101 protein-coding genes, 2 tRNA genes, 2 pseudogenes and 2 CRISPR repeat arrays (1 of these 107 cut by a window edge) are annotated in these 114961 nt (G+C 71.0%); of the genes and pseudogenes, 54 read left to right on the plus strand and 51 right to left on the minus strand.

Annotation, left to right across the window (positions count from 1 at the left end; translation table 11 throughout):
* From LX15_RS12335 to LX15_RS12350, 4 genes are all read left to right on the plus strand, one after another.
* On the plus strand, positions 1-1645 hold a 1645-nt coding region (locus LX15_RS12335), incomplete at its 5' end, for a serine/threonine-protein kinase (protein WP_253669690.1).
* Positions 1646-1768: 123 nt separating this feature from the next.
* Positions 1769-2326 carry a nucleotidyltransferase family protein gene (locus LX15_RS12340; RefSeq protein WP_253669810.1) on the plus strand — a complete coding sequence of 186 codons (558 nt, stop codon included), beginning with the start codon at positions 1769-1771 and terminating at the stop codon, positions 2324-2326.
* A 9-nt stretch (positions 2327-2335) separates the two neighbouring features.
* Positions 2336-2590, plus strand: coding sequence for a BON domain-containing protein (locus LX15_RS12345; protein ID WP_253669691.1), 255 nt, complete (start codon positions 2336-2338; stop codon positions 2588-2590).
* A gap of 68 nt (positions 2591-2658) precedes the next feature.
* Entirely contained in the window at positions 2659-3399 is a 741-nt protein-coding gene (locus LX15_RS12350; RefSeq protein ID WP_253669692.1) for a metallophosphoesterase family protein, read from the plus strand.
* Between the two features lie 74 nt (positions 3400-3473).
* Here the strand turns inward: LX15_RS12350 and LX15_RS12355 are convergent, their stop codons facing one another.
* Positions 3474-4466: a small ribosomal subunit Rsm22 family protein gene (locus LX15_RS12355; protein WP_253669693.1), complete on the minus strand. Its 993-nt coding sequence runs from the start codon at positions 4464-4466 to the stop codon at positions 3474-3476.
* Between the two features lie 168 nt (positions 4467-4634).
* Complete coding sequence (locus tag LX15_RS12360) at positions 4635-5510, minus strand: coiled-coil domain-containing protein (protein ID WP_253669694.1); 876 nt, start codon at positions 5508-5510, stop codon at positions 4635-4637.
* A gap of 1567 nt (positions 5511-7077) precedes the next feature.
* Between LX15_RS12360 and LX15_RS12370 the strand changes: the two genes are divergently transcribed.
* The 5 genes from LX15_RS12370 (at position 7078) to LX15_RS12390 (ending at position 10513) form a co-directional block, all read left to right on the plus strand.
* A complete protein-coding gene (locus tag LX15_RS12370; protein WP_253669695.1) occupies positions 7078-7824 on the plus strand; it encodes a metal-dependent hydrolase in 747 nt (248 codons plus the stop codon).
* 944 nt (positions 7825-8768) lie between these two features.
* A tRNA-Leu gene (locus LX15_RS12375) sits at positions 8769-8842 on the plus strand.
* A 27-nt stretch (positions 8843-8869) separates the two neighbouring features.
* Positions 8870-8946, plus strand: a tRNA-Leu gene (locus LX15_RS12380).
* A gap of 68 nt (positions 8947-9014) precedes the next feature.
* Positions 9015-9470 carry an HNH endonuclease gene (locus LX15_RS12385; RefSeq protein WP_253669696.1) on the plus strand — a complete coding sequence of 152 codons (456 nt, stop codon included), beginning with the start codon at positions 9015-9017 and terminating at the stop codon, positions 9468-9470.
* Positions 9471-9556: 86 nt separating this feature from the next.
* Entirely contained in the window at positions 9557-10513 is a 957-nt protein-coding gene (locus LX15_RS12390) for an aminoglycoside phosphotransferase family protein (RefSeq protein WP_253669697.1), read from the plus strand.
* 405 nt (positions 10514-10918) lie between these two features.
* On the opposite strand, the gene LX15_RS12395 is transcribed toward LX15_RS12390, so the two are convergent.
* Positions 10919-12010, minus strand: coding sequence for a TerC/Alx family metal homeostasis membrane protein (locus LX15_RS12395; RefSeq protein WP_253669698.1), 1092 nt, complete (start codon positions 12008-12010; stop codon positions 10919-10921).
* 257 nt (positions 12011-12267) lie between these two features.
* Between LX15_RS12395 and LX15_RS12400 the strand changes: the two genes are divergently transcribed.
* From LX15_RS12400 to LX15_RS12415, 4 genes are all read left to right on the plus strand, one after another.
* Positions 12268-12852: a TetR/AcrR family transcriptional regulator gene (locus LX15_RS12400; protein WP_253669699.1), complete on the plus strand. Its 585-nt coding sequence runs from the start codon at positions 12268-12270 to the stop codon at positions 12850-12852.
* Positions 12803-13300 (plus strand): (R)-mandelonitrile lyase, encoded by a 498-nt coding sequence (locus tag LX15_RS33835; RefSeq protein ID WP_443729316.1) that lies wholly within the window; start codon positions 12803-12805, stop codon positions 13298-13300. The genes LX15_RS12400 and LX15_RS33835 overlap by 50 nt, the downstream gene beginning before the upstream one ends.
* A gap of 219 nt (positions 13301-13519) precedes the next feature.
* Entirely contained in the window at positions 13520-14098 is a 579-nt protein-coding gene (locus LX15_RS12410; RefSeq protein ID WP_253669811.1) for a DUF4865 family protein, read from the plus strand.
* A 32-nt stretch (positions 14099-14130) separates the two neighbouring features.
* The gene (locus LX15_RS12415) at positions 14131-15618 is read left to right on the plus strand and encodes a carboxylesterase/lipase family protein (protein WP_253669701.1); all 1488 of its coding nucleotides are present in this window, start codon (positions 14131-14133) and stop codon (positions 15616-15618) included.
* 138 nt (positions 15619-15756) lie between these two features.
* Here the strand turns inward: LX15_RS12415 and LX15_RS12420 are convergent, their stop codons facing one another.
* From LX15_RS12420 to LX15_RS12430, 3 genes are all read right to left on the minus strand, one after another.
* Positions 15757-16593 carry an NAD(P)H-binding protein gene (locus LX15_RS12420; RefSeq protein WP_301304490.1) on the minus strand — a complete coding sequence of 279 codons (837 nt, stop codon included), beginning with the start codon at positions 16591-16593 and terminating at the stop codon, positions 15757-15759.
* Positions 16594-16774: 181 nt separating this feature from the next.
* Positions 16775-17455: a hypothetical protein gene (locus LX15_RS12425; protein ID WP_253669703.1), complete on the minus strand. Its 681-nt coding sequence runs from the start codon at positions 17453-17455 to the stop codon at positions 16775-16777.
* A 394-nt stretch (positions 17456-17849) separates the two neighbouring features.
* Positions 17850-18728, minus strand: coding sequence for an alpha/beta fold hydrolase (locus tag LX15_RS12430; RefSeq protein WP_253669704.1), 879 nt, complete (start codon positions 18726-18728; stop codon positions 17850-17852).
* 261 nt (positions 18729-18989) lie between these two features.
* Between LX15_RS12430 and LX15_RS12435 the strand changes: the two genes are divergently transcribed.
* Positions 18990-19592, plus strand: a complete 603-nt coding sequence (locus LX15_RS12435; RefSeq protein ID WP_253669705.1) for a PepSY domain-containing protein — start codon at positions 18990-18992, stop codon at positions 19590-19592.
* Between the two features lie 408 nt (positions 19593-20000).
* Positions 20001-20483, plus strand: coding sequence for a DUF2231 domain-containing protein (locus tag LX15_RS12440; protein WP_253669706.1), 483 nt, complete (start codon positions 20001-20003; stop codon positions 20481-20483).
* 411 nt (positions 20484-20894) lie between these two features.
* On the opposite strand, the gene LX15_RS12445 is transcribed toward LX15_RS12440, so the two are convergent.
* From LX15_RS12445 to LX15_RS33540, 5 genes are all read right to left on the minus strand, one after another.
* Entirely contained in the window at positions 20895-21191 is a 297-nt protein-coding gene (locus tag LX15_RS12445) for a DUF1330 domain-containing protein (protein WP_253669707.1), read from the minus strand.
* A 93-nt stretch (positions 21192-21284) separates the two neighbouring features.
* Entirely contained in the window at positions 21285-22733 is a 1449-nt protein-coding gene (locus LX15_RS12450; RefSeq protein ID WP_253669708.1) for an MFS transporter, read from the minus strand.
* Complete coding sequence (locus LX15_RS12455) at positions 22730-23092, minus strand: MarR family winged helix-turn-helix transcriptional regulator (protein WP_253669709.1); 363 nt, start codon at positions 23090-23092, stop codon at positions 22730-22732. The genes LX15_RS12450 and LX15_RS12455 overlap by 4 nt, the downstream gene beginning before the upstream one ends.
* A 92-nt stretch (positions 23093-23184) precedes the next feature.
* Positions 23185-23385: a hypothetical protein gene (locus LX15_RS12460; protein WP_253669710.1), complete on the minus strand. Its 201-nt coding sequence runs from the start codon at positions 23383-23385 to the stop codon at positions 23185-23187.
* 493 nt (positions 23386-23878) lie between these two features.
* Positions 23879-24280 carry a class I SAM-dependent methyltransferase gene (locus LX15_RS33540; protein ID WP_372502667.1) on the minus strand — a complete coding sequence of 134 codons (402 nt, stop codon included), beginning with the start codon at positions 24278-24280 and terminating at the stop codon, positions 23879-23881.
* A gap of 123 nt (positions 24281-24403) precedes the next feature.
* Positions 24404-24731: direct repeats of the CRISPR family, unit length 28 nt; unit sequence GAACCATCCCCGCGTGGGCGGGGCCGAC.
* A 1595-nt stretch (positions 24732-26326) separates the two neighbouring features.
* On the opposite strand from LX15_RS33540, the gene LX15_RS12465 reads away from it, so the two are divergent.
* Together LX15_RS12465 and LX15_RS12470 are read left to right on the plus strand one after the other, a co-directional pair.
* Complete coding sequence (locus LX15_RS12465) at positions 26327-26731, plus strand: NucA/NucB deoxyribonuclease domain-containing protein (protein WP_253669711.1); 405 nt, start codon at positions 26327-26329, stop codon at positions 26729-26731.
* Positions 26732-26820: 89 nt separating this feature from the next.
* Positions 26821-27462, plus strand: a complete 642-nt coding sequence (locus LX15_RS12470; protein WP_253669712.1) for a hypothetical protein — start codon at positions 26821-26823, stop codon at positions 27460-27462.
* 169 nt (positions 27463-27631) lie between these two features.
* Here LX15_RS12470 and LX15_RS12475 read toward each other — a convergent pair whose 3' ends face one another.
* Positions 27632-28477, minus strand: coding sequence for a UvrD-helicase domain-containing protein (locus tag LX15_RS12475; protein WP_253669713.1), 846 nt, complete (start codon positions 28475-28477; stop codon positions 27632-27634).
* 468 nt (positions 28478-28945) lie between these two features.
* A complete protein-coding gene (locus LX15_RS12480) occupies positions 28946-29515 on the minus strand; it encodes a hypothetical protein (RefSeq protein WP_253669714.1) in 570 nt (189 codons plus the stop codon).
* 269 nt (positions 29516-29784) lie between these two features.
* A CRISPR array of direct repeats spans positions 29785-30422; the repeat unit is 28 nt; unit sequence GAACCATCCCCGCGTGGGCGGGGCCGAC.
* A 1203-nt stretch (positions 30423-31625) separates the two neighbouring features.
* On the opposite strand from LX15_RS12480, the gene LX15_RS12485 reads away from it, so the two are divergent.
* The 4 genes and pseudogenes from LX15_RS12485 (at position 31626) to LX15_RS12500 (ending at position 35108) form a co-directional block, all read left to right on the plus strand.
* Entirely contained in the window at positions 31626-32600 is a 975-nt protein-coding gene (locus tag LX15_RS12485) for a methyltransferase domain-containing protein (RefSeq protein ID WP_301304498.1), read from the plus strand.
* A 59-nt stretch (positions 32601-32659) separates the two neighbouring features.
* Positions 32660-33879, plus strand: a pseudogene (locus LX15_RS12490) (IS4 family transposase).
* Positions 33880-34179: 300 nt separating this feature from the next.
* Positions 34180-34707, plus strand: a complete 528-nt coding sequence (locus tag LX15_RS12495) for a transposase (protein ID WP_253669716.1) — start codon at positions 34180-34182, stop codon at positions 34705-34707.
* Positions 34695-35108 carry a hypothetical protein gene (locus LX15_RS12500; protein ID WP_253669717.1) on the plus strand — a complete coding sequence of 138 codons (414 nt, stop codon included), beginning with the start codon at positions 34695-34697 and terminating at the stop codon, positions 35106-35108. The genes LX15_RS12495 and LX15_RS12500 overlap by 13 nt, the downstream gene beginning before the upstream one ends.
* A gap of 8 nt (positions 35109-35116) precedes the next feature.
* Here the strand turns inward: LX15_RS12500 and LX15_RS12505 are convergent, their stop codons facing one another.
* A complete protein-coding gene (locus tag LX15_RS12505) occupies positions 35117-35944 on the minus strand; it encodes a hypothetical protein (protein ID WP_253669718.1) in 828 nt (275 codons plus the stop codon).
* Between the two features lie 530 nt (positions 35945-36474).
* Between LX15_RS12505 and LX15_RS12510 the strand changes: the two genes are divergently transcribed.
* Positions 36475-36699, plus strand: coding sequence for an NUDIX hydrolase (locus LX15_RS12510; RefSeq protein ID WP_372502693.1), 225 nt, complete (start codon positions 36475-36477; stop codon positions 36697-36699).
* Positions 36700-36769: 70 nt separating this feature from the next.
* Here LX15_RS12510 and LX15_RS12515 read toward each other — a convergent pair whose 3' ends face one another.
* Together LX15_RS12515 and LX15_RS12520 are read right to left on the minus strand one after the other, a co-directional pair.
* Entirely contained in the window at positions 36770-37492 is a 723-nt protein-coding gene (locus LX15_RS12515) for a YdcF family protein (protein ID WP_308213460.1), read from the minus strand.
* A gap of 134 nt (positions 37493-37626) precedes the next feature.
* The gene (locus tag LX15_RS12520; RefSeq protein ID WP_253669720.1) at positions 37627-38559 is read right to left on the minus strand and encodes an aminoglycoside phosphotransferase family protein; all 933 of its coding nucleotides are present in this window, start codon (positions 38557-38559) and stop codon (positions 37627-37629) included.
* A 316-nt stretch (positions 38560-38875) separates the two neighbouring features.
* Between LX15_RS12520 and LX15_RS12525 the strand changes: the two genes are divergently transcribed.
* The 4 genes from LX15_RS12525 (at position 38876) to LX15_RS12540 (ending at position 41286) form a co-directional block, all read left to right on the plus strand.
* Positions 38876-39232, plus strand: coding sequence for a hypothetical protein (locus LX15_RS12525; protein WP_253669721.1), 357 nt, complete (start codon positions 38876-38878; stop codon positions 39230-39232).
* A 52-nt stretch (positions 39233-39284) separates the two neighbouring features.
* Positions 39285-39614, plus strand: coding sequence for a putative quinol monooxygenase (locus tag LX15_RS12530; protein WP_253669722.1), 330 nt, complete (start codon positions 39285-39287; stop codon positions 39612-39614).
* A 53-nt stretch (positions 39615-39667) separates the two neighbouring features.
* Positions 39668-40072, plus strand: a complete 405-nt coding sequence (locus LX15_RS12535) for a MarR family winged helix-turn-helix transcriptional regulator (RefSeq protein ID WP_253669723.1) — start codon at positions 39668-39670, stop codon at positions 40070-40072.
* An 83-nt stretch (positions 40073-40155) separates the two neighbouring features.
* Entirely contained in the window at positions 40156-41286 is a 1131-nt protein-coding gene (locus tag LX15_RS12540) for an FAD-dependent oxidoreductase (protein ID WP_253669724.1), read from the plus strand.
* Positions 41287-41998: 712 nt separating this feature from the next.
* On the opposite strand, the gene LX15_RS12550 is transcribed toward LX15_RS12540, so the two are convergent.
* Genes LX15_RS12550 through LX15_RS12565 form a run of 4 tightly spaced genes read right to left on the minus strand, consistent with a single transcriptional unit; the run spans position 41999 to position 44966 of the window.
* Entirely contained in the window at positions 41999-42343 is a 345-nt protein-coding gene (locus tag LX15_RS12550; RefSeq protein ID WP_253669725.1) for an aldo-keto reductase family protein, read from the minus strand.
* 45 nt (positions 42344-42388) lie between these two features.
* Positions 42389-43171 (minus strand): hypothetical protein, encoded by a 783-nt coding sequence (locus LX15_RS12555; RefSeq protein ID WP_253669726.1) that lies wholly within the window; start codon positions 43169-43171, stop codon positions 42389-42391.
* A gap of 54 nt (positions 43172-43225) precedes the next feature.
* Positions 43226-44035 carry an ABC transporter permease gene (locus tag LX15_RS12560; RefSeq protein ID WP_253669727.1) on the minus strand — a complete coding sequence of 270 codons (810 nt, stop codon included), beginning with the start codon at positions 44033-44035 and terminating at the stop codon, positions 43226-43228.
* The gene (locus LX15_RS12565; protein WP_253669728.1) at positions 44028-44966 is read right to left on the minus strand and encodes an ABC transporter ATP-binding protein; all 939 of its coding nucleotides are present in this window, start codon (positions 44964-44966) and stop codon (positions 44028-44030) included. Before LX15_RS12565 ends, LX15_RS12560 begins: the two co-directional genes overlap by 8 nt.
* A 130-nt stretch (positions 44967-45096) precedes the next feature.
* Here LX15_RS12565 and LX15_RS12570 point away from each other — a divergent pair, with 130 nt between their 5' ends.
* From LX15_RS12570 to LX15_RS12580, 3 genes are read left to right on the plus strand one after another with little or no spacing between them, the layout of a single operon-like run.
* Complete coding sequence (locus LX15_RS12570; protein ID WP_253669729.1) at positions 45097-46293, plus strand: sensor histidine kinase; 1197 nt, start codon at positions 45097-45099, stop codon at positions 46291-46293.
* The gene (locus tag LX15_RS12575) at positions 46290-46928 is read left to right on the plus strand and encodes a response regulator (protein WP_253669812.1); all 639 of its coding nucleotides are present in this window, start codon (positions 46290-46292) and stop codon (positions 46926-46928) included. Before LX15_RS12570 ends, LX15_RS12575 begins: the two co-directional genes overlap by 4 nt.
* On the plus strand, positions 46925-47320 hold the full coding sequence (locus LX15_RS12580) for a hypothetical protein (protein ID WP_253669730.1): 396 nt from the start codon (positions 46925-46927) through the stop codon (positions 47318-47320). Before LX15_RS12575 ends, LX15_RS12580 begins: the two co-directional genes overlap by 4 nt.
* 178 nt (positions 47321-47498) lie before the next feature.
* Here the strand turns inward: LX15_RS12580 and LX15_RS12585 are convergent, their stop codons facing one another.
* The 6 genes from LX15_RS12585 to LX15_RS12610 form a co-directional block, all read right to left on the minus strand.
* Positions 47499-47792, minus strand: a complete 294-nt coding sequence (locus tag LX15_RS12585; protein ID WP_253669731.1) for a hypothetical protein — start codon at positions 47790-47792, stop codon at positions 47499-47501.
* A gap of 596 nt (positions 47793-48388) precedes the next feature.
* Entirely contained in the window at positions 48389-48787 is a 399-nt protein-coding gene (locus LX15_RS12590) for a hypothetical protein (protein ID WP_253669732.1), read from the minus strand.
* 816 nt (positions 48788-49603) lie between these two features.
* Complete coding sequence (locus tag LX15_RS12595; RefSeq protein ID WP_253669733.1) at positions 49604-50341, minus strand: TIGR02391 family protein; 738 nt, start codon at positions 50339-50341, stop codon at positions 49604-49606.
* Positions 50329-50784: a hypothetical protein gene (locus tag LX15_RS12600; RefSeq protein WP_308213458.1), complete on the minus strand. Its 456-nt coding sequence runs from the start codon at positions 50782-50784 to the stop codon at positions 50329-50331. The genes LX15_RS12595 and LX15_RS12600 overlap by 13 nt, the downstream gene beginning before the upstream one ends.
* A gap of 170 nt (positions 50785-50954) precedes the next feature.
* Positions 50955-51995, minus strand: coding sequence for a hypothetical protein (locus tag LX15_RS12605; RefSeq protein WP_253669734.1), 1041 nt, complete (start codon positions 51993-51995; stop codon positions 50955-50957).
* 652 nt (positions 51996-52647) lie between these two features.
* On the minus strand, positions 52648-55653 hold the full coding sequence (locus LX15_RS12610) for an AfsR/SARP family transcriptional regulator (RefSeq protein ID WP_253669735.1): 3006 nt from the start codon (positions 55651-55653) through the stop codon (positions 52648-52650).
* 159 nt (positions 55654-55812) lie between these two features.
* Between LX15_RS12610 and LX15_RS12615 the strand changes: the two genes are divergently transcribed.
* The gene (locus LX15_RS12615; RefSeq protein WP_301304491.1) at positions 55813-57252 is read left to right on the plus strand and encodes a nucleotide sugar dehydrogenase; all 1440 of its coding nucleotides are present in this window, start codon (positions 55813-55815) and stop codon (positions 57250-57252) included.
* A 647-nt stretch (positions 57253-57899) separates the two neighbouring features.
* On the opposite strand, the gene LX15_RS33105 is transcribed toward LX15_RS12615, so the two are convergent.
* Positions 57900-59963, minus strand: a complete 2064-nt coding sequence (locus LX15_RS33105; protein WP_253669737.1) for a tetratricopeptide repeat protein — start codon at positions 59961-59963, stop codon at positions 57900-57902.
* Between the two features lie 861 nt (positions 59964-60824).
* Positions 60825-61811, minus strand: coding sequence for an Lrp/AsnC family transcriptional regulator (locus LX15_RS12625; RefSeq protein WP_253669738.1), 987 nt, complete (start codon positions 61809-61811; stop codon positions 60825-60827).
* A gap of 140 nt (positions 61812-61951) precedes the next feature.
* Here LX15_RS12625 and LX15_RS12630 point away from each other — a divergent pair, with 140 nt between their 5' ends.
* Positions 61952-62671: a class I SAM-dependent methyltransferase gene (locus LX15_RS12630; RefSeq protein ID WP_253669739.1), complete on the plus strand. Its 720-nt coding sequence runs from the start codon at positions 61952-61954 to the stop codon at positions 62669-62671.
* Between the two features lie 205 nt (positions 62672-62876).
* On the opposite strand, the gene LX15_RS12635 is transcribed toward LX15_RS12630, so the two are convergent.
* On the minus strand, positions 62877-63323 hold the full coding sequence (locus LX15_RS12635) for a GNAT family N-acetyltransferase (RefSeq protein WP_253669740.1): 447 nt from the start codon (positions 63321-63323) through the stop codon (positions 62877-62879).
* A 121-nt stretch (positions 63324-63444) separates the two neighbouring features.
* Here LX15_RS12635 and LX15_RS12640 point away from each other — a divergent pair, with 121 nt between their 5' ends.
* Positions 63445-64185, plus strand: coding sequence for a YqeB family protein (locus LX15_RS12640; protein WP_253669741.1), 741 nt, complete (start codon positions 63445-63447; stop codon positions 64183-64185).
* Between the two features lie 14 nt (positions 64186-64199).
* Entirely contained in the window at positions 64200-64805 is a 606-nt protein-coding gene (locus LX15_RS12645) for a TetR/AcrR family transcriptional regulator (RefSeq protein WP_253669742.1), read from the plus strand.
* 160 nt (positions 64806-64965) lie between these two features.
* Here LX15_RS12645 and LX15_RS12650 read toward each other — a convergent pair whose 3' ends face one another.
* On the minus strand, positions 64966-65523 hold the full coding sequence (locus LX15_RS12650; RefSeq protein WP_253669743.1) for a DUF1360 domain-containing protein: 558 nt from the start codon (positions 65521-65523) through the stop codon (positions 64966-64968).
* A gap of 230 nt (positions 65524-65753) precedes the next feature.
* On the opposite strand from LX15_RS12650, the gene LX15_RS12655 reads away from it, so the two are divergent.
* On the plus strand, positions 65754-66542 hold the full coding sequence (locus LX15_RS12655) for a nucleotidyltransferase domain-containing protein (RefSeq protein ID WP_253669744.1): 789 nt from the start codon (positions 65754-65756) through the stop codon (positions 66540-66542).
* A 113-nt stretch (positions 66543-66655) separates the two neighbouring features.
* Entirely contained in the window at positions 66656-67663 is a 1008-nt protein-coding gene (locus tag LX15_RS12660; RefSeq protein WP_253669745.1) for a zinc-binding dehydrogenase, read from the plus strand.
* Positions 67664-67783: 120 nt separating this feature from the next.
* On the opposite strand, the gene LX15_RS12665 is transcribed toward LX15_RS12660, so the two are convergent.
* Genes LX15_RS12665 through LX15_RS12675 form a run of 3 tightly spaced genes read right to left on the minus strand, consistent with a single transcriptional unit; the run spans position 67784 to position 69541 of the window.
* On the minus strand, positions 67784-68119 hold the full coding sequence (locus LX15_RS12665) for a DUF6204 family protein (protein WP_253669746.1): 336 nt from the start codon (positions 68117-68119) through the stop codon (positions 67784-67786).
* The gene (locus tag LX15_RS12670; protein ID WP_253669747.1) at positions 68116-68775 is read right to left on the minus strand and encodes a TetR/AcrR family transcriptional regulator; all 660 of its coding nucleotides are present in this window, start codon (positions 68773-68775) and stop codon (positions 68116-68118) included. Before LX15_RS12670 ends, LX15_RS12665 begins: the two co-directional genes overlap by 4 nt.
* A 58-nt stretch (positions 68776-68833) precedes the next feature.
* Positions 68834-69541, minus strand: a complete 708-nt coding sequence (locus tag LX15_RS12675; protein WP_253669748.1) for a TetR/AcrR family transcriptional regulator — start codon at positions 69539-69541, stop codon at positions 68834-68836.
* 120 nt (positions 69542-69661) lie between these two features.
* Here LX15_RS12675 and LX15_RS12680 point away from each other — a divergent pair, with 120 nt between their 5' ends.
* The 3 genes from LX15_RS12680 to LX15_RS12690 all read left to right on the plus strand — a co-directional run bounded on the left by LX15_RS12680 (position 69662) and on the right by LX15_RS12690 (position 72495).
* Positions 69662-70495, plus strand: a complete 834-nt coding sequence (locus LX15_RS12680; protein ID WP_253669749.1) for an SDR family NAD(P)-dependent oxidoreductase — start codon at positions 69662-69664, stop codon at positions 70493-70495.
* Positions 70496-70571: 76 nt separating this feature from the next.
* A complete protein-coding gene (locus tag LX15_RS12685; protein WP_372502675.1) occupies positions 70572-71780 on the plus strand; it encodes a macrolide family glycosyltransferase in 1209 nt (402 codons plus the stop codon).
* 151 nt (positions 71781-71931) lie between these two features.
* On the plus strand, positions 71932-72495 hold the full coding sequence (locus LX15_RS12690) for an NADPH-dependent FMN reductase (protein WP_253669750.1): 564 nt from the start codon (positions 71932-71934) through the stop codon (positions 72493-72495).
* Between the two features lie 164 nt (positions 72496-72659).
* Here the strand turns inward: LX15_RS12690 and LX15_RS12695 are convergent, their stop codons facing one another.
* The 6 genes from LX15_RS12695 to LX15_RS12720 all read right to left on the minus strand — a co-directional run bounded on the left by LX15_RS12695 (position 72660) and on the right by LX15_RS12720 (position 77216).
* Positions 72660-73418, minus strand: a complete 759-nt coding sequence (locus tag LX15_RS12695; RefSeq protein WP_253669751.1) for a class I SAM-dependent methyltransferase — start codon at positions 73416-73418, stop codon at positions 72660-72662.
* 461 nt (positions 73419-73879) lie between these two features.
* Positions 73880-74839: an anti-sigma factor RsbA family regulatory protein gene (locus tag LX15_RS12700; RefSeq protein WP_253669752.1), complete on the minus strand. Its 960-nt coding sequence runs from the start codon at positions 74837-74839 to the stop codon at positions 73880-73882.
* On the minus strand, positions 74839-75225 hold the full coding sequence (locus LX15_RS12705; protein WP_253669753.1) for an STAS domain-containing protein: 387 nt from the start codon (positions 75223-75225) through the stop codon (positions 74839-74841). The genes LX15_RS12700 and LX15_RS12705 overlap by 1 nt, the downstream gene beginning before the upstream one ends.
* A gap of 177 nt (positions 75226-75402) precedes the next feature.
* Entirely contained in the window at positions 75403-75789 is a 387-nt protein-coding gene (locus tag LX15_RS12710; protein WP_253669754.1) for a VOC family protein, read from the minus strand.
* Between the two features lies 1 nt (position 75790).
* A complete protein-coding gene (locus LX15_RS12715) occupies positions 75791-76042 on the minus strand; it encodes a hypothetical protein (protein WP_253669755.1) in 252 nt (83 codons plus the stop codon).
* 382 nt (positions 76043-76424) lie between these two features.
* A complete protein-coding gene (locus LX15_RS12720; protein ID WP_253669756.1) occupies positions 76425-77216 on the minus strand; it encodes a TetR/AcrR family transcriptional regulator C-terminal domain-containing protein in 792 nt (263 codons plus the stop codon).
* 103 nt (positions 77217-77319) lie between these two features.
* Here LX15_RS12720 and LX15_RS12725 point away from each other — a divergent pair, with 103 nt between their 5' ends.
* Positions 77320-78186 (plus strand): alpha/beta fold hydrolase, encoded by an 867-nt coding sequence (locus tag LX15_RS12725; protein ID WP_253669757.1) that lies wholly within the window; start codon positions 77320-77322, stop codon positions 78184-78186.
* A 114-nt stretch (positions 78187-78300) separates the two neighbouring features.
* Here LX15_RS12725 and LX15_RS12730 read toward each other — a convergent pair whose 3' ends face one another.
* Together LX15_RS12730 and wecB are read right to left on the minus strand one after the other, a co-directional pair.
* Entirely contained in the window at positions 78301-79761 is a 1461-nt protein-coding gene (locus LX15_RS12730; RefSeq protein WP_372502678.1) for a phytoene desaturase family protein, read from the minus strand.
* 239 nt (positions 79762-80000) lie between these two features.
* Positions 80001-81203, minus strand: coding sequence for a non-hydrolyzing UDP-N-acetylglucosamine 2-epimerase (gene wecB / locus LX15_RS12735; RefSeq protein ID WP_253669759.1), 1203 nt, complete (start codon positions 81201-81203; stop codon positions 80001-80003).
* Positions 81204-81371: 168 nt separating this feature from the next.
* Here wecB and LX15_RS12740 point away from each other — a divergent pair, with 168 nt between their 5' ends.
* From LX15_RS12740 to gltX, 4 genes are all read left to right on the plus strand, one after another.
* A complete protein-coding gene (locus tag LX15_RS12740) occupies positions 81372-81530 on the plus strand; it encodes a hypothetical protein (protein WP_253669760.1) in 159 nt (52 codons plus the stop codon).
* A gap of 4 nt (positions 81531-81534) precedes the next feature.
* On the plus strand, positions 81535-82839 hold the full coding sequence (locus LX15_RS12745) for a glycosyltransferase family 2 protein (protein WP_253669761.1): 1305 nt from the start codon (positions 81535-81537) through the stop codon (positions 82837-82839).
* A gap of 171 nt (positions 82840-83010) precedes the next feature.
* Positions 83011-83436 carry a helix-turn-helix domain-containing protein gene (locus LX15_RS12750; RefSeq protein WP_253669762.1) on the plus strand — a complete coding sequence of 142 codons (426 nt, stop codon included), beginning with the start codon at positions 83011-83013 and terminating at the stop codon, positions 83434-83436.
* A 120-nt stretch (positions 83437-83556) separates the two neighbouring features.
* Positions 83557-84975 carry a glutamate--tRNA ligase gene (gene gltX / locus LX15_RS12755; protein ID WP_253669763.1) on the plus strand — a complete coding sequence of 473 codons (1419 nt, stop codon included), beginning with the start codon at positions 83557-83559 and terminating at the stop codon, positions 84973-84975.
* Between the two features lie 224 nt (positions 84976-85199).
* Here the strand turns inward: gltX and LX15_RS12760 are convergent, their stop codons facing one another.
* The 4 genes from LX15_RS12760 to LX15_RS12770 all read right to left on the minus strand — a co-directional run bounded on the left by LX15_RS12760 (position 85200) and on the right by LX15_RS12770 (position 89557).
* Positions 85200-85919, minus strand: coding sequence for a leucine-rich repeat domain-containing protein (locus LX15_RS12760; RefSeq protein ID WP_253669764.1), 720 nt, complete (start codon positions 85917-85919; stop codon positions 85200-85202).
* Between the two features lie 811 nt (positions 85920-86730).
* Entirely contained in the window at positions 86731-87915 is a 1185-nt protein-coding gene (locus LX15_RS12765; RefSeq protein ID WP_253669765.1) for a helix-turn-helix domain-containing protein, read from the minus strand.
* Between the two features lie 93 nt (positions 87916-88008).
* Entirely contained in the window at positions 88009-88179 is a 171-nt protein-coding gene (locus LX15_RS33545) for an Imm1 family immunity protein (RefSeq protein WP_372502695.1), read from the minus strand.
* A 175-nt stretch (positions 88180-88354) separates the two neighbouring features.
* Positions 88355-89557, minus strand: coding sequence for an MFS transporter (locus tag LX15_RS12770; RefSeq protein ID WP_253669766.1), 1203 nt, complete (start codon positions 89555-89557; stop codon positions 88355-88357).
* 184 nt (positions 89558-89741) lie between these two features.
* Here LX15_RS12770 and LX15_RS12775 point away from each other — a divergent pair, with 184 nt between their 5' ends.
* A complete protein-coding gene (locus tag LX15_RS12775; protein WP_253669767.1) occupies positions 89742-90428 on the plus strand; it encodes a FadR/GntR family transcriptional regulator in 687 nt (228 codons plus the stop codon).
* A gap of 115 nt (positions 90429-90543) precedes the next feature.
* Here LX15_RS12775 and LX15_RS12780 read toward each other — a convergent pair whose 3' ends face one another.
* On the minus strand, positions 90544-91275 hold the full coding sequence (locus LX15_RS12780; protein ID WP_253669768.1) for a TetR/AcrR family transcriptional regulator: 732 nt from the start codon (positions 91273-91275) through the stop codon (positions 90544-90546).
* Between the two features lie 218 nt (positions 91276-91493).
* Here LX15_RS12780 and LX15_RS12785 point away from each other — a divergent pair, with 218 nt between their 5' ends.
* Together LX15_RS12785 and LX15_RS12790 are read left to right on the plus strand one after the other, a co-directional pair.
* Positions 91494-92321 (plus strand): siderophore-interacting protein, encoded by an 828-nt coding sequence (locus tag LX15_RS12785; protein WP_253669769.1) that lies wholly within the window; start codon positions 91494-91496, stop codon positions 92319-92321.
* Positions 92318-93217, plus strand: coding sequence for an alpha/beta fold hydrolase (locus LX15_RS12790; RefSeq protein WP_253669770.1), 900 nt, complete (start codon positions 92318-92320; stop codon positions 93215-93217). Before LX15_RS12785 ends, LX15_RS12790 begins: the two co-directional genes overlap by 4 nt.
* Before the next feature lie 207 nt (positions 93218-93424).
* Here LX15_RS12790 and LX15_RS12795 read toward each other — a convergent pair whose 3' ends face one another.
* From LX15_RS12795 to LX15_RS12810, 4 genes are all read right to left on the minus strand, one after another.
* Positions 93425-93781 (minus strand): MerR family transcriptional regulator, encoded by a 357-nt coding sequence (locus LX15_RS12795; protein ID WP_253669771.1) that lies wholly within the window; start codon positions 93779-93781, stop codon positions 93425-93427.
* Positions 93782-93871: 90 nt separating this feature from the next.
* On the minus strand, positions 93872-94291 hold the full coding sequence (locus tag LX15_RS12800) for a nitroreductase family deazaflavin-dependent oxidoreductase (RefSeq protein ID WP_253669772.1): 420 nt from the start codon (positions 94289-94291) through the stop codon (positions 93872-93874).
* Entirely contained in the window at positions 94288-95562 is a 1275-nt protein-coding gene (locus LX15_RS12805; RefSeq protein WP_253669773.1) for an MFS transporter, read from the minus strand. Before LX15_RS12805 ends, LX15_RS12800 begins: the two co-directional genes overlap by 4 nt.
* Before the next feature lie 645 nt (positions 95563-96207).
* Positions 96208-97209, minus strand: coding sequence for a nuclear transport factor 2 family protein (locus LX15_RS12810; protein ID WP_253669774.1), 1002 nt, complete (start codon positions 97207-97209; stop codon positions 96208-96210).
* Between the two features lie 982 nt (positions 97210-98191).
* Here LX15_RS12810 and LX15_RS12815 point away from each other — a divergent pair.
* The 3 genes from LX15_RS12815 to LX15_RS12825 all read left to right on the plus strand — a co-directional run bounded on the left by LX15_RS12815 (position 98192) and on the right by LX15_RS12825 (position 103285).
* The gene (locus LX15_RS12815) at positions 98192-98629 is read left to right on the plus strand and encodes an Imm1 family immunity protein (RefSeq protein ID WP_253669775.1); all 438 of its coding nucleotides are present in this window, start codon (positions 98192-98194) and stop codon (positions 98627-98629) included.
* A 47-nt stretch (positions 98630-98676) separates the two neighbouring features.
* Positions 98677-98964 carry a hypothetical protein gene (locus LX15_RS12820; protein WP_253669776.1) on the plus strand — a complete coding sequence of 96 codons (288 nt, stop codon included), beginning with the start codon at positions 98677-98679 and terminating at the stop codon, positions 98962-98964.
* Between the two features lie 901 nt (positions 98965-99865).
* Positions 99866-103285: an ATP-binding protein gene (locus LX15_RS12825; protein WP_253669777.1), complete on the plus strand. Its 3420-nt coding sequence runs from the start codon at positions 99866-99868 to the stop codon at positions 103283-103285.
* Here LX15_RS12825 and LX15_RS12830 read toward each other — a convergent pair.
* Positions 103252-104796 (minus strand): AMP-binding protein, encoded by a 1545-nt coding sequence (locus LX15_RS12830; RefSeq protein ID WP_253669778.1) that lies wholly within the window; start codon positions 104794-104796, stop codon positions 103252-103254. The genes LX15_RS12825 and LX15_RS12830 overlap by 34 nt on opposite strands.
* 322 nt (positions 104797-105118) lie before the next feature.
* Between LX15_RS12830 and LX15_RS12835 the strand changes: the two genes are divergently transcribed.
* From LX15_RS12835 to LX15_RS12855, 5 genes and pseudogenes are all read left to right on the plus strand, one after another.
* A complete protein-coding gene (locus LX15_RS12835; protein ID WP_253669779.1) occupies positions 105119-106135 on the plus strand; it encodes a 4-aminobenzoate N-oxygenase in 1017 nt (338 codons plus the stop codon).
* Positions 106132-106941: a thioesterase II family protein gene (locus LX15_RS12840; protein ID WP_253669780.1), complete on the plus strand. Its 810-nt coding sequence runs from the start codon at positions 106132-106134 to the stop codon at positions 106939-106941. The genes LX15_RS12835 and LX15_RS12840 overlap by 4 nt, the downstream gene beginning before the upstream one ends.
* A gap of 213 nt (positions 106942-107154) precedes the next feature.
* Positions 107155-108219: a 3-deoxy-7-phosphoheptulonate synthase gene (gene aroF / locus LX15_RS12845; RefSeq protein WP_253669781.1), complete on the plus strand. Its 1065-nt coding sequence runs from the start codon at positions 107155-107157 to the stop codon at positions 108217-108219.
* A 225-nt stretch (positions 108220-108444) separates the two neighbouring features.
* Positions 108445-114213, plus strand: a pseudogene (locus LX15_RS12850) (type I polyketide synthase); the annotation flags it as partial.
* Between the two features lie 55 nt (positions 114214-114268).
* On the plus strand, positions 114269-114961 hold the 5' end (the start) of the coding sequence (locus tag LX15_RS12855) for an SDR family NAD(P)-dependent oxidoreductase (RefSeq protein WP_372502697.1). Its footprint extends 6096 nt past the window's final position; 693 of the gene's 6789 nt are visible here — the first part of the coding sequence; it begins with the start codon at positions 114269-114271; its stop codon lies beyond the right edge, outside the window.

The raw sequence follows: 114961 nt of genomic DNA on the forward strand, positions 1-114961 counted from the left end.
CGAGGGTCGCCTGGTCGCCGGACGCTACCGGTTGCTGCAGCGCCTCGGCAGCGGCGCCATGGGTGTCGTCTGGCAGGCCCATGACGAGCGTCTGCACCGCACGGTGGCCGTCAAGGAGTTGCTGCTACAGCCCGGTCTGAGCCGGGAGGAGGCCGACGAGGCCAAACAGCGGGCGATGCGTGAGGGTCGGATCGCCGCCCGGTTGCAGCACCCCAACGCGGTCACGGTGTTCGACGTGGTCGAGGAGGACGGCGCTCCCTGCCTGGTCATGGAGTACCTGGCGTCGCGGTCGCTGGCGGCGGTGATGGCCGAGCGGGGCACGCTGCCGCCGGCGGAGGCGGCCCGGATCGGGGCGCAGGTCGCGGCGGCGTTGTCGGCGGCGCACGCGGCGGGGATCGTGCACCGGGACATCAAGCCGGGCAACATCCTGTTGGCCGAGGACGGCACGGTGAAGATCACCGATTTCGGGATCTCCCGGGCGACCGGTGACGTGACGGTGACCAAGACGGGGATGTTGGCGGGCACGCCGGCGTATCTGGCGCCGGAGGTGGCGCGGGGGCGGGACATCGGTCCGCCCTCGGATGTGTTCTCGTTGGGGTCGACGTTGTACGCGGCGGTGGAGGGTGAGCCGCCGTTCGGGTTGAACGAGAACACGTTGGCGTTGTTGCACGCGGTGGCGGCGGGGAAGGTGAATCCGCCGTCGCAGGCGGGGCCGTTGACGGCGTTGTTGATGCGGTTGTTGCGGTCGGAGCCGGATGAGCGGCCGACGATGGCGCAGGCGCGGGAGGCGTTGGCGGCGGTGGCGGCGGGCAAGCCGTTGCCGGCGGGGTTGGGTGAGACGGTGGCGGTGGTGCCGCCGTGGCAGTCGGGTGGGGTGACGCAGGCGGTGGCGACCAAGGCCGTCGCCGCGCCCCCGGCGTCGCGGCCCGAGCGCACGCCCCCACCTCCGAACCCGCGCCCGCCGGTCACGCCGCCCCCGACCAGGGCCGGCATGGAACCCGTGCCGGCCGCGCCCGCCGCGACCGTCCCGGACAGGCCCTGGTACCGCCGGGCGGGGCTGCTCTACGGCGGATCGGTCGTGCTCGCCGTCCTCGTCGGCGTGGTCGCCGCCAACCTGTTGCTGATGGAGAAGCAGCCGACCGCCGGCTCCACCGGCACCCCGACGCCCTCCGACGCGACCCTCACGGCCGCGCCGCCCCAGCCCACCCCGGGCGGCGCCACGCCCGCTACCGGAACGCCCACCAGCACCGCCTCGTCCTCCTCATCGTCCTCCTCCTCGTCGTCGTCGAGCACGACCACGACGACCCCGTCGAACGAGGACAGCGACGAGGACCGGGCCGAGGCGGTCGCCGACTACTACGGGATGCTGCCCGGCAACCTCGACGCCGCCTGGTCGCGGCTGACCCCGAACGCGCAGGGCAAGACCGGAGGACAGGGCAAGTACCGCTCCTGGTGGGCCGGCGTGCGGTCGGTCGAGGTCGTGCAGCACTCGGTGGCGCCCGGCGGCGAGGTGCGGGCCAAGCTGGTCTACCACATGCGGGACAACCGGGTCGTCGAGGACGACATGTCCTTCACCCTGGTCCAGCGGGGCGACTCCTACCTGATCGACAACTGGCAGGTCCTCGGCTCGCGGACCCGCGGCTGACGTCGAGGGTTACCGAAGGCACACACCGGGTAGATCCAGGGACACACCGTGTCCGACGGTCCGGCGAGCCGGGACCGTCGGCGTCACGCCGCTGGTCGACAACGGGAGAGCCTCGTGCCCGAGATGGACGCGTTGCTGCGGACGGTCACCAAGGTGACGGCGGCCCTGCGGGGCAGGGGGATCCCGTTCGCCCTGACCGGCGGCTGCGCGGTGTTCGCGCGGGGCGGGCCGACCAGCGAGCACGACGTCGACGTCCTCGTGCGGGAGCAGGACGTGACCCACGCCCTGCACGCGTTGGTCGTGGTGGGGATGCGCGCGGCGAAGCCGCCGGAGGACTGGCTGCTCAAGGCCTACGACGGGGACCGCCTGGTCGACCTGGTGTTCCGCTCGGCCGGCCAGCCGGTGACCGACGAGATGCTGGCCGGCGCCGAGGAGCTGCGGGTCGGCTCGATGATGGTGCCGGTCATGCCGGCCACCTTCCTGGTGGTGGACAAGCTGCTGGTGCTCGACTCGCACCACTGCGACTTCGCCGAGCTGCTCCCGGTGGTGCGGCTGCTGCGCGAGCAGGTGGACTGGCCGCGGGTCCGGGAGCGGACGGCGGACTCGCCGTACGCCCAGGCGTTCCTGTTCCTGGCCGAACGCCTGGGGATCATGCCCCCCAACCAGGACGTCGCGGCGTAGGAGGACGAGATGTCGACCAAGACGCCCCAGTACGCGGCGGCCCGGCTGACCCAGGCGCTGGCGTCGGACCCCCGCACCGCCGAACTGGGGGTGCGGGTGCAGTTGCGCGGCGAGCACGTCTACCTCGTGGGCGAGGTGGCCAGCGAGGAGCGCCGGCGGCATCTGACCGAGGTCGTCCACGAGCTGGCGCCCGAGCTGACCGTGCACAACGAGGTCGGGGTGGTGGAGTGCAGGGAGCCCTCCACCGCCGAGGAACTGGACTGAGTTGACCGACGAGCCGGCCCGGGCGCGAGGCGGTCCCGGGCGGCCGGTGACGAGGGGAGGACCGCCTCGTGATCAGGATCGCCGCCGTCGGGGACGTGCACCTCGGCGAGGACGCCAGGGGGCGGCTGCGGCCGGCCCTGGAACACCTGCGGGACCACGCCGACCTGTTGCTGCTCGCGGGCGACCTGACCAAGCACGGGACCCTCGCCGAGGCCAGGGTGGTCGCCGAGGAGTTCGCCGACCTGCCCGTGCCGGTCGTGGCCGTGCTCGGCAACCACGACCACCACGCCGACGTGCCCGAGGAGATCGCGGGGTTGCTCACCGAGCACGGGATCCGCGTGCTGGAGGGCGACTCCACGGTCGTCCAGCTCGACGGCGCCGCCGTCGGCGTGGCCGGGGTGAAGGGCTTCGGCGGCGGGTTCGCCGGCAAGTGCGGCAGCGCCTTCGGCGAGCCCGAGATGAAGGCGTTCGTCCGCCACACCGAGGAGGTCGCCGGCCGGCTGCGCGACGCGCTGGACCGGATCGACGCCCCCGCGCGGATCGCGTTGACCCACTACTCGCCGGTCACCGACACGCTGCGCGGGGAGCCGCTGGAGATCTACCCCTTCCTCGGCTCCTACCTGCTGGCCGAGGCGATCGATGAGGGGGGAGCGGACCTGGCCGTGCACGGGCACGCCCACTTCGGCACCGAACACGGCACCACGCCGGGCGGTGTGCGGGTCCGCAACGTCGCCCAGCCCGTGATCCGGTGCGCGTACAAGGTCTACAACCTGCACGGCCACGACGGCAGCGAGGCCCAGCCGGCGTGAGGCCCAGCCGGCGTGAGGCCCAGCTCGCGATGCGAGGCCGAACGCGTGATGAGAGGCGCCGCCGGTCGCGACGTTCAGCCGTCCTCGCCCACCGGGGGCCACGCGTCGCCCCACTCCAGGTCGCGTGCCCGGCGGTAGGTCTCGCCGTGGCGCTTGGAGACGGTCTCGGTCGTCAGCCCACCGTCGGCCGTGCACACCCGCAGCGACACCAGGCCCTTGCGGCGCAGTGGGTGGCGCACCACCCGCCCCTCGGCGGGCGCCCACGCCGTCCGCGCCGCGACCACGTAGGAGAACTTCTCGTCCTCGTAGCCGAGCGACGCGGCCTTCACCTGCCGGTGCAGGACGCTCCTGGTGACCCTGGCCGCGAAGTGGCACCAGTCCTCGCCGCCGGAGATCGGGCAGGCCGCGCTGTGGGGGCACGGCGCGAGCACGGTCATGCCCTGCTCGACGAGCAGCTCCCTGGCCGCGAGCACCCGCTGGTGGCCGGCGGGCGTGCCCGGCTCGAACAGGGCGACGACACCGCCCCGCGCCGCCATCTCCCGCACGATGCCGGCGCGGTGCGCCTCGGGCAGCTCGCCGAGGACGTAGGACATGGTGACCAGGTCGGCCTCGGGCAGGGTCGGCCCGGGCCCCACGACGTACCGGCGCCACCGCGCCCCGCGCACCACGGGCGCCTCGGCGCCCTCCGCGAGCCGCCGGCCCAACGTCATCACCTGCGACACCTGCTCCAGGACCTCGGCGGACTCCAGGGAGGGCCAGGTCTCGGCGGCCGCCCACACCGCCGCGCCGGTGCCGCCGCCCACGTCCACGTGCGTGCGCGGGCGGAACTCCGGCGCGACCTCCGCGACACGCGCCAGGGCGGCGCGGACGGCGGCGAAGGTGGCCGGCATCCGGTACGCGGCGTAGGCAGCGACATCCGTGGGCGAGCGCAGGATCGGCTCGGTCGCGGCCGTCCCCCTCCGGTAACGCTCGATCAACCGCTCGACCGACCGGGCGATCTCCTGGGTCGACGACGGGCGGAGCACCTGCTCCAGGGAGACCCGGAGATCGTCGGGAAGGGCGGCCACACATCCTCCGAGGGCTGACGGCGGGTGGGGGAGGTCGGCCGCGCCGGTTCCACGGCCGCCAGGCAGGATACCCGCCCCACTCCGTGGACCCTGTCACGAGGACCGCTGTGACCTGCGACAATCCGTTACCGTGTGATCACCTGCCTGCGTCCTGCGGTGCGCCTGGTCTCACGTCTCGGTCGCGCGGAGTTGCTCCTCCAGCTTCCGCACGCGCCGCAGCGCCGCCTCCCGGGCGCGCCGTGCGCCACGCAGGGTCTGTTCGTGCGCTGCCAGTGCGTCCTCGGCCGACCGCAGCGCGTCCTGGCGTCGACGCAGCTCGCTCTGGGCCGCCTCGTAGTCCCGTTGGGCGGCCTCCCGTGCGCTCCGGACCTCCTGCTCCTGTCGCTCGGCGCGCTCCAGATCGGCGTTGGCCCGGTCGTGCTCGTCGTGCGCCTTCTCCAGCTCGGCGCGGAGGCGTTCCCTCTTCCGTCGCGTCGCCGCGTCCACACCCTTTGGCCGCTGCGTGCGCGCGGGCGCGCGCGGTTGGGGCGCGGGCGCGGCGGAGGGCAGCGGGCCGAACCCGGAGTAGGCGGGCAGGGCAGCGGTGAGCCGACCGGAACAGACCTCCCTGGCCGCGTCGGGGTCCGCGAGCGCGGCGGACAGCGTCTGCTCGACCTGCCGCTCGGCGGTGTCGCCGAGCCGGTGCCCGCCCTCGGCGGCCAGATCGCGCGCCCGGCGCGTCAGCGCGGCGAGCACCTGGTGCCGTTGCCGGTTGAGCTGACGCAGCGCCTCGCCCCGGAGCTGCTCCTGCGCGACCCGCAGTTCCTCGCCCACCGACAGCAGCCGGTCGAGCAGCCCGCGCTCCTGGCGCACGAGGAGGTTCACCGCCCACGCCGCGAGGGTGGGGCGGCGGAGGCGACGCACGGCGCGGGCGAGCACGCGGTCGCCCGCCCGCTCGATGTCCGTGGCGCGCGCGTCCCGCGTCGCCACGAACTCCGGTGGCGGCACCCCGTACAGCTCGTCCGTGATCTCGTCGGGGATCTCGTCGACCCGGGTCTGGTTCATCGCGCGCACCGTCCGGCCCCGTCAGCGGGAACCAGTGTGCGGCGCTCGCGGTGCTCACGCCGGGCCAACCTGGCGGCCACGCGTGGCACATGCCCCCATGACATGCGCCTCTCGCGCTAGGTCTGTCCTCACAGCCAGATGAGCAGGGCGGTCAGATCGATATCCCTCGGTTGCAGATGGCGGTCTTGTCGTAGCGGGTGGCAATCGCAGGGACGTGCTCGCGCCCGGTTGAAGCAACGCTCAACCATGTTGCGGCGCTGGTAGACGCTGGGTCGAAAGCCGGGGCACGACCGTCTGTCCGGCCGCGACCCAGTCGGGTGGCCCGCTGATCCCGGCGTTCGGTTGTTGACGGTGCCGCCGGTCAACGCCACCGACTGCGGCCGGCCATGCCCATCGCAGGCCAGGTGGGACTTCGTGCTGGGACCACCGCGGGAGCAGCCAACGGCGTGATCAACTGGTTCGCGCCGGGGGCGTGAGGTGGGCGCGCATGATTCTGGAGTCGACCGGGTGCTCCCGGCCGGGGTTCGTTGATCACCTCGGCGATCACCGGCACCCCTGCCACCAGCGTCGTCAGGGTTCGGTGCTGACACCATCCCGTTGATCACGCGGATGCCTCGTCCACCGTGGGCGTCCCTTCACCCCGGAGGTGGGCTGCGCCTGCCACCGCTCACCGGTCAACTCGTGCCCGCGTGCCACGCCGGGAGATCACACGGATCAGCCATACCAGCCTTCGGACTCGCCTGGTACCAGGTCCGTGCGAGGGCGGACCTGACCAGGGAGTTGGACTGGGTGGTGTCGGTGGGCTCCAGCCCGTCCCCGGGTGCACCAGCACGGTGCGGCCATGCCCCGTGACACGGGGGCGTGGTCGTATCACAGGAATCCGACCGGGGGCCCGCTGATCACGTCATCGGAGGCTCCCGTGGTGGCCTGGCCACCACAATCCACTTTGCTGTTGACGGCAAGGGGCGGGCCGCTGTCGATCGTGCTCACCGCCGGCAATGCCACGACAGGCCATCGTGTTCGAGGATGGTCTGGCCGGGATCCGCGTCACCCGCCGCGCCTGGTCGCCGCGCCCGCGTGCCAGGCCGGAGCGAGTGATCGCGGACAAGCGCTACTCCAGCCGCGCCAACCGCGAACACCTGGCCCGACACTGCCTCAGACCGACCCTTTCGGGAGAAGGGGTGACAAGGTCGAGAACCGACGTCGTCGCGGCTCGGCCGGCGGGCGTCCCCGCGCCTTCACCACGCAGATCGACCCGCGACGCACCGTGGTCGAGCGCTGCTTCAACCAGTGCAAGGTTTATCGCGGCATCGCCACCCGCTACGACCGGCTGGTCCGCGACTACCTTGGTGGGCTGGGCCTTGTTGGTCTGCTCGACTGGCTCCGTGATCCGTCAGACACGCCCTACGGACAGTGTGCGGGCACCAGGAGAAGAAGCACCGCGTCTCGTTCGTCGTGCGGAGACGTTGGCAAGCGAATCCGGGCAGCGAAGAGCACCTGCTCGGCCGCACGGGAGCACCTGGACGGCCGCTGCCCCAACGTCCGGCGCGCCACGACCATCGTGATCATGATGGGGCGATCGCACGCGGCGACCGGATGGTGCGCCGGACTGCTGGTGTCGTCGTGCACGGATCACCCGAGCCCGCCGGTCGTGGCCCTCATGGCGTGCGCGACCGCGGGATTCGCGTTGTTGCCCGATCTCGACCACCGTTCGTCCACGGCCTCCCGGCTGCTCGGGCCGTTCACCCGGCTCGTGTCCTGGGCGCTGAGACAGGCCTCCTCCGCCGTGTACGCGAGAACCCGCGCCCCCGGAGACCGCGCGCGGGACGGGGAACACCGCCACCTCGCGCACACCGCGCTGTTCGGCGTCGGACTCGGGCTCGTCACGGCGCTGGTCGTGGCCGTCGGCGGGACGCCGGCGGCGCTCGCGGTCCTCGGGCTCGGTGTCCTCCTCGCGGCGGCCGCACTGGGGGTCTGGGTCCTGGGCGTGGTCGCCGTCGCGCTCGTGCTGGCCTCGTTGGCTGGTGGGACGCCGGTCGCCGCCGTCGACCCCGAGCAGGCGGCGTTCACCGTGGGCGGGTTGGTCGCCGTCGGTTGTCTGGTGCACGACCTGGGGGACCTGGTCACGCACTCCGGAGTTCCCCTGTTGTGGCCGCTGCGGATTCGCGGCCAGGCGTGGTATCGAATCCGGCCTCCGGCGGGTCTGCGATTCCGCGCCGGAGGTCCGTTCGAGTCCTGGCTCGTGTTTCCTGGCCTGATCGTGACAGGCGCGCTTCTTCTGTTCGGTGTCGTGTCACCGGCGTCGGGAGGATGAGGCGGTGCTTTCCCCACAACGAAGTCCCTGTGGCGCAAGGGGTTTTCCTCAGATAAGGAGGGAGGGTCGCCGGTCGCGGGCGTGGCGTGCCGGGAGCCGAGCGTCAGCGGGTCCGCGGCAGCGTGAGGCCGCCAAGGTTCGGATGTCAGGGGAAAAACGATTGCCGCGAACCGGTTTCCGGGCAATAGTGATGACACGACGACGACAGGGACGGGGGGATCGCGATGATGGAGACGGAGAAGCGAGCAGCGTTGCGGCGTTATCACCGAGTCCCTCTGTTGCTGTCTCTGTCGGCCGGCTTCGCGATCCGACTGGGTGGAACGGGAGAAGCTCTTCTGGAAGGCGGCGGCACCTCACGCTGACATGAACGCGTCAGTGTGAGGGCCGTCCGGTGGGAGAACTTTCCGGGCGGCTTCTTCTTTTCGTCCCCGCCAGGCAGGACGAGGCAGGGAAGCCAACCACATCAGGCTTCTCGCCACCAGCCTCCCTTCTTCCGGTGGAATCGTTCCTTCACAAGTGAATCCCTCTCCATGTCCACTGTGGAGATTCGGTGAGGAGGGCTGGGAGCCCAACCCGGCACGCCGGGCCGAGGCGGTTCGACTCCGCCCCTCACCACGCGCCTCCGACGACGTCCGCCCGCCGGTCTCTCTCCCCGGCGGAGGGACGTCAGGCCCACGGGGGTGGGCCGGTCGTCAGCCCTGACGACCGGTTGTGCCGAGGGGGGAACGGCGAACCCGGGGGTGGCACCGGGTTCGCCGTCTCGGCCCGTCGACGCGAGTTCGGACCTCGACCCCGTCGCGGACGCCGTCGGCGTCAGGGGGCGGGGATCCGCTCTCGCGTGACGAACGACGAGTGAAGACCGACGACTGGTCACTCACGACGGACGATCCTGAGATCCGGTGACGTGTGTCGCCCCGTCACGCCGTCGCCGCCACCACCAGCTCGCGGCCGTAGCCCAACCGGCAGAGGCATCTGGTCGAGAGCCAGACCAGTCGGGGTTCGACTCCCCGCGGCCGCACGACGTCCCCGTTGTCCAGGGGAACCAGCCCTCGTAGCCCAACTGGCAGAGGCACCGGATCCAGGTTCCGGACAGTGCGCGTTCGACTCGCGCCGAGGGCACCAGGCGCGGACCTCCCGGTCCCGCCATCCGGCAGGAACGACCCCGATCACCGCGAGGAAGGGAGGAACCGGTGGGTGTGCTCGTGCTCAACGCCTCCTACGAGCCGCTGCACACGGTCAGCGTCCGGCACGCGATCCGGATGTTGGTCCGGCAGGTGGCGGTCGTGGAGGAGGCGATCGAGGGTCGCACCCTCGGCGACTTCCCCGTGCCCCGGGTGCTGCGGTTGCTCCGGTACATCTCCATGCGGTGGCGGTACGGCCGCGCGCCCGGCTGGAGCCGTCGGGGAGTGCTGGCCAGGGACGGCAACCGGTGTGCCTACTGCGGCCGCCCCGGTGACACCGTCGACCACGTCCTCCCGGTCTCGCGGGGCGGTCGTTCCGAGTGGTCGAACACGGTGTGCGCGTGCGCGGCCTGCAACGGCCGGAAGCGGGACCGCACGCCGCGCGAGGCGGGCATGCGGCTCCTCCGACCACCGAGGATCCCGACCTGGCAGGACCTCGCGCCCACCTGGGCGGTCACGGTGTGAGGCGGGCACGCGCCCGCCTCACACCGTGACCGTCGCTGGTGACGAAATCGGTTCGGCTCGGACATGGCATGTCCTACGGTCACGCCATGTCTCAAGGGAGTGTGCTGCCCCGGGCGGAGACGGTCGAGGAGTTCGACGCCCTCCGCTCGGACGAGGCCCGTCTGGTGCCCGGGGTGACGGCGCTGTGCCGGCGGCTCGGCTTCCGGGACGACGCCATCGTCCGGTTCGAGGGCGGCTCGCTGCCGGTCTACGCGGTGGGCTCCTCCCGGGTCCTCAAGCTCTACCCGGCCGTCTACCGACACGAACTCGACGTCGAGAGCGGTGTGCTGGCGGCGGTCGAGGGTCGCCTGCCCGTCCCCACTCCGGGTGTGGAGGCCGTCGGGGAGTGCGAGGGCTGGGGCTACGTCCTGATGGAGCGGTTGCGGGGCGAGAGCCTGACGGCGGTCTGGCCCCGCACCTCGCCCCGGCAGCGGGATCGCCTGGCCGACGAGCTGGGCGCGGCGTTGGCCGCGATGCACGCGATCGAGGACCCCGTCCTCGACCGGCTCGGGCCGGCGGACTGGGAGCGCTTCGTCGCCGAGCAGCGCGCCGGTTGCGTCGACCAGCAGCGGCGGGCGGGGCTCGGTGAGCCGTGGTTGGCGCAGGTTCCGGACTTCCTCGACGCCGTGCCGCTCGCCCCGCCGACGCCTCCGGTGCTCCTGCACACGGAGGTGATGAGCGATCACCTGTTGGTGACGCCGTGCGACGACGGGTGGACGCTCTCCGGACTCTTCGACTTCGAGCCGGCGATGCGGGGCGCGAGGGAGTACGAGTTCGCTGCGGTCGGGCTGTTCGTCTCGCGGGGCGACGCGGCGTTCCTGCGGCGCCTTCTCACGGCGTATGGCTATGCGCCGCACCAGCTTGGCGAGGACCTGTCGCGGCGGTTCCTCGCGTACACGTTGCTGCATGTGTACAGCGACCTCCGGTGGTACCTCCAGGAGCTGCCGGCGCCGCCGGAGCCGACCCTCGACGCGCTCGCCGCCACGTGGTGGGCGCTGGGCTGAGCCCCTGCGGGCACACCTTCTCCTTCGTGCCTCTTCCGTCACTCGTGACAGAACCTTCTGATGCTCCACTGTGGACTCTCTCGTCAGTGTCCGGCCGTGTGTTGGGCGACAAGACCGGTGGGCCCTCGTGGGTGGTGGATCGGGAGGCGAACTCTTCGACGGTGGAGCGGCGGTGAGTTATCCACAGTCACCCGATTTCCTCCACAGGTTTGGCCGGGTACTAGGGGCGCGGGGCGATCGCCGATAGGCTGGAGCAGGGCTCGCCCCCCAGGGCGGGTGGGGGCTGTGCGGAGGAGAAGGGCTGGCGCGGCGCGACAGGGCGGCCCGAGGTGCAGCGGTGTGGGCGAGGGTCATGTCGGCCGCACCAGGACAGTCCGAACTGGGCGGTCCATGGAGCGTGGCCCGTCAGGACGTTCCCTCGTCCGGCGACGGGTCCACGGTAGTGACCGCTTCCTCCCTGCGGGCGCGGTTCCTGGTCAGTCGGTTGGCGTACAGGCTGGTCAGCGTGACCGTCAGCAGGATCGCCAGCACGGCCGCGAGCGAGACCGGCGTGGGGATCTCGGGCACCCACGGCCAGAGGCCGTGCGCCCAGTGCAGCACGAGTTTGCCGCCGATCAGGGCGAGGATCAGCGCGAGACCGAAATCGAGGTGCACGAGCTTGGTCAACGCCGTCTGGAGCACGAAGTACAGCGCGCGCAGGCCGAGCAGGGCGAAGGCGTTGGTGGCGAAGACGAGGAAGGGGTCCTCGGTGATGCCGTAGACGGCCGGCACCGAGTCGATCGCGAAGACGACGTCGGTGGCGAAGACCGCGACCACCGCCACCGCCAGCGGGGTGAGGGCCCGGCGGCCGGACTCCCTGACCACCATCCTGGTGCCGTGGTACTCCCGCGTCACCGGCATCAGCCGGCGGAGCAGGCGCACCGAGCGCAGTGAGCCCACGTCCATCTCGCGCTCGCGTCCGGTCACCGCGTCGGCCATGATCCGGATGGCCGTCACCAGCAGGATCGCGCCGAAGACCAGGAACGCCCAGGTGCCGGCCTGGAGCATGGCCGCGCCGAGCGCGATGAACACGCCGCGCAGCACCAGAGCGCCAACGATCCCGTAGAGCAGGACCCGTTGGGCGAGGGCGGGCGGGACGGCGAAGGTGGACAGCAACAGGATGAAGACGAAGAGGTTGTCCACCGACAGCGACTTCTCCACCAGGTAACCGGTGAGGTACTCGGTCGCCTGGGTCGGGCCGAAGGCGAGCCACACGAAGACGCCGAAGCCCAGGGGGAGCGCGACGTAGAAGGCGGACCACGCCAGCGCCTCGCGCGTCGACACCTCGTGCGGGCGGTGCGTCAGGACGAAGTCCAACACCAGCAACAGGAGCAGCCCGGCGATCGTCACGGCCCACAGCAGGGGGGAGGCCACGGACGGCGGGGCGGCCAGGGGGAGCGCGGTCGGGGGCAAGGGTGTCTCCTCGAACACGTCGACGCGGTTCGAGGTCTCCTTCATCCGCCGGGGCTGGCGGACGGTCGGCCGAGAACGTCTCCTGCGCGTTCGTCATGACCGGCGCGACCCGTGGAAGTACTCCCCTCGTGGGGCACAGGGTAGGCAACCGGTGGCGAGCGACGCCAGCCCGCGTCGCCGGCCACGCCGTGCGCCAGGCGTTACGCGCGCCTGCCCGACGTCGTTGGCCGGGCCTGTCGCGCCTGGTCAACCCGGGTTCTTGCGGTCTGTACCTACTAGTATGTACGGTCACGGTCATGGTCATGACGGCGCAGGACCGACTCGTGGAGAGCACCAGGGAACTGCTCTGGGAGCGCGGCTACGTGGGCACGAGCCCGAAGGCGATCCAGCAACGGGCCGGCGTCGGGCAGGGCAGCATGTACCACCACTTCGCCGGGAAGGCCGACCTCGCCCTGGTCGCGGTGCGGCGCACCGCCGAGGACATGCGGGCGCAGGCCGAGGTGCGGCTCTCGGGCCCTGGCACCGCCTTCGAGCGGATCTCGGCCTACCTGCTCCGGGAGCGGGACGTGCTGCGCGGCTGCCCGATCGGCAGGCTGACGCAGGACCCCGACGTCGTGGCCAGCCCGACGCTGCGCGCGCCGCTGGCCGAGACCTTCGCCTGGCTGCGGGGCCGGCTGACCGAGGTCCTGGAGGAGGGGCGCGCGCGGGGCGAGCTGGTCGAGGACCTGGACGTGTCCTCGACGGCGGCGACGATCGTCGCGGTCTTGCAGGGCGGGTACGTGCTGGCCCGGTCGGCGGAGTCGGTCGACCCGTTCCTGGACGCCGTGCACGGCGTGCTTGGTCTGCTCTCGGCCCACCGCCGGCCCGACGCCGCCGACGGGTCCTGACGAGCCGGGCACGGGACACGGCGGACGACGAACACGAGGGGGAGCACGCGATCGTGCGGATCATGGGGGGCACCGGGGCGGCGAGCGCGCGCCGGCGGACTGGGCCACCGGCGAGGTCAGGATCGCCGAGGTGGCGGTGCCCGGCGCGCCGTCCCGGCTGCGCGCGCACAGCGTGCGCTTCGCCGCCGGAGCCCGCACCTGCTGGCACCGCCACCCGCACGGCCAGGTCCTGCACGTGACCGACGGTGTGGGCCTGGTCCAGCGCGAGGGCGGCCCCGTCGAGGAGATCCGCGTGGGCGACACCGTGTGGATCGAGCCCGACGAGTGGCACTGGCACGGCGCCAGCCCGCACACGGCGATGACGCACCTGGCCGTGCAGGAGGCCGGCGACGACGGCGTCGAGGCCGGACGAGGCCCGCTCGTCGGCGACGCCGAGTACCCGGCCTGACGTCGCGGCCAGACAGCCAGCGCTCTCATCCAGCGCTGTCATCCAGCGCCGTCAGACAGACGACACGGACAGACGACACGGACAGACGGCACGGACACAGACGACACGGACAACACCGACACCACGCTCAGCGGACACCGCCGGCAGCGCGACGCCACGGTCGCGAGGTCGAGGCCGCCACATCACCAGAATCTGGAACGGTGACTTTTCGTGTACGCGATGCAGTACGAGATCTCGCTGCCCACCGACTACGACATGGGCATCATCCGCCACCGGGTCGAGACGAAGGGGCACCTGCTCGACACGTTTCCCGGGCTGGGCCTGAAGGCCTACCTGATCCGGGAGGCGGGCGTGGCCGGTTCGACCGTCAACCGGTACGCGCCGTTCTACCTGTGGCACTCGCTGAGCGGGATGAACCACTTCCTCTGGGGCGGCGGCGGGTTCCACAACATCCTCGGCTCCTTCGGTCGCCCGAGCGTCCAGAACTGGATCGGCGTGGCCGTGGAGCGGGGGCCGGCCCGCTCGGTGACACCCACCGTGGCGACCCGGCGCGTCGAGTCGCTCCCCGCCGAGGTCGACCCGAAGGACGTCGTCACGCACGCTCTCGACGAGCTGCGCCAGCTCGCCCAGCAGGACGGCGTGCACACCACGGCCCTCGCCATCGACCCCCGGCACTGGGAGCTGGTGCGCTTCACGCTGTGGGCCGAGGACGCGCCGGAGGACGAGGGCACCCGCTTCCAGGTGCTGCACCTGTCGACCCCGCACCTCGACGAGATCCCCACCGGGCCGCGGTGGTGAGCCGGGGCGGCGGATAATCCACAGTGGACAGAGTGCTGGCGACGACGGACGGGCGGCTGCGGGGCCGGTGGATCTCCGACGACATCCACGTCGTTCTCGGTGTCCCGTACGCCGCCGCGCCCTTCGGCGACAACAGGTTCCGCCCGCCCAGGCCGGCTCCGCGTTGGTCCGGCGTCCGCGACGCCACCTCCTTCGGCCCGATCGCGCCCCAGTCGGCGGAACTGCCCGGCGCGCCGGTCTGGCGTCCGAGGGACGAGGACGTCCTCACCCTCAACGTGTGGTCCCCGCGTCCGGCGGGGCGAGCGCTGCCGGTGCTGTTCTGGATCCACGGCGGGGCCTACACCTTCGGCTCCTCCGCGCAGCCCGACTACGATGCGGCCGCGCTGGCCGCGTCCGGCCTCGTCGTGGTCACCAGCAACCACCGACTGGGCTTCGAGGGGTTCGGGCACGTTCCCGGCCTGCCCGACAACCGGGGCCTGCTCGACCAGGTCGCGGCGTTGCGGTGGGTGCGGGACAACATCGCGGTCTTCGGCGGTGATCCCGACAACGTGACGATCGCCGGCCAGTCCTCGGGTGCCGGCTCGGTGGTCTGTCTCATGGCGATGGGCCAGGCGCGAGGGCTGTTCCGGCGCGCGATCGCGCACAGCGTTCCCGACGCGTTCTTCTCCGTGGAGCACGCGGCGAGGATCACGGAACGGATCGCGCGCGCCGCCGGGGTGGCCCCGACGGTGGCGGGCCTGACCAGGGCCACGCCAAACGCCCTGGTCTCGGCCTCGGACCAGGTGGTCCGCGAGTACCGGGCGGACCGCGACTCGGGTCGCCTGCACTACGACCCGGTCCTCTATGGTCCCGTCGTCGACGGGGACGTGCTCCCGGCCGACCCGCTCACGGCGCTCGCGGCGGGCGTGGCGCGGGACGTGGACCTGCTGGTCTGCCACGCGCTGGAGGAGGCCTGGCTGATGCACGAGGTGGGTGGGCTCGCCGAGGTGCGCTCGGAGGAGGACCTGGCGAGGTTCGCCGTGGACCTCGGCATCCCACCGCACGTCGTGCGGGCCTACCACGCGGCGCGGCCGTCGGCCTCGGTGCTCGACCGCTACCTCGCCCTCGTCGGCGACGCGAAGTTCGGCGAGTTCAGCAGCCGGCTGGCCGAGCGGCACGGCCGTGCCGGTGGGCGGGCGCACCTGTCGCGCTTCGCCCGTCGACGGACCGGGCGGGACGGCGTGGTGCGCGCCTGGCACTGCGCGGACGTGCCCTTCGTGTTCGGCAACCTCGACGCGGTGGGAGCCGAGTTCCTCCTCGGCGGGCCACCCGACGACCGGGACAGGGCGCTGTCCCGCCGCATGTCGCGGGCGTGGGCCGGGTTCGCGGCGACCGGCGACCCGGGATGGCCCGCGCTCGCCGAACGGGACAGCCCGGTGCGGATATGGTCCACTGTGGACGATCTGGTCGACGAGGCGGGGAACGCGGGACGGATGCCCTGGCGTGACGTTCCCTTCCCGCTGTCCCTCCGCACCACCTGACCGCCCAGGCCGCCCGAGCCGGGCACCTCGGCCTGACCACCGTTCCCGGCAGGGGATACGACCGCCAGGATCGGATGACAGAAGGCCGAGATGCTCCGCCTGGGCCGGGCGTCTCGGCCCAGGCGGAGCGTGATCCCCTCAGCGGAAGGCGGCGACGTTCTCCGCCGCCCACTGGGTGAACGTCCGGGCCGGGGCGCCGGTGACCCGCGTGACGGTGTCCCTCACCGCCAGCAGTTCGTCGTTGACGTCCCCTCCCATCAGGTCGAGGACGGCGTCCGCCGCCTCGTCCCCCATGAGCGACGCCATCCCTCGACGGGCCTCCTCCCGGCTGACCTCCTCCAACGCCAACTCCCGTCCGAGGGCCGCCGCGAGGGCCTCGACCTGCTGGCGGGGCGAGACGTGCTCCGGCCCGGTGAGGGCGTACACCTGCCCTCGGTGGCCCGCCTCGGTCAGCGCCACCCTCGCCACCACCGCGATGTCGGCGGGATGGATCGTCGGGAGCGCGACGTCCGGATATGGAACCTGGACCCTGCTGTGTTCGCGGATCGACTCCGCCCACCACAGCGCGTTCGAGGCGAACTGGGTCGGCCGCAGGATCGTCGCCGCCATTCCGCTGTCCACGAGCACCCGCTCGACGGCCAGGTTCTCGGCGGCCGGCCGGAGGTGCGGATGGGACAGCACGCTGATGGACGACACGAGCACCACGTGCTCCACCCCGGCCTCCCGCGCCGCGCGGAGGACGTCGCCGTCCCGGCCGCCCATGCCCGGCAGGAGGAACATCGAGCGCACCCCATCCAGGGCCGAGGCCAACGACGGGACGTCCGCGAGGTCGCCCTCGACCACCTCGACCCCCTCGGGGAACGAGGCGCGCCCGCGGTTCCGCGTCAGACAGCGCACCGGTCCCGCTCCCGACGCTCGCAGCTCTTCCACCAGAGCGCTCCCGATGTTTCCCGTCGCTCCGGTCACCAGGATCATCGTCGCTGCCCCTGTCCCTCATGGACGTGCTCGTCGTCGGAGACGGTAGGACTTCCACCATCCTTGAGGTCAAGGAGAAGGGGTCACGGGGCTGTCCGTCGAGGAAGGCTGGTCGTCCAGGGAGGACTGTCTACTGAGGACGTCGTGATCCATCGTTCACGCATCGACGGGTGGTGGGACGTCAGCGCGCGGCGACGGTCACTCGGGCGGGCTCCTGAGGCTTCGGCTGACGTCGACACGCTCGGTACACCGCGTACCCGAGCGCCATGACGATCTGGGCCATCGGCCAGGGCAACATGAAGTGGTCCAGCAGGGGCAGGGCGAGGACCACCGCCAGCAGGGCGGGGTGGGGCTGTGGCTCGGCCTCCCTGCCCCGCACCGCCGGCGCGGCCCTGCGCAGCCGGCCGCCGGGCTTCGCCACGGACAACCAGGTGGACACGATCAGCGCGACAAGGACGCACAGGGTTCCCCCGACCAGCTTCCCGGTCGGCGCGACGCCGCCGTGCCGCGCGGCCTCCAGCGAGGCGTCCAGCCAGGAGCCGAGCAGGACGACGCCGAGCGTGATCGCCCCGGCGGTGAGGACGAACTTCACCGCCACCCACCAGAACCGGAAGTACCCCCACCGCGTGAGGGCGGACAACATCAGTCCCGTGTAGGCCGCGGTCTCCGCCAGCGGGGCCAGCACCTTCGCGTCCAGGAAGTCCGCGCTGGTCAGGAACGCCGGCCTGGTCTCCTCGACGCCGAGGGCGGCGCCGGCGATGAGGGTGAGCAGCACGAGCGACAGCGCCCACCAGCCCACCGAGGTCAGAACGTGCAGTGAGACCAGCACCCGTCTGAGGTGCTGGGAGAGCTTGCGGTTCATGGCGCCGATGCTGCTGTCGCCCGAGGGTTGGCCACATCGGGAAATCGCCCCGATGTGGCCTCGCTGTGTCGGGGATTCTCCCCTAGACACGGTGGCGAGGGAGTGTGCCAGGGACGCTCTCGCAATGAGCCTGTCGCCCTGGCGTCGGATGGGGTTGTCACAGGTGAGGCGACGCAGCGCGCTCGCGAGCGATACGGCGCTCTACCGAGAGCAATTCGATCTACTGTGGACAGTTCTTCCGAGAGGGCGGGATCGGGGCCGGGAGTCAGACCACGCTGTCGTCCCGGCCCCTCTGCACCTGCCCTGCCCTGCCGCGCCTTCGGCCGTCGCCAAATCTTCGGCCGCCGCCGCGCCCGTCAGCTCGGGTGGACGACCCCGTTGGGCGTCCCGCGTGTCAGCCCCGCGCCAGATTGTTCAGCAGCGAGCGGAGGATCTCCTCGGCGTGGGTCCACAGCAGCGAGCCGCCCGCCTCGGCCACGACGTGCCGCCGCGCCGTCGGGATGCGGCTGGCCAGGGTGGCGCCGAGGTCGGGGGAGTGCACCGGGCTGGTGTCCCGCCCGCCGTACCAGAGGTCGACCGGGACCGCGATGCGGGAGGGATCGAACGGCCACCGCGCCATGACCAGCACGGTGTCCCTGGCGTAGCCGGCCGGGCCCTGGGCGAACGCCTCGGTCATGGCGCGGCGCAACGCGTCGGCGAACGCCGGCTCCCGGTAGACCGCGGCGTCGGTCTCCGCGCTCTGGTTGACCGAGATCTCCCACAGCGTCTCGACGGACCCGAAGTCGGCGAACATCCGCTCGGCCCCGTCCGGGTCGGCGGCCACCGCCGCGACCAGGTCCCGCACCTCCGGGGCGAGCGTCCCCGCGAAGGCGGGCGCGGCCAGCTCGTCGCCGGAGACGACGGCCGCGGCCCTCGCGAGTCCGGCGGCCGCGCACGCCATCGCGAACGGCGTTCCGGCGGACATGCCGACGACACCGAGGCCGGTCAGCCCCCGCTCGGCCGCGAGATGCCGCACGTCGGCGACCCAGTCGTCGAGGGTGCGCCCGGGAGCGGGGTCGGAGGCCCCGAGGCCGGGACGGTCCACCGAGACGAGCCGGACCCCGAGCCGGTCCACGGCGTCGGTCCCGAAGCCCAGCCACCTGCTCGTCGCCGCGCCGGGGCACAGCAGCACGGGGACGCCCTCCGTCGGACCCCACTCCGCCCAGCCGAGCCGACGGCCGTCGGGGAGCGTGGTCTGCCCGAGTCGGGCCGGGTCGTTGATCCCTACGTTCATGTCTCCGATGCTGAAGGGGCGTCGCCGGCAGCTCCACCCCTTTTCGCGCGGGACGACGTCGGGCTCTCCCGCGACGTGGGTCGACTGTGGACTGTCTTGTGCGGACGCGGCTCGCGGGTGGGGAGGAACATGGCGCTGCTGCGCGAGTGGTGGAGGGAAGCCTCACGGGAGACAGCAGGTCGGATGGGCTGTCGCTTCCCAACTCACCTGATCAGGGGATGTAGGTGGCCTCGCGTGTCGCGAGCGGGTAGGGCACAAGGTATGCGCAGCCACACCCCGGTCCTCGTTCCTGCCGGCCTCGTGCTCCTGGGAGCCCTACTCACCGGGTGCGACGAGGGGCCACCCCCGCAGCAGGCCCAGATCCCGACCGCCCCGCCGAAGCTGACCACGGGCACCCGGAGCGCGCCGGGGTCCCCCGCGCCCGGCTCTCCCTCGCCCACGGCGGGCAGCGGCGCGCAGGAGGCCGTCCGCGCCCTGCGCACCGCCACCGGCGAGGTGCCCAACAGCCGCGCGTTCGACCTCGAACACGAGACGAGGGGCGGCGACCGGGTCTGGGAGGTGAAGGTCTTCGCCGACGGGCGGGAGACCAAGGTCGACGTCTCCGAGGACGGGTCCAGGGTGCTGGCCAAGAGCGACCACGACCGCCCCGACGACGACGTGCGCAAGCTGGACGCCGCGCAGGTCGACGCCGCCCGCGCCGCCGAGATCGCCGGGCAGCGGGAGAACGGCCGGCTGACCGAGCTGGAGATCGACACGCTGCACGACGGCACGGTCGTGTGGGAGATCCACTTCGTCCGGCCCGACGGCTCGCGGTCCGAGGTCAACGTCGACGCCAGGACCGGGGAGATCACCCGCGACCGCTGACCCCGCCCGCGACGAACCTGGTGCACCACTTGGTGGCCGGTGTGCTCGCGGGGCGCGATTCCGGGGTTCGTGTTCACTCTTGAGGCTCGGGTTGCGCCGGCCCGGCTGAACCGCGGAGATCGCGCAGGGAATTGCGGGGCAGGGCTGACCTGCGGAAATCGCGCGGGGAACTGCGGCGGCGGAGTTATCCACAGTCACCCGAATTCCTCCACAGCACAGCGTGATGACCTTGGGCGCTGGGTGACGGGGCGATAGGCTGGAGCGGGGCTCGCCCCCCAGGGCGGGTGGGGGCTGTCCTCGGGGAGGCGTTCGCCGTGGTCCGCCTGGTCACGGCTGGTAGCGCCTGGTTGTCCGCCGCCGTACGGGGTAGCCGGGGGTGGAGGGCTGTCGCCGAGGAAAGGGGGAGCCATGCGGAGTCGCGCCAGGATGGCCGGCCATGCCATCCACCCCATGCTCATCGCCTTCCCGCTGGGGTTGCTGGTCACCGCGGTCCTGTTCGACCTGCTGTTCTTCGCCACGGACCGGGACAGCTTCGCGGTCGCCGCCGCGCACACGACCGCCGTCGGCGTCGTCGGTGGCGCGGTGGCCGGCCTGTTCGGCTGGGTGGACTGGTTCGCCGTGCCCAACGGCACCCGCGCCAAACGCATCGGCCTCGTCCACGGCCTCACCAACGTCGTCGTGCTCGTGCTGTTCGCGGTGAGCTGGGTGCTCCGCCTCGGCCAGGCGACGTGGCAGCCGCCGATCCTCGCGTTCGTGCTGGCCGTGGCCGGGCTCGCGCTCGCCACCTTCTCCGCGTGGCTGGGTGGGGAGCTGGTGGAGCGGCTGGGCATGAGCGTGGACGAGGGCGCCAACCTCAACGCGCCCAGCTCGCTGGCCCGGCCGACCCACTGAGCGCCGCGTCCGTCGAATTACCCAGGACGCGATGAGCGAGATGGCGCATCCCCATGGCCAGCGGAAACCGAACGTTTCCGCTGAAGACGCATCCTGTGTTCAGGGGCCATTCGATTCGCGATTCGATTCGCTCGGATGAAGTCGGGGTGGCGCGTCCTACGGGCAGAACCCGCTTGGTGGTCAGATGCCGGTTTCGGTGGCCGGTGGACGACGAGCAGCCAGGTCGGTCACCCCGGCCTGGCGCTGGAGCTGGTCCCGCGACCCGGCCGCCGCGCCGCCGGGAACGTCGCCGCGCTGGGCATCACCGCCGATGCCACTGGCCTGACGCTGTTCGCGGCGGTGCGGCGCGCTGACGAGCCGGGGTGTTCCCCGCGGTCGGCTTCGTGTTCGTCGCCGGCGCAGCCTCGGTCGTCAGTCGAGGCCTTCGATGATGCGGAAGTCGCGCTCGAAGCCGTCGGGGAGTTCGGCCAGCGCCTTCTGGTAGGCCGCACTCTCGTATGCGGCGACGGCCTGGTCGAAGCTGTCGAACTCGATCAGGACGACGCGCTCGGCGATTCCGGCTTCGTGTGCGACGACCCGGCTGCCGATGCCGGCGAGCACCCGCCCGCCTGCGGCCTTGACGGCCACAGCGGCCAGTTCGTTGTAGACGTCAAGCCCTTCAGGGTCTGTGATGGTGGGGTAGACGCTGACCCAGTAGCCCTTGGCCATGGTTCCTCCTGTGTTCGGAATTGATCATCAGAAACGCACTCAGATCCGTCGCCGGCGCGCTGTGGGTCAGCGAGCCGACGGGGACGACGTCGATCAACCTGATGGGGCTGTGATCGGATTGGTCTCGGGTGAGCGTCCGCGGGTGAGGACGAGGCCTGTCAGCGTCGTGATCGCCATCGCGACGACGCCGACCAGCGCCGCGGTGGTGTAGGCGTCGTCGTTCGGGAAGAGGCGGCCGGTGTCGGTGCCGGCGGCCAGGACCAGACCGCCGACGGCGCTGCCCAGGGAGTACCCGACGCTGCGGACGACGTAGTTGAAGCTCATGGCGCTCGCGGTCTCGCTCCTGGGGGTGACGGCCAGGATGACGCCGGGCATCGCGGCCGAGAAGCTGCCGACGCCGAAGCCCAGCACGCCCATGGCCGCGAGCAGTTCGGCCAGATTGGACCGGGCGGTGGCGAACAGAACGAACCCGCCGCCGACGATGGCGGCGCTGCCGGCCAGAAGCAGGGGGCCGTCGACCCGGTCGCGGACCCGCTGTGTGAGCTTGCCGGCGACGAATCCCAGCACGGAGAACGGGATGAGGACCAGCCCCGCCACGAAGGTGCTCAGTCCGAAGCCGTAGCCGGCGCTGTGCGGCGTCTGCGCGTAGCGGGTGATGAGCGTGAGCAGGAGGTACATGCCGCTCCCGCCGACGAACATGGCGAGGTTCGCCCCGGCGACCGCCGGGTGCCGCACCGCCCGGACGTCGACCAGGGGCGTCTTGGTTCGTAGTTCGGAAACGGCCCAGACGCAGAGCAGGAGTACGGCGGCGACGGCGAGGGCCACCGCCACGGCGAGGTGTTGGCTCCACAGGCTCCTCTCGCCGGCCAGGAACAGGACGAGGAGCAGTCCACCCGCCAGGGCGAGCGCACCGGCCACGTTCACGTGAGCGGAGCGGCCTTCGGGAGCTGCGGGCATGGAGCGCCACGCTGTCACGAAGGCGATGGCGGTGACGAGCAGGCCGAGGCCGTAGGCGGCCCGCGGTCCGCCGAACTCGGCGAGCAGCGCGGCCAGCGGGTAGCCCACCCCGGCGCCGATGATGGAGACCACTGAGATCAGGGCGATCGTGGCCGCGCCGCGCTCCTCGGGAAGGTGGTCGCGGGCCACTCCCATCATCAGCGCCGTGAGACCGAGTCCGACGCCTTGGGCCGCCCTGCCCACGAGCAGCCAGGCGAACGGCAGCGGCAGCACGGTGAGCGCGCTGCCGACGACGACGATCGCCAGCGTGGCGAGAATCGTGGCCCGCCGGTGCGGACCGGCTCCGAGCCGGCCGAGGACGGGTGTGGCGACGGCGCCGCTGAGCAGGGCGATGGTCAGCGTCCACTGCGCGCTGTCGAGGGAGACGTGGAACGTGGTCGCCACGCTGGTGATGAGCGGCGTCCCGAGGCTGCCGACCGCCGCCACGACCAGGGCGATGAACATCAGGGCGGGGACCAGCAGACGTGACCCGGAACGTGTCAGGCCAATGCTCGCGGGCTGGTCATGAGCCTGGGACGCGGTCACCGGTCCGACTCCTCTCGGGCGCGGCTTTCCAGCTCCGCCAGATGCAGCAGCGCCGGAAGGGCTGCTGCCAAGGCCTCGACCTCGTCACCGGTGAGTTCGTCGATCAACCGCGCGTACGCGTCGACGCCGGCCTGGCGTCGCGTCCGGACGTACGACGCGCCGGCCTCGGTCAGGCACACCAGCGTGACCCGCTTGTCGGACGGATCCTTCTTCCGCTCGACCAGCCCGGATTCCTCCAGCGCCCGGACCAGGACGGTCATCGCGGGCTGGGTGACGCCCTCGGTCACCGCCAGATCGGTGATCCGTCGCGGGCCGGTCTTGTCCAGAGTGGCCAAGGTGGCGGCGGACGTCAGGCTCATGTCGCGGGGAAGGCGTCTCACGGCCCTGGTGGCCAGGGCGTAGAGGGCTGACCCGATGGCCTCGGATGCGCCGTGCGCGGCGTCTCGGCGACTCACACCGGAAGCATAGCAGCTTTATATAAACTCCTTATGCATCTCCGGTCGGCGACACCGCTGACAGCGAACCGTGCCCAGGTAGGAACCGGCCGACGCGGGGTGGTGTAGACGGCGAACGCCGTGCCGTTGACGCGGCGCAGGTACGGCTCCACGGCGTAGACCGGGTTGCGGACGATCCGGAACGGGCCGGTGGTCACCAACGCGGATTGAGAAGGAGCTGGGTCGACCCGTCGAGATCAAGGGTGACGGCACGTACGGCGGTGACGAGATCCAGGACGGCAACCTTCTCGTCTTCCAACAGGACAACGAGATCAGTCGGATGGTGAGCCTGGGCGGAGTCGCCGCGCTCGCTGTGGGGAGGTACGGTGCCGACGTCGTTCTGCGGGCGCGGGGCGGCGCCATCAAGCTGACGTTTGCCGGAGAGAACGGCCCGGTTCGTGTCACCTCCATCGTCAGCGGCTGTCGCGACCGACCATCGTGACCGTCCAGGGCGCCGCATGACTTCTCGTGGAGAAATCGGCAAGACCCGCAGTCACGTTCATGCAGGTCAAACCAAGGGACGCCTAAGAGTCGCTGCGCGCGGAGATGGTCGCCAAGGTCTACAAGGTGGGGTACGCGCACTCAGCGAGGTCGAACGGGTTCTAGTGGACACACCACGCAACCTGTTCCTGCCGGACGCCAACCTGGCGCTCACTTGCGACCCGTGTTCGGGTAGCTGGCACTTGGGTGACGTAGCCAGGTAGGTGGCGAGGCGGTCGAGCCCGGTGAACTGGAACAGGTGCTCCTGGTGGACGACCTGTACGACACGCAGGGCAGTGGCGGTGATCTCCGCCGCCGCGCCACTGTGGAAGCTCGCGTACAGGCTCGGCCTGTCGGTCGCGTCGGGGTCGAGTTCGGCGTCGGCGATCCTGGTCGATCTCGTGGTAGCTGTCGGCGGACCTGGTGACCAGCACCAGCGTGCCCGCCCGACGCCAGGCGGCCGGCGATCGCCGTGACGACCTGCTCTGGGCGCGGGGAGTGGTAGAGGCAGAACGCAGCGACCGCCACGTCGACACTGGCCTCCGGCAGCGGCAGTTGGTGAAGTTCGCGCATACCGTCTCCACGGCGTGTCCGCTCTGGGTGGCGTGGTCGTGGACGGTGACCAGTCGTGCTGGGGACTGATCGAGCGCGATCAGCCGCTGCGGTGCCATGCGGGCGGCTAGGGCGTGTCTGTCTGAACCATCCCCGCATGGGCGGGGCCGACATCAGCGTGTTGTAGGCGGCTAAGATCTGTGTCGAACCATCCCCGCGTGGGCGGGGCCGACACCGAGCACGCCCTGATGTGGGGCGTGGTCGGGGAACCATCCCCGCGTGGGCGGGGCCGACGCGATCGAACGAGTCCGCAGATCGTGGCGGAACCATCCCCGCGTGGGCGGGGCCGACTGCTCGGATGTGAGCCGGATACCCAGAGCCGGAGAACCATCCCCGCGTGGGCGGGGCCGACAGCACCGCGCGCCGATAAAGAAAGCGCCGCGAGAACCATCCCCGCGTGGGCGGGGCCGACGCCTTCACGGGCAATCCGATCCCCGCCAAACCCTTCCCGTTCAAGATCTCCCGACGCGACTCCGAGGTCTTCCAACTCAACCTCACCCGCGCCGCCCCGTGCGACTGTTCCTTCGCCCTGGAACTCGACTGGGTCCTGCACGGCCAGCGCGGCAGCACCCGCATCGAAAACCAGGGCAAACCCTTCCGCGTCCTCGTCGGAGCCGACACCCTGCCCCACTACCGCTGGGACCCGGCCAGCTCCCGCTGGACACGGCGATAACGCCGCGACACAAGAAGTGGGGCCGTGCACGCGAGTTCGAAGGCGCAGCTGGCTTGGCTCTGCTGGTCTGTCTCTGCGTCCCTCCACCCGAGCGACCCTCAACCCGTCCGGGAACACCACCAACCGCAAGCCAACGGGCGGCCTGTCTTTGAAGTCGGAAGTCCTTGTACGCCATGGGTTTCCGATGGAGCGAACGAGCGTGAGGTCTCCAGGTGTCGGTCATCGTGATCTTGGCTGGGGTCGCGTTCGTTGTGGGTCTGGCTGTTGGCGCCGTCCTGCTGTGACCGGCCCTCCTGTGGGGAAGCCGCCGGGCGGTGGCTCCCCCACACATCCCACACCTGGTGTATGGGCGTGTGGAGCTGAGTGGAGATGAGGTGTGAGACCACCTGGCCCGACTGCTTGGCCCGCGCTCCCAGCGACGGCTTGCGGGAGCAGGAGGAACGAACGCGGCAGGTCCTGATCGGCCAGGCGGCTTCACGCTTCACCCGCGCGGCCGATGAGTCTTTCACCGCATCCTGGCTACTTCCCGTGATCATGAGACGGTTATCTGTTCTCGTGTCCGGGCTCCTCGCGGGCGGCGTCCTCGCCGGCCCTGTCCCCGCCACCGCGGCGACTCTCCCTTCGACACCGGCCGTCGACACCACGCACCTCCCCATCGCCCGGGTACCGATTCCGGGCGGCCAGCTGACGGCCTCCCCAGACGCCTCCTGCCCGCAGCCGCAACGGCCCGGCGAGGAGACCTTGTGCGTCCTCCCGTCTCGTTCCCCGGCGGTGCCTCCGGCTTCGACCGGCATGGCTGTCCCGCCTCCGTCCTGGTGCTTCGACCACATCAACGAGTACGCCGTCAACCGGGTCGAGGCGTGCGGCGTGGTCGGGGTGCTGCTGAAGACGTTCCTGAGGAAGCCGGATGGCACCGTCACGCAGACCAGGGAAGCGGAGCTGAACGTCGTCCCCTACGCCTACACCTCCCCGTTTCTCTCGTCCTGGTCCCATCAGATCCAGGTATCGGCCTACAAGGGCTGGGGCAAGGCGTTGGACGCGAAGGTCACCGGCGTCCTCAACACCGACGGGGCCTGTAGCCGGGAGTCGGCGTCCTTCCCGGAGCAGCCGCTCCTGCCCTTGAACAGCGTCCGCGTTGGGGAAGCAACCGCGAAGTCCACCGCGACCAGCACCCTGGCGGGATCGGCACGTGCCGGACCAGCTGGCAACTGCACTTCCTCAACCCGCCACACAACACGGTGCTTCAGAACTTCGAGATGCTGCGGGTCCGTTGCGACGACGCGGTACCCGGTGCCTCGACCGCGGGATGTGTGTTCCCGGAGGCTCCTGGCGTCGTGGTTTACGAGCGCGCGAAGTACCCGGAGCTGGCCCGGCACGCCGAGTTGGCGCAGCAGTCGGGTCTTCCCGGCGCCGGCCCTGACCGTCCCCTCACCTACACCACCGACGAGAAGATCAATAAGGAGAACCGGCGGCTGGCCTGCGGCGACGCCCCCAGCGTGCCGGGGAAGAGCTGTGATGAGTACCCGGTCGCCTCATCCCGGCAGGGCCTCACGGCCGGCGGGACCCGCCGGACGTTCGATGACTGCGGGTTCGACCTGCCCCGCCAGACCGGACCGACCGGGGTCAGCGTCTGCATGATCGACGAGAAGCAGAACAGCGCCCAGGGTGGGCTGCACGCTGGCGCTTACCGACAGTGGCGCATGTTGGACGGTGACTCGTTCGTCGTCGCCGTCGACTGACCCCTCTCCGTCTCGATAGGGTCCGGGCCGTCTCCCGCCGGCGGGAGACGGCCCGGCGCGTCTTCTCTGAGGGGAAAGGAGATTCGCTGATGGGGGAACTGGAGTTCTGTCAGGTCGACGTCCAGCGCCACGGGCTGGGCGTGCTCGACCGGGAGATCGGCGTGTTCGTCATGGGTGACTACCCGAACGGATTGGTTCGTGCCTTGCCGATCGGGGCACTCATCTCCACCGGGATCGACTCCGGGCCGGTGCGGGTCGCCGTCGAGCCGCGGGACGCCGCGCCCGACACCCAGGATCTTGGGGAATGGGAGGACGCGGCCGAGATCAGCGTGCTGGCGGCCTTCGGAGAGCTGAGGGTTAGCCCGCTGGTGGGGCAACCGGTGCGGGAGTTGGGGGTGCTCTCCGCGCACGGCCCGGCCACCTATCGGCTTCGGGTCTGTGCGCGGGGACGCGACCGCCAGGCCCGGCGCATCCTGGCACTCGACGAGGAGCCTGCGGAGGAGTACCTGATCAGCGCCTGGCCGGACCCGGTGATGCGACCCGACCTGATCCTGCGGGCCACCAGCAGCTACGGACTGTCTTTGCGGCAGAGCGCCATCTCCGCGCCGACCGAGGCCGGGGTGGGCACCCAGCATGCGCGGTCGGAGTGGGAGGACCGGCTGCGGCGGGAGGAGCACCTGCGGGCCATCGCCGCAGCGGCACGGAAACGGGCACCCCTGCCCGGCACATAACACCTCCCCGGCGTGGACGACGTGCTCTGGCCTGCTGCCGTGACGCGATCAGCGGCTCTCGCAGGGCCTTGCTCCGAGGGTTCCTCGTCTGCTCCGGCTGATCCAGCCCGTGCGGTTCGTGTTGCTCTTCCTCACGAGCCGCCTGGGCGCCGGCGGTCCGCATCGCCGTTCAGGCTGCGGGAGCCGGACGGGGCTGGGGATGGCCGTCGGGGTGGCGGTGGATCCAGGACAGGCCGCCGAGGTCGAGTCGGTGTTGGGCGCGGGTGACCGCGACGTAGGCGAGGCGGGCCTCGCCGGGGTTGATCGGGCCGGGCAGGGGTTCGCCGGCGGCGTCGAGGTTGTCGGGGTCGTACTCGGCGTACTCCTGGACCTCGCCCCAGGTGGAGAACAGCAGCAGTTCGGGGTGGGTGGTGCGGCGGCCTTCCTTGAGGTCGAGGGCGCTGCCGGAGCCGACGAGCGCGACACGACGTCCGGCGCGCAGCAGCTTGAGGATCTCGGCCATGGCGCCGCCGTTGGTGCGGCACAGGATCGCGTCGGGGTCCTCGACCTTCTCCACGCTGCTGGGGATGGTCGCCGAGCCGGTGATGCGCAGCGGGGCCTCGGCGATCGCCAGCCACCGGTTGGCCTCCTCGGCGATGGCTTGGCCGAACCGGAACGAGTGCGACAGCCTCAGGTGGGTGCCCTCGGCGCCGGTCATGATGTCCCGGGCCCCGCGCCAGCCGTAGATGGCCTGCGCCGAGTCGCCCACCATGACCAGCTGGGCGTGGCCGCGTTGGGCGTTGAACACCTGCTCGACCACCGGGTTGGTGTCCTGGGCCTCGTCCAGCAGCAGGAAGTCCCGCCAGATCACCGGCTCGGTCAACGCCCACATCTTCAGGTAGTGGTCCGGCTTGAACTTCACCCGCCCACGGTCGGGATTCTGCAGGTCGGCCCACATGCGTTGGGCGAAGGGCAACACGAGGTCGACGAGCTGGTCGTGCTGGGCCTGGTCGCCGATGCCCTTCAGCCACGGCACGTGCTGGCGCCCCAACACGGCGTCGGGGCATCGGCCTGTGCGGACCCCCGTTGCCGCCCCTGGTCGTGTCGTCGACCTCGGGCAGCTCACCCGTTCGAGCCTCGTCGTGGGCGTCAGTCCTTCACCTCGCGCGTCCGGTAGGCGTCGGCGTTGTCGTAGAGCGCCAGGGTGTGGGGGCCATCGCCATGGCCAGTGCCGTCTGAGCCGCCTGCGGGGAGCCGGGCGCGGTGGAGCGGTGGGCGCTCTTCGCGGCCACGTATGCCTCTTCGGCCCCCTCGCGCATGAAGCCCTCCTCCGTGGTGCCGGCTTCGGCAGATCATCCTCGCCGCGTGAGCGCAGTCGAATACCGGGGCGTCACGTTCCGTTCTCACAGGCTCCTCCAGATCCTTCCCCCACGTCGTGGTGCGTCCTGGTCGGCAGGAACGATGTCGGCGGGGGTTATCGGCTGGCTGGTCCTTGCTGTTGTGGCTAGTCAGATGGCTTGGGGGGCGTGGGTGGTGGGGGGCGGCGGGCAGGGTTGTCGGCGCCCGGCGCGGTGGGGTTGAGCAGGCCGGCGAGGTCGACGGTCTCGCGGAGGAATCTGCTGCTGGTCGGTGGCGTGCCGTGGGAGGGGTGGGGTGGACCGCTGCGGGACCCTGGGGGTTGGATGCCGGCGCGGCGGAGCAGCCGTGCGATCCACAACCGGTCCGCGTGCAGGGCCTCGGCGAGGTCGATGATCAGTTCGTAGTCGGGGCGGGGCGCGGCGGTGAGGATGTGGTCAACCTGGGTCGGGGTACAGCCAACCTGGTCGGCCAGGTGCCGGTAGTTGGTGGTGCGGTCCTGCAAGTACAGGTGGATCCACAGGTAGATGGCCACAGCCCGGTAGGCGACGTGGGCCTCGGGCCACACCGTGGCCAGGTAGCGGCGCAGCGGTGGGAGTGAGGGACGAAGGAAGCCGGTCACGCTGGCGCCGAACAGGTGGTGGAGGAACTCCAGGTTCAGCTCGCGGCCGCCCAGAGGGCCGCCGCAGACCTCGGCGAAGGAGGGGCTGCTGGCCAATTCCAGGGCGCGGTGCTTGGCGAGGTCGTCGCAGCGGCGTCGCCAAGCGGCCTCCTCGCGCGCGTAGTGCTCGACCTTGCCGGTCAGCAGCTGGTTCTGCTCGCGGAGCGCGGCGAGTTCCTTCTCGTACTGGTGTTCCTGGGCGCGGTTCGCGTACAGGGCGGTGGACAGCAGTGTCCAGAGCTCGCCGCTGTGTTCCCGCAGTGCGGTGATCTCGGCGTGGGCGGTGTTGAGCCGGCCTTCGGTCTCGCGGAGGCGGCGCGACAGGGGAACCATCCCCGCGTGGGCGGGGCCGACGGCGCTGGCGTGGTCGACGGCGAACGTCCAAAGGAACCACTCCCGCGTGGGCGGGGCCGACTACTCGGTCGGGTCGGTGTCGTCTAGCGGGACCGAACCATCCCCGCGTGGGCGGGGCCGACAAACCCGACGAGGTCGAGGCGTGGACGTCGGCGGAACCATCCCCGCGTGGGCGGGGCCGACGACTCCTCCAGACTTTGGACTACGCACAGGCGCGAACCATCCCCGCGTGGGCGGGGCCGACTTCAACCGCAGCCCGGTGCCGCCGTCGTAGAGAGAACCATCCTCGCGTGGGCGGGGCCGACCGGCGAGCGTGGCGGCCGTGACCAGCAGGGACGGAACCATCCCCGCGTGGGCGGGGCCGACTCCTCCCGGCCGAGCTGACCCACCGCTGCTCTGGAACCATCCCCGCGTGGGCGGGGCCGACGCGCTGAAGGAGCGACGTAAGCACCTCGAATCAGAACCATCCCCGCGTGGGCGGGGCCGACCTGTCCCCGCGAACGCGGGGTAGGTCCAGCGGGGAACCATCCCCGCGTGGGCGGGGCCGACGAGCTTCGGCGGGTGATCGCAGCGGTGGACCAGGAACCATCCCCGCGTGGGCGGGGCCGACACTTCCTGACCTGGTGTTCTATCGGGCCAGGGCACGGGTTTTGACCATTTGCTATCGCTATCCATGGTGCGGGCGGGGACTGTTCGTCGCTCCATGATCGCGCCATGGCGGGTGCGCTCGGCAGGGACCCCATGCGGGTGCCCCTGCTCCCGCTGGTACCCAGCAGACCGCACCGTGCCGCTGGTGTCTCCGACCGCCGCCGCGGTCATGACCATCGCGGCCACCGTGGCCGCGCTCCTGCTCGTCGTGGTGGTGGCGGCGCTGCGGGCCTCTACTGGACGGCATTCACCGTCATCGTTCTCACGTGGGGGCACATCGCCCTGTCCATGGTGTCCGACATCGTGTGGGGCGGAGCGCTCGTCGAGCAGTGCGGGGCCGCTGGGCGCGGTGGCGCTGCCACCGAACCACCGTGCGTGCGAGGGAGCGGGCATGCGACCCGCGCGAGGTGACCCCGCTGTGGCGGTGGACACCGACCATGGGGCACGGTTCTCCTTCCGCCGCAAGGGATTCCGATGGATCGCGCCTACGGTCCTGACGCTGGGGAACGGTGGTCCTGCTCATCGCGGCCACATCACCGGACCGGCCAGAGTGCCACGCCGCACGCCCTACGTGACGAGAGAAGGCGAGAGATGGGCAGGCACCATGACACCGACGACGACGTCGTCGGGGAGGACCGGGCGGACGACGAGTCCCCCGCCGAACACCACCAGCGGTGACCGACCGAACGGGGAGGCGTTGCCGTCGTTCCCTGACCCCGCGCCGAACGAAAAAGTCGCTATCCGCCAGAAAATGTTCTAGCGGGTAGTGGTTCTGCGGATTCTCCTCGATGTCACGGTACCTGCCGCCCGTTAGGCGTATTGCCCGATCTCCATGTGGGTTGACACAGTGATCACCAGTGCTCGGTACAGCATTCAACAGGAGGTCAATCATGGGGCGGCGCGACGCGGGGCGGGACGGCCAGGGTAGAGCCCAGCCTGAGAAGTGGAGCGCCTGGGGGTCGACGACGACGGCAACGAACACGAAGCGCAGGACGACGACAGCACCGACGGCGACGAGGAATAGGCGCAATTGATGACTCACTGGCGCGAACGGCTTCCCGTTTCGCGTGACCAGTTCGTGCCGCCCGTGGTGTGGGTTGACGACCCCGCAACGGGCGGATACGTCTCCGTGTCGCGCGAGGACGACGAGCCCGCGTGGCGGAAAATGGTCGACGCGGACGAAGCGATCATCACTCAGGTTGACGACGGGAAAACCCCGCCCGGCAGTGTCGGGCAACAGATCTCCAGCTCGTGCAGTGCGCCGTCGATCGTGGCGGACATGCTCGACGCGCTGGACGCACGGCCCGGACACGCCGTTCTCGAAATCGGCACCGGAACCGGCTGGAACGCCGCGCTGCTGTGCGAACGGGTCGGCGAGACAGGCAGCGTCACCACCGTGGAGGTGGACGCCGCTCTCACCACCGCCGCGCGGGCCGCCCTGCACGGGGCGGGGTACGGACCGCACGTGGTCACGGCGGATGGCACCGAGGGGTACCGCCCAGGCGCGCCCTATGACCGAGTGATCGCGACCGCTTCCGTACGCGCCATCCCCCGGGCTTGGATCGCGCAAACCCGGCCGGGCGGCGCGATCGTCGCCCCCTGGGGTTCGGACTACTGCAACGGCACCCTGTTGCGGTTGGACGTCCGCCACAACGGGTCGGCCGTCGGCCGATGCGGGGCGCACATCGGGTTCATGCGGGTGCGATCCGCCCGGCGCTACTACATGAACCCTTCGGCGGACGAACAGGCGACGGCGGACACCACGACGACCACGCTCACGGCGCGGGACATGATGGACCTGACCGAGTACGGGCGCGCGGCGTTCGTCGTCGGACTCCGTGTCCCTCGCTGCTATCTCACGATGGATGACCTCGACGACGACCACCGGCGGATCGAGCTGCACGACGTCGAGTCGGGGTCGTGGGCGGCCGTCGACCTCGTGCGCGGTGAACACCCGTGGACGGTCCGCCAGCTCGGCCCGCGCCGACTGTGGGACGAGGTGAGCGAGGCGCACGCCTGGTGGGTCAGCACGGGGCGGCTTGGCCCCGACCACCTCACCCTCACGGTAGATCCTGACGGCATCCAGTGGGCCACGCTGTCGGCTGGTGGTCTCACCACCGCGTGGCAGGTCGCGGTCTAGGTCCAATACCGGTGACTTAGGGGCTGATCGGGTAGGTTGTGGGTCCTGGAGGTGTCTGGATGCCACGGCCTGGGCAGGTCAAGCCCGAGACGGATGCGCGGTTGTCGGATCGGATCGCGATCGGGTTGTTGACCAGGTCGTTTCCGCAGGAGTTGGTGGATCGGGTGATCACCGAGACCGGGCGTGAGGGACAGCGTGACCGGCTGCTGCCGCCCCGCGTGGTGGTCTATTTCGTGTTGGCGATGTGTCTGTTCTCCGGTCAGGGCTATGAAGAGGTGGCCCGGTTGTTGACCGAGGGTCTGTCGTGGGCGGCGCGGTGGTCGCGGCCGTGGCGGGTGCCCACGACGGCGGCGATCTCCCGGGCCCGGGTGAAGCTGGGCGCGGCGCCTTGAAGGCGTTGTTCGAGCAGGTCGCGAAGCCGTTGGCGGAGCCGACCACGCGTGGGGCGTGGTATCGGACCTGGCGGGTTCTGGCGGTCGACGGCACCACCTTCGACGCACCCGACACGCCGGAGAACGTGGAGCGGTTCGGCCGTCCTGGCAGTGGGCGTGCGGCGGAGCGGGGTGATCGGGCGGCGTTTCCGCAGGCTCGGGTGGTGGCGGTGGCCGAGTGCGGCACGCACGCGATCACCGCGGCCACGATGGGCCCGATCACCAAGGCCGAGGCGACCCTGGCCCGCGAGTTGTTCCCCGGCCTGGGCGAGGGCGATCTGCTGATCGCCGATCGGGGGTTCGCCGGACTCCCGTTGTGGCGGGCCGCGTCGGCGAACGGGGCGGACCTGTTGTGGCGGGTGCGCGCGAACATCGTGCTGCCCGTGAAGGAGGAGCTGCCGGACGGGTCGTACCTGTCGGAGATCGTGGCCACCGACGACCACTACCGCCGGAAGGACCCGGTGACGGTGCGGGTGGTCGAGTACACACTGGACGATCCAGCCCGCCCCGGACACGACGCGCCCTACCGGTTGATCACCACGATCCTGGACCACCGCAGGGCACCCGCGCGCGAGTTGGCGGCGTTGTACTGCCAACGCTGGGAGATCGAGACCACGCTGGACGAACTCAAGACCCACCAACGCGGCCCCGGACAGGTGCTGCGCTCCCGCTCACCCGACGGCGTCGAACAGGAGGTCTGGGCGCACCTGTTGGTGCACCACGCGATCCGGTCGCTGATGCACACCGCCGCCACCGACGCCGGCCTCGACCCGGACCGGCTCTCGTTCATCCGCACCCTGCGCCTGGCACGCCGCCAGACCACCGCCCAGGCCGCATTTTCCCCCTGAACGATGAGCCCGGGCCCTGCTCGACGGCATCCGCGAGATCCTCGCCCGACTCCTGCCCACACGGCGGCTCCGCAGCAACCCCCGCGTGGTCAAACGCAAGATGTCCAACGACAAACTCAAACGCACCCAGCACCGGACCCGGCAGCAACCCACCCGCGACCCCGCCGAAGCCGTCCGGATCGCACCGCACTACCGAACCGCCTCCGCCAACAAACAGCACAAACCACTCTAAGTCACCAGTATTGGGTCTAGGTCGTGTTTCACAGGTGAGGTGACGGGGCCCGTGTCGTCAGCCCGGACATGGCGAGGTCTCCGGCAGAGGGGTTAACGACCAGGAAAACCCACAACACCGGAGACCTCGTGGCCAGCGTAGCGGCAGCGGGGCGGCACGACCTGACCCACGCGCAGTGGGCGGTGCCGCAACCGCTGTTACCCGTCGATGCCAAGCCGGGCCGTCCGCCGAAGTCGAGCAGGCGACCGCTGATCGACGGCAATTCGGTGGCGGGCGCGGGTCGCCTGCCCCGTAGGCGGGACGTCCCGCCCGCCTACGGCCCCTGGCAGACCGTCTACGGGTTGTTCCGGCGGTGGCACCGGGCTGGTGTGTGGCAGGCGATCCTGACCACATTGCAGGCGCGGGCCGATGCCGAGGGGCTGATCGTGTGGGACGTGTCGGTGGATTCCACGATCGCACGGGCGCATCAGCACGCGGCGGGTGCGCGAAAAAGGGGATCTACAGGTCGAAACACGACACCGGTGCCGGCGGGACCGAACCCGAGGACCACGGGCTGGGGCGGTCGTAGGGCGGGTGGACCAGCATGCCGCACCTAGCATGCGAACAAGGTCGACGGCCGCTGTTGTTGCTGGTCACCGCCGATCAGCGCGGCGACAGCCCACAGTCCGTCCCGGTGGTCGAGCGGATCCGGGTGCCCGGGGTCGGGGCCGGGTGTTCGCGGACCAGGCGGGACAGGGTGTTGGCGGACAAGCCGTACAGCTCTCGGACCAACCGCGTCTACCTGCGCCGTTCCGGGATCAAGGCGACCATCGCCCAGCCTCGTGACCAGGCCGCGCATCGCAAGACCACCGGCCCGCGCGGTGGCCGGCCACCCGCGTTCGAGCCGGAGGCCGACAAGCAGCGCCACGCCGTCGCGACCCGGTGCGACAAGCTCGCCGTCCACTACCAGGCCATCATCCACATCGCCGCCAACACCATCTGGCTACGCCACATCTGAAACACGTCCTAGTGGGTCGAGTCCGTAGCGGGCATTGGTGGGATGGAATCGCGCATCATGCCGATTCCGGCGCTGACAAGGAACTCGGCCGACTCCGAGCCGAGTTTCCACGGGTTCTGAAGAAGCGCCCGTCGCAGCCGGTTGTTGTCGGCGATCTCCCGAGGGCGTCCGGGCAATCGGGAGAACCATTGGCCTTCCGGGCCCCAATGGGGGTCGGTCGGGTCGTCCAGCGCGCCGACAAAGCGGTCGACCAGCCCCGGCCAGGTTGGGGTACCCCACCAGTGGCGGCAGGCGAGCCCCGCATGTGCTGCGGCGCGCCAGAAGGCGTAGTGGGTGCTGCGGTCTTCGGCCAGTTGGGCAACACCGCCGAGGACTCCCCAGGCGTGATCTGTGTACTCGCCGAGGTTGTCGCCGGCGAGGTCGGCGAGGGCTATCCCCGTAGGCAGTCTGCGTCGAGGGTCGGTAAGCCAACGGCACAGCTTGCCCGCGAGCCAGTCGATGGCCTCGATGTCGAGTTCGTCCAGGTAGGCGACGGGTGCATGGGCGTCGATGCCGCAGTCGGTGCGCCAGCGTCGGACCATGTCGCGAACCCGGCTGGTGGTGTGGGAATTGATGCGTAGCATGTCGCCGTCGCTCAACGGGCCATCGCCGGCGTGCCAGTCCTCGACCGGACTGTTGCGCCACGCGCTGTTGACCAGTCCCACTGCGGCGAGGTCGAGGACCGCGCCGCAGTGGTCGGGTTCGATGCTGACCTGGTGGCGCAGCATCCGGGCCACCAGCTCTTCTTCTTGGGCCGGAGTAAGTTCTTCGCGCCCGGTGGTAGCGCCCTCGGTCACAGGAGTCTCCGTTTCGACTTGCCGGGTCGGTGATGTCGAGGTGTTGAGCCTCGCACAGTGGGAGCGTGCCGCCGGATCCAACCGCATGGTCGAGAGACCGGTGACCCCGCTGGCGCGCTAGTCGAGTACGAGACGCTTCTACCTGACCAACTGGGGGTCCTGCGCCCAACCACCCCAGCACCCTGGTTGCTTTCGATGGCTGTGATCAGCGAGGTTGGTGCGGGTGGCGGGGCCCAGGATGGGATCCACGCCCAGTTCTTCCGCCGCGAACGCGTCCTCGTCGCTGATCCGTTTCCGAGTGATCGTCCTGTAGGGGCCGCTTGGCGCCCACGGCGGTGAGCTCGCGGATGTCGTCCGCGGTGACGTAGGCCAGGGTGACGCGCCCGGTCCCCGGGATCTGGAGGATCGCCGCGGCGAACTGCCGAGGGGAGACCAGATCGCCGTGGGGGTCCCGAATCCGTTCAACCACAAGGTGGTTGAGGTCGCGTGCGTCCTCGAACGCGTGGTCGTTGAGTTCGGTGACGTCGAGGGTGGCGTGGCCGGTTGTTCGTCGCTCGGCGCGGGCGTTGTTGGTGGATGACGATGGCTGGCTGGTGCTGGTCGAGCGGACGAAGCCGGGGCAGGCGCCGTACTGGACGACGCCCGGGGGCGGGGTGGAGGTCGGGGAGTCCGCCGCACAGGCCCTGATGCGGGAACTGCTGGAGGAGTTGGGCGCCAGCGTGATCATTGGACTGGCAGCCGGGCGGCGGCGGTGATCGACCTGTCCAGCGATGGAGCCTGCCCTCAGTGCGGCGGGCTCCGTCACCTGGCGCCGCACCTAGGGATTCAGGACGTCACGTTGCCGATGAGACGGGAAGTGAAGCCCGCCCCGACGAGCCGTTCGTACGCAGCCATGACGGCCGGGGGAATCTCCTGCGGAATGGCATAGCCCAGGGCCGGGTACTCGATGATGCGCTGGAGATCGCCGACGAGGTCGTCAATGACCAGCCTCTCGTCTCCGACGGTCGCGACGTGCTCCCGGTAGGTTCGGGGCGCGGACGCGCAGACCACGGAAACTTCGGACCACTGCTTGGCGCAGGTGACGTAGGCGCGGCGTTCCATGTAGGGCATGCTGATCAGCAGGACGGAATCCACGGCGACCCGGGCGTCCTGAAGGACTTTTCGGGACAGCTCGATGTTCTGCCCGGTGTTGGTCGCGTTCGGTTCGACGAGGATGGCGGCTTCGGGAACACCCAGCTCCAGCGCCCGCTTCCGGAACGCGACAGCCTCACCCTCGGAAAGCGGTGGGCGCTGGCCGCGCTGGTGGCGCCGGTGAGCACCACCACGGGGAACATGCCCTCGTGGTAGAGAGTGGCGGCGTGCACGGCCACTTCGAGGTCGTAGCTTCCCAGGCCAATGGCCGCTGTGCAGGGACGTAGCTGGTGTCCCATGTGCTGATAGGACCAGATCAGTTCGGCGTCGTGCCGGTGGCTGTCGGCGATGGCCGTGGTCATGCTGGTGGCACGAAGACGCTCCTGTGTCGTCGGGTCGCGTGGTGCTGTTCGGCAGTCCGCTGGTTGCTGATGATGCTCGCGACCTGGTGCATCAAGCCATGCTGCTCGGCTGGACGCAGGGAGCACTCCAGCCTGGTGACCCCTTCGATGCGTCGCGCGGTCACTGGGCAGGAGGAGTGCACCGACGTGTTACACGAAGTCGTTGTTGAGGAGCTTTCGGACCCGCGTGGCTTGGTACTCGAACTCGTTGGCCCGCTTGTGCCGGCGCTTCCACAGCACGCTGAGCCAGCGGAGGGCAACGGTGCGTTGGGCGGCGAGGAAGCGGCGGCGGCTGGCGTCGTCGGTGATGCCGAGGTCGGGCAGCACGGAGATCCACACCTGGTCGTCGACGTCGTGGGCGCTGAGGTGTTCGACGAGTTCGGCGGCGTCGTAGGCGGTGTCGCTGTAGCCGACGAACTCCCAGTCCACGACGCCGATGCCGGGAGCGTTCCAGAGCCAGTTGAGCAGGTTGGAGTCGCCGCGGAAGAAGACCCGCGCCGCTGGTTCGGCGAGTACCTCGGCATCGCCGCGGTCCTGCCAGGCGTCGAGCAGGGAGCGCATCTCCGCGGTGATCGACTCGTTCGGGAACTCGTCGAGTTGGCCGGGCCATACCTGGGTGATGCGGTTCATGAAGTTCGTGGCGGAGCCGACGCGCGGCATGTCGGCGAAGGGTCCGAGCGGGATGTCGCGGAGCTGGCCGAGGACGGCGACGACGGCGCGCAGCGCGGCGGTGGGGTCGGCGAGTTCGGGCACCGGCTCGCCGTTCAGCGTCGTCATGGCGATCGCGGGAAGCCGTGGGTCGGGGTCGTGCCACAACGGCTGCGGGGCGGCCGTGATGCCGCAGGCGGTGACGTGCGTGAGGGCTTGGTACTCGCAGGCTGCGTGGTCGCGTTTGTCAGTGCGGTACAGCTTGAGTACGACTTCGCCGTCGGGTCCGTCCCAGGCGAAGACCCGGTTGTTGCGGGCGCCAGAGAGAGGGCGGAGTCGCAGGCTCGGAAGGTGTTCGTCGAGCAGGTTCGGGTCGCGTCGGTGGAGGTTGCGCAGTTCGGCGAGCAGGTCGGTCGGTACAGCGTCATGTGGCACGAGGGACCTCGTACTGATCGTGTGGTTGGTTGGACGGGGTTGTTCCCGACACCGGAGGGCGCGGATGGTCGGCTGCCGAGGCGGGCATAGACCCGCTGGTGCAGCTCGGGATCTTCTCTCGATGGTGGGGCGGAGCACGGTGGGATCGTGGCGGGCCAGCTCGTCGTACGCGGAGTCGACGTAGGCGAGGAACGCCCGCTGTTCACCCGTTGAGGTGAGGTTGTCGTGGCCAGGATTGTGTCGAACCGCTCGCCCAGCGCTGCGAGGACGACCACCTGGGGAGCACCTCCGTGGAGGTCCTCGGGTTCGTCTTGATGTGAGGCAAGGCACCTACGACGAGCGGGTCTTCCTGTTGCCCCACCGCAACGATCATCACGTCAAGCTGCGTTCCGAGGGGGACGTGCCGTCCGACATGAGCCTGTGGTCGACGGTGTACGAGCTGGAGATCGTCGTCTCGGGCGGCTTGACCGGGATGGCCATCGTCCATGACCTGTTCTGCGCCGGCAGCGCGGGTGTGCTCGGCTACCTGCGCCAGGAGGCCCCCGGCCTCGGCCACCGGGAACTGTCCCTCCTGCCGCTGATCGTGTCGCGGCATCGTGCTGGGTGGCGGCTGGCGCATACCGCGGAGGTCCCTCGTCGGGGCGTGATTGACTCTAAGACTTCTAACAGTTAGAGTTCGAAGTGTCGCCCTGGCAGAGCAGGGTGCCTACCGACAGGAGTACGAGATGCACGCGAAGCAGCCGGGAATGGTGCTGAAGGTCAAGGCGAAGCCCGGAATGGGGGACGAGCTGTTCAAGGCTTGCCACGAGCTTCACTTCAACGGTGACCCGGACGGCCCGGTCGAGTGGGTCCTCGCTCGCTCGGACGAAGACCCCGACGTCATGTGGGCCTTCGAGTTCTATCGCGACGACGCGTCGTTCGACCGCCACTACTCGAGTCCGGCGCTCCAGGAAGGGCAGCTCGATGAAGGGCACCAACGGATCGCCGACCTCGTCGCCGACGGCTCCGAGGAATGGGGTGTCCGGACGCCGGTGCACATCGTCTCGTGCAGTTGAGGGTTCGAAGTATGGATGCGCGGGCAACGACACCGACCAGCACCCTTGATCTGATGCGCTGGATCGTCTGGGCGCAGCGGAAAACCGGTGAGGACTGGATCCGGGAGCGCGGGCTCACTCATGAGCAGAGTGCCGCGCTCGTCTACCTGGTCCGCAATCCCGGTGCGATCCAGCGTGACATCGCCCAGATGAGCCGCACCAGCGCGGCGAGCGTGTCCAGCCTCCTGCGGGGCCTCGAGCGGCGCGGTCTCGTCGAGCGGCGCACGGAGCCCGGCAACGAGCGCAGCAAACGTGTCTACGCGACACCAGCGGGAAGCGAACTCATCGCAGGGTTCGACACCGCGATGACCAGCGTCGAGGAGACGATCCTGGCCCCGCTCGACCAGGCGGAGCGGGCCACCCTGCAAGCCCTGCTCACGAAGATCGCCGCGGATCTGCCGCAGCCGACCGTGTCCTGACCGGAAGCGTGGCCTCGCCGCGCGTCCACACCACGTCCGCGCCGCGCCGGCGTGCGTCCGATCCTGCCCGGAACAGGAGCATCATGAACACCCCTCACGTGACGATCATCGGTGCCGGCCTCGGCGGCCTCACGCTCGCCCGCGTCCTGCACGTCCACGGAATCCCGGCCACGGTCTATGAAGCCGAGCCCGCGCCGACGGCCCGTGCGCAGGGCGGGATGCTCGACATCCACGACTACAACGGGCAGCTCGCCATCGAGGCGGCCGGCCTGATGGACGAGTTCCGCGGCATCATCCTCCCGGGCCGCCAAGCCATGCGGATCCTCGCCCCGGACGGGACCGTCCTGCTCGACAAGCCCGACGACGGCAACGGTGGACGGCCCGAAGTGCAGCGCGGTGACCTGCGCCAGATCCTGCTCGACTCACTGCCCGCCGGCACCGTGCAGTGGGGCCGCAAGGCCGTCAGCACCCGTTCCCTGGGCGAGGGGCGCCACGAGGTGACCTTCGCCGACGGCGGCACCATCACCACGAGCCTGCTCGTCGGAGCAGACGGCGCCTGGTCACGGGTGCGGCCGCTGCTCTCCGACGCCACACCCGAGTACACCGGTATGTCCTACGTCGAGACCTACCTGTTCGACGTCGACACTCGCCATCCGGCTACCGCACGCGCTGTCGGCAGCGGCTCCATGGCCGCACCCGCGGCAGGCGGCAAGGGGATCCAGGCCCACCGGGAGAAGGGCGAGACCATCCACACCTACGTCGTGCTCCGCGAGTCGCAGGAGTGGTTCGACGCCATCGACTTCGCCGACGGCGCGGCTGCGGCCGCACGCATCGCGAAGGAGTTCGAAGGCTGGGCACCGGAACTCACCGCACTGATCACCGACAGTGACGTCCCACCGATCCTGCGCCCCATCTTCGCCCTGCCGCTCGGGCACAAGTGGGAGCGGGTGCCCGGGGTGACCCTGCTCGGCGACGCCGCCCACCTCCTGACGCCGAACGGCGAAGGCGCCAACAGCGCCATGTACGACGGCGCCGAGCTCGGCAAGGCCATCGCCGCACACCCCGGCGATATCGAGACCGCCCTCACCCAGTACGAGGAAGCCATGTTCTCCCGCAGCGTGGAGTTCGGCTCCATCGGCGCGGAACTCCACGACCTCGACGACGACGACGCGGCCGCCGGTCTGATCAAGTTCTACACGGAGAACAGCAACTGAACGTCAGAGCCGCCACGATCACGGGAAGACCTTCGAACGGCGCTCCAGCGGCTGCCGAAGACTCGGCAGAACTCGCGATGCCAGCGGGATGCGCATTCCCGCGGCTGCCGCAGAAGGCGACGCGAGGACGGCGCAGGCACTGACCTGGTTCCTCTGTCCCGGCGGAACCGGAGGACAGGTGATCGCGTTGGAGCGGTCCTGCGCGATCCGCCGTTCCTGCGCGTGGTCGACCATCGGTCCGGGGCAGCCCTTCGGCAGGTGCGGCAGCTTCCACGGCCGGCGCACCGCTTTACCCGGGATCTCCGCAGTCCCGGCACGGATCGACGCACGTAGTCGCCGTCCGGGTCGAACTTCTCGCCCCGCGTGCGCGGGGAAGACGCCCTCGCCCCGGGCGGCGGCAGGGGTTGCCCGGACTCACCCCCGCGTGCGCGGGGAAGACGCGCCCTGGACCTGCTGGCGGGCGCCGACGATCGACTCACCCCCGCGTGCGCGGGGAGGACTACCAACGGACAGACGACGGCGTCAGCGCGGTGGACTCACCCCCGCGTGCGCGGGGAAGACCCTTCGCGACCTGGGCTAACACCAGGTCGTTACCGTTTCTTGATCTCGGGTGGGGCGGGACAGGGGCATGGCTCCATGAAACATCATCGGTCGAGGCTCCTGGGTGTGGGAAGGCCCGAGCCCAGCCGACGCAGATCAGGGATCGGAGTGATCAGCGGGCGAGACGGTGGACGAGGTCCCACTGCTGGCGGGTCAGTGGTCGACCCGCGCCAGCGGTGGCCTGAGGTGTGGACAGCGTCCACCGCAGCAGCGCCTCGGTCCACGCGGCGTACCCCGTGGGGTCCTCGGGCGCGGGTCCGGGCAGCAGCTTGCCCTCGGCGAAGGGGCGCATGGCCAGCATGCCCAGTCCCAGATCACCCGCCAACGGCAGCACCTCGGCGATGACCGCGTGCCCCACCACATGCCCGGCTCCCGCGACGGTCTCGTGGAGGTGATGCGCTCGGGCATGGTCGGGTCGACGTCGGGTGCTGGTGAACCCTCGCGGCACTTCTCGCACCTGCGTGATGCTGGGGTGCAACCCGAGCTCGGGTTCGCGACTGATTCACCAGCGGATTACTCGGTCGAGGCTGGCCGACAAGCGACGAGCAGGCTGGGGCATTAGGGCGTGTCTGACGGATCTTGTTGTTGGGGTCCGGCGGAGTCCTGGTTCCTGGGCAAGGAGTTGGGTGTGGGATGCGGCGCGGGGCGGTGTTGGAGCCGAGGCGTCGTACTTCTGCTTCAACGCCACTGTGATCTGGCGGATCACGTCCAGGGCATGGTCGGCATTTCGTCCCTCGAGGTCGGCGCGAAGTTGGCGGACCCAGGCGACATATCGGTCGTGGTCGGGGCGCTGCGCTTCCGGAACATAGGGTGATTGGGCGGTTAGGTCCTTGACCCACCAGTCCAGCGCTGTCTTGACCTCAACGAGGTCAGTGCTGGTGGCAAGCGTGGTGAACGCCGCTCGGTAGGCGTTCCAGTTGTCCACCTGGTGTTTGGCCGGCCACACCATTGCGCGGAGCTGCTTGAGCGCCGAGCCGGGGTCGACACCGTCGAGGTCGGTGCGGAGCTGCCGGAGCTGGGCGACGTGGGTGGCGTAGGTGGGCCGCTGGTCGTTGGGTATCTGCTCCGCAGCCCGTTCCAGGTCAGAGATCCATTTTTCTAGTGCGGGCTTGACCTGGGCGAGGTCGTCACTGTGGGCCAATACGTTCAAAACCGCCTTGGTTTCGACGCAGCTGCGCTCCGCCACTGCGTCCTGATTCCAGGAGCGCTCCGCGGCTGCGCCCACACCGGCTCCACTGACGATTGTGGCGGCGACGACCACGAGTAGGGCGAGAAGCCCGCTCATATGAACCTTCACAATTTTCCCTTTCTGTTGTTTTTGAGGCTGTGGAACGGGTAGCTAGCGCCGCCGGCGAGGTATCCAGGTGAACAGCCACGCTGCGGTGAACACCGCGGCGAGGACCCATCCCGCCGTGATGCCTGCCGCGACCGCGAGTTCGCTCCATGCGGCACGGCCGGCGTAAGCGTCGATCGCGACCATGAGCAGGGGGCGGACGGGCAGAGCGGAAGCAGCGGTACGAATCCACTCGGGCGCGGCATCGAGAGAGAAGAACGCCCCAGACAGCAACAACATCGGCAGCGAGACGGCGTTGCTGATCGGGGAGGCCGCCGTCTCGTTCGGCATCAGCGGGGTGATCGCGATCCCCAGGGCGTTGCCGACGATCAGCAGTCCGAGCATCGCGGCGACGACATGGACCGGTTGCTCCGGGCGGACGTCGTAGGCGAGAACGGCGACAACACCGAGTAGCACGATGGAGATGGCAGCGACGCAGCTCGCAGCGAGCACCCGGCTTGCGAGCAGGACCCCGGCGCGGACAGGCAGAAGCTGGGCGTGCTTCAGCATGCCGTACTCACGCAGGTACGTCAGAGTGATCACCAAGCTGGTGAACGTGGCCGACATCGCTGAGATCGCCATGGTCGCTGGGGCGTAGTAGCGCGCTGTCGCGTCCCTACCTCCACCGATCGTGGTGAAGGTGACGAGGAACAGCAGGGGGAGTCCGAGAGTGAACAGGGCGGAGGCCGGATTGCGGACCTGGGCGAGCAGGTCGAACCGCAGTTGTCGCGCCAGGGTCGCCAGGGGACCTGGAACTGGGGCGAGTGGGACTTTTCGTGTTTCCAACGGTGGCGAACTGGTGTCGTGCTCAAGCATGGGCAGGTCCTCCCTCGGCCTGGACGTGGTGGAGCAGGTCGAGATAGACGTCCTCGAAGCTCGGCGAGCGGACCGCCACATCGACGACGTTCACTTGGCCTTGGTTGGTGAGAGCCTCGATTTCGCGGACGGTGGTGTGTGGGTCGTAAGTCCGCAGATGCCAACGGTCGGTGGCGGCATCTCGTCTTGTGGACACCACCGACGTCAGCCGTGGCAGTGCCTCAGCTGGAGTGGCGAAGGAGACGACGTTCGGAAGGTGGGCGGTTTGACGTAAGTGAGCGACCGTGCCTTCCCTCCGAATCTGGCCGTCCACGAGGATGGCGACTCTGTCGGCCAGGGCCTCGACCTCGTCGAGCATGTGGCTGGTGAGCACGACCGTGGCCCCAGACGCCTTGTGTTCGCGAATCACCTCCCATACCTCGCGTCGCGCCTGAGGGTCGAAGCCCGTGGTGGGCTCATCCAGGAACAACAGCCTCGGCTGGCCGACGAGGGCGATCGCGAGGTCCAACCGGCGCCGTTCGCCACCTGAGAGTCGGTGTACCCTCCGCGAAGCCAAGTGCTGAAGGCCGACGAGGGCGAGCAGGTCGTCTAGCGATCTGGGCTGGCGGTAATAGGCGCGGTGCATCTGCAGGTACTCGGCGACCGACAGGTCAGCGTCAATTCGGCAGTCCTGAAGCACCACCCCGACGAGGGCACGCCAGCCGGGTGGGGCACGCCACGGATCACGGCCCAGCACCTCGACCTGGCCCCGGTTCGGGCGCCGGAACCCCTCCAGGCATTCGATGAGGGTGGTCTTGCCTGCCCCGTTGGGGCCGAGCAACGCCCATACCTCACCGGCACCAACGGCGACGTCGACTTGCTCAAGGACCGTGGTGGCCCCGTATGCGACGACCACCTGGTGGGCGCGCACAATCAGGGAAGCATCGCTCATACCAACGACCCTCCCGTCTGATGACGACCGACAGAACTACCGAGGGTGAGAAGCTCGCCTCTACCGATCGGTAGAGGCAGCAACCGCGAGCCACCCTCGACAATCCCGTGTGCCAGCCAGGAAGGGGCGGATGGAGCCTATGGACAGCCTTGCCTCCGGCGACCGCGGCAATGCCTGGACGGTCCGCCTCCGCACCTGGGACTCCTTGTGGATCGCATCAGTGATCTTGTGCGCGCTGGGTTTGGTAGCGTTGCCGCCCGCACTGTCGGTCCGCACAGCTGTCGCGGCCGGCGCGGTTGTGGTCGCCTCGCTGCTGTACGTGGTCTGGGGCCGGCGCCTACTGGACAGCGGGGATGGCAGCTCCGGCTACCTGTTCCTGCTGACGGCTGCCTGGTCTGTCGCGGTGGCTGCCGCACCGATCATGTGGTTGGCGGCGATGTCGTTCTACGCTCAGGCGTACGCCCTCGTTGCCGCACGGCATGCACACATCGCCGCCCTCACGCTCAGCATCGCGGGCTCGGCCGGGGTGGCGAGCACCGGTTTCGGTTGGAACGGGGAGCGGTTGGTGGCCGGTGCCGCCATAGCCCTGTCAGCCATGATCTGCGTAACGTTCATGGGCTGGCTGATCACCCGGATCATCGCGCAATCTCACGAGCGGCAGCACCTCATCGAGGAGCTGCTGACCACACGTGCTGAACTCGAGAACGTCAGCCATGAACGCGGTGTGCTCGCCGAGCGGCAGCGCATGGCCCAAGAGATCCATGACACCCTTGCCCAAGGATTCACAAGCCTGCGCATGGTTTTGGAAGCGATGGAGACTGAACTCGACCGCGACCCGGCCGCAGCGCGTCGCTACCTGACAACGGCCTACCAGGTCACTGCCGACAGCCTCGCTCAGGCTCGCGCACTGGTCGCCGTCGGTGCGGCACCACAGCTCCATGGCAGCCCTCTGCCCGAAGCGATCGAGCGCCTGCTCACGTCGCTTGGCGATGGCCCAAGTCCGGTCAAAACCGCCCTCACGGTCACCGGCTCGCCCCGGCCGCTACCCGTTGACGCGGAGGTCGCTTTGCTGCGGGCTGCTCAGGAACTCGTCGCCAACGTCCGAAAACACGCTCAGGCGGCTTCGGTGGAAGTGGAGCTGTGCTACACCTCCTCTCAGATCGTCCTCCAAGTCAGCGACAACGGCCGAGGATTTGACACCAACGCGCCTCACAACGGGTATGGACTGAAGGGGATACAGGATCGCCTGGACAACATAGGGGGGAACATCGCGGTATGGAGCAGTCCTGGAGCGGGCACCGCGGTGACCGCCACGGTCCACAGCTGATCCGCGTCGTGATCGTTGACGATCACCCCGTGGTTCGTGACGGTCTCACCGCTCTGTTGTCCGGCCAGGAGAACATCGAGGTGGTCGCGGAGGCCGCCAACGGGTTGGAGGCCGTCGCCGTCTGCGCGGCGCACCGTCCCAGGGTGGTGTTGATGGACCTCAGGATGCCGAAGATGGACGGTGCGACCGCCACGAAATTGATCACGGAGGAGAACCCCGATGTGAAGGTCCTGGTGCTCACCACCTACGACAGTGATACGGACATTGTCCGAGCCATCGAGGCTGGAGCCATCAGCTACCTTCTCAAGGACACCCCCCGCGCCGGACTTGTCGGCGCGATCGTCGCCGCTGCTGAAGGACGGTCCACCCTCGCCCCTCACGTTGCGACGAAGCTCGTGCAGCGCGGTGGGGCGGGCGCGCCGTCGTTGACCGCGCGGGAGCTTGACGTGCTGCGTTTGGTCGCCGTCGGCGACAGCAACTCCGTGATCGCCCAGCGACTGGGTATCGGGGAAGGCACCGTCAAGACTCATCTGCACAACCTGTTCCGCAAGCTCGGCGTCACCGATCGCACCGCCGCGGCCATCTCGGCGATCGCCGTTGGGCTCATCCCCAACCCTCACGCGGAGGAACGGTGAATCTCACCGAACCCGTCCACAAGCTTCGGTTCATGGCAATGGCCTTGGCGCAGAGCAATCACCAGAGGTACATGGGCGTGGCGCATTTCCTGTACCCGGTCACGCACATGGCACTCAACAACGTGCCTGGCGAGGATGACTGGATCACGGTAGGAGCACTACGTCGGGCGGGCATCAGTTGTCAAGCCCTGACGGTGCTTGAGGCAGAGGTCAAGAGGATCAGACGGGTCTGGCTACGCCCTCGCTACCGTGCGCTCAAGGACACACCCGAGGCTCGCGACATCCTGACTGCCGCCCGCAACGGCATCGCCGGCCCCACTGACACCGTTGACAGTGGCCACGTCCTTGTCTCAGCCTTTCTGCCAGTACGCTCGGCGGGGCGACCTCAGTGAGCTGGGCGTCAATCTTCCTGAGCTGTCAGGTGCTGTCTCGCGGAGCGTCATCAGTGTCCTGAGTAAACTCGGCCTGGTTCTGTGCTGGAGCGCGGGGCGTACGAGAATATGCAGTGCTGCCCCGGTCCGGTGTCCGGGGCAGCACTATTTTAGGTGACTCATCCGCCGCAGTTTGTATCTACTGATCCGCGTTAGCGTCCTCTGTGGACAGTCCCTCGGTGAGTACCTCGCCCTCTGGCAGGCGGGTGCCGCCGCCGAAGATCCCGCAGCCGTCGACCGGCCCCTGGGGCCGTTCCATCTGTCGGTCCGGGTCCGGGAAGGGGTGCAGCGCGGGACCCTTCACCAGGGTCTTGGGATCGCCGGTGGTGGGGGTGCCCACGAAGTAGGCGCGCAGGAAGCGCCGGTCCCCGGCGTTCTCGAACGGACGACCGCCGAGATGGTGCTCGGCCACACCGACGTGGCCGAGCACCACCCCCGACCGCTCGTCATGGGTGGGGGTGGTGGACTTCAGGAACAGAGGCCGCCGCTGTTCAACGCCACGACGAGGCCGATTCCCAGGGTGGCGAGGCCGAGGGCGGTGACCGGAAGCTTGTGACGGAGTAGGCCGTCGTGCTTGAAGTGGTTGTCTTCTTCAGCGGCCCCCAGAGCTGCGGGCGAGGGGTAGGCGGACGCAACAGGTTCGCCCATGCGCGACTTCCAGGTCGCCGCGGCCGCCCTGACCGGGCTGCCCGTGACGCACGTCTACTACTGGGCGACTTCGCTCAACGCCGAGTTCGGCGGTCGCGACGCGGTGGACGCCACCGGGCAGAACGCGCCAGGTGTTATCGCGATGCTCGACGCCATCGGCGGCGAACTCACCCCGGGGGACCGCATTCGCTTCCCCCGACCCGGCTGGGCCGACTCCATCCTGGAGTACTTCTGGGGGCTCGGCGCCGCTGTCGCCAGAATCCTGGACACCGTTCCCTGGGCCTGCCTCGATTCTGGGGTCCTGCCCTACTCCCGTCCCGAGCTCGGACCCGCTGTCGGAACGGGTGCCGCGACGGCCGAACCAGGGGCCGCTGGGTGCGTTCACTGGGCACCGCCCGCGCGGAAACCGGTGACGGAGCCGCCCTCGTGCACGGTGCCGACCTGCTGCCGGACGCGGGTAGCGGCGTCCAGGGTCGAAATGCCCAGATCAGCGCCGGTCAACGCGCCCCGGACGTGATCAGCGGACTGCTCGACCTCAATCAGCGACCTCGCCGCTGCGTTCAGATCTACCGGAACGCCCTCCAGGCGCTCCAGTGCTGCGTGCAGCCGCTGCACCGTGTCCAGCAACACCGTGTCCCTCGGCTCCAGGGCGAGCTTCTTAGCGCGGTAGACCTCCAACACCCGCATCGCGCTGATCACCTCGTGTTCCGCAGCGTCCTTGTCCACCGTCTTGTGCGCGCCTAGGCCCTGCTCGGGCTCAGCAGCAGGGGAGTCCTCCACGGCAACCAGCTGCGGACTCTGCGGTCGAACCGCCCGCGGGTCCCGGCGTACCAGCGGTGCGGCGTTGCGCCCGGCGGTCGAGGGCGGCATTCGCGCGGTCGAACAGGAACTTCACGGCGTATCCCAGCCCGACAGCTCCCAGCGAGGACAACGACAACGGATCCATGAACCGATGACTCCCAAGGTGACGGGCCTTCCAGCCCCGTGTACGACGGCGGATATCGGAACACACTCAGTGCGGCGTCGGATGTCGTTCCCGCCCCGTCCACTCGATCGGCCCATCACGGACGCGGCTCCACCCTCTCGGCCTGTCTGATCTAGTGCCTTATCACCGTCGCATGTCCACATCAGGGCAGCGCACCGGGGTTCGACGGGGACCGTGGCACCATAGCGGCAAGGGTGGCCGAGCTGGCTATAGCGCGCAGTGCCGACGTTCCTTCTCCCTCGCGGATACATGACATCGGAGGGATTGATGGTGAACCGGAGAACACCGTTCTCCTGTAGAGGCTTGCGCTTACCTGCGGATTTCCGGTAGGTGGACCCACTCGGTCGGGATCGATGCCATGACTGGAGACCCGGCGACAGCAGAGTGTGCGTCTGGCGGAAGAGGAGACGCCAACGCCGCTGAAGCGATCATGCTCCCGCGCGGCGCGCGGCGTCTCCCGCTACCTGGGCGAGGACAAGCGCATCCACCTCCGAGGACGGCGATGGCGAGCAGGACCGATGGGGGAAGAGTTGCCGTGCACAGGCCGAGGATGAGCCAGGCTACTTATACCTTCGGCACACGAGACACCTTACCCACCACAAACAGTCCAGTTACTTGACGGTCTCAACGGTCGCGGCGTCGACCCATCTCGCCAGGATGCTGAACGCGGCCAACTGCTCCAAAGCCTCGTTCTCATCGAGCTCATCGAGCTGTTCATGAGCGATCGGATTGCGGATCGCCGAGTAAACACCCCTGGCGAAGTTGCCCGCCCCTTCGTGACGGTTCCTGAACGTCTCGCTCCCATCGTCGGCGCTCAGGCGCAAGCGAGGGTGCCCGCTCGTCGGAGCATTGGTCGAGAAGGCATCAGACAGCAGCTTTGCGTCCGAGACGTCCCTTCGTCCCAGTTTGGCCTGGGCCTGCGCGTTGATAGCCCTGGCTGCCGCACCGACGGCCTCGCGGAAGTGGCCACTGCTCCACAGCCCTTGCACGCTTCCCCAAACCCAGGGATGCAATGTCGCGGCGTCGAGCAGCGGTGCGCCACTGCCCAGGTTGTCGATGATTTCCTGCTCGGACTCCAACTGCGCGATCGCCCGCTGGGCGCCCTCGCGATGACGCCACATCGGCTGCCTCGATGGCTCCTCCCAGTCGGCGGTTCGCCAAACCGGAACCACCCGGTCCAGGATCTGCTCGACGATCTGGGCGGCTGCCAGCACTTGGTCCTTCGGGTGCCGCAACCTGTAGTGCCAGAAGCCGATCATGCCCGGCTGATTGGGAACATGCTCCAGCGAAGCTGTCTCAAGGAAGGCCTTGAGCTTGCCGATCGCCCACTCGCGGTTCAACTGCGCCACCGGCTGACGGTCGCACACGGCACCGACAAAAGCGGGCGCCCAGCTTCCATCCGGAGCCCGAACTGGACTCCATCCTCGGCGAGGTCCGGTTGTTCCAGGGCGTGACGGGCGGCGCGGGTGATCCGGTCGACGTCGCCGCGTTCGGCGGGCGGCAGGGGCGCGGCCACCGCGTCGCGGGCGGCGGCCGCGGCCCCGAGCAGGACCGCGGCGCGCTGGTGGTCCCCGGCGAGGGTGTGGGCGCCGGCCAGGCCCTCCAGCGCCAGGGCTGTCGCGCGGGGGTCGCCGAGCCGCGGGGTGTGGGCGGCGGTGGCGTCGCCGCGGAGTTCGGCGACGAACCCGAGTTCGGCCAGCACCAGGGTGGTGGCGGGGTCGAGGTCGGCCTGTTGGAACCAGCCGAGTTGGGCCTCCACCGCCCCGGCGTGGAAGTGGCGTTCGGGGGCCACGCGCAGGACCCGCTGGTGGTGGGCGTGGGCTTGGGGACGGCACGGTGTGGCGGTGCCTCGCAGACGACATCGAACGACACGCCGAGATCCGGGCCCGAGCCTTGCTGAGCTGATCCGGTCCGCTCGTTTCCCATGGGACAGGTGAGCCCAGCCCCCGGGTGGCCGGGCGCTCACGATCCTGGCGGGCAGTGTGTCCGCTCTTGGTTCGCTTCCACCTCGATGCATGCTGGAAGTTCAGCGAACGAGCACTTGGCGGGGGTATTCTTTAACAGGCTCCCGAGAGTGATCGTCTTCTGTTCCCCGACCGCGGCGTTGAGTCGTTTCGTGGACATGACGTAGAAGTCCCACTGGTCGAGGTTGAGCGGGTCCACCGCGGCTTTGTCAGTGGATGCGAGGACGCAGAAGACGTAGACGTCGGCTTGTCGTGCGCGTTCGGTCGCGTTGGTGTTCGTCGTGGCGTCCCAGCCGAGGGCAGGTTTGATGTCGAAGGAGATCTTCGACAGCCGCTCCTGTTTCCAGCTTTGCAGGTAGGCCGACGACTTCACCTCCACTCGCAGCCCTTGACGGGTCCGTAGGTCGGTGGCATCCCATTCCAGACGCGTGCCGCTGCCGACGCATCCCAGCGCCAGCCCCACGATGTACTCGGCGAGCACGCCACGCATCGCGTTATTGACGAGGTCCGAGCACGCCCAACTCCAGAAGTCGCGGAGGTTCGCGCCGATGGCCCGGCCCTGTTGTGAAAATGGCTCGTCACCAGTCTTGGGAGTCACAGCGAGCGCGTCCAGGTTGTTGTGCGGCATGGGGTTCTGTCTCTCGATCGGTTCCGGGGCTCGGAGTTGGCCTGTTGCGAATGGCGGCTGATGTCGGCGGTGTAGGCGGCCCGTCGCCGGAGCTGGCTTGCTGCCATTGCACGGCAACCACGATGTGGATGCCGACATGCGGGCCAGCATCGCGGCGGGCAGCACACTGGCCAGTGTGAACAGGGCGGTGGAGCGGTGTCGCCGGGGATCCGGGTCGATCCGCTGCGGGCGGTTGCCCGGCGCGTCGTTGCCGATGGGATGGGCGGGGTGTTCGCCGAGGAACAGCCAAGTCTTGGCATCAGGCGCGGTGAGGATGTTGCCGCCCTTGCCGGGGGCCAGTTCTCGGACCAGACGGCCAGTCGCTCGGGAAGAGTGACGGGACGCGGCTGAAGGTGATCGCGACGTTGCCACCGTTGTCCTGAATGTCGTCGGCAGTGAGCTGAGTGGTCGTGGCCATGCGCCGGACATATAGCACACGAGCAGCAGCTCGGTGACCCGATCGGAGATCGTGAGTGTGTCCTCGTGCAGGAGTCGCTGGCATCGGCCCAGTGCTTCTCGGTATCCAGCATGCCCGTGGTCCCATGCCAGCGGGTCGCCTCGAAGGGCAGGCCGTGGGCGTGTTTTGGGTGACCGCCCAGCAGACGAAGTGCGCTGTCTCGTCTCGGTAGCGGTGCCCGTCGACGGTCCAGGTGTCCAGATTGACCTGCGCGCAGTCGTTCGTTGCCCTCTCCTTCATCTCAGAGGTGGGTACTTCGGTCCAATGGGGACCGCCGGCCCGCGTGCGGCGGTCCCCCTGCGTCAGGTTCGGACGTTCTTGCTCGCTGCGTAGATGGGGGAATCGGTGAAACTGGTGGGGTGGGCAGACACGGCCGACGATCGGTAGGGACGGTCCGTTTGGGTGGGCGGGTCCACAGTGGGTGCAGGGAGTGCGCCGGCCGTCGCGGCCATCACCACCGGGAGGATCACTCCGACGTGCAGTGACGGCCACCATCGCGTGAAGATCACGACGTGGCACGTTACCGATCCCGAGGAAGATCAAGATCGGGGAGATGCTGCGGCAACCTCAGGTCCGCTTCGGCATAATGCCTGAGTTTCGCGTCAGGGCGGCCCTCCTCGCGGGCGGCAGCGCGGGGAGCTCGGCTCGTACCTCCCCGAGTTCGTCCCGGAGTGTGTCAGCGCGTGGGTGGCCGAGCTCCTGGTACAGGTCGACTGCCCGTTTCCATGCTTCACCGGCGGCCTCATGAAGCCCGAGCTTCCTGAGCACGAGGCCGAGAACGTCCGTCGCCTGTGCCTCGCCCTCGGGATCGCGGGCCTGCCGGTAGCAGGCGATCGCGATGCGGATGGCTGTTCGAGACTCCTCCCACTGGTCACGGTCGCCAGACATCTGGGCGAGCACTGTGTACGCCAGCCCTGCCCCGGACAGGTTGGTCCTTCTGCGGTGGATGGCCAACGCCTCTCGGCAGTACTGCTCCGCCGCGGTGGTGTCGCCTGAGAGGTAGTGCAGCTCGCCGAGCTCCGCCAAGATCGTGCCCTGCATGTGGAGGTCACCGATGGTCCTGCTGAGCTGCCATGCGTGCTGATACTGCGGGGAGGCGTCGGTGTAACGCCTGGCCTGCGCGTAGGCCCAGGCGAGCCGGCGCGAGGCGCGCACCTCCTCACCCGGCAGTCCGGTTCCTACTGCCAGGGACAGGGACCGGCGGTAGAACTCGATGCCCTCGGGGTAGCGTCGCCGCCTGATGTGCGTTGTCCCCAGGTTGTGGAGGGCGGCCGAGCAGCCCGGAACATCTCCCAGTGCTTCGTAGAGGGCGTAGGACTTGCGGAAGCAGGTGTCGGCCTCTTCGTAGTCCCTCAGCTCTTGGTGGACGCTGCCGAGGTTGTTGAATGCCGAGGCCTCCATGTCCTTGTCTCGCGCCGCTTTCGCTGCGCGAACAGCCACGGTGAACACGAGGACGAGTTCCTCGTAGTGTCCGAAGTGGAGGAGTATGTCGACGAACGTGCTGGGGAGAAGGGCGGCATGGTGGTGGAGCCCGAGGCGCTCCGCCTGTTGTACCACCGCGATCAGGTTTTCTTCCTCTTCGCGGACCCATCGGAGGGCGGCGCGAGGGCCGTCGACGTGGAGTGGCCGTGTTTCATGGCTCGGGGGAGGCACGGGGGTAGGTTCGACGTGCGGCATGAATGCCTTCTCGGCGTTGCTTGAGGAGTAGAGGTACCAGTCGAGCATCCGCACTGCGGCTTTGTGTCGGCTTGGAGCGTCCTCGGTGAGGATGTGGTTCCTCGCGTACTCCCACAGGAGATCATGCATCCGATACCGGTCCCGGGAAATCTGGTGGATCAGGTGTGTGCCGACCAGGACGTCGAGGTGGCGTTGTGTCTCCGGGCCCGTCGAGGCGTTGAGTGCGGTGGCGACGTGGAGGCTGAACTCGGGAGTCGGGTGGAGTCCCAACAACCGGAACAGACGTTTGGCGTCGTCGGGCAGGGCCTCGTAACTCCACGAGAAGACGGTTCGCAGGATCGGGTTCTCTACCTCGCCCCCCAACAACAGCATGGAGCGTTGGTGGCGAAGTTCCGCAACGAGATCGGAGAGTGAGCGTTCGTGGTGACTGCTCACATGTTGACCGACGAGCTGCATGGCCAGGGGCAGGCCGCCGCACATGGTCACGAGAGCCTGTAGCGCCTTCGGTTCCGTGTGCGCCCGCCTACCGATGTGGTTGCGTAACCACTCGGCTGTTTGGTCGTCGCTCAGCGGGCGCAGTGTCATCCGGTGGGCGCCGTGGCGCAGGGCGAGGCCGGAGAGCTGGTTTCGGCTGGTGACCACGACCAGGCAACTGGACAGGGGTGCGAGAAGTGGGCGCACGTGCGCGGAGTCGGTGACGTTGTCCAGCACGACAAGCGCCCGTTGCCCCCCGAACTGGTTGCGAAGCTCAGTCCATCGGTCGTCGCTGCTCGGAATGGACTTCACGTTCACGCCCCGCGCGGTGAGCAGATGGACCACGGCCTCGGCCGGCTCGATGCGGGACTCGGACGCGAACCCTCGGAGGTCGAGGTACACCTGGCCGCCGGGAAGGCGCTCGCGGGCGCGGTGGGCCCAGTGAATGACCAGGGTCGTCTTGCCGATGCCGGGAAAGCCGTCCAGCGCGATGAGGCCCCCGTGTCGGCTGGTGAGCCAGCGGTCCAGGCAGTGGTCCAGTTCCGCGAGGAGATCCTCGCGGCCGGCGAAGTTCCAGATGTCGTGTGGAAGATCGCCACCTGTCGCGCCGATTTCGAGGTTCGCGGGCAGCACGACAGCCTCGGCCGCGGCTCCGTTCGTCTCTGCCGCAGGCATCTGGTCGGCGGACATCGACCTTTCATGCAGGGCCTGGAGTTCCGCGCAGGGCGCTGCTCCTGTCTCCGCCGTGAACCACCGACGAAAATCGAGGAAGAAGGAGATCGCCTCCTGGTACCTGGCGAGCGCGTGGAGCGATCGGATCTTGTATGTGGCGAGTTTCTGGTCGAGGGTGTGCTCGTCCTGGATTTCGTCGACCAGTTCGAGAACGGCTTGATGGTCCTGCAACCGCTGGTAGTTCTCCAACAGCGCGTACTGGGCTGGCAGAAGGACGTTGCTTGTCAGTCGTCGCCGCTGGGAGTCCGCCCACCGTGTGTCGAGATCGGCCAGAGGAGTTTCCCACATCCCCAACGCGTCGTGCAGCAGCACACGGGCCCGGTCGTACTCACCGTGCCGCGTGGCCTCTCCCGCCTCCCGAACCAGTGCCCGGAACTGCCAGAAGTCGATGAAGGTCTCGTCGATCTCCAGCTTGTAGAACCCGTTGGCGTGACGAAGCTCCAGTGACGGAACGGCACGCCTGAGCACCTTGCGAATCCGACTCACTGAGGTTTGCAGGCACTGCCGGACACTTCTCGGGGCCGGCGCGTCCCAGAGCCAACCGATCAACTCTTCGACGGAGACGGGCCTGCCTCGACGGTAGAGCAGCACGGCGAGCAGGGCGCGTTCCTTGGCCCGCCCCCAGTTCTCGATCGTGCGTCCGCTGACGCGTAACCGTGTGCGTCCGAAGATCTTGAAGACGAGCTTCACGCGACCCCCATGCCGGACCCGTGTCGGACCCCCGACCGACGTCGACCGCAAGTGTGCTGGGTCGTACCCCGCCGTCGCCGCGCCTATGCGCAACGTGATCACAATGTTACGCACAGTAGTGCAGTTGGCCGAGAAGTGTCACAAGCGACAGGCAAGTACATGGCAAGTCGGCGTCAAGCGGAAGCGCGCTTCGGCGTAGCGACCAGGGCTGACCTCGCCGCGACGGCCAGGCCGGCGGCGGCAAGCGCGTTGACGAGAACGAGACCGGCGGTATGGCAAGCGCCGTTCTCCATCCTCGCTCGCGTCCGGAGATCGGCATGGGCCCGACGCGGCCCGCATCCGGACGGGGGGAGGTTCGCTGTGAACAACATTGATGTCGCAGTGATCGGCTTGGGCGTTACGGGCCTGCCCATGGCGATCGCTGCCGCCAACTCCGGGATGTCCGTCGTGGGGGTGGACGCCGATCCACGACGGGTGGGCGAACTGCGCGCGGCGCCGCCCGTTCCGCGTCTGCGCGTACGGCTGGCGGGCGCTGTCGCGCCGACGGCCGGCGTACACCTGTTGTGCGTGCCGACGCCGCCGGGTGGTGACGACGGCGCGGATCTCGCGCCGCTCTCGCTCGCCTGCCGGGCAGTGGGACGCGCGGTGCGGCGTGGTGGTCTCGTCGTCGTGCAGAGCACGTGCCCGCCGGGCACGGTGGAAGGGCGGGTCGCCCGCCGGTTGGCCGACGCCTCGGGTCTCGCGCCGGGCGTCGACTTCCATCTCGCTCACGCGCCGGACCGCATCGACCCCGGCAACCAGTCCCTGCCCGCCACGCGCATCCCGCGTGTGGTCGGCGGGCTCACGCCGCGCTGCACCGAGGTCGCGGCCGCGTTCATGGCGCGGCTGGTCGAGCGCGTGGTGCCGGTCAGCACCTGCCGGACCGCCGAGTTCGTGAAGACGTTCGAGAACACGTTCCGGCTGGTCAACATCTCACTCGTCAACGAGCTGGCGGAGTTGTGCCGCTCCTGGGGGGTCGAGGTGGGCGAGGTGCTCGACGCCGCGGCCACCAAGCCGTTCGGCTTCCTCCCGCACCGGCCGGGAATCGGCGCGGGGGGAGCGTGCATCCCGGTGGTGCCGGGGTTCCTCAGCTCCGGCGCCCGCCGGGTCGGGGTGCGCACCGAGGTCGTCGACGCCGCCCTGGCGGTCAACGAGGTGATGCCCGCCAGGGTCGTGGCCCGGCTACAGGAGGCGTTGGCGGCACGGGGCATGATCTTGAGGGGACGACGTGTCCTGGTGGTCGGCGTCTGCTACAAGCCCGACGTGGCTGACGTCCGACAGTCCGCGGCGGTGCGGGTTCTGGACCGCCTACGCCTGGAGGCGTCGGTGTGCTACCACGACCCGCTCGTCCCTCTGCTGTGCCTGCCCGACGGGTCCGTCCTGCGCTCCACGCCGTTGGCCGAACTCGACGGGTTCGACCTCGCGGTCGTGCTGACCCGGCACGCCGGCCTGGCGGAGTCACTGCGGGGTGCCCGGATTCCGGTCGTGGACATGGCGGACGGACAGGCCCGATGGATCAGCCCGTCCGGGCCGCGGGATCAGGAGACGCAGGCAGGGTGACTCGCCGCGCCTGACGCCAGGCGGACGAACGGGCTCGGGTGTGGTGCGGGGCTGTCCGTCCCGCACCACACCCTGGCCCGCCTTCCGCACCGCACCTCTTCGCCATCTCCGAAGGCCGCCGCGTAGTACCGCTCACCGGGCGGACGGCCTCGCCCCCCCACCATCCAGCTCACCACCTTGAGAGGACCGCTTCCGATGAGCAGACCCACACCCGCCTCAGCGTCACGAGCCCTGCTGTCCGTCTCCTGCGTCCTGCCCGACGTGGTGGTGCCCGGCGACGGGGACCCCGGCTTCACCGTGGTGTACATGGAGCACGCCGAGCCCAGCCAGTGGGAACTGGCTGACGTGCTCGTGGTGCCGCCGCGGTCCAACGCCGATCAGGTCGACCGCGCGGCGCGGGAGACGTTGCGGACTTACGTCGGTTGTTCGATTGTCGCGGCTGTCTGCGCTGGCGCTGGCTGCGTTGTGGTCTCCCGGGACGGGCAGCGTGCGGAGTTGTCCGGTGATCCGAGTGTCGCCACGGACATCGGCCGGTTCGCGGCGGTCGCCTACGCGTGGCTCGTGGCGGGGCGCCCGCTGGCCTCGCTGCGACCCGCCGATGTCGCGGCCGCCTCGCTGGATTGGGGCAGGTGCGAGCCCTCCGGAGGTCAGCGTGGTTCGTGGCGGGGGGTCTCCGGATCTGACCCGCTCAGCCGCTCGCGGAGGCGATCGGCGAGGGGGCTGCCCAGGCCCCGGTAGTACTGCTCGGCCCGTTCCCAGTGGTCGTGTGCCGTGCTGAGGTCGCCGCGTGATGCGGCGACCTCGCCCAGCACCGTGAGGGCTTCCGCCTCGTAGTAGGGCGAGCGATGCGCGGACAGGTTGGCCATGGCTTGGTCCAGGAAGCTCGTCGCCTGAGCGCCGTCCCCGGCGCGGTGGAAGGTGGACCCGAGCGAGGTCAGAACCCTGGCCTCGCCCACCAGGTCGCCCAACTCGGCCATGAGGCCGCGGGCCGCGGTGAGTTCCTGGACGGCCTCGTCGGTGTGTCCGAGATCGGCGAGGATCTCGCCGATCCAGCGGCGTCGCATCGCCACCGCGCGTGGTTGGTTCTGTGTGTGGGCGAGGGCGACAGCCTGGCGGAGGTGGTCGACGGCCTCGGGGAGGTGACCGCGCCCGCGGGCGGCGATGCCGAGCTGTTCCAACGCCGTGGCCTCGGTCGGCCGGTGTCCGTGGTCACGCGCCAGGCGCAGGGCCTGGTGGCACTCGCTCTCGGCGTTCGCGAACCGTTCCAGGTCCAGGTAGGCGGTCGCGAGCTGACACCGCATCCTGGCCTCGGCCACCGGGTTCCGGTCCAGGCGGGCGGACTGGATCGCGAGCTGGTGCAGGGCGATCCAGTCCTGGTAGGGGCGGCGATGAACGAGCACACTCCACATGGCCTCGCAGAACTGCCAGACCAGCGCGTTCCAGTGGCGTTCGGCGGCCAGGTGGACGGCGTGGACCAGGTTGGTGTGTTCGGAGTCCAACCACGCCAGGGCGTTGTCGCGGGAGTCGAAGGCGGGGGTGGCCGCGGGAGCGAGGTCGTAACCCGGCCCGACCCGCACCCGGGTCGGGCGGACGGCCAGGTCCGCGGCGATGGTCTGTTCCAGGTACCAGTCGAGCACGCGTCGCTGCACCGTGTCCCTGTGCTGGGCGGGTTCGGCGGCCTCGGCTCGCTGGGAGGCGTCCAGCCGCACGAGGTCGTGGAACCGGAAGCGCTCGTGGGGGCTTTCGTCCAACAAGTTGGTGCGTACCAGTCCGGTGACGTGGCGGAGAGCCTCATCCTCGTCGGTGTCGAGGATGACGGCAGCGGCCTGGAGCCCGAAGGTAGGGCCGGGATGGAGGGCGAGGAGCCGGTACGCACGGGCCAGCTCGGGGTTGAGGTTGTGGTAGGACAGGTCGAACACCGCCTTCAGGGAGAGCTGATCGTCGGCCGCCAGGTTGGCGAGACGTCGTCGTTCGTCGTGCAGGGCGTGTGCCGCGCGGGAGAGCCGCCAGTGAGGTCGTTCTGCCAGACGTGCGGACAGCAGTGACAGGGCGATGGGCAGGCCGCCGCACAGCACGGCGAGTTCCTGGGCGGGGAGAGGCTCCTGTTCGACCCGGCGTGAGCCCACCACCTTGCTCAGCAGCAGGACCGAGGCGTCGGTGGCCAGTGGTTCCACGTCGAGGAACTGGGCGCCGTCCAGGGCCAGACCGCTGAGCCGCCACCGACTGGTGATCACCACGATGCTGTGCGGCGACGGGGGCACCAGCGGTCGGACCTGGGCGACTGATCTGGCGTTGTCCAGGAGGACCGCGAGCCGGCTGTCGGCGGTGAGGGTGCGGAACAGCGCCGTGCGTTCGGGGAGGGCGGCGGGGACGTGTTCTGGGGCGACACCGAGTGCGCGCAGGAACCCGCCGAGCACGTCGCTGGGAGCCACCGGGTCCTTCTGGGGGGTGAACCCCGCCAGGTCGACGAAGAGCTGGCCGTCGCGTAGACCCGATGCGCGTCTGGACAGCCAGTGCAGGGCGAGCGCGGTCTTGCCGATGCCGCCGATCCCGTTGACCACGACCAGCAGCGGGCCGGGCCGCGTTTCGTCGAACCACTGGTCGAGTTGGTCGAGTTCCGTGTCGCGATTGGTGAAGGACGGTGGGGGCGCGGGGAGTTGGCGGGGGGACGGGGGCGACCGGGGGATCGGGCGGCTGGTGAAGATGGACACCGCCGTGGATGGCGCCGCTCTGGATGACCGGTCCCACCGTCGAAGCGGTCACGGAGCTGTCGACGGTGGTCTCCGTGGCCGCTCTCTGGTCCTCACCGCCTGATCCGCGCATGTCCCGCTCCGCCTGACATCGCGTCACCTCTGGTGGCACGGCAAACGTCTCCTGTGTATCGCGGTCGAGTGCCCTAGTGTTTCGATGTCATCGTTCTTCCTGCGAAGGATGTAGCGCATTGCGTCGAAGGCATGCCTTCTCGCTACTGTCTGTTCATCACGTCGTGTGGACTAGGGCCACCGATCGAGCAAAAGATGTTGGTTGTTTCCGCTCACTACTGGTGCGCTCGGCCTCACGGTGGTTCGGCTCGGCGTGGCCTGGCGCGGAACGTGAGAGTCTGTCGGCAACGGGGAAGAACTTCCGGCGTGAGGTGTCGTCCTGGCTTGTGCTTGGGCTCTGCACGGCGTTCGGAGCAAGACCATCTGTTCCTGATCCGTCTTCACACTTCAGAGACGCACGTTGCGTGGTGAGGTAACTCAAGTCTGCGGAAGCGCTACCTTCCGGACCGAAGGTGCGGGCCTGTCCAGGGACTTCCGACGCGATGTGAAAATTTCTTGGTGGCGTCCTCCCGTCAGCGCGACCAGCAGCTCTACCGTGAATGAGATTTCTGGCAGGCTTCTGTGCCCTTGCTCCTTTCCCCACCGATGAATCTGATAGCCGCTACTGCTGTCCCCTTCAGGGATGCAACGACTAACCCCGCGTACGTGGGGAGGACCGGCCGCGACCTGGGCTAATGCAGGGCCGTTACCGTTTCTGATCTTTGGTGGGGGGATGGACTGGTGCGGGTGCTCCGGCGGCCACCACGCGGGTCACCGGTTCCTGTCCAGGGAAAGCGGTGGGAGGACGCCCATTCGTTTGACGGTTCTCGTCACCGGTGCCGACTCCAACGTGGTCACCGCGTCCAGCGCGCCGACGCGTTCGGAGAGGTAGCGGTAGAGGTCGCGGCCATCGCGGCAGACGACGAAGGCGACCAGGTTGGTCGGGCCGGTGGTCGCGGCGACGAAGGCCACCTCGGGGTGCCCGGCCAGGGCATGCGCCACCTGGTCGAGGGCGGAGGGGCGCACCGACAGCCACAGCCGGGCCTCCGTGCGGTAACCCAGCGTCGCCGGGGCGATGTTGAGGTCGTAGGACAGGACCCCGGCCTGGCGCAGGAGGTTCAGGCGGCGACGCACGGTGGACTCCGACCGGCCGGAGCCGGCCGCGAGTTCGGCGTGCGAGGCCCTCCCGTCCCGCGCCAGGAGCGCCAGCATCGCGAGGTCGTCCTCGGTGAGCGTGACCGGCGTGGCCTCGGTGGGAGCTGGCGACGGCCGGAGCCGCGCGACCTGGTCGTCGTCGAGGGCCGCCAGTCCGGCCCAGCCGGTGGGCAGGAGGAAGCCGTCCAGGATCGACTGCGCGGTCACCGAGTGGACGCGGTTGGTGCGGGGGAGCCGGTCCAGCAGGAGCGCGTCGCGGTCTCCGGGAGTCGCGGACTGGAGGTAGCAGGAGATCTCCGTGCCGCCGGAGAGCAACTGGACCCAGAACGTGTCAGGGCGACGGGCGAGCGCGGCGGCGATCGCCCCGGCGGCCTCCGGCGAACACCGGACGCGCACCGTCCACGAGTCGTAGCCGAGCAGGGAGGCGTCCACGGCGCCGACGACGTGGAGCACGCCGGCCGCGCGCATCCGTCGGTAGCGGCGGGCGACGGTGTTCTCCGAGACGCCGAGCACCTCGGCGACCCGGCGGAAGGGCGCCCGGCCGTCGATCGCCAGCGCGTGGATCAGCCGGCGGTCGAGGTCGTCCAGCGTGACGGTTTCCATCTCGTCATGGTCTCCCATGGCGGTTCTCGTCATCCTGACGGCTGTCGCTGGAGGGCGAGGGTCGGGTTCGGGACGCTGTCTCCGAGTGGTCAAGAGCCGTGGGGAGTGGGAGAACCATGACCGGACAAGGAGAAGAACGCATGGCCGAGCGGGACCAGGAACACCAGGCCGTCCCCGGCTCCCTCGACTTCGACGCCTTCTATGGGGGCGGCGAACTCGTGGAGGGGCTGCCGTACGCGGGGGTGCCGTGGGACATCGGGGAGCCGCAGCCGGCGGTGGCGGAGTTGGAGCGGGCCGGGCACGTCGTCGGGGAGGTGCTCGACGTCGGGTGCGGGCTCGGTGAGAACGCCATCTTCCTCGCCTCGCGGGGATATCGGGTGACCGCGGTCGACGCCTCGCCCAAGGCCATCGAGCAGGCCGAACGACGGGCGGCCGACCGGGGCGTCGACGTCGCCTTCGCGGTGGCGGACGCGACGAGCCTCGCCGGGTACGAGGGCCGGTTCGACACCGTGGTGGACAGCGCCCTCTACCACTGCCTCGACGACGACGCGCGACGTCGTTATGTCGCGGCCCTGCGCCGCGTCACCAAACCCGGAGCGCGCCTGAACATCGTGTGCTTCTCGGACCGGACCATCGCGGGGCTGGGCGCACCGATGCCGGTGTCGGAGGAGAACCTCCGGACGACGGTGGAGGGCGCGGGGTGGCGGATCGTGGAGCTGCGCGAGGAGGTGCTGCTGAGCGCCACGGAGGCCATGACGGCCTACCTGGACCAACCGGGGTGGCCCAGCCGCCGCGGCGAGACGGACGACGAGGGGCGGACCAGGCTTCCCGCCTGGCTGCTGCGCGCGCTCCGCGACTGATCGCCGCGCCGTCGGCGGGCGCGCCCCAGACTGTCCATTGAGGACACTGGGGCGCGTTCGCCCCCACGGGCGGGTGCCGAAGGCGAGGTCCTTTTCTCACGTCCTCGCGGCGGGTAGCGCGGGTGGTCCTGGGTGAACGCGGGCGCGGACCCAGCACGTGGTCAGGCGGTGTGGCGTTCTCGGGGAGTGCGGGCGGGCCGCCCTGTCATCCCAGGGGGTGGTCGTAGCGGATGAACCCGTGGAAGCGGGCGACCCTGTCATAGAGGGCGCGGGCACGCGTGTTGTCCTGCTGGGTGGTCCAGTAGAGGCGCGCGGCTCCGCGTTCCCTGGCCGCGTCGGCCACCCGTTCGATGAGCGCGCCGGCCACGCCGTGGCCGCGCGCGGACTCGGCGACGAACAGGTCCTGGAGGTAGCAGGAGTCCGCCATCCACGCGGTGGCGTGGAACAGGTAGTGGGCGATGCCCAGCAGCCTGCCGTCCCGCCGCGCGCCGACGCCGTGGATCTCCGTGTCGTCCAGCAGCCGGCGCCAGGTCTCCTCGTAGACCTCGTCGGGCACGGTCGTTCGGTAGAACGCCTTGTAGCCGCGGGCCAGCTCTTCCCAGTCGGCACGGTCTCCTGGTCGCAACGCGCCCACCTCGATCACGGCGTTCATGATCGCCATCCTCGCACGCGCGGGGGACGTTCAGGCGTGTGCCCGAGGCGCGGGGAGGCAGGTCGGGCCGCCACGACCACGAGATTTGGTAAACCGAGCGCTCGCTCTAATAATGTCCGGCATGGGGGAACGACCGACCGAGGTGGCACACGCCGGCGCCGAGCCGACGGTGGTCAGGGAGCCCGCGTGGGTCAGGGCCGGGGTCTGGGTGGTGCCGCCGCCGCTGGGCGCGGGAGTCCTCTGGGGGCTCAAGTCGATCTCGGGCTGGATCGCCTCCCTCTCGTGGTTCCCTGCCCAGGGTGTCTTCCGGCTCGTGTCCGAGATCGCCGAGCCCTACGCGACGGCGGGCGCCGTGGCCCTCGGCCTCGTCGCGGGGCTGGTCCTCTCCGCGATCATCGCCTCGGAGCAGCTCACCGTCACCGTCTCGCACCGCGAGGTCCGTTGGCGGCGCGACGGCAAGGAGGGCGGCGTCGACCGGGGTCGGATCGCCTCGGTGTTCGTGGACCGCAAGGCTCTCGTCCTGCTGGACGCGGCCGGCGCGGAGCTGGCCAGGGAGACCTCGGACCTGGCCAGGGAGCGGCTGCGCGACGCCTTCCGCGCGCACGGCTATCCGTGGCGGGACGAGGGCGATCCCTTCGAGCACGACTACCGGCTCTGGGTCGACGGCACCGATGAGCTGAGCGCCACGGCCAACGCGCTCCTGCGTGAGCGGCAGCGGGCCCTGCGCGAGGACGAGGACGACGAGGCGCGCGTGTTGCGGGCGGAGCTGGCCAAGCTCGGGGTCTTCGTGCGCGAGGAGAAGAAGCGCCAGTACTGGCGCACGAAGCCCGAGGTCTCGGGCGAGCGCGCGTCGAGCGGCTGAGGGGCGGGTGGGCCTTGCGTACCGTCGACCCCGTCCGGCACGAGGCCAAGCGGCGGCACATCCTCGGTGCCGCCGCGGCCTGTTTCGCCCGCAAGGGCTTCGAGCGCTCCACCGTCGCGGACATCTGCGCGGCGGCGGGCATCAGCTCGGGCAGCCTGTTCCACTACTTCCCGACCAAGCGGGCGATCTTCAGCGCGATCTTCGAGCAGGACGGCAGGGACAACAGGGCGCGGCTGGCGGCCGTGGCCGACGCGGACGACCCGTGGGAGGCGGTCCTCAGCGTGGTCGACGACCTCGCGCGACCGCTGGAGGACCCGGCCATGGCCGGCCTGGCCATCGAGGTGGCCGCGCACGCGAGCAGGGACGCCGACTTCGCCGCGCTCCTGGCCCGCAACGACCGCGAGCTGGCCGAGGGCCTGGCCGAGCTGCTCCGACGCGCCGCGGCCGAGGGCAGGACCGACGGCTCGGTGGACCCGGCCACCGCCGCCTCCTGGATCGTCGCCCTCGTGGACGCCCTGTACGGGCGGGCCTCGGCGAACCCGGACTTCGTCCTCGCGGACGAGCTGTCCACGCTGCACCTGATCCTGCGCAGGTTCCTCCGCGTCACCGGCGACGAGTGACCCGCGGCCGTACGGCGTCCACAGTGGACTGATCGCCTCGGGATCCTCGTCCCGGGCGCGGGCCGCGAGCGTCGACGCCGCGTCCCTCGGCTTGGGCCGCCCACCCTCATTCCCCGGCGGCCTCGACGGTGTCGGTGTCGGTGTCGTCCGGCCGGACGTCCTACTCGTCGTCGGACCCTGAGTCGCCGGTCGCGCCAACCGCCTTCTTCCCGGCGTCGTAGGCGAGTTGCAGGGCGTCGGACACCGCGACCGCGCCCAGCCCCGCGCAGACCAGCCGGGTCAGTCGGGGAGCCAGCACCACGCCGGCGGTCAGGGCGGTGGACACCCACATCGACGTGCAGAAGGGACAGGTCAGCAGCTCGCCCACCCGGTGGCGCAGCTCGCCGCCCCTGGGCTCCTCGTTGACCTCGCTGGCCCCGGCCCGTCCCCGGTACCGGGTGAACGGCGCGCGCAGCGGGCTGGTCACCGAGTCCTTGGTGAGCAGCCGGCTGAGCTTGTGCGTGGCCAGGGACAGCAGGGCGAAGTCGCCGAGCCGGACGCGGTCGGGCAGCGGCCGGCCGAGCGCCCGCGCCGTTCCGGCGAGTCCGCCGACGGTGGCCAGGTACGTTCCCAGGAGGACCGCGTAGCCGCGCAGTGGCTTGCGCTGGTCCCCCTCGTAGGCGCGTCGCACGTCCTCGCCCGCCCGCGTGGGCTTCTTGCCCTCGGCCACGTTCGTCACCGTCCCTGGTGTCGTCGAGTGTCGCCGTCCGGTCCTCCGCTCCGCCCGTGACGGAGGCGGTGGTGACGGGTTACCCCGGCCGTCGTGCCCCTAACGGGTGGCGCGCGCGGGCTGGCGGCGCGGGCAGGCCGCGCGGGCTCGGGTGAGATCGGCAACGGGGAAGGAACGCCAAGGCGCGTGGGAGAGTGGCCGTGGAAAAGGCATTGACGCGGGGGCCTAGCCTCGCGGCCATGCAGGCTGACGACGACCAGGTCTTCGCCGCCCGCGTCGCGGAACGGCTCGCCGCGCTGCCCGGCGTCGAGGCGGTCACCCTCGGGGGCTCACGGGCGGCCGGAACACATCGGCCGGACAGCGACTGGGACTTCGCCGTCTATTACCGCGAGGGGTTCTCGCCGGACGACCTGCGGGCGGTCGGGTGGCCGGGCGAGGTCTCGGAGATCGGGGCCTGGGGCGGCGGCGTGTTCAACGGCGGAGCCTGGCTGGAGATCGACGGCCGGCACGTCGACGTCCACTACCGCGACCTCCACGACGTCGAGCGCCAGCTCGCCGAGGCCGGGGCCGGGCGCTTCCACGTCGAGGGGCTGATGTTCCACCTGGCCGGAATCCCGAGCTACCTCCTCGTGGCCGAACTCGCCGTCAACCGGGTCCTGCACGGCACGCTCCCCCGTCCGGAGTACCCCGAGGCGTTGCGACGCGAGGCCCCGCCCCGCTGGGCGGGCGACGCCCGGTTCACCCTCGCCTACGCGCGCGCCGCGCACGCCGAACGCGGGCACCTCACGGACTGCGCCGGGGCCATCGCCACGGCGGCGTGCAAGGCGGCGCACGGGGTGCTGGCCGCGCGCGGCGAGTGGATCACCAACGAGAAGACCCTCCTGGACCGGGCGGGGCTGCGGGACGTCGACCGGATCGTGGAGGGCCTCACCGCGGAGCCGTCGGCGCTCGTGGCGGCCGTGGACGAGGCCACCGCGCGCCTGTCCTCCGCCGTCGAGGACGCCGTCCGGACCGCCGTCCGCGACTGACCGGGCGTTGACAGTCCTCTTCGGACGGACAGTGGCGTCGGTCATGCCGGCTTGAGGTCGAGTGAGGTCGAGGTTCCAGACTTCTCCGCGAACGACGAGCGGAGGAGTGGGACATGAAGGTCGTGCGGGCGACGCGGTTCGGTGGACCCGAGGTGCTGGTCGTGGGGGAGGCGGCCGACCCGGTGGCCGGTCCCGGCGAGGTCGTGGTCGAGGCGTCCGTCGTGGACGTCCTCTTCGTGGAGGCCCAGATCCGGTCGGGCTGGGGCGGCGAGTACTTCACGGTCGAGCCGCCGTACGTGCCGGGCGGCGGGGTCGCCGGGCGGGTGGTGGCCATCGGCGAGGGCGTGGACCCGGCGTGGACCGGCCGGCGGGTGCTGGCGCGGGTGGGCGACGGGGGCTACGCCGAGCGCGTCGTCGCCCCGGTCACCGGGCTCGCCCCGGTTCCGGACGCCCTCGACCTGCGGGAGGCGGCGGCCCTGCTGCACGACGGCGCGACCGCCATGGGGCTGATGGACGTGGTCGAGGTGCGGCCGGGGGAGACCGTGCTGGTCACCGCCGCCGCCGGCGGCCTCGGCATCCTCCTCGCGCAGCTCGCCCGCGCCGCGGGAGCCCGGGTGATCGGCGCGGCGCGGGGTGAGCGCAAGCTGGAGGTCGTCCGCGAGCTGGGCGCCGACGCCGTCGACTACTCCGGGCCCGGTTGGACGGGCGCGGTGCGCGAGCTGACCGGCGGGGCCGGGGTGGACGTCGTGCTCGACGGCGCCGGCGGTGAGATCGGCACCGCCGCGTACGAGCTGGTGCGGCCCGGTGGGCGCTTCTCGGCGCACGGCGCTCCCAGCGGTGGCTTCGCGTCGGTCGACCGGGACGAGGCCCAGCGGCGTGGTGTGCGGGTGACCGGCATCGAGCGGGTGCAGTTCTCCCCTGACGAGGCCGGACGGCTCACCGCGCGTGCGCTCGCCGAGGCGGCGGCCGGCCGGATCAGGCCGGTGATCGGGCGGACCTTCCCGCTCGCCAGCGCGGCCGAGGCGCACGCCGCCGTGGAGTCCCGCTCCGTGGTCGGGAAGACCCTGCTGCTGACCGGTTCCCCGACCGGTTCCCCGACCGGGCGGACGTCCATCCACTGAGGACTATCCACAGCGGACTCAAGAGCCCGGCCGTCCTCCCCGGGAGGGCGGCCGGGCCCCTGCTCGTGGTCTCCCCGCGCCCGACCGGCCGGTGTCCGTCCTGCCCGGGGAAACCCGGGATCAGCGCCGCTGCTTGCGGCGGATGCGGACCTCCGTCATGTCGGTGCCGGTGGCGTTGAGGTCCCGGTACCCGTAGCCGCCGGCGCGGAGGGCGGCGACCGCCTTGTCCACGGCCTGTTGCCGCGCCTCGCGGTCCGCGTCCTCGCCGGAGGCGGTCACCACGTAGCGGAAGGTGAAGTGCCGCAGCTCCCGGGAGTACGTGAGGGTGCCCTCCTCGGTGAAGGCGGCGAGCAGGGGGTCGTGCTCGTCGGCGGCGGCGAGCAGCCGGGCGCGGGCGTCGTCGTCGAGCGCGTCGAACCGGCCCTTGACGAGGATGCGGTAGGTGCGCTGCGTCATGGGGTGTTTCCCTCCTGGTCGTCGTCAGGTCGGCTTCCTCGCGTGGCGAGCGCCGTCCAGGACCGCATGAGGAGTTCGTAGGCGTCGACGACGACCTCGTCGGTGACGTCGTCGGGGGACAGGAGCCGCTGGATGAGCAGCCCGTCCTCCAGCGCGTGCACGACCAGTGCGAGGAAGGCGGGGTCGGCGGGCGGGACGACGCCGCGTTCGGCGAAGGCCTGCCGGATGCCGTCGGCGTGCGCGTCCCGCGCGAAGTGTTCGCGCGTGGCCAGCAGCGGGCGGATCTCCTTGTTGCGCAGGGCGTAGAGCAGCAGTTCCATCCGCAGGGCGAGCCACCCGTCGAGGTGTCGGGCGCGGTCCCGGTGCCAGGCCCGCAGCGGGGCCAACGCCTCCGCGGGGGAGGGCGCGCCCTCGCCCAGGGCGCGCACCTCGTCCAGCTCGCGTCGCGTCCTGCGGTGGAGGAGTTCCAGCACCAGGTGGTGCTTGTCCTCGAAGTTGCCGTAGAACGCGCCCCGCGTGTACCCGGCGCGTTCGGCGATCTGCTCCACGGACGTGCCGTTGACGCCGCGCTCGGCGAACAGCTCGGCCGCGGCCGTCAGGAGGCGTTCCCGGGTCTGCTCCCGGCTCTCCTCGCGCGACAGGCGCTTCCGCGTCACGAACTCCCCCGGCAATCCTCGGCATACAGTCCTGTATTCGGATACAGGACTGTATCAGTCAGGGGGTTCGGCCTGCTCCGAGGCCCTTCAGCGCCCACTCCACGACCTGCTCGCCGAACTCCGGCGTGAGGGGGCCGGTGCGCAGCAGCCACCGGTAGTAGAGGGCGCCGTAGATCAGCTCCACCGCCAGGTCGAGGTCGGCGTCCTCGGCGAGCTGGCCCGCCTGCTGGGCCGACCGTAGCCGCTCCTTGATCATTTCCAGCATCGGGCGCACCAGTCGCTGGTGCAGCTCCTCGGTCAGCGCCGGGTCGTGCTGGATCTCGGTGATGATCGACCGGTAGGGCAGGTCGAATCGGGGGTCGCGCAGCTCCTCGATGGTCGCGCGGAACACGAGCTTGAGGTCGGCCTCCAGGTCTCCCGTGTCGGGGAAGGCGGCGCCCTCGGAGATGCCCTCGGAGATGCCCTCGGAGACGCCCTCGGCGCCGGCCTCGGCGCTCCTCTCGGCGTTCCCCCTGGTGTCCCTAGCGTCCCTGGTGTCCCCGGTGTCGCCCTGGCTGAGCGCGAGGATCGCGTCGAACACGACCGCGCCCTTGGAGGGCCACCAGCGGTAGATCGTCTGCTTGCCGACGCCGGCGCGGGCGGCGATCGCCTCGATGGTCATCTTCCGGTACCCGATCTCGACGACGAGGTCGAGCGCGGCCGTGAGGATCGCCTGGCGTGACCGCTCGCTCCGTCGGGTGGGGTCCGGTCCCTTCTCCGTGCGCATGGGTCGACGGTAGCAGTCAGACGAGGCGAGACGTCTCGTCTTGACACCGGGTGGTGCGATGGTCCACGCTGTGCGCAGTGAACGAGACGTCTCGTCTCGTCAGATCGAGAGGAACCGCCCATGGTCCAGCCCACCCGCCCCGCCCAGCCGCGCGTCTGGTTCGTCACCGGGGCCGGGCGTGGCTTCGGCCGCGAGTTCACCCGCGCCGCGCTCGCCGTCGGCGACCGCGTGGTCGCCACCGCCCGCCGCCCGCACGTCATGGACGACCTGGTCGCCGAGCACGGCGACGACCTGGTCGTCCTCCCGCTCGACGTCGACGACAGGGCGGCGGTCTTCGCCGCCGTCGAACGGGCCGTCGCGGCGTTCGGGCGGCTCGACATCGTCGTCAACAACGCCGGCTACGGCCTGCTCGGCATGGTGGAGGAGGTGACGGAGGCCGAGGTCCGCGCCCAGATGGACACCAACTTCTTCGGCGCGTTGTGGGTCACGCAGGCCGTGCTGCCGCACCTGCGGGCGCAGGGGTCGGGGCACATCGTCCAGATCTCCAGCCTCGGCGCCCACCTGGGCTTCGCCAGCACCGGCCTGTACGGCGCGAGCAAGTGGGCGCTGGAGGGGATGAGCGAGGCGCTCGCCCACGAGGTCGCCCGGTTCGGCATCAGGGTCACGCTCGTCGAGCCCGGCGGCTACGCCACCGAGTGGGGAGCCAACCTGCACATGGCCGCCCAGTCCGAGGCCTACGCCCCGCTCTATGCCGAGCTGGCCCAGATGTGGGGCGAGGTGACCGACGGAGACCCGGCCAAGGTCGCCGAGGCGGTGCTGACGCTGGTCGACAGCGACGAGCCGCCGATGCGGCTGCTCCTCGGCAGCCTCGCCTACGACACCGCCATGGACGTCGCCCGGCGGCGCGTGGCCGAGTGGGAGCGGTGGGAGGCGGTCAGCCGCGCCGCCGACTGACCCGTGTGTCCCACGTCCCGCCCAGGAACCGCCGCCGGGCCCTGGCGCGTCCAGTCCGGCACGTGAACAAATGATCATGACTTCGACCAGGAGGCCCGCCGTGACCCGTAGAGCCCACATCGCGATGGTCAGCATTCCCGCGCCCGGCCACGTCCACCCCAACCTGGAGGTCATCCGGGAGCTGGTCGCCAGGGGCCACCGCGTCACCTACGCCAACGACCCGCGCTACGCGGAGCTGGTGACCGGGGTGGGCGCGGAGTTCGTCCCCTACACCTCGACCCTGCCGACCGAGGACCCCGGCAGCTCCTTCGACGACCAGATCGGGTTCCACGAGGTCTTCCTCGACGACGCGATCGCCATGCTGCCGCAGCTCCGCGCCGCGTACGAGGACGACCGGCCGGACCTGTTCCTGTACGACATCGCGGGGACCCCGGCGAGGGTGCTCGCCGAGAACTGGGGCCTACCCCACCTCCAGCTCTCCCCGACGATCGTGGCCTGGGAGGGCTACGAGGAGGAGATGGCGCCGATGATGGAGGTGATGCGCCAGGACCCCCGGGGCGAGGCGCTGCTGCGGCGCTGTCAGCAGTGGCTGGCCGACAACGGGTTGCCCCACCTGGAGTGGACCTCCCTCATGGGCCGGCCGTCGCGCAGTCTGGTGCTGATTCCCCGTGCCCTGCAACCGAACGCCGACCGGGTCGACCCCCAGCGGTACACCTTCGTGGGGCCGTGCATGGGCGACCGTGCCCACCAGGGGACGTGGACCCGCCCCGAGGGGGTGGAGAAGGTCGTGTTGGTCTCGCTCGGCTCGGCCTTCACCCAGCAGCCCGCCTTCTACCGGGAGTGCCTGCGCGCCTTCGGGGACCTGCCCGGCTGGCACGTCGTGCTCCAGATCGGCAAGCACGTCGACCTCGCCGAGCTGGGCGCGCTGCCGGGCAACGTCGAGGTGCACCGCTGGGTGCCGCAGCTCGCGATCCTGGAGCAGGCGGACGCGTTCGTCACGCACGCCGGGATGGGCGGGTCGACCGAGGGCCTGTACTGCGGGGTGCCGATGATCGCCGTGCCGCAGGCCGTCGACCAGTTCGGCAACGCCGACCGCCTGGTCGAGCTGGGGGTCGCGCGCCGGTTCGACACCGACCAGGCCACGGCCGAGGCGCTGCGCGCCGCCCTGCTGGACCTCACCGGGGACCCCGAGGTCGCGGCACGGCTGGACGTGCTGCGCAAGGAACTCCGGGCGGAGGGCGGCACCACCCGCGCCGCCGACCTGATCGAGGCGTACCTGCCCTGAGGGGTTGGTGGCCGCCGGGGACGCCCGGCGGCCACTCTGTCCCCGCCAGGACTCTGCCCCGAAGTGTCCAAAAAGGACGTTTCAGCGCGGGGGCCTTCTCCTTTTCCTGAAGTGGCGCGGCATCGCGGCGACAGCCGGCTAGATTGGACGAATGCCCACGCCGCCTGTGGTCCTGCTGCTCTCCGGAAGCCTCAGGACCGGATCGTCCAACAACGCCGTCCTGCGCACGGTGGGGTCCGTGGCCCCCGCCGGGGTGCGGACCGTGCTCTACGGCGGCCTGGCCTCGCTGCCGCACTTCAACCCCGACGACGACCGCGACCCGTTGCCCCCGCCCGTGGTCGAGTTGCGCGCCGCCCTCGCGGAGGCGACCGCGATCCTGGTCTGCTCGCCGGAGTACGCCGGCACCCTGCCGGGCTCGTTCAAGAACCTGCTGGACTGGACGGTCGGCGGCGCCGAGATCTGTGACAAGCCCGTGGCCTGGGTGAACGCGGCCGCACCGGGACGGGGCGCCGGCGCGGAGGCCACCCTCCGCACCGTGCTCACCTACACCGGCGCGCACGTCGTGGACTCCGCGTGTTCCCGTGTTCCGGTCAGCCCGGGGACGGTCGACGACAACGGCGTGATCACGGATCCGGCCACGCGCGCACAGCTTCTCACCGTCCTGGAGCGACTGGTGGCCGCCGCCGGACCGGACGTGCCCGGCGACGCCACCTGACCCGCGAGGTCTCGGCGGTTGTCCGAAGTTCTCGCAGTGTCACGCCCATGACGGGCACGAACAGTCATGTCCCTGACGGGCACCAACACGGTCTTCCTTCGGACAACCGCCACTCTCTTCCCTGAGTTCCAGCCCAGAGCGAACAGGGCGACCGCGCGCCGAGTTCAGGCCGGTTTGCGGGCCTCGACCAGGACGCGGGAGGAGTGGGCGACGAACGAGCCGTCCCGCTCGATCCGCTCGTGCAGTTCGCGCAGGCGGTCGCGGTGGCGGTCGACGCTGAAGCCCGGGACGATCCAGATCACCTTGCGGAGGAAGTAGACCACCGCGCCGATGTCGAAGAACTCCGTGCGCAGGCGTTCCCACCGCTGGTCGACGACCTCCAGACCCGCGGCCTCGGCCTCGGCGCGCTCGTCGTCGGGGTGGCGCTTCCGCCGCGCCTCCGGCCGCGGTCCCAGGAAGTGCTCGGTCAGTTCGAACACGGAGGCGGGTCCGACGTGCTGGGCGAGGTAGGTCCCGCCCGGCCGCAGGACCCTGGCGATCTCGTCCCACCACACCTCGGCCGGATGGCGACTGGTGACGAGGTCGAACGCCTCGTCACCGAACGGCAGCGGCGGTGCGCCCTGGTTCGCGACGACGACCACGCCGCGCGGGTGCAGCAGCTTGGTGGCCTTCGTGAGGTTCGGCGGCCAGGATTCCGTCGCCGCCATCGTGGGCGGGAACCTGGTGACGCCCGCCAGGACCTCCCCACCGCCGGTCTGGACGTCCAACGCCGCCGACACCGAGGCGAGCCGCTCGCTGATCAGCCGCTGGTAGCCCCACGAGGGGCGTTCCTCGGTGGCCCTGCCGTCCAGCCAGGAGAAGTCCCAGCCCTCCACGGACACGGAGTCCGCCTCCGCGACCAGATCCTCGAACGTGCGTGCCATACCCCGCATCATCAGCGTTGCGTCGGGGTTCCGCCACGTGGTTTTCGGTCCTCGGCTCCCCGCCTCCGCGTGCGGCTCGTCGCCAGCGAAATCCATAGTGGACACTGCTTCGCGGACGGTGCGGGCCAAGATCAGCACCACCACCAGGACAGCCCCCACCCGCCCTGGGGGGCGAGCCCTGCTCCAGCCTATCCGCCCTGACCCCCGCCCCCAAGGTGATCACCCGAGGCTGTGGACAACTGGCGCGCCTGTGGATAACTCTGTCCCCCGCACGAGCGAAAGCCTTGACAGGCAAGAACAAGACAGCTTTCCCCAGAGCGGGGACGTGCCCCGACTCCGAAGCGTCGCCGGTGACCTGGACTCCTCACCACAGGGCGTCACCTGGTCGACGCGGCGACAGCCAGCAGGGGGCACCACGACCTGTGCTTCCCCCACGGGAGCATGCGGGCGCCGACGAGGGGTCAGGGGTGCAGGTAGACGCGGATCGTGGTCGCGTCGGGGGTGGTGTGCACCCGGACCAGGTCGGACAGGTGGTGGACCAACAACAGGCCCCTGCCACCGGCCTGCCCAGAAGGGGCCGGCCGCCGCCCGGCGAGCGGATCGGACAGGTGCCCGCGGTCGGTCACCTCGCACACCAGGGCGCCGCCGTCGGTCCAGGCCCGCAGCGTGGCGGCGCCGCCCCCGTGCCGGATGCTGTTGGCCAACAGCTCCGTGACGACCAGCTCGACGTCGACGATCCGCTGCTCGTCGAGCCCTGCGGCGTCGGCGTGCGCGCGGGCCCAGCGCCGGGCGGCGCCCAGCGTGTTCACGTCGCCGGTGATCTGGGCGGCGTGGTCGGGCGGGGGCGGCAGGGGCCGGTTGTAGCCGTTGATCACCCGGTCCGGGTCGTAGGCCGGGCTGTCCCGCCATCTCCCGTCCCCGTCGACCACCACGGGGTGCGTGACCTCCGCGTCGGCGAGGACCTCCGGGCTGAGCGCGCCCACGTCGTAGGGGCAGAGGATCGTGACGTCCCTGCCGGTGAAGGCGAGATTGATCAACGCCTCGTGCTGGGCGCACGCCGGGTACTCCACCTCCGACCGCCCCGCCCAGATCGGCTCCCCGATGATCCGCACGTGCCCGTCGGGGTGGGCGTCGGCGAACGCGCGCAGGACGCCGGGGATGATCCGGCCGGGGTTGCGGCCGGCCCTGGTCATGTCGAGCATCCGCACCCGCTCGGCGTCCCCGCCGAGTTCGGCCCGCAGCAGCGCCAGGTTGGGGCCGGGCACCGCGACGGCCACCGGCTCACCGGCCGCCAGGCCCTCGCGGACGAAGGAGAGGCAGCCGGCCAGGTACTCGTCGGAGCCCCGGTAGAACAACGCGGGGTGCACGAAGGGCTCCTCCTGGGCGGAGGCGAGCGCGGTCGCGTCCAGGGGCACGTTCATCACGCCTCCTCCTCGATGGCGAGGGTGGCCGACCCCTCCGGCCAGAGCAGGCCCAGCACCCGTCGCAGCGCCAGCGGCGCGCCCACGAGCCGCAGTCTCCGCCCCTCGGGAAGCCGTTGGGCGACGTCCACCAGCGTCTCCACTCCGCGCACGTCGATGAAGGACAACGCGGACAGGTCCAGATACCGCTCGTCCGCGTCGGCGGCCACGGAGGCCACCGCCTGCTCCCACACGGCCTGCGTGGTGGGGTCGACCTCGCCGATCACCTGGACCGCGGCGCTCCCCGACGGCCGTGTCACCCGCAGCGCGGGGGAGGGAAGGGCGTCGTTCTGGTCGGACGCGCCGGCTCCCGCCCGCACGTCCAGCTTCTTCGAGCCCACCGCCATGCGCCTCTCCCGCCGTCGCCGGCCCGGCCCGCCGGCGTCCTCCCGCCGAGCCTAGACAAGCGTCCCCGCCGGCGGTCACGCGGGCACGTCCCCACCCGCACGCGCGCGGCAGGGCCGGGCGACGGGCCCCGGTGCGGCCCGCGCGGGACGGCGTGGCGCCGGCGTCGAGCACGGCGGTCAGGGGTGGCGTTCCGAGAGGACGCAGAACTCGTTCCCCTCGGGGTCGGCGAGCACGACCCAGGTCTCGTCGCCCTGGCCGACGTCGACGTGCCGGGCGCCGAGGTCGAGCAGGCGGCGGACCTCCTCGTCCTGGTCCCTGTCGGTCGGGTTGACGTCGAGGTGGACCCTGTTCTTGACGGTCTTGCCCTCGGGCACGCGCGCGAACGTCAACGTCGGTGGCACCGGGCCGGGGCGGCTCCTGCCCTCGGGCACCGAGGGGGAGCCGATGGTGACGATCTCGTCGTCCTCGTGCCGCACCTCGTAGTCGAGCACCGCGCACCAGAAGCGGGCGAGGCGGTGGGGATCGGCGCAGTCGATCGCGAGTTCGGTGAACTTGCTGGTCATGTCAGGACCTCCCGGTCAGGTCTCGGGTCCGCCGCCGGCCGTTCGGCCCGTCGTCGGGGCCGGTCAGCGGCCAGTGCGGGCCGGCCCTGCCCGCGTTGGCGAACCGGACCCGCCGGTCGCCCGCCGTCGCCGAGGTCACCACTCGGTGACGTGTCGCTCCTGGCAGCGGCAACGCGCCCGTCGCCACGGCTAACCCGACCTGGGGCCGCTCGTCCACCGGCGCCTGCCGTGACGGATTCCGCTGTCCGCTCACCTGTCCATCCTTCCCGACCCCTCAACTCCACGCGCCGGAAAGTGGGACTCGCGCCGCGCCTGGTCGTGCGCGCGTGGTGGAGATCCGGGATCGACACCGGCCAACGACGGTGAGTTGGGGGTGAACATCCACCCGCGTTCGTGGTGTTCCAGCCGCCAAAGGACTTACCACGGGTGGCCGGCGCACAAACGCCGCCTTCTCCGCGACCGTCACGTTTCCGGAGTCCCGCTTGGCTTCATCACCACCTGAGCCTGGTGTGCGGACACGGGGCGCGCTCTGCCCCCAAACCGTCCATTGTGGACGGAAGGAGGGTGGCGACGAGCGCGGGCCGGAGTGCGGACGTCCCCGCCATCTCGCCCCGCGTCACGGTCCGGTCTCAGTCTCAGTCGGCCTTCCCGTCGCGGGGAGACGCGTGGGCGGTCGCGGCCTCGATCCCGTCCAGCAGGACGCTGAGGCCGGTCATGAAGGTCTCCTCGACCTGCTGGTCCCACGACGGCGCGGGGTCCCGTCCGAGTTCGACCGTCCGGGGGAAGCGTTCGGCGAAGTCGGGCGCGACCTCCGCCAGCACGGCCGCGCGCGCCGCCCACCAGTCCTGGTCGGACGTGCCGGTCGTCACCGCCGCCTGCTGGGACTCCGCGACCGTCTGCGAGGAACCGCGCACGTGGTTGAACAGCAGGTTCACGACGCCACGCAGCGTGCGGGCCGGCAACCTCGTCTCGACGAGGAGACCGAGCAGCGTCTCCAGAACCGCCTGCTCGTGCGGGCCGAGGACCGGGCGCGCGTGCGAGACCTGGAGCACCCACGGGTGTCGGAGATAGAACGCGCGCAGCTCGGTGGCCCACGACGTCACCGCCGCGCGCCAGCCTTCGCCCCTGTCGTGGTCGTGGGACAGCTCGGCGTGCACCCGGTCGTACATCAGGTCGAGCAGCTCGGCCTTGCCGGGCACGTAGGTGTAGAGCGCCATGGAGGAGCGGCCCAGCCGCTCGGCCACCGTGCGCATCGACAGTCCGGCCACGGTCTCCGCGTCCGCCACGGCGATCGCGGCCTCCACGATCGCCTCGACGCTCAGTGCGGGCTTGGGGCCGGGGGCGGTGCGGGCGCGCCCCGGCTCCGGCGTGGCCCACAACAGGGTCATGGAGACCGTCGGGTCGCCCTGACCAGCGAAGACACTCACGATATTCCATCTCCTTACGCCATAAGCTATCGTTGGCCGCGTTATCACTTTACAGCCTAAAGAGTTGGTCGGCGCCTTTCCCGCGCCGGTTCGGAGGAGACTCATGGCCCAGGCGACGTTGCACGACGGCAGCTCGGTCGAGCTGGAGATCCACGGAGACGGCCCCACCGTGCTGCTCCCGGTCAACCCGCGACCGGCCGAGGGGGAGCGGGCCGACGAGATGCGGAAGTGGAGGATGGACCCCGAACTGGGGCTCTCCCTCATCAGGGGACTGCGCGACGCCTTCCGGGTCGTCGCCTTCGACTACGAGGGCCATGTCATGGCCGTGCCCAAGCCCGACACGCTGACCCCGGCCAGCATCGCCGCCGACCTGCTGGCCGTGGCCGACGCCGCGGGCGCGGACCGGTTCGCCTACTACGGCTACTCCTGGCTGGCGCTGAGCGGGCTCCAGCTCGCGGTCCGCACCGACCGCCTCTCGGCGCTCGTCATGGGCGGGTTCCCGCCCATGGGTGGCCCGTACGCGGAGATGCTGCGGGTCACCACCGCCACCCACGCGATGGCGGGGCCGGCCCCGAGCGAGCCGACGCCGCAGCCGACGCAACAGCGGTCCTCGGGGGCGGGTGAGGACTTCGACTGGTCGTCGGCCGAGGTCACGCTGTCCCAGGACCAGGCGCGTCAGTTCGTCACCTTGTACGAGGCGCTCCAGGACTTCGACGACCGCGCCGCCCAGAGCCGGCTCACCTGCCCGCGCCTGTGCGTCGCGGGCTCGGCCGACACGATCCCCTACGACGAGCGGTGGGGCGGTGTGACCGTCGACATCGCCGGGGCGGTCACCCGTCACCGCGCCGAACTGGAAGCCGCCGGATGGGACGTGCGCGTCCTGGACGGACTCGACCACACGCAGGCCATGCAGCCCGCGAACGTGCTGCCGGTCCTGCGGCCCTGGCTGGACGCCAAGCTCGGGCGCTGATCCCCGATCGCGTCGGGCGCGGCGGTCGGAGCGAGGAAGCCCCGGCCGGCCGCGCCCACCTCTGTCCACAGAGGACAAATCAGGGGCTGGTGATCACGGCGTGAAAGGAGGCGATCACTCCCGTCGGAGGAGCTCCAGCGGGTCCGTCGTGATGCGGAAACGGTGACGGAGGACGCGCCGCGCGGCGTGCAGACCCGCCATGCCGTGAACCCCCGGCCCGGGCGGGGTCGACGCCGAGCACAGGTACACGCCGGGAAGTGGCGTCGCATACGGGTCCCATCGCGGAACCGGACGGAAGACCATCTGCCACGGGGTGACCGCGCCGGCGGCGATGTCACCTCCCACGTAGTTGGCGCTGTGGGCGCGCAGGTTCGCCGCCGTCACCGTGTGGTGGTCGAGGACGAGGTCCCGGAACCCCGGCGCGAACCGTTCGATCTGGGCGATCACCGCCGGAGTGACGTCCACGGTCGACCCGTGCGGGACGTGCGCGTAGACCGACAACGTCGCCCGCCCCTCGGGGGCGCGATTCGTGTCCACGGCCTCGGGCTGCACGGCCAGCACATAGGGGCGTTCGGCGTGCCGGCCGCGCGCGACCTCGTCTTCCGCGGCCACGGCCTCCGCACGGGTGCCCACGAGGTGCAGGGTCCCGGCCAGCTCGCACCCCGGCGCGGACCAGGGCACCCGCCCGGCCAGGGCGAAGTCGACCTTGCAGGCGGCGTTGCCGTAGCGGAAGCGCCGCACCCACCGGGCGTAGTGCTGGGGCAGGGAGTCGCCGGCCAGCCGGAGCAGCTCGGCCGGGCTGGTGTCGAGCAGCACCGCGCGCGCCTGCGACAGCTCGGCCAGGGAGTCGACCCGCTGCCCGGTGACGACGCGACCGCCGTGCCGCCGCAGGTCCTCGACGAGCGCGTTGGCGATCACCTGGGTTCCCCCTCGGGGCAGGGGCCAGCCACCGGCATGGCCGAGGGTGGCGAGCAACAGCGCGGCCCCCGCGGGCACGAGACGGCGGGGCGGGGCGATCGTGTGCGCGGCGACCCCCGTCACCAGCGCGGGAGCCACCGGGCCTCGGAACCGGAGCCCCCAGGTGGGTCCGCCCTGCTCCACGACCCGAAGCGCCAGCCGGAGGGCGGCGACCGGGTCGGCGGGTGGCCCGCGCAGGTCGGACATGGCGGTGGCCACCACGCCCTCCCAGCGCCGGACGAGCGGGGCGAACAACCGCCGCCACGCCCGCCCGTCGACGCCGAGCCCGTCCACCGTGCGGTCCAGGTCGCGCCACGCCAGGCCGGCCCGCCCACCCGGCAGCGGGTGGGCGTAGGACACCTCGGGCGTGAGCATCTCCACGCCGTGCCGGGCGAGGTCGAACGCCCGGAAGAACGGCGAGGCGACCCCCATCGGGTGCACCGCCGAGCACAGGTCGAACCGGAAACCGGGGACCAGCTCGGCGGAGCGCGCCCCGCCGCCCACCGTCGGCGCGGCCTCGACCACGGTCACCGCCAGGCCGGCCCGCGCCAGGATCACCGCGGCGGCCAGTCCGTTGGGGCCGGAGCCCACGACCACGACGTCGGTCACACCACCCATCGGGCCCCGCCCGCGCTGTCGTCCGGACACTCGCCGCTCACCGCGCCGATCCTTCCAGCCGATCCTTCCACCAGGTCGGGGACGCGGTTCGACCGCGGCGGGTGGCCGGAGGCGCACAGGCGCGTGCGCGGGGACCGGATGGTGAGGTGATCACACCGAGAGGCTCGTGCTCACCACCGCCGGGTGACCCCGGGCGTGGGAGTCGGAGAGCCCTTCGAGAGGGGGTGTTGGAGAGCGGGTCAGGCGACCGGCTCGACGGCGGAGCTGACCAGTTCGGCCGGGCGTCGCCCGTCGAGCCCCAGCAGCCAGGCGACGGCGTGCTCGGTGCGCTCACCCGCGCGGCCGTCCCCGAACGGGTTGCCCCGCGAGGTCATGGCGACCCGCGCCGCCTCGTCGGTCAGCAGGTGGTGCGCGGTGGCCAGGACGCGCTCGCGGTCGGTGCCCACGAGCAGCGCGCACCCCGCCTCGACCGCCTCGCCGCGCTCGGTCACGTCCCGCAGGACCAGCACCGGGACGCCGAAGCTCGGCGCCTCCTCCTGGATGCCGCCGGAGTCGGACAGCACCAGCGTGGCCAGGCCCAGCAGCCGCGCGAGGTCGGGGTAGGGGAGGGGGTCGGTGACGAGCGCCCGCTCCACGTCGCCCAGCGCGCGGTCCACCTGCTCCCGCACGGCGGGGTTGGGGTGCGCGGGGAGCACGACCTCGATGTCGCGGTGGGTCGCGACCAGCGTGCGGACCGCGACAAGCACCTCGTCCAGCGGGCGCCCCCACGCCTCCCTGCGGTGGGCGGTGACCAGGACCAGGCGGGAACGCCCCGACCGCGCCCGCGCGGCGAGCGCGTCCAGGCGCGGGTCGGAGAACGGCGCGGCCTTCGCGGCGACGTCGAGCACCGCGTCGACCGAGGTGTTGCCGACCACGAGGACGTCGGGGCCGGCGATGCCCTCGTCCGCCAGGTTCGCCGCGGCGCGCGCCGTCGGGGCCAGGTGCAACGCGCTGATCTGGCCCACCAGCCGGCGGTTGCCCTCCTCGGGGAACGGCGCGGCCAGGTCGTGCGAGCGCAGGCCGGCCTCCAGGTGCACGACGGGGATGCGGCGCCAGAACGCCGCGAGCGCGCCCGCGAGGGTGGTCGTGGTGTCGCCCTGCACCACCACGGCGGCGGGGCGCCGGTCGGCGAACACCGCGTCGAGGGCGTTCACCGTGTGGCCGAGCAGCTCGGCCTGGCTGCCGGTGCGGCGCTCGACGTCCAGTCGGATCTCCGGGCGCTGGTCGAACGCGGTCAGCGCCTGCTCGAACAGGAGGGGGTGCTGGCCGCTGGCGACGATCACCGGGCGGAGCCGTCCCCGGCGGGCCATCGCGCTGGCGACCGGCGCGAGCTTCACCGCCTCCGGCCGGGTCCCGCCGACGAGATGGATCTCCGGTCTCTCCCCCCGCCCCTCGGATTTCACCCGACTGTGGGTGTGTTGCACCACAAACCCCCTGGTTCTGTGATCGGTTACGCCATATCGCGTATGCGTTGATAGGCCATATGGAGTAACACTCAGGGTTGCGTGTGCTGGCGCCGACGGGTGCTGGAAGCGGCCGGTCTCACAGAAATCGGGAGTAGGGAGAACGTCGTGTCGATTGTCCGTTGCGTTCCGTGGGCGACCCCGGCGGCGCTGGGGCTCGCCGGTACGGGCTGGACCGGCCTCAGCCTCCTGGTGGGCGCGGTCGTGCTGGCGCTGACCGCGCTCGTGGTGCGGTCGCTCCTGCTCCACCTGCGCGCCGGGGAGTGACGCGGTGGAGGACCCGTCCCCCTGGGCGTGGCTGCTGCTGGCCCTGCTCCTCGCCTGGCCGATCCACAACCTCGTGCTCGCCGCGTTCGCCTTCCGGACGCCTCGGCCGCGCCCCGTGGAGTCGAGGAACGCGCCGCATTTCTGGATCATCGTTCCCGCGCTGAACGAGGAGCTGGTCGTCGAGAACACCGTCCGCGCCGCCCTGGCGCTCGACGCGCCCGAGACCCCGGTGCGCGTGCTCGTCGTGGACGACGGCTCCGACGACCGCACCCCGGAGATCCTCGCCTCGATCGACGACCCCCGGCTGACGGTGCTCCGGCGGGACCTCCCCGAGGCCCGGCAGGGCAAGGGCGCCGCGCTCAACGCCGCCTACCGGGTGATCCGGGAGATCGCGACGCGTGAGGACACGGCCTCCCGGACGGTGCTCGGCGTGATCGACGGCGACGGTCGCGGGAGCCTGAACCTGCTGCGCGAGGTCGCCGCGTTCTTCGCCGACCGCTCGGTCGGCGCCGTGCAGTGCCGGGTGCGGATCCACAACCGCCGGCCGGTGCTCGGCCTGCTCCAGGACGTCGAGTTCGCCTGTGTCGCCGACACCGCGCAGACCCTGCGCGACCTCGTCGGCAGCGTCGGCCTCGGCGGCAACGGACAGTTCACCCGGCTCGGGGAGCTGATGCGGTTCGGCGACCACCCGTGGTCGGACTGCCTGGTGGAGGACCTCGAACTCGGACTGCGCCTGCACCTCGCTGGCGTGCGCGTCCGCTACTGCCGGACGGGCTGGGTCACCCAGCAGGCCGTGGTCGACGTGCGGCGGCTGGTGCGCCAGCGGACGCGGTGGGCGCAGGGCAACCTCCAGTGCGTCGGGTACGTCCCCCGCCTCGCCCGTTCCCGCAGGGTCGGCAGCGTGGCCCTGGTCGACTTCCTGCACTACCTCCTCACGCCGTGGGTGACCGTGCCGATGTCGGTGCTGGTCGCCGTCCTGGTGGCGCTGACCTGCGCGGGGCTGGTGGTGCCCACGGCGGGGTCCCCGTTGCTGGCCGCGAGCGCCGACGTGCCGACCGCGTTGGGAGTGATCGCCGCGGCGGCGATGAGCCCTGGTCTGCTGTGGGCGGTCGTGCACCGCGTGCGACTGGGCGAGGCGGGTCTGGTCCGCTGCCTGCTCGCCGGCCTGTCCTACCCGGTGTTCCTCCTGCTCGGGGTGGTGGCCACCTGGCGTGCGCTGGGCCGGCACGTCCAGGGGCGTCAGGCGTGGGCCAAGACCGAGCGGCTCGTGGAACTGCCCGAGTCGTCGCCGCTGCCCGAGCTGCCCTGACCCCTCGCGCCGTCCCGGCGGGACGCGGTGATCACGGCGGGCGCATGCCCTGCCGGCCGTGCCCGCCCGGTCCCGTTGGGACGTGCGCGGCCCGCCACCACTCGTGCCCTGTCTTCCTCTTCTGAGAGGGTATGACGGACGGATAGGGCACTTCGGGGAAGTGGGGTCGCCGTGCGTGAGGAGCTGTTCTCCGTCGAGCAGGTCGCCGAGAAGCTGGGCCTGCACGTCCGCACCGTCCGCAACTACGTGCGGGACGGCCGCCTGAAGGCGGTCCGCATCGGCAAGCAGTACCGGATCGCCGCCAGCGACCTCGCCGAGTTCACCGGGCTGTCCGGCTCCGAGCGGGCCTCGACCTCCCGGGACGTCGAGGTGACCAGCGTCGTGCGGATCGAGGGCGTCGACGCCGCCGACGCCGACCGGCTCGCCACGCACCTGCTGGCGTCCGTGCAGACCCGCTCCGGCGACGGCCGGACCCTGCGGATCGAGACCAGCCACGACCGGGAGCGGTCCCGGATGCGGATCATCGTGCTCGGCGAGCCCGAGCTGACCGCGGACGTGCTGCGGCTGATCGCCGCGCTGACCGAGGCCATGACCTGAGCGGGCGCCGGCGGCGGCGCGGCGACCACGGCGACCGGGGACCCGGCCACCGGAGACGGCCGGGGCGGCCCCGCCCATGCAGTCCACATCGGACGATGACGCCCGACTAGGCTGGCGGCCATGTCCGGTGCCATCCGAGTCCGCTTCGCCCCGTCCCCCACAGGCATGTTCCACGTGGGCGGCGCCCGTTCCGCCCTGTTCAACTGGGCGCTCGCCCGACGGTCCGGCGGGCGGTTCGTCCTGCGGATCGAGGACACCGACGAGGCGCGCAACCGCCCCGAGTGGGTCGAGGGCATCATCAGCGCGCTCGCGGCGATCGGGATCAGCGACCAGGACCCCGTGTTCGAGGGGCCCTACTTCCAGTCCCACAACGCCGAGGCGCAGCGCGAGGCCGCCCGGACGCTCCACGCGCAGGGCAGGGCCTACTACTGCGACTGCACCCGTGAGGCGCTGGTGGAGCGGACCGGGTCGCAGCAGCTCGGCTACGACGGGCACTGCCGCGACCGCGGCCTGGAGCACGCGGAGGGCCGCGCGCTGCGCTTCCGCACCCCGGACACCGGGGTGACGGTGGTGGACGACGTCGTCCGGGGCCGCACGGAGTTCCCGAACAACGCGATGGAGGACTTCGTCGTCGCCAGGGGCAACGGCACCCCGGTGTTCATCCTGGCCAATGCCGTGGACGACATCCGCGAGCGGATCACGCACGTGATCAGGGGCGAGGAGCACCTGTCGAACGCGCCGAAGCAGCAACTGCTCTGGGAGGCGCTCGGGGCCGTTCCCCCGGTGTGGGCGCACCTCCCGGTGATCGTGAACGAGAAGCGGCAGAAGCTGTCCAAGCGTCGCGACAAGGTGGCGCTGGAGGACTACCTCGCCGAGGGCTACCTGCCCGAGGCGATGGTGAACTACCTGATGTTGCTGGGCTGGGGCCCCGGCGACGACGTGGAGATCCGGCCCTACGCGGAGCTGGAGGAGCGGTTCCGGCTGGAGGACGTCAACAAGGCCCCGGCCGCGTTCGACGTGAAGAAGCTCGCGGCGTTCAACGGCGAGTACATCCGCGCGCTGGACGAGGACGCCTTCGTCCAGGCATGCCAGCGGTGGCTGACCGCGCCGCACGCGCCGTGGGAGCCGGAGGCCTTCGACGAGGCGGCGTTCCGCGCGGTCGCCCCGCTCGCGCAGACCCGACTGTCCGTCCTCAGCGACATCACCGCGTACGTGGACTGGCTGTTCCTCCCGGAGCCGCCCGAGGACGAGGCGTCGTGGACCAAGGCCATGAAGCCGGGGGCGGAGGAGATCCTCGCGTCGGTCCGCCGGCGCTGGGCCGAGGTCGACTGGACGGCGGAGGCGCTCAAGGCCGACCTGGAGGCCGTCGCCGGGGAGCAGGGCCTGAAGCTGGGCAAGGCGCAGGCTCCGGTGCGGGTCGCGGTGACCGGCCGGACCGTGGGCCTGCCGCTGTTCGAGTCCGTGCAGGTGCTGGGGCGCGAGCGCACCCTCGCCCGCATCGACGCCGCCGCCGCCCGGCTGGCCGCGCAGGACGCCTGATCCGTTTCGTCGCGGTGGCCCCGCACCGGTGGGGCCACCGCGACACCGGCTCCACTGCCAGGGGAACCCCGCCCAGCGGCACGGTCTCCCTGTTGTCGCGCACTGTCCTCCGACTGTCCCCCGACTGTCCTCAGTGGACGAACTTCCGTCGGGTTGCGCGTTCGCACCGGGCCTGTTCGGCGGTGATCAGGAGCGGCGGGCGGTCAGGATTGGTCCCGGCCTCGTCAGGTCAGGACGACACAACCGCGCCGCTCCAGCTCCGTCACCAGCGGCTGGTCCGGGTCGATCTCGTTCCACCGCAGGTCCAGCTTCTCCAGCGACGGCATCCGCGCCACCCAGTCCGGCAGGTGGTGGAGGCGGTTGCTCCGCAGGTCGACCTGCCGCAGCCGGGGGAGGTCGGCCAGCGGTTCCGGCAGCTCCGTGATCCTGTTCTCCCGCAGGTCGAGATGGCGGAGTTCGCGGAGTCCGGCGACCGACGGTGGCAGGTCGCGGAGCTGGTTGCCGCGCAGCCACAGTTCCCGGAGGTTGGTCAGTTCGCCGATGGTGTCGGGCAGGGACGACAGGCGGTTGTGCTGCGCCCGGAGTTCCACCAGGCCGACCATTCCGCCGAGGGTCCGGGGCAGCTCGGTGAGGGCGTTCTCGCCGACGTTGAGATACCGCAGCCGTCTCAGGGCGCCTAGGGAGTCCGGCAGTCCGGTCAGCCGGTTGTCGTGCAGGTAGAGACAACCATCGAGTTCGGTCAACTCGCCCAGCTCCTCGGGCACCGACGTGAGCAGGTTGTGACCAATGTCCAGTGTGGACAGTCGGTGGAGGCGGCCGATCTCCGGCGGCAGGGCCGTGAGCCCGTTGTCGGCGAGGATCAGCACGCGAAGGTCCGTGCGGTGCCAGACGGACTCGGGGACCGCCCCGAGCTGATGACGCCAGAGGTTCAGTGTGGGGCGCACACGGGCGATTCTTCCACCCTTGATCCATGAAGCTCCGACAACATCAAGTATCCCCCTCGCGGTTGTTGTTTCGCTGAAAGGTCAGTGGGCGGCTGCGCCTCTGTTGTGGCGGCTCCTGACGACGGATCAGTGGCCGTAGGCTGGTAGGTCGATGTCGAACCGGGCCACGAGGCCGGATGGGGGCTGGTTCGGAGATCCCGCACCCGCTCGTTCTCGACAGGTGGGGCATTCGGGCCACAGCCAGTGCGGATACTTCGGCAAGCCTCCGCGGGCCTCGATCTCCAAGCCGCACAGGAGCATCACGGTGAACCCGTCCGGGACCTGTGGTCCGGCGTAGGCGTGTCGCTGTTCCGCATGGGGCTGCCACGTCACCGGGATCAATGGGGGCCTCCCGCGTGTTCGTGACAGTCCTGGACCATGTCGTTGATCGCGAGGACGGCTAGCATTCTGAGACCCGGGAGCGCGCCCGTGGCCATGGTGATCACGGCAGCCTGCCCGGCACGACACGCAGGCTATTGAGCAGATCCCTGTACCGCGCCAGCAGTTCTCGTCGGCCAGACACAATCCCTCCCTGCTAGTCCGAGAAGGTTGGGAGCGCGCCATCCCCACCCGGACAAGCGGAATCAACGAGTGGGGCGGCGCGCGACGGCGGGGTCTCATCGCCAGCCCGAGGGGAAACCGGGGAGCGGGGCAGGCGATCAGCGTCCCTGCCGGGACGTGACCGGGGTCACGGAGAACGACCGTAGAAACAACGAGACCGCCCTCGTTTACAGTGGGTAAACGAGGGCGGTCTTTCACTCAAACGGCGCAGCTACACGCCGACCCCGATGCGGTAGGCCAATCCGCGCAGGTCGCGGCCGCCAGCGTCACGTCGCGCCGTGGTCAGCAGGCCCACCACGGCCTCGCGCACGAAAGCGTTGTTCCGCACCTTCTGCGGGGCGATCTGTTCGGCGTGCAGGATCGCCGCCAGACCGCGTTCGCTGTGCCGCCTGTCTGTCAGCAGGGCACGTCCGTAGTCGATCCAGAACTGCGCCTGCCGGCTCTTGGAGACACTGGTCGGGCGCATCCGCGAAGCGAGTTCCGCGGCCTTCGCGCCATCGCCGAGTTCCAGGCCGACGGACACCTTCCAGATGTTCGTGTTCTCGCGGCCGAAGTTCGTGTTCATCCACGGCGACACGTCGGCCTCGATGGTCTCCGCGAGGTTCGCGGCCTCCGCCAGATGCGTGTGGGCGAGGTCGTGTCGCCCAGTGGTGGCGGCGGCCAGCGCGGCGGTGAGGTTCGCCAGACCGCGGGTCTCGACACGGGCTCCGGGCATGTCCGCCACCGCGGCGGCGAGTTCGTACTGTCGGGGACGGTTGTTGCCGGACACGACCTGGGCGCGCTGGTAGGCCGCATAGGACAGCCACACCGGATCGTCCAGTTCCTCAGCGACCTGCCGCATCCGCTCCGCGGCGAGGGTGGGCAGCCCCTGAACGCCAAGGTCATGGGCGAGATAGGCCGCGGCCTTGTAGGTGCACATCAAGCCGATCAGAGCCTTCACGCGGTGGGATGTGTTCACCGCTGCCAGTAGCTCCTTGGTCAGCGCTGGCACGAGTCGGCTCTGGGCGGCGTAGTCGGCGTTCGCGCGCAGCACCGCGTTGAGCTGATCAACATCTGCCTGGATCGCGCCCCATTCCCGTACCTTGACATCCGGGATCTCACCAACGCGCCAGCCGGAGAGCACGGCGGTCAGCTCGGGGATGCCGGCGTGCGCCTCATCGGATGCGGCATCGTGGGGTGCGTAGGGCTTGCCGAGCAGGTCGGTCGGCGACACCCGCAACGCCTGGGCCAGCGCCTCCAACGTGGTGCGCTTGGTGACCGCTCGCTGTCCGCGCTCGATCAAGCTCAGGTAGCCCTTGGTTATCCCGGCGAGTTCCGCGGTCACCGTGACACTCATCTTGCGCCACGCGCGGATCTCCCGGACCCTCTGCCCGATCAGGGCGGCCTCATGATCCATGAGCTGCTTCTTCCTCTTCGCGGGACCGCACCTCTGTCGCGGGAAGCCCCCAGCCCACAGGGGGCTGCTCGCAACGAAGACGCATAACCAACCCTAGGGCGCACTCGATGAGGAAGGCAGCATTCGTTCGTCAACAGGGCTTGTGCACCACCCGTCGACCGGCTGCCACTCCACACACCTCGGCCGGAGCCCACCGGTCTCGTGGAACTCGTGCACAGCCGCCCGGAGTTGGTCGAGGGCGATGGCCGCGTTGGCGATCTCGATTGCGGGTGGATCTCCACTGCGGAGGTCATGGCCGTCGCCTTCCTCTGTCGATGTGCGTTCCGGCGGCGGCGTGGATGACCAGGGTCTGCCCGGGAGTCAGGATCTTCGGAAGCAACTGCCGACAGCCGAAGCGTTCCTTGTCGACCATCGACGTAGATCCCGGTGAGGATCGCGGTCAGGTGGTCTGGGTCAGCTCGGGGACCACCCGGCGGGTGCGCCAGGCCACGAGGGCGGTCAGGAACACGAGCAGGCTCCCGAGCCACAGCACCGCTGGCAGGCTGACCCGGTCGACTACCACGCCGCCCACGAACGCGCCCAGGGAGATGGACAGGTTGAACATGGCCGCGTACAGGGCGGAGGCGGGTTCGGTGGCCTCCGGCGCGGCCCTGAGGACCCACGTCTGGAGGGTCACCGACACCCCGCCGTAGGCCAGCCCCCACAGGACCACCAGCGCGATCCCCCTGACCGGGGTTCCGCCCAGCACGGGGAGAACCGCCATGACGGCGGCGAGCGACACGCTGATGATCACCACGGTGCGGAGTGTGTCGCGCCCGCCGACGGCGCCAGCGACGAAGTTGCCGACGATCCCCGCGACGCCGTAGCCCAGCAACACGGAGCTGATCAGGTGCTCCGGCGCGGTGGAGATGGTCTGGAGCGCGGGGCTGACGAAGGTGTAGGCCGTGAACTGCCCCGTGATCATCAGGAAGGTGGCGACCACGGCCGCTCGCACACCCGCGTTGCGCCACTGCGCGACCAGAACACGCACCCGGACCGGGTGTTCGGCGGGAAGCTTGGGCAGCAGGAACAGCAGGCCGAGGAGTAGCAGCAGGCCCAGCCATCCCATGGCGGCGAACGCGGTGCGCCAGTCGGTGCGCTCGCCGAGCAGGGTGCCGACGGGCACGCCCAGGACGTTGGCGGCGGCCACCCCGCCGAAGATGATCGAGGTGGCGCGGGGGACGGACCGGGGCGACACCAGGCGGACGGCCAGTCCGCCCGCGATCGACCAGAAACCGCCGATGCTCAGCCCGACGAGGACGCGGGCGACGAGCAGCAGCGCGTAGTTCGGTGTCACGGCGGACACGAGGTGCGCCGCCGCCATGACGGCGATGAGCCCGACCAGCAACCAGCGGCGGTCCGTGCGGCCGGCCGCCATGGGGACCAGCGGCGCGGCGAGCGCGGCCACCAGTCCGGGCACCGTGACCATCAGGCCGGCGGCCCCTTCCGACACGTGCAGGGAGCCGCTCACGGAGGTCAGCAGCCCCACGGGGAGTTGCTCGGCGGTGACCAGGGCGAAGATGCCGAGGGCCACGGTGGCCACCGCGAACCAGCGGGCGGGTGGGGTTCTCTCGTCGGTGGAGGGCTGGTCGACAGCGGTCATCTCTCACCTCGGATCGTTGGTCGGCGAGGGTCGGGATCGGGCCGCCCACGCGGGGCGAATTCATCAGACGTCTGACGAAAGCGCAGCCTAGCGGCGGGTCACCCTGGGGAGACAGGACAAGATCGGTGAGGTCGGTCATAAGACGTATGACGCTGGGTAGGGTCGCGGGCGAAGGAGGGCGCCCATGTCGTTTCGCCGGATCGACGGCTCCTCGCGCGTCAGCGCGGTCGCCGCCCAGCTCCACGAGCAGCTCAGCAGCGGCAACTGGGTGGTCGGGCAGCGCATCCCGCCCGAGGACAAGCTCGCGGAGGCGCTGAACGTGAGCCGGCCCGCCGTGCGGGAGGCGATCCGGGGGCTCGTCCAGCTCGGCATCCTGGAGGCCCGCCAGGGCGCGGGGACCTACGTGCGCACCACGGCCGACCCCCTGCCCCTCCTGCGTCAGGTCCGGCGGGCCAAGGTGCGGGACATCGTCGAGGTCCAGCTCGGCTACGACATCCAGGCCGCCCGGTTCGCGGCCGAACGCCGGACCGAGGACGACCTGCGGCGGCTGCGCGACCTGCTCGCCCGGCGCGACTCGGCGGAGACGGGCTCGGACCCCGACGACTTCGCCGCGCAGGACGCCCGGTTCCACCTCGCGGTGGCCGAAGCCGCGCACAACCCGGTCCTCCTGGAGCTGTACCGGTACTTCCTCCGGCTGTTGGAGGAGGCGCTCCACGACCTGCGCGCCGACCAGGAGCTGCCGAGGTGCGGACTGGAACCGCACCGCGCGCTCGTGGACGCCATCGAGGCACGTGATCCCGACGGCGCGGAGAGGGCGGTTCGGCGCGTCGTCGAACCAGGCCTCACGGTGCTCAACCAACTCCTGGACTGACCACGACGCGTCGCGTCCTGACCGCCACCGCCCTGTGCCCGCGCCCGGTTCGTGATCGCTGGCTGCCTCGCGTGCCGAGCCTCGTCAGCGTCGGGTCTCCCACCGGGCGTGCGTGTCAGCGCGGGTCGGGTCGCTGCGGCTCCCGGAGGACGTCGACGGCGGGGCGGCCCGGCGGAAGACGAGCGAGGAGCCCGTCGACGAAGGTCGTGACGAGAACGCGGAAGAACTCGTCAGGGGTGACGTCGGGCAGGCCGGCGTGGGCCGCGCTGAGCACGGGATCGGCGGCGATGACCGACAACGTCTCCCTGGTCTCCGCCTCCACCGCGTCGGGGTCGGTCACGGCGAGCGTCTCGCGCGCCTCCTCGGCGGCGATGAGCCCGAGGGAGATGGTGGCCACCGCACTGGCCAGGACGACCGAGGCCGAGGGGTCGTAGCCGCGGCGGCCGAGGGCCGCGACCTCGGCCGCGAGCAGCCGGGTCCCTGACGTTCCGCGCGGGAACATCCGTTGGAGGTAACCGGCCGTCCCGGGGTGGGCGAGGGCGAAGGCGCGCAACCGGACGGCGAGGCCGACGAGGTGGGCGGCGACGGGTTCGGCGGGGTCGTCGACGAGGGCAAGGTCGGCCAGGATCGCCTCTCCCACCAGGCGTTCCAGCGCGAGTCGGCTCGGGACGTGGCGGTAGATCGCGGCGCTGCTGACGCCGAGTGCGGCGGCCACGCCCTGGATCGACAGCTCGGGCAGCCCGATCCGCCGGCCGGCGTCGATGATGCGGTCCGGCGTCACCTGGGCGACGCGGCCGCCGGTCTTCGCGCGTTTGCGGGGGGAGGGGGGAGTGGGCAACGGAACCATCCGGGGAGAGGGAAGGCTTGTCTAAGTTATGCCCCCTATCTTAGATTGGCGGGGCGTGTGGGGCAGGAGTGCGACCCGAGGGTGCGGTTCGGTGCGCCCAGTCGAGGTCGTTCCGTCGCCCGACCGCCGCGCCACGGCCGTGGCGCACGCTCGGGGACCGGCGCCATGCGGGTCTTTCCGGGCCCACATCCGTCACGCAGGACGAGGGGGCGCCGCTGATGGCCCGCACGAACCTGTCAGCCACCCGCATCAAGCCGGAGACCGCCGAACTGCTGACCCTGCGCGTGCTCCGGCGCGAGCGGATCTCACCGCACTTCGCGCGGGTCACCCTGGGCGGCGGCGAGATCGACCGCTTCGCCCCGATGGGGTTCGACCAGTGGTTCCGCCTGGTCATCCCGGTGTCGGACACCTCGCTGACCTGGAAACCCAAGAAGTTCAACGCCTTGGCCCTCGCCAGGTACCTGACGATGGCGAAGGCGACGCGTCCGGTCCTGCGGAACTACTCGGTGCGGGCCTACCGCCCCGACGGGCCGACCGGGCCGGAACTCGACGTCGACTTCGTGCTGCACGGTTCCGTCGCCGACGGGACCGCCGGACCCGCGGCCACCTGGGCCCAGACCTGCGCCGAGGGCGACGTCGTGGCCATCCTCGACGAGGGCATCGGGTTTAACCCGCGCTCCTCGCTGCGGCGGGTCCTGCTCGTCGCCGACGAGTCGGGGCTGCCGGCCGTGGCGGGCGTCCTCGCCTCCCTGCCGCCCGACACGCGGGGCACGGCGGTGATCGAGGTTCCGTCCACTGAGGACAGACAGGCGCTCTCGGCCCCCGCCGGCGTCGAGGTGCGCTGGCTGGTGCGGGACGGAGGAACTCCCGGCCAGGCAGCGTTGGCGCACGCCAGGCGGATGCCCCTGCCCGACGAGCCGTTCTACGGGTGGGTCGTCGGCGAGTCCGGCCTCGCCGTCGCGCTCCGCCGGCACTGGGTCAACGCGGGCGTGCCCAAGGGCGACATCATGTTCTGCGGGTACTGGAAGGCGGGGCGGGCGCATTGAGCACCGGCGACAGGGCCGGAGGGCACGGCGACCACTCCTTCGGCGTCAGCTCGTTCGTCACCACGGAGGACGGTCGACGGCTGCACTTCATGGCGCGCGGCACCGGTGACCCCACCGTGGTGTTCGAGTCGGGGATGGGGTTCTCCCGGTCGACGTGGGGGCTCGTCCAGCCGGTCGTCGGCCGGCGGGTTCGGGCCGTGGTGTACGACAGGGCGGGGATCGGGCGCAGCGACGCCGACCCGCGCCCGCGCACCCTGGATCGCATGGCCGGCGACCTCGGCACGCTCCTGCGCGCGCTGGGGCCGGGTCCGTTCGTCCTGGTGGGGCACAGTTGGGGCGGCCCCGTCGTCCGGGTCGCCGCGGCGGCCGACCCCTCCCGCATCAGGGGACTGGTGCTGGTGGACCCGAGCGACGAGAACTGCGACCTGTACTTCACCCCCTCGGCGCGGCGGGGACGCGCGTGTTCCCGACTGGTCCTCCCGGTGCTGGCCAGGCTCGGGCTGTACCGGCTGTTGGGTGGCGGCGCGGGGCGGGCGCAACCCGCGGACGTGGTCGCCGACCACCGTCGCGAGGACTTCACCGTGCGGGCGGCGCGCGCCCTGCTCGCCGAGCTGGCTCCGTTCGCCGACGAGCTTCGGCGCCTGCGGAGGCAGCGGCCCGAACTCGGGGACATCGAGGTCAGCGTGATCACTGGCGCCCGGTCCTCGCGGTTCGGGCGGACCCTCCGCACCGCGATCAGCGAGGCGCACCGCCGAACCGCCGCCGCGCTGCCGAACGGGCGTCTCGTGGAGGCGCGCCGGTCCGGCCACCTCGTCCTGTTCAGCGAGCCCGAGGTGATCGTCGGCGAGATCCTGCGGATGGTGGACGCCGACCCACAGGAACCTCGGCGGGAGTGACGGCTGACCGACGGGACTCCTTCCCACCCGGGACGAGCTGATTTCGGGCGTCACCGCACAGTGCTGACGGAGCCGCGCGGACCCTCCACATCGATCCATCCACTTTGAAGCGTCCATATCGGATCGGAGGCGTGGCCCCTGACCCGCGGCGGCGTGCGGCCGGGGTGTGGATGCGGCTCGGTCCGTGCTCCCGCGCCGGTCAGGCGGTCAACGGAGTTCCGACAGCCGGCCGACGAGCTGGTCGCGCACGGCGACCAGCTCGTCGATCCGTTGTTGGAGCACGGCCAGGCGCTGCTCGAAGACCTCGATCTTGGGTGTGGGATCGGAGCACGAGTGGGGGCCGACCGGCTCGGCCCGCAGGCAGCCGTTGAGCAGGCGCAGGTCGTCGGTGGTGAGCCCGGCGGCCATGAACAGCCGGATGTTCTCCACGACGCGGACGGCGTTCGCGTCGTAGGCGCGGTACCCGTTCGCGGTCCTGGCGGGCTGGAGCAGCCCCTGCTCCTCGTAGTAGCGCAACGCCCTGGTCGTGGTGCCGGTCACGCGGGCGAGTTCCCCGATCCGCATGAGTGTTCCCTCCTGGTCGGCGCGGTCCCGCCGGAGGGTAGACCTTTCCGTTGACGTCAAGGTCAAGCCCGTGCTCCGTCGACGCCGGGATCACGGCCGTGGGTCGAGCACCGTGAGCACCATCACCGGGATGCGGCGGGAGGTCCGGGCCTGGAAGGTGGCGAACCGCGGGTCGGCGGCCACCTGGCGTGCCCAGAGCCGGTCCCGCTCCGCGCCCGTGGCCTCGGTGGCGCGCACCCGGTGGACCCGGGTGGAGATCTCGACCACGGCCTCGGGGTGGGCGAGGAGGTTGTGGTACCAGGCCGGCGGGGTCGGAGAGCCGCCGTTGGACGCGAACACGACCAGTCGGTCCGGGCCGTCGGCCAGGTAGACGGCCGGGGTCGTGCGGGCCAGGCCGGTCCTGGCTCCGGTCGTGGTCAGCAGGAGCAGCGGCTGCCCGGCGAACGGCCCGCCCACGACGCCCCCGTTGGCCCGGAACTCCTCGATCACCCTCTGGTTGGTCTCGTTCACGCCGCCACCTCGCTCACGGTCCGGCCCTCGGGCGCGGTGCTCTCCTGGTCGGAACCTGCCGGGTCGGTCCGCCGTCGGCGTTCGCCCCGGTGCTCGGCCACGGCGATCACCAGGGCGACCGCCGCGACGAGCCCGCCGACGACCGGCAACCAGCGCAGGGGAAGGCCACCGGCGAGGACCTGTCCGCCCAGCCAGCCGCCCACGGCGACACCGAGGTTGAAGGCGGAACTCTGCATCGTCAGCGCCAGGGTCCTGGCCCGCGCCGAGGCCACGTCGAGCATGCGGGTGTTCACCGCGGGGATCACCGCGTAGTAGGCGGCGCCGAAGAGGAAGAGGAACCCGACGGCCACCGGCGGGACGGGAACGGCCGCGCCCAACAGCGGCAGGGTGACGGTCAAGGCGAGAACCCCGAGGCAGACCGCGCGCGTCACCGAGCGGTCGGCCAGCCTGCCGCCGACGACGTTGCCGACCGTGCCGCCGATCCCGAACAGCAGCAGGAGGAGGGTGACGGTGGACGGATCGAAGCCGACCGCGTCCCTGAGCAGCGGCGTGACATAGGTGTAGGCGGTGAAGGTGGCCGCCGCGCTCAGGATGGTCACCGCGACGACGGTCTGGACGCGGCGTTGGCCGAGCACCCGGAGTTCCGCCAGACGCCCGGACCCGCCGTCGGCGGCCGGGGTGTCGTGCGGCCCGCGCACCAGGGCGAGCATCGGCCCTGCCGCGACGAGCGCGAGCAGGCCCACGGCCGCGAACGTCGCCCGCCAGGACAGCCACTGGCCGAGCGCGGCGCCCAGCGGAAGGCCGATGATCATGGAGAGGCTCAGCCCCAGCGACACCATGCCCACCGCCGTGCCCCGTCGCGCCGGCGGCACGATGTCGGCGACCAGGCCCAGGAACAACGGCAGCAGCGCCGCGTGCGGCAGCGCCGAGAGGACGCGGCCGAACGCGATGACCGCGAAGGAGGACGTCAGCGCCGACAGGGCGTTGCCCAGCGCGAACGTCATCAGGAGGACGGCGATCAACCGTCGCCGGCGCACCCGGGCGGTGGTCATGGCCAGCACCGGCCCGCCCACGACGATGGTGATCGCGGAGATGCTGACCAGGAGGCCGGCGGTGGACAGGCTCACGCCGGCGTCCTCCGCGATCTCCGGCAGCAGTCCGGCGATCATGATCTCGCCGGTGCCGAGCAGGAACGCGCACAGCGTCAGCACCGTCAGCGCCCAGGTGTGGCCTCGCGTGGGCGGAGCCGTGGTGGGAGGGGAGACGTCCATGGCGTCATCGTCGACCTTCACGCCGGCGTCAAGGTCAAGCCGGCGTCGCGCTCCCGGTGGTGGCGAGGTGTGTCGTCAATGGACAGTCGCGTGAGGGCTCGTGTTCGCACGTCGTGGTGCGCCGCAATCCGGAGATCGCGAACCTGTCCGAGCGCTCACGGCGCGCGACCGGAGGCGCACCACGGCCTCCCCGCCGTCCACGGGGACCACCACGTCGTCCCCCGGTCACCCGGACCCCGGCGGTTCCCCCGGCCTGGCCGCCGCACCCGGTTCCACGCCGTAGGAGTTGACGTTCTGCCCGAGCAGCGTCACCTCCATGGGTGTTCGGTCCGATGAGCCACGCGTCCAGCCCTGGAGAGCCGGCCGACATCGCCCCGAGGCCACTCCGGTCGCCGCGGCCGAGGACTACCGGAAGTGGCTGGTCTCCCACAACGGTCTCTCCCGACTCCGGGACAAGATCGAGCGCAACCCCGAGGTGGGAGGCTCGTCGGCGCTGATCTGTCCTTTTAGGACAGATCGTGTTTTCTTCCCCGGTTCTGTTGGGAAAGGGGCGCGGGTCGCGACCTGTCGGCCGCGACCCGCGCTCCCGTCCCACTTCGGTTGTCGACGTCCTGCTCCGTCGAGGGCAGCCTGTCGGTTGACGCGTCAGCGCAGCAGGCCGTACAAATCCTTGATCTTCTGGTTGTCGGCCACCAGCGGCAGCGTGTCGAAGGACAGCTCCCACTGCGTGGTGCGACCACGGGCGTGCCCGATGCGCTCGATGATGCCGAAGCTCACGTCGCGGCCCTGGGCCCGCACCGTGCCGTACCACTCCACGAGCGTGGAGTCGTTCTGGCGGACCACCTGACCCAGCTCCAGACGGACGTCCTTGGCCGTCTCGAAGAACCGGTTCAGGTAGGCGCGCTTGGCCTGCGTCGTTCGCACGCCCCGGTCGCCCAACCCCGGGGCGGACAGCGGCGCGCCACCCGTCGGGCCGACCAGCGCGTCGACGTCGCCCCGGTTCCACGCGCGACCGCGAGCCATGATCTCGTCCAGGGTGGGCGCCTTGCTCGCGGCCGGGGTCGGGCCGGAGTCCGAGATGCCGTCGAACACCTTCGGCAGGCTCGGGTCGAGCGGGGCGAACCACCGCGACCGGTCGTAGTACCGCCTGCCCTGCACGACCTTGCCGCCGTCGGTGAGCACCACCCGGTAGATCGCGGGGTAGGTGATCGCGTGGCCCTTGACGGTCACCGTGTTGGTGGCACCGAACATGACCACCGGGCCGTCGACGGAGACCCGCTCGCCGGTGAACTGGAAGTCGGGCAGGAGCTTCAGCGTCGCGCTGATCGACGCCTTGATGTCGTCCACGCCCCGCACCATCTTCCCCGGCTCCGCGGGCTCCCAGAGCGTGGCGTCCTGGGCGAAGATGTCCCCGTAGACGTCCACCCGCTTCTGCGGGTCCGGCAGGGTCTTCATGCTGCCGAACTCCACCTGCCGGGTGATGAAGGCGCAGGCGTTGGGCGAGACCCAGCCCTCGACCTTCGCGACCTTGGCGACCGCGGGGCAGGTGCTGGCGGCGCTCGGCGCGGCCTCGGCGACGGCGGGACCGCCCACCGCGCCCAGCGACAGCGTGGCGGCCAGACCCAGGAATGCGAGCTGCTTCCTCACGGCGACGTCCTTTCCGGCTTGTCCGTTCCGTTTCGGTGTTGCCATGAGACTTTCAGCCGGTTCGACCGCCGACAATTACCCGGGAGGTAATGAGTCTTCCGCGCGAACCGCGGCGCGGAGGCCTCTGTCGCGGTGCCGCGCCCCGCGACCGGGCACGTCATGACGGAGAAATGCCTGGTCAGGCGGGGTGTCGAGCTGTCCCTGCCCTCCTCCTGCCTGGCTTCCTGCCTCGCCTGGAAGTTCATCGCGTCGCATTTCGCCCAGCGACCACCGTTCGATGCGTTGGGTGACGACGTGGACACGAGACGCGAACCCCTTGGTGTTCTCCTGCCGTCGTTGGTCTTGTTTTCCCTTTGTCGGACCGGGATCGGTTCGAGGTGGCCGGGTGGGGGCTGCGCTGGCGGTTCGCTCGGGGTCGGGGCGGCCGGTGCGCCGAGGCGGAGTTGTCCACAGTCACCCGAATTCCTCCACAGGGCAGGAGCTTCCTCCGCCGGGCGGTGGGCGGAGCCGATAGGCTGGAGCGGGGCTCGCCCCCCCAGGGCGGGTGGGGGCTGTCTACTGGGGGAGTGACTGCGGGCCCGGGTTCTGGTGAGTGTTTTCTGGGTCCTGTCAACCCTTTCGCCGTGTTGGGGGACAGGGTTGTCCACAGGCGTCGGAGTTGTCCACAGGAGACTGGCGCGGCCCTGTGCCCGGGGTGGTGCGGCGGTAGGCTGGAGCAGGGCTCGCCCCCCCAGGGCGGGTGGGGGCTGTCCTTGGAGAGGTGTGGGGCGCGGGCAGGGCGGGCCTCGTCGTGAGGTGGGCGCGGTGCCCCTGAGGTGCCCTGAAGTTCGCCTTGGTATTTCGTCCCGGTGCTGGGGCAGCTCGTTGATGTAGGTGGGCACCAGCGGCGCCGCGTCGACCGTAGATCTCTGGGGAAGTCGTGGATCATCGCGGCAGCCTCCCCTGACACTCTTCACTGCGTTGCTGTGTCGCGGAGGCCGCCGTGGCGCATCAGCTAGAGGTCTACTACGAGTTCGAGCACGACGACGAGCCTGTGGTCGTCTCGACCCCGGAGCAGGCCGGTGAGGTGTTGGAGCGGATGCGCGCGGCGTATGCGGATCGGTGGCCGGTCATGGCGCAGGTCGTCGTCGCCGGGTCGACCGGGTTCGAGTACATGCACGTCGGGGTGCACGGTGATGTGGGTGTCGTGTCATATTCCGGCCCGTTGGGCGGGTTCCACAGTCTTGGCGAGCCCGTGTCCGGCGAGGTGACGTACTACTACTGCGGCCACAACCGGGAGCTTCCCGCCAACGCCCAGGTTCGGCTGGCCTTGGTCAGGCAGGCGCTGATCGAGTTCCTGACGAACGGGGGTGGGCGGCCGAGCTGCCTGGGGTGGCAGCCGATGGCGATGTCCTGGGCGCGCCCACAAGTGGTCTCCTGATCGGGTACGGCCACCGGCCCTGGCGGGCGTTGGTGTGTCTGCTCGTCGTGCTCGGACTGGCTGTGGTGCTGACGTTCTCCGCGGGGCAGCACGGCCTCACCACCCGGCCGGCCGGCGCCGGAGGTGGTCCGTGCTCCGTGGTCGAGCAGATCAGACTGGCGGCCGACATCGCCGTTCCGCTGGTGGGCACTGGCGGCCGGCAACGCTGCGAGATCACCACGGCCAGCGCGCCGGGGCAGTGGCACCTGGCCGTCGCCCATCTACTCCAGGTTCTCGGCTGGGCATTCGCGACCCTGTTCGTCGCCGGGTACACCGGCATCGTCCGCAAGGCCTGACTTCGGCTCCCTTCCGTCACATCCGGTGGTCGCGGTCGGCGCACGGGAACAGGTCGGCCCGCCGCGCGCGGACCTGGCCGAGGTGGCGCGGAAGGCAGACCGGCCCCGCGGCGGTGTCGCCGAACCCCTCGACCGTGCGCGGGGCAGGCGGTTCACCGCCCGCTCCGTGAGCCGTCGCGCGGGAGATCCGGACAGGTGCCGGAGCCGGCGCGAATGGGGCGTGCGGAGTCTCGTCGGCGCGCGGGGATGATCCCTCGAAAGGGTGATTTTTTGTCCGGCGACTTGATTGTCGTAACCGCGTCCATTCGTGCCCTGTCGAGAGCTCTCGCGGTGATCCGCCCACCGAATTCCGGTGGCTGGGCGTGCAACGTTGACGGCGAAAGGGGCAGAGGTGGTTGACGTGTTCGGCCGACGTCGTGCGCGACGCCTACGGTGACCGCTGTGGTGGCGCCCCTGACGACAGGACACGGCCGGTGGAGCGGGAGGGGCGCGCGCGGGGCGGTTGACAGAATTGCTGGTGTCCCGCCGGGGAAATCGCTAGCGTCGGGAGGTGTTTCGCCGCCCCGGTCGTCCGGCCCGGGAGCAGGTGTTCCCCGTCGGCGCCCGTCACCGTCGACGACGGGGATCGGCCGAACCGACGCGTCGGGCGGTTCCCTGAACGGCCCGAGGGGAGTGGTGCCCTGGGCCGGGTGAGGCGATCACGTCAAAGGGAAGTCGATAAAGTACTCGTCGCACAGTGAATGACGGTCCTCCTCTCCACGCGCCGTCGCGCCGGCAGGTCCCCGACACGTTTCCGCGATGGCGCGGATTCTGGTCGCCGGACCTCGTGGTCCCACGTCCGTTTCGTCCATTTCCGGCGGACGTGACGGGGAGGGGAAACCGGAACCGGGAGGGGTTGCCTGTGACGTCGTCGGTCGACCTGCGCTTCAACGTCCTCGGTCCGCTCGTGGTCTCGTCCCCCAGGGGGACCCTGCGGTTGGGGCCGGCCCGGCAGCGCGCCGTCCTGTCCGCCCTGCTGCTGTCCCCGGGGCGGGTGGTGACCGCCGAACAGCTCACCGAGGCCGTCTGGCCGGGCGGTTCGCCCTCCGGCGGGGTGGCCAGCCTCCACAGCTACCTCTCGAACCTGCGCCGGCACCTGGAGCCGCACCGGCCGCCGAGGGAACGCAACCGGGTGCTCCGTCGGGAGCCGCTGGGTTACGTGCTGGCGGTGGAGCCCGAGCAGGTGGACGTCTGCCGCTTCGAGGCGTTGTTACGGGAGGGGCGGAGCCTCCTCCTCGACGGTCGGCACGCCGAGGCCAGCCGCGTGTTGGAGCGGTGCCTGGCGCTCTGGAGGGGCAGTCCCTACGCCGAGGTCGGCGACTACGAGCCCGCGGGGCGGGAGGCCACGCGCCTGGAGGAGTTGCGCCTGGTGGCGTGGGAGAGCCGCTGCGAGGCGGAACTCGCGTGGGGGCGCGACCCGGCGACCGTGGCCGCGGAACTGGAGGCGCTCAGCGCCCGGTGCCCCACGAGGGAGCGCCTGAACGCGCTCCTGATGCGCGCGCTGCGCCACGCGGGCCGCCCCGCGGACGCGCTGAAGGTGTACGACCGCACCCGCAGGGCGCTGGCCAGGGAGCTGGGCGTGGATCCCGGCCCCGAACTGCGCGGGCTCTTCGACGCGATCCTCCGCAACGAACCAGTGCCACCGCCGGCGTCGACGTCGGAGGTCGTGGCTGGGACGGGTTCGCGACCGCGAGCGCGGGACCACCTCCGGCGCGAGGGGCGCGAGGGACGCGAGGAGGACGTCAGGAGCGCCGCGCCGGTCCGCTCCCGCCTGCTGGAACGGGGAGACGAACTCGCGATCCTGGAAGGACACGCGCGCGCGGCGCGGGAGGGGAGAGGTCGCCTGGTCGTGGTCAGGGGCGCGGCGGGTGTCGGGAAGACCAGGCTGCTCCAGGAGTGGGAGCGCGCCCTCGCCGACGCCGGCGTCGACGTCGAGGTGGTCTGGGGGTCGTGCCGCCGGGCCGACGGCGAACGGCGTCGTCCCGTGTGGATGGAGATCCTGCGCCACCTCTGTCGGACGCGCGCCCCCGCCGTCCAGGAGTTCCGCGACCGGGTGCGCCCCGAACTCGCCGCGCTGTCCGCCGAGCTGTGGGCCGAACCACCGGTGCCGCCGGCGCACGGCCACGCGCACGACGGGGCCGAGGGCGGCTCCGTCCCCCGGCACGAGGTGGTGTGCCAACTGATCCAGTTCCTCGCGCGGCGGCGACCACTCGTGATCATCCTGGAGGACGGCCGCGCCGCCGACCGGCCCACCAGGGACCTGCTGGACCGCCTCGCGCCCGTGCTGTCGACGACGCCCCTGCTGGTGGTGGTGACCGAACGGTCCCCGGCAGGGCCGCGCGCCGACGTCGCGCCGTCGGTCCGGGCGCCGCTGCCGTCGGGGACCGCGGCCGAGGTGATCCACCTGCGCCCGATCACCACGGCCGCGTTGCGCGAGTTCGCGGCGGGCGTGGTCGGCGACGAGCTGGCCGAGCCGATCGGGTCCGCGCTGGGGGTGCTCACCGGAGGGCACCCCGCCGACGTCGGGCAGCTCGTGGAGTTCCTGGAGACGGTCAGGGAGCCGCCGCCGGCCGCCGGCATCCCCGGCGGCGGGGTCCCCGGCGGGGTCAGGGAGATCCTCCGCTGGTGGACGGGACGCCTGGGCCCCCGCACCAGGGACCTCCTGCTGGCCTGCGCCGTGGTGGGCGACGACGTCGACGCGGCCGTGATCAGGGAGGTCGGCGGGCTCGGCGAGGACACCCTGCACCACCTCGACCTCGCGGTGGCCTCCGGCCTGCTCGTCGAGGACCACCACGAGCGGTGCCGCTACCGCTTCGCCCACCCCAGGATTCGGCAGGTCCTCTACGGCGACCTCAACCGCGTCGACAGGGCCCGCCTGCACGCCAGGCTCGGGTCCTTCCTCGCCGCCCACGAGGTGGGCGTCGGCGCGGACGTCGAGCGGGTGGCCCACCACCTGTGGGAGGCGCGGGCCGTCGTGGACGTCGAGGAAGCCCTGGCCCAGACCTCCCGCGCCGCGCGCCACTGCGCCCAGCGGCTGGACTACGAGCGGGCCGAGACCTGGACGCGTCGCTCGCTGGAGCTGGCCCGTCAGCTCCCGCCCGACGACGACGCCCATGCCCGGCAGGTCGACCTGCTCGACCAGCTCGGCCACATCGCGATCACCGGGCGCGGGCTGTCCTCCGCCGAGGCGGAGAGCGCCTTCGCCGCGGCGCTGGAGATCTGCGAGAAGCACCGCCGCGCCGTGCCCGCCACCGTCCTCATGGGACTGTGCACGCTCTACTTCACCTCGGGGCGGCTGGCCAGCGCGGCCGGCATGGCCCAGATGCTGCTGGACCAGGGGTGCGCGACCGGGGACACCGTGGCCCTGGTGGGCGCCGCCTACGCCAAGGGCGTCGTCGCCTACCTGCGCGGCGAGGCCGACGTCGCGGTCAACGAGCTGAGCTGGGCGACGGGCCTGGTGGACCGGCTGCACGCCAGCAGCAGCGGCCCTCGCCTCATGAAGGTCTTCCACTGGTCCGACCCCCGGGTGAGCTGCCGGTCCTTCGAGGCCCTCGCCCGGTGGCTGCTCGACGACAGGGAGGCCATGGCCAGGGTCCGGCCCATCACGATGGCCGAGTCCGCGCCGCACACACCCGTCGACCGGATGGCGGCCACCTACGTCGACGCGGTGCTGGCCGCCTTCGCCGGTGAGGCGGACCAGGCCCTGCTGGCCGGCGCGGAGGGTCTGCGCCACGCGTCGGAGCACCGCTCGTCCTTCTGGCAGGCCATGATCCGGGGTCCCTACGGCTGGGCGGTGGCCAGGGCCGGCGACGTCACCAGGGGGCTGGCCCACCTCCGCTCGTCGGTCGAGGAACTCCGGTGGCACAAGGCGTTCCTGTACCTCCCGTTGCACCTGCTGTACCTCGCCGACGTGCAGGACCGCGCCGGCGACCGGCGCGGGTCGCGGGACAGCGTGCGCCGGGCGCTGGCGGAGATCCACCACCACGGGCTCCACGTCTACCTCCACCCCCGGTTCCCGTTCCGGGAGCTGCGCGAGCGGGCACAGCACGTCGACCTCGCCGCGCACCTCCCCGAGAACGACACGACCGGCACGGCCTACACGACCGGCACGACCGACAGGACCGGCACGGCCGGCACGGCCCGCACCGCCGACGCGCATGCCACGACAGACATGGTCACGACAGACACTTTCACGACGGACACTTTCACGACGGACATGACAGCCACGGCCGGGACGGACCCGGCCTCTCAGTTGATGCGCCGGTCCTGGTTGACCCAGTAGGGCTCCCGCAGTCGGTACTTCTGCACCTTGCCGTTGCTGGTCCTGGGCAGCGTCGCCCGGAAGTCCACCGAGGTGGGCGCCTTGTAGCCGGCCAGCCGCCGCTTGCAGTGGGCGATGAGGTCCGCCTCGGACACCCGCGCCCCCTCGGCGGTGACGACCACGGCCTTGACGGTCTCGCCCCACCGGTCGTCCGGCACGCCGATGACCGCCGCCTCGGCCACCGCGGGGTGGCCGAGGAGGCAGTCCTCCACCTCGACCGAGGACACGCTCTCGCCCCCGGTGACGATGACGTCCTTCATCCGGTCGAACAGGACGAGGTGGCCCTCGTCGTCCAGGGAGCCCACGTCGCCGGTGTGGAACCAGCCGGAGGACAGGGCCTTCGCGCTGGCCTCCTCGTCCCGCCAGTAGCGGTCGAGCATCATGTTCGACCGCGCCAGGACCTCGCCGCGCGAGGACACCCGCAGCCGCACGCCCAGCGCCGGCCCTCCCGCCCTGGTCAGCCCGCCGACCGTGTCGGGGGCCGGCACGGCGGGGCCTTCCGGCAGGCGCCGGTTGAACGTCAGCAGGGTGGTCTCGGTGAGGCCGTAGACCTGGTGGAACTCCCAGCCCAACTCGTTCTCGACGCGGGCGACGAGGTCGTCCCGGACCGGAGCCCCGGCGCACACCACGCGCACCCGCCCCGAGCCGGGGATCGGCCCCTCCCACCGCCGCGCCGCCGCGAGCACCGCGTCCCACACGGCGGGCGCCCCGAACGCGAGCGTCACCCCGTGCTCGGCGACCCGGCGCAGGATCTCGGTGCCGTCGATCCGGCGCAGCATGACCTGCTTGGCGCCCAACCCGGCCAGCAGGAACGGCACGCCCCAGCCGTTGCAGTGGAACGCGGGCAGGGTGTGCAGGTAGACGTCGCCCTCCCAGATCCGCCCGTGCACGCCGAAGGTCATGGCGTTGAGCCAGATGTTGCGGTGGGTCAACGCGACGCCCTTGGGGCGGGCGGAGGTCCCCGAGGTGTAGTTGAGGGTCGCGGTCGCGTTCTCGTCGGGGCATGACCACGGCCGGGGCTCGGTGTCGAACCGCATGACCTCGGTGTCGGTCTGCTCGCCGAGGACGAACCGCTTCGGCCCGCCGGCCGCGCCGAGCGCGGCGGCCGGGGTCTCCAGCTCGGGGTCGACCAGCACGACCGAGGCGTCGCAGTGGTCGATGATGTAGGAGATCTCCTCGGGGCGGAGCCGGAAGTTCACCGGGACGCAGACGCGTCCGCTGGCGGGCACGGCGTAGAGCAGCTCCAGGAGCCGGGCCGAGTTGTGGCTGACCACGGCGACGCGTTCGCCCACGCCGACGCCCAGCGCGTCCAGGCCGGCCTGCCAGGCCCGCACCCGCCGCAGCAACTGGCCGTAGGTGGTGGTGGGGACCGGCGTCGCCGGCTGGAGCGGCTCGTCGACGACGGCCGTGCGGTCGGCGGCGACCGCCTCGGCCCGGTCGAGGAAGTCGGCCACGGTGAGCGGAACCAGCATGCTTCGACCTCCGACAGGGGTACCGGGAGAGGGGAGGGCTGGCCGGTCTGGTGGCGTCACGGACACCTCCGGTCCGCCGTCGTCCACCGCCGTCCTGGCCGCACGGCCTCGATGTCGCGCCGGTGCCGCCCGTCCCACAGTGGCACGGCGGGACCCGCTCGGAGAAGTCCCGATCAGCCGGCGCCAAGTCGCGTCCAAGAAACCGCCAAGAGCGCCGGGTGACGATGGCGGCCGAAGCGAGGACCACGCCCACCGAGGGCGCGACGTCGAGGTCGGCGCGGGTCAGTGTGGGTCAGCGCGGGCAGCACGGGTCGGAGGGGCGATGCGAGACGAGGACCTGGTGACGGCGAGCACCTGGGCCGCCAACGGGTGGGTCGACGGCGACGGGATCGACGGGGCCACCCTGCGCAGGCTGGTCAGGGCCTGGCCCCGGCGCGCGGCGGTGACCACCAAGGCCGAGGTCGTGGAGCAGGCGAACGACTACGACCCGCTCCTCCCGGACTACCCGATGGAGATCGTCCCGTTCGCCGAGCACCCGCGCTTCCTGGCGGCCAGCCCCGAGCAGCGGCAGAAGGTCCTGACCGGGATGTGGATCGGCTACAACGAGCGCGTGATCGCCACGGAGCAGCTCATCGCCGAGCCGGCGTTCGAGCTGATCATGCACGGCGTGTTCCCCGGCAGCGACAGCCCGCTGGTCAGGCAGGGCATTCAACAGTCTATTGTGGACGAAAGCTTCCACACCTACATGCACATGCTGGCCATCTCCCGGACCCGAGAGCTGCGCGGGGTGCGGGAGCGACCGGCCCAGCCCGAGCTGGTCACCTACCGCCGGCTGCGCCAGGTGCTGGCGACGATGCCCGAGCGGTGGGAGCGGGACGTCGCCGTGCTGGTGTGGGGCGCGGTCGCGGAGACCTGCATCAACGCCCTGCTGGCCCTGATGGCCAGGGACCGCACGATCCAGCCCATGCACTCCCTGATCACCACCCTGCACCTGCGGGACGAGACGGCGCACGGCTCGATCGTGATCGAGGTCGTCCGCGAGCTGTACGCGCGGATGAACGCCGAGCAGCGGCGGACCCTGGTCCGCTGCCTGCCCCTGGCCCTGGACGCCTTCGCCGAGCAGGACCTCACCGCGTTGCGCCTGGAACTGGTCACCGCGGGGGTCAGGGGAGCCGACGAGATCGTGGGCGACCTGCGCGCGATGAGCGCGGGCAACCGCCTCGTCCGCGACTTCTCCGGCGCGCAGCGCATGGTCGAGCAGCTCGGCATCGCCGAGGCGGTCGACTTCGACTTCCCGGAGCGACCCGAGTGGTCGCCGGGCGTGGGGCTCGCCCAGTGAGCCCGGAGGCGGAGCGCGGCGACCGGTGGGTGCGCCGCTTCCATTCCGCTGACAGGGATGCCGCTGCCGGGCACGCTGACGCGCGCGAGGCGGAGGACGCGGTGCGGCTGGTGTGCCTGCCGCACGCGGGCGGGTCGGCCAGTTCCTTCTTCGCCCTCTCCCAGGCCATGCCGCCCGCCGTGGACGTGTTCGCCGTGCAGTACCCCGGACGGCAGGAACGGCGGCACGAGCGGCGCATCGAGGACGTCGGCGAGTTCGCCGACGAGATCGCCGCGGTGCTGGGGGACTGGTCGGACCGCCCCCTGGCGCTGTTCGGCCACAGCATGGGCGCGGTGATCGCCTTCGAGGTCGCCCGCAAGCTGGAGGAGGCCGGGGGCCGGCCGCCGGTCCTGCTGGTCGCCTCCGGGCGACGCGCCCCGTCCCGGACCAGGCCGGAGAACGTGCACAGGGGCGGCGACGAGGACATCCTCGCGGAACTGCGCCGGCTCGGCGGGACGCACTCCCGGCTGCTCGACGACGACGAGATCGTGCGCATGGTGCTCCCGGTGATCCGCAGCGACTACACGGCGGTGGAGCGGTACCGCTGCGCGCCGGGGCGGATGGTGGGCTGCCCGATCCTCACCCTGGTCGGGGACGCCGACCCCGTCGTCTCCCTCGACGAGGCCAGGGCGTGGTCCGAGCACACCACCGGCGACTTCGCGCTCCACACCTTCCGGGGAGGGCACTTCTTCCTGGAGTCCGCCGTCAGGGAGGTCGCCACCCTGGTCGCCCGGCGCCTCGCCGTCGCGCTCGAACACCGGCCGTAGAGCCCTAGAGCGATCCGAGACCGACCTGGCGGGGCGGCCCGACGTCGGCCTCGCGTCAGCGTGTCGCCCCGGCGGGACCCCGTCGCGCGAACACCGCGCGGCGCCCGACGTCGGACCCGGGAGGACCGGGAGGACCGGGAGGACCGGGAGGACCGGGAGGACCCGGGAGCGCGCGCACCCAGAACGGCCGACCCGCTGGAGAAAGGTGACCCGATGATCGTCGCCAGGATGCGGTCCACTGTGGAGCTGGCCGAGCAGCACCGGCTGGCCGCCCACTGGGACGGCCAGGGACACCGCTCGTTCCGCTGCCGGGTCGGCCGGTGGACGCTCGTCACGTTCCCCGACGTCGTCGCCGGGTCCCCGGCCGGTCAGGAGTTCGTCGAGGCGTTGCGCGCCGTCCCGGGGATCGAGTCCGTGGTCGACAGCACCGAGTCGCCGCCGCTGGCGAGCCTGCTGGCCACCGGTGAGCCGAGCGTCGTCCCGGTGGCGGGCGACCGGAGTGTGGGCGGCGGCGGGTTCACCGTCATCGCCGGTCCGTGCGCGGTGGAGGACGAGACCCAGTTGATGACCCTGGCGCGGGAGGTGCGGGATCACGGCGCCGACCTGCTCCGGGGCGGGGCCTTCAAACCCCGCACCTCGCCCTACGCCTTCCAGGGCCTGGGTGGGGAGGGACTGCGGATGCTGCGGGAGGCGTCCGAGGCCACCGGGCTCCCGGTCGTCACCGAGGTCCTCGACGTGGCGGGGGTGGAGGCCGTGGCCGAGGTGGCGCACGTGCTCCAGATCGGCGCGCGGAACGGCCAGAACTTCGCGCTGCTCCGCGAGGTGGCGCTCACCGGCCTGCCCGTCCTGCTCAAGCGGGGGTTCGGGTGCACCGTCGAGGAGTGGCTGCACAGCGCCGAATACCTGCTGATGGCGGGCAACGGCCACGTCGTGCTCTGCGAGCGCGGCATCCGCACCTTCGAGAACGCGACCCGGTTCACGTTGGACATCAGCGCGGTGCCCCTGGTGAAGCGGATCAGTCACCTCCCGGTGGTCGTCGACCCCAGCCACGCCTGCGGGCGCAGCGACCTGGTGGAGCCGTTGGCCGCCGTCGCGGCGGCAGCCGGGGCGGACGGCGTGATGGTCGACGTGCACCACGACGCCGACGCGGCGCGGTGCGACGGGAAGCAGGCGATCACTCCGGAGGAGTTCGGCGCGCTGGTGCACCGGACCGGCCGCGTCCTGCGCGGCCTCGACCGTCCGGCCCCGGAGGCGGGGCGCGCGCTGGCCGCGACGTAACCCCGGTGTCCACAGTGGACTAAGCGCGAGCGCCGCGCCCGGTTCGCGACGCCGGCCCGAGATCTCGGTGCGGGACCCGCGTGCGGCACGTCGTTGCCGGGAGCACCGCCCGTCCGGAGGCCGCCCCCTGCGAGGAAGGAAGCGATGATGGAGCTGAACGAGGGTGGCGGCCGGTCGCTCCGCCGGCGGCTGGCCGAGGCGCGGGAGGCGGAGCGCGACCGCCTGCTGCTGGAGCTGGTCCACGCGCACGCGTCCGCCGTCCTGGGACGGGACGAGCCGGTCGTGCTCGACCCCGACCGGGCCTTCGGCGCGCAGGGGCTGCGCGGCCGCGCCGCGCGGGCGTTCCGGGAGCGGCTGCGGGACGAGACCGGCGTCGACCTCCCCGCGACCGTCATCTTCGACTACCCAACTCCCCGCGCCCTCGCCGAGCACCTGGGCCTCGCGCTGCTCGGCCGGCACGACGACACCGCGCCCGCGCCCTCGTCGGGACAGGGGACCCCTGACGAGCCCATCGCCATCATCGGCATGGGGTGTCGTCTCCCCGGCGGGGTGGCCTCGCCGGAGGACCTGTGGCGGCTGGTGCGCTCGGAGACCGACGCGATCTCCGAGTTCCCCGACGACCGGGGGTGGACCGTCGAGTACGACCCCGACCCGGACCGCGTCGGCGCCGTGTGCACCCGGCACGCCGGCTTCCTCTACGACGCGGCCGACTTCGACGCCGACTTCTTCGCCATCAGCCCCGGCGAGGCCGTGACGATCGATCCCCAGCACCGGTTGCTGCTGGAGACGACGTGGGAGGCGATCGAGGGGGCGCGGATCGACCCGACGACGTTGCGGGGAACGCGTACCGGTGTCTTCGCCGGCCTGATGTACAGCGAGTACGGGGCGCGCATCCGGCACGTGCCGCCGAGCGCCGAGGGGTACCGCGTCGTGGGCAGCATGCCCAGCGTGGCGACGGGACGCCTCGCCTACACCTTCGGTTTCGAGGGGCCGGCGGTCACCGTGGACACCGCCTGCTCGTCCTCCCTGGTGGCCCTGCATCTCGCGGCCCAGTCCCTACGGAAGGGCGAGTGCTCGCTCGCCCTGGCCGGCGGTGTGACGGTGATGGCCACCCCGTGGGGGTACATCGAGTTCAGCCGGCAGCGGGGACTCGCCCCGGACGGGCGCTGCCGTTCGTTCTCCTCGGACGCGGGCGGCAGTAGCTGGTCCGAGGGCGTGGGCGTGCTGGTGCTGGAGCGGCTGTCGGACGCGCTGCGCAACGGGCGTCGTGTGCTCGCCGTCCTGCGCGGCTCGGCGGTGAACCAGGACGGGGCGTCCAACGGGCTGACGGCCCCCAACGGGCCGGCCCAACAGCGCGTGATCCGCGATGCCCTGGCCAACGCGGGGTTGACCACCGCCGACGTGGACTGCGTGGAGGCGCACGGCGCGGGGACCCGGCTCGGCGACCCGATCGAGGCGCAGGCCCTGCTCGCCACCTACGGCCAGGACCGGCCGGACGAACGTCCACTGTGGTTGGGGTCGTTGAAGTCCAACATCGGCCACACGCAGGCCGCCGCCGGTGTGGCCGGTGTGATCAAGATGGTGATGGCGATGCGGCACGGGACGCTGCCACGCAGCCTGCACATCGCCGAGCCGACGCCGTACGTGGACTGGTCGTCGGGCGCGGTGGAGCTGCTGAGCGAGGCCCGCCCGTGGCCCGAGGCCGGTCGTCCCCGTCGTGCCGCCGTCTCCTCGTTCGGCGTGGGCGGGACGAACGCCCACGTGATCCTGGAGCAGGCGCCGCCGGAGCCCGAACGTCCTCTGAGGACGACGAATGAGTCCACTGTGGAGAATGATCTGGGCTCTCGTCCGCTGCCCTGGCTGGTCTCGGGCCGGGGCGAGGCGGCGCTGCGGGCACAGGCACAGCGGCTCCGCGAGTTCCTGGAGCGCGAGTCTGACACGCGGGACGAGGACGTCGCGTACTCGCTGATGACGACCAGGACGGCGTGGGCGGACCGGGCCGTGGTCGTCGCGGAGTCGCGGGAGGAGGCCGTGGCGCGCCTGGCCGACCTGGCCAGGGGCGACCACGGGCAGCGGGTGGCGCGGGGCGTCGCCGGGACGCGGGACCGGCTCGTCTTCGTGTTCCCCGGCCAGGGTTCGCAGTGGCCGGGCATGGCGGCCGAGCTGATGACCTCCTCCCGGGTGTTCCGGGAGTCCATCCACGCCTGCGCCGACAGCCTCCGCCCCCACACCGACTGGTCGCTGACGAAGGTCCTGCGCGGCGAGGCCGGCGCGCCCATGCTGGACCGGGTCGACGTCGTGCAACCCGCGTTGTTCGCGGTGATGGTCTCCCTCGCGGCGCTGTGGCGTTCCTTCGGCGTGGAGCCGAGCGCGGTCGTCGGCCACTCGCAGGGAGAGATCGCGGCGGCGCACGTCGCCGGGGCCCTCTCGCTGGACGACGCGGCGCGCGTGGTGGCGGTCCGGAGCCGGGCGCTGCGGGCGTTGTCCGGCCGGGGCGGGATGGTGTCGGTCGCCGCGCCCCTCGACCAGGTGCTCCACGCGCTGGAGCCGTGGAACGGCGCGATCTCCGTCGCGGCGGTGAACGGCCCGAGGTCCGTCGTGGTCTCCGGTGAGGCCGCCGCCCTGGATGACGCGCTGGCCTCGTTCACCGCCAACGGGGTGCGGGCCCGCCGCATCCCGGTGGACTACGCGTCGCACTCGCCGCAGATCGACGAGATCCACGAGACCCTGCTGGGCGCGCTGACCGGAATCCAGCCACGGCCGGCCACCGTGCCGTTCTACTCGACCGTGGTGGGCGAGCCGATCGACACCACGACGCTGGACAGCGCCTACTGGGTGCGGAACCTGCGGCGCACCGTCCAGTTCGACCGGACCGTGCGGCGTCTGATCGCGGACGGCCACCCGACCTTCGTCGAGATGAGCCCGCACCCCGTCCTGACCGTGGGAGTGCAGGAGACCGCCGACGAGGTGGACGTCCCCGACGTCCTCACGGTCGAGTCGTTGCGGCGCAACGAGGGCGGCATGGCGCGGTTCCTCACCGCCGTCGCCGAGGCGCACGTCCACGGGGTCACCGTCGACTGGTCCGAGGCGTTCGCGCACACCGATCCCCGCGTGGTCGACCTCCCGACCTACGCCTTCCAACGCCGGCGCTACTGGTTGGAGGACGCGGCCCCCGCCGGTGCGGACGTGACGGCGGCCGGGATGGACACGGCGGACCACCCCATGCTGGGCGCGTGGGTCCCGCTGGCGGACGCGACCGGCGGGGCGGTGTTCACCGGGACCCTGTCGCTCCGGAGCCACCCGTGGCTGGCTGACCACGCCGTCGCCGACGTCGTCCTCGTCCCGGGCACGGCGCTCGTGGAGCTGGCGCTGCACGCCGGCGCCCAGGTGGGCTGCGACCTGCTGGAGGAACTCGTCCTGGAAGCTCCCCTGGTTCTCCCGGAGCAGGGCGCGGTCCGCGTCCAGCTTCGACTGGACGAACCCGACGGGGACGGCCGGCGCGCCCTCAGCCTGCACTCCCGCGCGGACGACGCCCCGATCGACGAGCCGTGGACCCAGCACGCCACCGGCACCGTGGCCCTCGGCGGCCACCAGCCCGATCCGCGACCGAAGCAGTGGCCGCCCGCCGGGGCCGAGGAGATCGCGCTCGACGACTGCTACCGCCAGTTGGCCAAGAGCGGCCTCCACTACGGCGAGGCGTTCCGGGGGCTCCGCCGCTGCTGGCGGCTGGGGGACGAGATCCACGCCGAGGTCGACCTCCCGGACAGCGCGGGCGGAGCCGGCTCCTACGGCCTGCACCCCGCCCTGTTCGACGCCGCGTTGCACGCCGCCGCCTTCGTCGGCTTTCCCGACGCGTCGTCGGACGGGTCCGTGACCAGACTGCCGTTCTCCTGGAACGGAGTGGAGCTGCACGCGGCCGGAGCCGCCCGGCTCCGGGTGCGCATCCGCTTCACCGGCCCGGGCTCGCTGTCGGTGGCCGCCACCGACCCCACCGGCCGGCCGGTCGTGACGGTCGCGACCCTCGGGATGCGTCCGGTGGCCGCCGAGTCCCTCCGGCGGGCGGCGGCCTCGACGCGCGCGGCGCTCTTCCGTCTGGAATGGCGGCCTCGGCCGGCGCTCGCGCCACGCGAACCCGGCGTGGTCGAGCGGTGGGCGTGGATCGGCCCTGAGGTTCCCGAACCAGCCAACGCCCTCACCGCACGCGGAGTCGTGCTTGAGCATCACACCGATCTGCCAGCGTTGCGGGAGTCTCTGGACGCGGGCGCCGACGCTCCCGACGTCGTCGTGCTCCCCGAGCTGTCGGGAGCGGAGGAGACCGAGATGGTCCCCGCCGTACACGAGACCATTCACCGGGTTCTGGCGGCGGTTCAGGGCTGGTTGGCCGACGAGCGACTGGCGAACACCCGTCTCGTCGTGGTGACCCGGGGCGCGATCGCGGCCGCGCCGGGGGCGCTGCCCGATCCCGTCCTCTCCGCCGTGTGGGGGCTCGTGCGCTCGGCCCAGACGGAGAACCCCGGCCGGGTCACCCTGGTCGACGTCGACGACCACGACGCGTCCTGGAGCGCTCTTCCCTCCACAGTGGACTCCGGTGAGACCCAGTTCGCGTTGCGCGACGGAACCGTCCTGACTCCCCGGCTCGCGCGGGTGACGACTCCCGCGACCACCCACCCGAACCCGCTCTGGCGTCCTGACGGGACGGTGTTGGTGTCGGGTGGGACGGGTGTGTTGGGTCGGTTGGTGGTGCGTCACTTGGTGGTGGCGCACGGGGTCCGGCGTCTGGTGTTGGTGTCGCGGTCGGGCTTGTCGGGGGACGGGGTTGGGGAGTTCCTCCGGGAGATGTCGGGGTTGGGGGCCGATATTCGGGTTGTGGCGGCGGATGTCGCTGATCGCGAGGCGTTGGCTTCGGTGGTGGGGTCGATTCCTGCGGAGTTCCCGTTGTCGTGTGTGGTGCATGTGGCGGGTGTGTTGGATGACGGTGTTGTGGGGTCGTTGTCTGGTGAGCGGGTCTCGTCGGTGTTGCGGCCGAAGGTGGATGGTGCGTGGTGGTTGCATGAGTTGACGGTGGGTTTGGGTGTGGGGTTTGTGGTGTTTTCGTCGGTGGCGGGGGTGTTGGGTTCTGGGGGTCAGGGTGGTTATGCGGCGGGGAATGGGTTTGTGGATGGGTTGGTGGGGTGGCGTCGTGGTGTGGGGTTGTCGGGGTTGTCGTTGGTGTGGGGGTTGTGGGGTGTTCGGTCGGGGTTGACGGGTGGTTTGGGTGAGGTGGATGTGCGGCGGATCGGTCGGTCGGGCATCCAACCCCTGTCGAACGACGAGGGACTCGCCCTCTTCGACCTCGCCTGCGCCTCCGACGAGCCGGTCGTCCTCCCGCTGCGCCTGGACACCTCGGTGCTCCGCGACGGCGACGCCCAGGACGTTCCCCCGCTGCTCAGGGGACTGGTCCGCTCCCCGGCGCGGCGGGCCACCGTCGACAGTGGACAGGACAGTGGCGGGGAGTCCTTCTCCGCCCGCCTCGCCCGCGCGTCGGAAGGGGAACAGGACGCCCTCGTGCTGAGCCTGGTGCGCGCCCACGTCGCCGCCGTGCTGGGCTACGACGACCCGCGAACGGTCGCGCTGCGCCGAGCGTTCGTCGACATCGGGTTCGACTCGCTGCGCGCCCTCCAGCTCCGGAACCGGCTGAACGGGGCGACGGGCCTGCGCCTGCCGGCCACCCTGGTCTTCGACCACCCGACGCCTGAGGCCCTCGCCCAGCACCTCCGCGCCCTGCTCCTGCCGAACCACCCGGCCCCGGTCGGCTCGCCGAGCCAGAACGGCCGGGCCGAGGCGGAGGGCTCCGCGGAGATCCCGTCCAGCCCTCTCCCGCGCGCCACCGACCTCCCCGCGGCGCCGGCCCCGAAGGACGACGAGGGGGCCGAGGCCGACGCGGTCGCCGAGCGACTCCGCTCCGCCTCCCTCCAGGAAATCCTCGACTTCATCGACAACCAGCTCGGCGAGTGAGCGCCCCGGCACGGCGACGCCCCCGACCGACGTGGACTGAATGAGGTGTCCCATGGTGGACGAACACAAGATCCGCGACTACCTGGCCCGGGTCACCGGAGAACTCCACGACGCGCGGCGACGGCTGCGGGCCGCCACCGCCGGTGAGCGCGAGCCCGTCGCCATCGTCGGGATGGCCTGCCGCTTCCCCGGCGGCGTGGAGTCCCCCGAGGACCTGTGGCGGTTGGTCGTCGACGAGATCGACGCCGTCTCCCCGTTCCCCAGCGACCGGGGATGGGGGATCGACACCCTCTACGACCCGGACCCGGACAGCTTCGGGACGTCCTACGTCCGCGAGGGTGGTTTCCTCGACGGGGCGGCGGAGTTCGACCCCGAGCTGTTCGACGTCTCACCCCGGCAGGCGCTGACGATCGACCCGCAGCAACGCCTGGTCCTGGAGACGACGTGGGAGGCGATCGAGTCGGCCAGGATCGACCCGACCTCCCTGCGCGGCTCCCGGACCGGGGTGTTCGTCGGCCTGATGCACAACAGCTACACCTCGGCGACCACGGCCACCACGCCCAGCACCGAGGGCTACCTGGTGATGGGCAGCACCGGCAGCATGGCGTCGGGACGCGTCGCCTACACCTTCGGTTTCGAGGGGCCGGCGGTCACCGTGGACACCGCCTGCTCGTCGTCCCTCGTCTCGTTGCACCTGGCCTGTCAGGCGCTGCGCCAGCGGGAGTGCTCCCTCGCGGTCGCCGGCGGC

It is taken from the genome of Streptoalloteichus tenebrarius, assembly GCF_024171885.1.
GTDB classification, from domain to species: domain Bacteria; phylum Actinomycetota; class Actinomycetes; order Mycobacteriales; family Pseudonocardiaceae; genus Streptoalloteichus; species Streptoalloteichus tenebrarius.

What these genes read in the sequence shown, in the direction of transcription:
- LX15_RS12340 (WP_253669810.1), top strand. Translation starts at nt 1,769, where the DNA reads ATGGACGCGTTGCTGCGGACGGTCACCAAGGTGACGGCGGCCCTGCGG.
- LX15_RS12345 (WP_253669691.1), top strand. Translation starts at nt 2,336, where the DNA reads ATGTCGACCAAGACGCCCCAGTACGCGGCGGCCCGGCTGACCCAGGCG.
- LX15_RS12360 (WP_253669694.1), bottom strand. Translation starts at nt 5,510, where the DNA reads ATGAACCAGACCCGGGTCGACGAGATCCCCGACGAGATCACGGACGAG.
- LX15_RS12370 (WP_253669695.1), top strand. Translation starts at nt 7,078, where the DNA reads ATGATGGGGCGATCGCACGCGGCGACCGGATGGTGCGCCGGACTGCTG.
- LX15_RS12390 (WP_253669697.1), top strand. Translation starts at nt 9,557, where the DNA reads ATGTCTCAAGGGAGTGTGCTGCCCCGGGCGGAGACGGTCGAGGAGTTC.
- LX15_RS12395 (WP_253669698.1), bottom strand. Translation starts at nt 12,010, where the DNA reads ATGAAGGAGACCTCGAACCGCGTCGACGTGTTCGAGGAGACACCCTTG.
- LX15_RS12400 (WP_253669699.1), top strand. Translation starts at nt 12,268, where the DNA reads ATGACGGCGCAGGACCGACTCGTGGAGAGCACCAGGGAACTGCTCTGG.
- LX15_RS12410 (WP_253669811.1), top strand. Translation starts at nt 13,520, where the DNA reads ATGCAGTACGAGATCTCGCTGCCCACCGACTACGACATGGGCATCATC.
- LX15_RS12420 (WP_301304490.1), bottom strand. Translation starts at nt 16,593, where the DNA reads ATGATCCTGGTGACCGGAGCGACGGGAAACATCGGGAGCGCTCTGGTG.
- LX15_RS12425 (WP_253669703.1), bottom strand. Translation starts at nt 17,455, where the DNA reads ATGAACCGCAAGCTCTCCCAGCACCTCAGACGGGTGCTGGTCTCACTG.
- LX15_RS12430 (WP_253669704.1), bottom strand. Translation starts at nt 18,728, where the DNA reads ATGAACGTAGGGATCAACGACCCGGCCCGACTCGGGCAGACCACGCTC.
- LX15_RS12435 (WP_253669705.1), top strand. Translation starts at nt 18,990, where the DNA reads ATGCGCAGCCACACCCCGGTCCTCGTTCCTGCCGGCCTCGTGCTCCTG.
- LX15_RS12440 (WP_253669706.1), top strand. Translation starts at nt 20,001, where the DNA reads ATGCGGAGTCGCGCCAGGATGGCCGGCCATGCCATCCACCCCATGCTC.
- LX15_RS12445 (WP_253669707.1), bottom strand. Translation starts at nt 21,191, where the DNA reads ATGGCCAAGGGCTACTGGGTCAGCGTCTACCCCACCATCACAGACCCT.
- LX15_RS12455 (WP_253669709.1), bottom strand. Translation starts at nt 23,092, where the DNA reads ATGAGCCTGACGTCCGCCGCCACCTTGGCCACTCTGGACAAGACCGGC.
- LX15_RS33540 (WP_372502667.1), bottom strand. Translation starts at nt 24,280, where the DNA reads ATGCGCGAACTTCACCAACTGCCGCTGCCGGAGGCCAGTGTCGACGTG.
- LX15_RS12470 (WP_253669712.1), top strand. Translation starts at nt 26,821, where the DNA reads ATGGGGGAACTGGAGTTCTGTCAGGTCGACGTCCAGCGCCACGGGCTG.
- LX15_RS12485 (WP_301304498.1), top strand. Translation starts at nt 31,626, where the DNA reads ATGGTCGACGCGGACGAAGCGATCATCACTCAGGTTGACGACGGGAAA.
- LX15_RS12495 (WP_253669716.1), top strand. Translation starts at nt 34,180, where the DNA reads ATGGCGAGGTCTCCGGCAGAGGGGTTAACGACCAGGAAAACCCACAAC.
- LX15_RS12500 (WP_253669717.1), top strand. Translation starts at nt 34,695, where the DNA reads ATGCCGCACCTAGCATGCGAACAAGGTCGACGGCCGCTGTTGTTGCTG.
- LX15_RS12530 (WP_253669722.1), top strand. Translation starts at nt 39,285, where the DNA reads ATGCACGCGAAGCAGCCGGGAATGGTGCTGAAGGTCAAGGCGAAGCCC.
- LX15_RS12535 (WP_253669723.1), top strand. Translation starts at nt 39,668, where the DNA reads ATGCGCTGGATCGTCTGGGCGCAGCGGAAAACCGGTGAGGACTGGATC.
- LX15_RS12540 (WP_253669724.1), top strand. Translation starts at nt 40,156, where the DNA reads ATGAACACCCCTCACGTGACGATCATCGGTGCCGGCCTCGGCGGCCTC.
- LX15_RS12555 (WP_253669726.1), bottom strand. Translation starts at nt 43,171, where the DNA reads ATGAGCGGGCTTCTCGCCCTACTCGTGGTCGTCGCCGCCACAATCGTC.
- LX15_RS12560 (WP_253669727.1), bottom strand. Translation starts at nt 44,035, where the DNA reads ATGCTTGAGCACGACACCAGTTCGCCACCGTTGGAAACACGAAAAGTC.
- LX15_RS12565 (WP_253669728.1), bottom strand. Translation starts at nt 44,966, where the DNA reads ATGAGCGATGCTTCCCTGATTGTGCGCGCCCACCAGGTGGTCGTCGCA.
- LX15_RS12570 (WP_253669729.1), top strand. Translation starts at nt 45,097, where the DNA reads ATGGAGCCTATGGACAGCCTTGCCTCCGGCGACCGCGGCAATGCCTGG.
- LX15_RS12615 (WP_301304491.1), top strand. Translation starts at nt 55,813, where the DNA reads ATGGCAAGTCGGCGTCAAGCGGAAGCGCGCTTCGGCGTAGCGACCAGG.
- LX15_RS12625 (WP_253669738.1), bottom strand. Translation starts at nt 61,811, where the DNA reads ATGGAAACCGTCACGCTGGACGACCTCGACCGCCGGCTGATCCACGCG.
- LX15_RS12630 (WP_253669739.1), top strand. Translation starts at nt 61,952, where the DNA reads ATGGCCGAGCGGGACCAGGAACACCAGGCCGTCCCCGGCTCCCTCGAC.
- LX15_RS12635 (WP_253669740.1), bottom strand. Translation starts at nt 63,323, where the DNA reads ATGAACGCCGTGATCGAGGTGGGCGCGTTGCGACCAGGAGACCGTGCC.
- LX15_RS12640 (WP_253669741.1), top strand. Translation starts at nt 63,445, where the DNA reads ATGGGGGAACGACCGACCGAGGTGGCACACGCCGGCGCCGAGCCGACG.
- LX15_RS12655 (WP_253669744.1), top strand. Translation starts at nt 65,754, where the DNA reads ATGCAGGCTGACGACGACCAGGTCTTCGCCGCCCGCGTCGCGGAACGG.
- LX15_RS12660 (WP_253669745.1), top strand. Translation starts at nt 66,656, where the DNA reads ATGAAGGTCGTGCGGGCGACGCGGTTCGGTGGACCCGAGGTGCTGGTC.
- LX15_RS12665 (WP_253669746.1), bottom strand. Translation starts at nt 68,119, where the DNA reads ATGACGCAGCGCACCTACCGCATCCTCGTCAAGGGCCGGTTCGACGCG.
- LX15_RS12675 (WP_253669748.1), bottom strand. Translation starts at nt 69,541, where the DNA reads ATGCGCACGGAGAAGGGACCGGACCCCACCCGACGGAGCGAGCGGTCA.
- LX15_RS12680 (WP_253669749.1), top strand. Translation starts at nt 69,662, where the DNA reads ATGGTCCAGCCCACCCGCCCCGCCCAGCCGCGCGTCTGGTTCGTCACC.
- LX15_RS12685 (WP_372502675.1), top strand. Translation starts at nt 70,572, where the DNA reads ATGACTTCGACCAGGAGGCCCGCCGTGACCCGTAGAGCCCACATCGCG.
- LX15_RS12690 (WP_253669750.1), top strand. Translation starts at nt 71,932, where the DNA reads ATGCCCACGCCGCCTGTGGTCCTGCTGCTCTCCGGAAGCCTCAGGACC.
- LX15_RS12695 (WP_253669751.1), bottom strand. Translation starts at nt 73,418, where the DNA reads ATGGCACGCACGTTCGAGGATCTGGTCGCGGAGGCGGACTCCGTGTCC.
- LX15_RS12700 (WP_253669752.1), bottom strand. Translation starts at nt 74,839, where the DNA reads ATGAACGTGCCCCTGGACGCGACCGCGCTCGCCTCCGCCCAGGAGGAG.
- LX15_RS12705 (WP_253669753.1), bottom strand. Translation starts at nt 75,225, where the DNA reads ATGGCGGTGGGCTCGAAGAAGCTGGACGTGCGGGCGGGAGCCGGCGCG.
- LX15_RS12710 (WP_253669754.1), bottom strand. Translation starts at nt 75,789, where the DNA reads ATGACCAGCAAGTTCACCGAACTCGCGATCGACTGCGCCGATCCCCAC.
- LX15_RS12725 (WP_253669757.1), top strand. Translation starts at nt 77,320, where the DNA reads ATGGCCCAGGCGACGTTGCACGACGGCAGCTCGGTCGAGCTGGAGATC.
- LX15_RS12730 (WP_372502678.1), bottom strand. Translation starts at nt 79,761, where the DNA reads ATGGGTGGTGTGACCGACGTCGTGGTCGTGGGCTCCGGCCCCAACGGA.
- gltX (WP_253669763.1), top strand. Translation starts at nt 83,557, where the DNA reads ATGTCCGGTGCCATCCGAGTCCGCTTCGCCCCGTCCCCCACAGGCATG.
- LX15_RS12765 (WP_253669765.1), bottom strand. Translation starts at nt 87,915, where the DNA reads ATGGATCATGAGGCCGCCCTGATCGGGCAGAGGGTCCGGGAGATCCGC.
- LX15_RS12770 (WP_253669766.1), bottom strand. Translation starts at nt 89,557, where the DNA reads ATGACCGCTGTCGACCAGCCCTCCACCGACGAGAGAACCCCACCCGCC.
- LX15_RS12775 (WP_253669767.1), top strand. Translation starts at nt 89,742, where the DNA reads ATGTCGTTTCGCCGGATCGACGGCTCCTCGCGCGTCAGCGCGGTCGCC.
- LX15_RS12780 (WP_253669768.1), bottom strand. Translation starts at nt 91,275, where the DNA reads ATGGTTCCGTTGCCCACTCCCCCCTCCCCCCGCAAACGCGCGAAGACC.
- LX15_RS12785 (WP_253669769.1), top strand. Translation starts at nt 91,494, where the DNA reads ATGGCCCGCACGAACCTGTCAGCCACCCGCATCAAGCCGGAGACCGCC.
- LX15_RS12795 (WP_253669771.1), bottom strand. Translation starts at nt 93,781, where the DNA reads ATGCGGATCGGGGAACTCGCCCGCGTGACCGGCACCACGACCAGGGCG.
- LX15_RS12805 (WP_253669773.1), bottom strand. Translation starts at nt 95,562, where the DNA reads ATGGACGTCTCCCCTCCCACCACGGCTCCGCCCACGCGAGGCCACACC.
- LX15_RS12830 (WP_253669778.1), bottom strand. Translation starts at nt 104,796, where the DNA reads ATGCTGGTTCCGCTCACCGTGGCCGACTTCCTCGACCGGGCCGAGGCG.
- LX15_RS12835 (WP_253669779.1), top strand. Translation starts at nt 105,119, where the DNA reads ATGCGAGACGAGGACCTGGTGACGGCGAGCACCTGGGCCGCCAACGGG.
- aroF (WP_253669781.1), top strand. Translation starts at nt 107,155, where the DNA reads ATGATCGTCGCCAGGATGCGGTCCACTGTGGAGCTGGCCGAGCAGCAC.